Below are 113,563 nucleotides of genomic sequence, written 5' to 3'. Positions count from 1 at the left end.
GCCAACGCTACGAAAATAAATAGCGTCTGTCTGTAGTACCTGTCCGATGTTGCCTGACACAAATGGCCGCGCATTATAACCAGCGTTCTGCCGTTAGGGGGCATCGCGGGGTGCAGGTGTAACGGCCGGTTTTCTGGCGGTAGAGGAAAAATCTGCTAACAATGCACACGGTGCGTATAACGGCAGCTACGCCATAATGCGCGCCGAGATCAAAGGAGCATCCAATGAGCAGCACTGCAAACATTGCTGAAGGCGAGAAAATTCTTATTGTTGACGACGATCCGGGCCTCAGCAGCCTGCTGGAGCGTTTCTTCGTCAGCAAGGGCTACCGCGCCCGTGCTGTCCCGAACACCGAGCAAATGGATCGCCTGCTGGCACGCGAAGTGTTCAACCTGGTCGTCCTCGACCTGATGCTGCCCGGCGAAGACGGCCTGACCGCCTGCCGCCGCCTGCGCGGCGCGAACAATCAGATTCCGATCATCATGCTGACCGCCAAGGGCGATGAGCTGAGCCGTATCAAGGGCCTGGAACTGGGCGCCGACGATTACCTGGCCAAGCCATTCAACCCGGACGAGCTGATGGCGCGCGTCAAGGCTGTGTTGCGTCGTCAATCGGCCCCGGTACCAGGCGCACCGGGCAGCGAAGATGAAAGCGTGACCTTCGGTGACTACGAACTGTCCCTGGCCACCCGCGAGCTCAAGCGTGGTGAAGAAGTGCACATGCTCACCACCGGTGAGTTTGCGGTACTCAAGGCCCTGGTGATGAATGCCCGTCAGCCGCTGACCCGTGACAAGCTGATGAACCTGGCCCGTGGTCGCGAATGGGATGCCCTGGAGCGTTCCATCGACGTGCAGATCTCCCGTCTGCGCCGGATGATCGAGCCGGATCCATCCAAGCCGCGTTATATCCAGACGGTCTGGGGTGTAGGCTACGTGTTCGTTCCGGATGGCACCGCCACCAAGTGATCGGTGATTTGTAGGAGCGGGTCGTACGGGCGATGGATCATATGATCCCGCCCGCAGACTCGCGATCCGCAATATGCGAGCATGGCTCGCTCCTGCAAGTATGTAGCGGTTATCCATGAAAACCCCGGTTTGGTTCCCCCAGAGCTTCTTCTCCCGCACCCTTTGGCTGGTGCTCATCGTCGTCCTGTTTTCCAAGGCGCTGACCCTGGTTTATCTGTTGATGAACGAAGACGTGCTGGTGGACCGTCAGTACAGCCACGGTGTCGCCCTGACACTGCGCGCCTATTGGGCCGCCGATGAAAACAACCGCGACAAGATCGCCGATGCCGTGCCCCTGATACGGGTGGTAGGTGCCGGCGTGCCGGAAGGTGAGCAACACTGGCCCTACAGCGAGATCTACCAGCGGCAGATGCAGGCCGAACTGGGGGCGGACACCGAGGTGCGATTGCGCATGCATTCACCGCCGGCGTTGTGGGTCCGGGCGCCAAGCCTGGGCGAAGGCTGGTTGAAAGTACCGCTGTACCCGCATCCGCTGCGCGGCCAGAAAATCTGGAACGTCCTGGGCTGGTTTCTCGCCATTGGCTTGCTGTCCACTGCAGCGGCGTGGATTTTTGTCAGCCAGCTCAATCAGCCTCTGAAGCGCCTCGTCTATGCCGCACGCCAACTCGGCCAGGGTCGTAGCGTGCGTCTGCCGATCAGCGATACGCCCAGTGAAATGACCGAGGTGTATCGCGCCTTCAACCAGATGGCCGAAGATGTCGAGCAGGCCGGTCGCGAGCGCGAACTGATGCTGGCCGGGGTGTCCCACGACCTGCGTACGCCACTGACCCGTTTGCGCTTGTCCCTGGAGTTGATGGGCGACCGCAGCGACCTGACCGACGACATGGTTCGCGACATCGAAGACATGGACGCGATTCTCGATCAGTTCCTGGCGTTCATTCGCGATGGTCGCGATGAGTCGGTGGAAGAGGTGGACCTGAGCGACCTGGTCCGCGAAGTCGCCGCGCCGTACAACCAGACCGAGGAAAAAGTGCGCTTGCGTCTGGAGCCGATCCAGCCATTCCCGCTGCGTCGGGTGTCGATGAAGCGACTGTTGAATAACCTGATTGGCAACGCGCTGCATCACGCCGGCAGCGGCGTGGAAGTGGCGGCATACGTATCCGGGGACACCGCCGCGCCTTATGTGGTGCTGAGCGTGATGGATCGTGGTGCTGGAATCGATCCTGCGGAACTGGAAGCGATCTTCAACCCGTTCACCCGTGGCGATCGTGCACGGGGCGGGAAGGGCACCGGTTTGGGGTTGGCGATCGTGAAGCGGATTGCTTCGATGCATGGCGGCAATGTTGAATTGCGCAACCGTTCCGGCGGAGGGCTGGAAGCGCGGGTGCGCTTGCCGCTGGGGTTGATGCTGCCGCGGGATGCGGTTTAAGCGCTGATTTCTTCGGTGGGGCTGATGGCCCCATCGCGAGCAAGCTCGCTCCCTCATTGGAATGCAATCCCCTGTGGGGGTGAGCTTGCTCGCGATGGCGGCCTGCCAGCCGCCACAAGCCTCCAGGATCAGCCTTTTCCTTTGGTCCGCGTCATGTTCGGCCCGCCGTTCTTCTCCAGATGCTCGATGATGATCCCCGCCACGTTCTTGCCGGTGGTGATCTCGATCCCTTCCAGACCCGGCGACGAGTTCACCTCCATCACCAGCGGCCCGTGATTGGAGCGCAGGATATCCACACCCGCCACCGCCAGTCCCATGACCTTGGCCGCCCGCAACGCCGTCATGCGCTCCTCCGGCGTGATCTTGATCAGGCTGGCACTGCCGCCGCGATGCAGGTTGGAGCGAAACTCACCCGGCTTGGCCTGGCGCTTCATGGCGGCAATCACCTTGTCGCCCACCACGAAGCAGCGAATGTCGGCACCGCCGGCCTCCTTGATGTATTCCTGAACCATGATGTTTTGCTTGAGGCCCATGAACGCCTCGATCACCGACTCCGCCGCCGTGGCGGTTTCGCACAGCACCACGCCGATGCCCTGGGTACCTTCCAGTACCTTGATCACCAGCGGCGCGCCGTTGACCATCGCGATCAGGTCGGGAATATCGTCCGGCGAGTGGGCAAACCCGGTCACCGGCAAACCGATGCCCCGGCGGGACAGCAATTGCAGCGAACGCAGTTTGTCCCGCGAGCGGGCGATGGCCACCGATTCGTTAAGCGGAAAAACCCCCATCATTTCGAACTGGCGCAGCACTGCGCAACCATAAAACGTCACCGACGCACCAATGCGCGGGATCACTGCATCGAAACCTTCCAGCGGTTTGCCGCGGTAGTGGATCTGCGGTTTGTGGCTGGCGATGTTCATGTAGGCGCGCAGGGTATCGACTACCACCATTTCATGGCCGCGTTCGGTACCGGCTTCGACCAGGCGACGGGTGGAATACAGACGCGGGTTCCGCGACAGCACAGCGATCTTCATGCAACACCTGTGGAGGAGGTAGATACCGGGAACACCGGCTTGTCTTGTACATATTTAATGCCCGGATTGACCACCAACTGGCCGTCGATCAGGGCTTTGGAACCGAGTAACAGGCGATAACGCATGGATTTGCGACAAGCGAGTGTGAACTGGACTCGCCAGACCCGATCACCGAGCGCCAGGGTGGTGCTGATCACGTATCGCACCTGCGCGTGACCGTTAGAGCTCTTAATGGTTTTCATCGTCACCAGCGGCGCTTCGCAACGACGGTGACGCAATTGCACCACCGTGCCCAGGTGCGCCGTGAAACGCACCCACTGCTCACCGTCGCGCTCGAAGGTCTCGATGTCGGTGGCATGCAGGCTGGAGGTGCTGGCGCCGGTGTCGATTTTTGCCCGAAGGCCAGCCACTCCCAAATCCGGGAGCGCCACCCACTCGCGCAGACCGACGACGGTCAAATGGTCAAATGTCTTCAAAGGTGCTCAACCGGTAGTAACCGCTGGGCCGCACGCGGCCCGATTCGCGGTATTCACGCAGAATAATGATTAAAAGGCGACAGATATCTACGGCCCGGATTTCCAGCCCTTCAGGGAGGTTCTGGAATGCCTGCATTGTAATCCGAGACGAGGTAATTCTTGGTACGACAGAAACGGTAGTACAGTTCACCAATATTTCAGTATGAGGAAATCCCATGGCACAAAAAAACGAAGAGGACGACAAAGTCCGCCTCGATAAATGGTTATGGGCCGCGCGTTTTTACAAGACGCGTGCCTTGGCCAAGGCAGCGATTGAAAGCGGCAAGGTGCATTGCCGGGGTGAGCGTTGCAAACCGGGCAAGGAACCGCGCATTGGCGATGAGTTTGTGATTCGTACCGGTTTCGAGGAGCGCACCGTGGTGGTCCAGGCGCTGTCGATCGTGCGCCGTGGCGCGCCGGAAGCACAGACGCTGTACGCCGAAACCGAGGCCAGCATCGCCAAGCGCGAAAACGCGGCGGCGCAGCGCAAGGCAGGGGCTTTGGGGGTGAGTACTGATGGCAAGCCGAGCAAGAAACAACGGCGTGATCTGTTCAAGTTTCGTGGCAGCAGCAACGATTGATCGACCGAAGCCACCGATCACATCAATCAGGCCAAGACTTGTATTTGCGCCTGCGTGTAGCCATATGAGGTAATTGGCCTACCGTACATGAGCCATTGGTCGTAAAGCGCACAGCGCCCTCTAATCCAAAACCAGGCTGCAATACGCTATAGCCAAGGCGTAACCTCGAATTTTGCCACTACTTTTGTCACCACTTCAGATACCAGACTTATGACCGACTTACCGGATAACGACTTCACCCAACGCTTCATCTTCGATGACAGCGACACCCGTGGCGAGATGGTTTCGCTAGAGCTCAGCTACGCTGAAGTCCTGGCCAAACACGCCTATCCGGAGCCGGTCGCGCAACTGATCGGCGAGTTGATGGCGGCTGCGGCGTTGCTGGTCGGCACATTGAAGTTCGATGGCTTGCTGATCCTTCAAGCCCGTTCCGAAGGTCCGATCCCGCTGCTGATGATCGAGTGCTCCAGTGAGCGCGACATTCGTGGCCTGGCACGTTACGAGGCGGACCGGATTGCTCCCGACGCAACCCTGGCCGACTTGATGCCGGATGGCTCGCTGACCCTGACCATTGACCCGAACCAGGGCCAGCGCTATCAGGGCGTCGTCGATCTGGATGGCGAAACGTTGTCCGACTGCTTCACCAACTACTTCGTGATGTCGCAGCAGATTGGCACCCGCATCAAGCTGTGCGCCGATGGCCGCCGCGCGCGTGGCCTGTTGCTGCAACAACTGCCCGCCGACCGTTTGAAGGACGAAGAAGAACGCGCCGCCAGCTGGCAGCACCTCACCGCGCTGGCCACCACCCTGACCGCCGATGAACTGCTGAGTCTGGACAACGAAACCGTGCTGCATCGCCTCTACCATGAAGAGCAGGTGCGTCTGTTCGATGTGCAGAGACTGCGCTTCCGTTGCAGCTGTTCGCGCGAACGTTCGGCCAATGCCCTGGTCAGTCTGGGCATGGAAGACGCGCAGAACCTGGTGATTGAACACGGTGGAAAAATCGAGATCGACTGCCAGTTCTGCAACCAGCAGTACCTGTTTGACGCCGCCGATGTCACTCAATTGTTCGCTGGTGCGGGTGTCGAGACGCCGTCAGATACCCGTCACTAAAACGGTTCAGCGCAGGTAAATTCACTGGTTTGTGCCGGAATAACGCCGTTACGACGGGAGGGCCCTACTATTTTTGGGCTTTTCTGGCATAATCCGGCCCACTTTTTTCGCGGTAGTAGTGCGCGACTTTCTACTACAAAACGTTTGGAGCACTCGGCCACTGGCCGACGGGGAACCTCATGACGCAAGCCAATAACGCCGTGTACACCGATCTGAGTGTTGATGATCTGGTAAAAGAAGCCCTCAACCGCGGTGAAGGCGAGCTTGCCGATACCGGCGCACTGGTTGTTCGTACCGGTCACCGTACCGGCCGTTCGCCAGTCGATCGTTTCATCGTTGATGAGCCGACCACCACAGGCGCCATCGCCTGGGGCCCGATCAACCGCAAGTTCCCGGCCGACAAGTTCGACGCCCTGTGGGCTCGCGTCGAGGCGTTCAACAACGCGCAAGAGCATTTCGTTTCCCACGTGCATGTAGGTGCCGACTCCGACCACTACCTGGCCGTGAAGATGACCACCCAGACTGCCTGGCAGAACCTGTTCGGTCGCTGCCTGTTCATCAACCCGGCCCAGTACAATCCGGCTGGCCGTGATGAGTGGCAAGTGCTCAACGTTGCCAACTTCGAATGCGTTCCAGAGCGTGATGGCACCAACTCCGATGGTTGCGTGATCCTCAACTTCGCTCAGAAGAAAGTGCTGATCGCTGGCATGCGCTACGCCGGTGAAATGAAGAAAGCCATGTTCTCGGTGCAGAACTTCCTGCTGCCGGCCGCCGACGTGCTGCCAATGCACTGTGCCGCCAACATCGGCGAAGAGGGCGACGTGACCCTGTTCTTCGGTCTGTCCGGCACCGGTAAAACCACCCTGTCCGCCGACGAAAGCCGTTACCTGATCGGTGACGACGAGCACGCGTGGGGCGAAGGCGTGGTGTTCAACATCGAAGGCGGTTGCTATGCCAAGTGCATCGACCTGTCCGAGAAGAACGAGCCGGTCATCTGGAAAGCCATCAAGCACGGCGCAGTGCTGGAAAACGTCGTCATCGATGACGCCAAGCACGCCGACTACGCCGATGTCAGCCTGACCCAGAACAGCCGCGCCGCTTACCCGCTGGAGCACGTTGCCAAGCGCTCCGAGAAAAACCTCGGTGGCGAGCCGAACGCTGTCATCTTCCTGACCTGCGACCTGACCGGCGTGCTGCCGCCAGTGTCGATCCTCAACGAAGAGCAAGCGGCCTACCACTTCCTGTCCGGCTACACCGCTCTGGTGGGTTCGACTGAAATGGGTTCGGGCAGCGGCATCAAGTCGACCTTCTCCACCTGCTTCGGCGCACCATTCTTCCCGCGTCCGGCTGGCGAATACGCAGAACTGCTGATCAAGCGCATCCGTGGCTTCGGCTCCAAGGTCTACCTGGTCAACACCGGCTGGACCGGCGGCGGCTACGGCGTCGGCAAGCGCTTCAACATCCCGACCACCCGTGCGGTGATCGCAGCGATCCAGAGCGGCGCGCTGATCGGCACCGAGACCGAGCACCTGAGCACCATCAACCTCGACGTGCCACTGGCCGTACCGGGCGTTGAGACTGGCCTGCTGAACCCACGCAACACCTGGGCTGACAAAGCCGCCTACGACGAAGCCGCCAAAGCACTGGCCGGCCTGTTCATCGAGAACTTCAAGAAGTTCGACGTGAGCGACGCGATCAAGGCTGCCGGTCCTCAGTTGTAAGCGTTGGTTTGATGCAATGAAAAAACCGCCCTTCGGGGCGGTTTTTTGTGGGCGTGATTCAGGTTTTCAGGTGCAGCACAAACGCCCTGACAAGCTCTTGCACCGTCACCACCGACCTGGCCGCTCCACAATGTCCATATCCGGGGACGTTACCGTCCTTCAAGCTCCTCGGTGTCCCAGCGTTGCGCCTTGATGGCGCGGTAGAGCATGCCGATGGTCAACGGCACCTTGTCGCCGCGACCCTTGGCTTTGCGCTTGAGGAATACATCGTAGCCGTCGGGCTGGAAATAGCGATAACTGTCGTAGTCCACGAAATCGATGGCGAACTGCTCTTCCAGGCTTTCGATCAAGTGCTGGGCATCCGCGCCGTTGCAGCCCAGGTCGAAATTGATCGAGGTGTCGAGGCTGATGGTTTTTCGTTCGGGCAGGCCGATTTCTTCGTGCAGCAGCTGCATGAGTTGCTGCATGAAGTGGTCGTCGGGAAAGTGGGGGGCGAGGTTCATTGCGTAGGTTCCGCCAATCGAAATGCAGGCGCCATATTGTCCTGCTCACGTTTTGATAGCCCCAATGCCTGCGCCAGCGTTGGCCATTGGCTGACAACGTCTTTGAAGCGGTCGATGATATTTTCTGCATCCGCACGACTGACCCGAAAATATTCCGCCACTTCTCGCGCCAACTCCAGATCCAGTGCGTTGTCGGCATCGCTGATGTTGAGTTTCAAACCGTCGGCATGGGCTACCGGGTTCATGTCATAGGCGGCAGACAAGCGCCATCCCCGACCCGGGTCGAGGATAAAGCCATGATTGCGCAGGTGATCGTCGGTATTGGAAACCAGAATGTTGAACACAATGCGAGACCATAGCTCCCGTAGGTCCGCGTTGGTTTGCGAGCCGTGTTCCATGAGCACTTCGGCCAACTCAAGGTAGCTTGCGCCGACTGAAGCATCGTCCCCGTCAACGCGATCAGTCAGGGTCATGGCCGAGGCAAAGTGCAGTCGGCCACCCCGTTCGGTGCGATCGAAGCGCTTGACCATGAAGCAGTGATGTTCACTGGCATAGCGTCGGGCGATACCGGTTGCGACGCGCAGGCCGCAGTGATTGGCCAGGGCATTGACCACCAGTTCCCAGGCGCCAACGTCATAGTCATCGCGGGTACTGGGGAACTTGGCGATCCACAAGTGACCGTGCTCGTCTGCAACGCTGGCCTTGGGGCGGGCACCACCGAGTGAGCCGCCCGGTGCGATCAACATTCTCAGCCACTCACGGCCATCGAGTGAGGTGTTGTCCGGATCGTTTTCCAAGGCTCGACTGGCTTGCTCCAGCGCCCGCAACTCAATGAAGGGCGGGGCGGCCACGCCATCGCGATCATCGAGAAAGTTGCCTTGGTCATTAAGCTTGTAGCGGATCGCACCGACCCGATAGAGGTCATGTACACCCAGCAGGAAATCTGATTCGTGGAGCTTGCTGCCCTTGGCAATCAAGCCGTCGCGGATATCCCGTTCCAGCCGCCGTTTCATCAACAGTTGGCCCCATCGATCCGGGCTTGAGTCAGCGAACACGCCAAACCGGCTTTGATGTTGTCCGGGAAACTGCCGACCTTCATAGAGGCTGATGCGAGGGTCCAGCGCTGTGAAGTTCAACTCGGGATCGTCCAGCGCAACCCTGTCGTACTCAAACTCGAAGACTTCTGTGGACCGGGTCTTTCGGGCATGCAGGAAACCGAGACGCCTGGGCCCATTCAAGGATTCCCAATCGGCATACACCGCAATCTGCGTCATTGTTCACCTGTCGTGGACTTGGTTTTTTTCTGGGTCAACAGACTGGAAAGAGAGTGGGTGTTGAAGGGGTAGTCAGCCAGCAGATCTTCCGCGGGGCTGGCGCTTTCAATGACTTCAGTCTCTTTTCCGGTTTTGGGAGGGGCTTTTTTAGCCACGCTGACTTTACGCGCCTGTCGGTTCGAGTCGTTGGATGAAGCGGCCCTGGGTTTCAGTTGTGCGTCCTGCAGTTGCCGCCCCACCTCATCGGTTGCCGCGAGTTTGTTCAGGTCTTTTTCAAGGCCCAGCACCTGCATGACGGACAGGTAGGCACCGATGGTCACGCCTGAACCACCGGATTCCAGAGAGCGCAAGGTTGTCAGTGACATGCCTGATCTCTCGGCGACTTGCTTGGCGGTGAGCTTGCGGCGCAGTCGTGCCAGTTTCAGTCGCTCCCCGAACTCGGCGAGCAATCGGGAAGCGGCGGGCAGGAGTGGCGCGGTCTTCTTGGCCATGTGCCAATATTCCTTCATTTTTTAGCCTTAACTGCCAGAATAATAGCACTTAAGTTAAGAAGCATCGCCTTGCCTTGAAGGCGCCGCACTGCATCAAATTTTCTGGGGGACCTCCTTTGTACTGCCATTATTCCAGCTGAAATTACGGTAAACAGCCAGAATAATGCCAGTTTTAGCAGTGATCTCAGGCTGGCGCTTTCCAGTTGAGCATGCGTTGCTGTGCGACCTTGAGCAGGTCACAGCCGTCCTGGGTCAGGAGGTACAGCGCGTGGGTGATGTGGGGGATGTCTTCGACATCGCCGTCGTGGAAGTTCTGGCAGTGCAGGGTTCGCAGCAGATCGCTGGAGGCCCGGATGCGCTGGAGGGCGGCTTCGAGGATGTCCTGGGGGTTGGCTTCGGTGTCGATGATCAGGGGTGGGGAGTCGGTGAGGTTGGTGTGGAGCGGGAGGTAGCGTTCGTTGGTGAATGGGTTCCATTTTTTCATGATGTGCAATCTCGTAAGTGTCAGAAGAAGCCACCGCCATCGTGACCAAACGACGGGAGGCGGACTGTGTTCAGGTTGGTCAACCGGTGAGATCACACGCTTACCCGGTACGTCCGAAGACGTCCCAAACACAGCCGCCATAAAGTGTGCTGACACAAAAAAGCGCCGGCAGCATACAACGGGTGCGTGCGTAGATCTAATTCGGGTGACCAAACCCGAGTCGCTGATTTGGTAGCGACAGTCCGGACTATAGGTTTGTGTCCCCCGCCGGCGATAGCCGACAAGTTGTCTTCTTTTGTAGGACCGTGCCGAAGCTTTCATAGGGCGTTGCTGACGGCGTTATCTGCTAAGCCAGCGCCTACAGAGAAGCCGGGTGGGACTTGGCCAGTGAGTTTCGGCAGGCGTTGCCGGGCGATGTCGAGCAGGTCGTTGCCGTCCTGGGTCAGCAGGTACAGCGCGCTGACGATGTTGGGAATGTCGCTGGCGTCGGCCTCTTTGAAACACAGGCAATACAGGGTTTCCAACAGGTCGCTGGCGGCGCGGATGCGTTGGCGGGCGGCGTCGAGGATCTCGACGGGATCGGCTTCGGTGTCGATCACCAGCACCGGGGTTTCGCTGTAGCGGGTTTTGAGCGGGCGATAGCGGTCGTTGAATGATTGGTGGTTGTTCATCGAGGTGCGTCCTGTGCGAAATCGGCAAGTGTGCCCCCAGGTTTTGTAGGGTCTTTACTGACTGTTGAGGAAGAAGCCTACGAGTTGGTGGCGGTTTTTTACTCTGAAACTGGCAGTGGTAAAAATACCTACGGCTTTATCAGTCGACGCGTCGAAATGCTCGGTAGAGGGTGCTTCAGAAACGGTAGGGTGTTTCCAGTTTTGTAGTGAATGGGCCGGCCTCTTCGCGGGCAAACCCGTTCCCACAGGTTTAGCATCGTCCTCAATTTTGTGAACGGCGGGGATCCTTGTGGGAGCGAGCTTGCTCGCGATGGCGCCCTGACAGTCGCTCCATTCCATAAGCCTTGCGATGCTGCCGAACCATCCGCTGTATCATCCCGTATCTTTTTTCGCCCCGACCTTTTCTCGACCCGCTGCAATCGCCGGCCAGGCTTTGCTCTTCGCAGCGGTCAACGGAGTGACAGCTTATGCACAACACCCTGGAACAGGTTTTCGGTTATCCACAGTTTCGGCCCGGCCAGGAGGCGGCGGTCAGCGCGGTGCTGGCGGGGCGCTCGGCGGCGGCGATTTTCCCCACGGGCTCTGGCAAGTCCCTGTGCTATCAGCTTTCGGCCGTCTTGCTGCCGCACCTGACACTGGTGGTCTCGCCATTGCTGGCATTGATGCAGGATCAACTGGCGTTCCTGCAGCGCCACGGCATAGCCGCAGGCAGTATCGATTCGGCCCAGAGCCGCGATGACGCCAGCGATGTGATGGCCCGGGCCAAATCCGGTGAATTGAAGATTTTGATGATCTCGGTGGAGCGTCTGAAAAACGAGCGCTTTCGCAACTTCTTGCAGCAGGTGCCGATCTCGCTGCTGGTGGTGGACGAGGCGCATTGCATCTCGGAGTGGGGCCACAACTTCCGCCCCGACTACCTCAAGCTTCCCGACTATCAGCGCCAGTTCAACATTCCTCAGGTGTTGCTACTGACGGCGACAGCGACGCCCAAGGTGATCGCCGACATGCAGGCCAAATTCGCCATCGCACCCGAGGACGTGGTGACCACCGGTTTCTATCGGCCGAACCTCAATCTGCTGGTGGAACCGGTGCGCGGGCAGGACAAGCGCCGACGTCTCGTCGAGTGGATGAGCCAGCGTCCCGACCAGCCGAGCATCGTCTACGTCACCCTGCAGAAAACCGCCGAACAGATCGCCGAGCACCTGAGCCGCAATGGCATTCAGGCCGAGGCCTATCACGCCGGGTTGCCCCATGAACAACGCGAAGCGATCCAGAAGCGCTTCATGGGCGGGCAGTCCAATTGCATCGTTGCCACCATCGCGTTCGGCATGGGCATCGACAAGAGCGACATCCGCAACGTGGTGCATTTCGACCTGCCCAAATCCATCGAAAACTACAGCCAGGAAATCGGCCGTGCCGGGCGTGACGGACAGCCCTCCAACTGCCTGGTCCTGGCCAACCGCGACAGCCTCAACGTGCTGGAAAACTTTGTCTATGGCGACACCCCGGAGCTGGACGGCATCCGCTGCGTGCTCGACGAAATGCAGGCCGCCGCGCCCGAGGGGCAATGGGAGTTTTTGCTGGGGCCTTTGGCGGATCAGAGCAACATTCGCCAACTGCCGCTCAAGACCTTGCTGGTGCAGCTGGAACTGCGTGGCCTGATCGCCCCGCGTTACGCCTACTACGCCGAATACCGATTCAAGTATTTGTTGGAGCCCGAGGCGTTGCTGGCGCGTTTCGAGGGCGAGCGCAGGGATTTCGTCGCGGCGATCATCCAGACCTCCAGCCGCGCACGGACCTGGGCCACGGTGAATTTCGAGGCGCTGTATCAGCAACATCAGGCCGAGCGCAGCCGGGTGGTCAAGGCGCTGGATTACTTCCAGGAGAAGGGCTGGGTCGAGCTGGAAAGCAAGCAGATGACCGAGGTCTATAGCCTGCTGCAAACCGGTTTCGATAGCGTCGCGTTGAGTGAGGAACTGCACGGGTATTTCACCCGGCATGAACAAACCGAAATCGCGCGGATTCACGCCATGCTGGACCTGTTCGCTACCGAGCATTGCCTGGGCTATCGCCTGGCCGAGTATTTCGGCGACACCAACGCCCCCACGCAATGCGGACATTGCTCGGTGTGTCACGGGCAGGTGGCGCGATTGCCGGAGCCACCGCCATTGCAGGCGCTTGTGGATAAAAACTTCGAGGCCTTGTGTGGGGACTTTATCCACAGGCATCAACAGCACACGGGCGGTGCGCCATCGGCGGAGCGGGTGACGCGGTTTCTGTGCGGGATCAGCGTACCGCTGTTCACCAAACTCAAGGCGCGGGCGATCTCGGGGTTTGCGGTGCTTGAGGATTATCCCTACGCCGAGGTACGTGGGTGGGCTGAACAGCATCTGGCAAGCGCGGTGTTTCCCGACGATGCTTCGTGACACGGTTTTCGACGTAGACTGGCAGCCCGACTCCAGGAGCCCACGCTGATGCCTCAACGTTCCGATTACCCGCATTTCCAACCCGTCACCACGCGCTGGCACGACAACGATGCCTACGGTCACGTGAATAACGTGACCTACTACAGCTTCTTCGATACGGCGGTGAACACCTACCTGATCGAGGTCGGCGGGCTGGACATCCACGATGGCGAGGTGGTGGGCTTCGTGGTGAGCTCGGCCTGTGATTACTTTGCTTCCATTGCTTTCCCGGACCGCATCGAGATCGGCTTGCGGGTAGGCAAGTTGGGCAACAGTTCGGTGCAGTATGAGCTGGCAGTGTTCAAGGCCGGGGAAGACGAAGCCTGTGCGGCGGGGCGCTTCGTGCATGTGTTTGTGGATCGTGCGTCAAATCAGCCGGTCGCTATTCCCGGGCAGTTGCGCGCAGCACTGGAGCGCCTGGTGGTTTAGACAGGCAAAAAAAATCGCAGCCCTTGGGCTGCGATTTTTTAAGTACCGGCTGACGAGGCGATCGAGGCCTCAGTCGCGATAATATCTGTGGTGCTTGCGATGGCCGTAGGCATGGCCGCGACCAGGGTGCCCGTGACGGTAGTAACGGCGATCATCATGGCCACGATAGGAGCGACGATCGTCTTCCTCTTCGCTCTTGTTGCCCATGTAGTTACCCAGCGCGCCACCTGCGCCGCCACCTGCTGCGGAGCCGATCAGGCTGCCGGTGGTGCCGCCCATGCTGCGGCCGACCACGTTACCGCCTGCTGCGCCCAGTGCACCACCGATGGCGGCTTCACCACGGCTGTGTTTGTCTGCGCCGACTGCGCTACCACCCGCGCCGCCCAGGGCCGCGCCAATGGTGGAACCTGTATTGCCGCCTAACGACTGACCGACGACTGAGCCCAGAACCCCGCCCAATGCGCCGCCCACACCTGCTTCGGTGGTGCCGCCAGCGGAGGCGAAGCCACTGACCAGGCCAAGGGACAACAAGAGAATCGAGGAGAACTTCATAGAGGAACCTCAAGGGGATGACGGCGCGATCCTGAGGCTGTGTCAGGGGTGTGACAATCGAAATCCGACGAGTAACACGACTTGCGCACATTTCGATAAGTTACTGTTTTTTGGGCGGAACTTAACGGTTTTTGGCCGGTCTGTAGCTACTTGGCAATGGCCGTTTTTGAGAAAAAGCGGCCTTTTTTGTGGGCGATTGGAAAGTGATTGTCCCTCAATATTTGTTGTCTGTGATGGCGCCATCGCGAGCAGGCTCGCTCCCACAATGGATCTGTGTTGAACACAAAAGCCGGTGGGAGCGAGCTTGCTCGCGATAGTGCTGGACCAGACGCCGCTTAAGCCGACCTGGCCATGATCAACCCGGTCTCGCTCGCCGCTTCCAGGCGGATGGCGACGAACTTCGACGTTGGCGTATGGCTGCCATCCCCGGTGCTTTCCAGCGGCACCAGCGGGTTCACTTCCGGATAGTAGGCGGCCGCCTGCCCGGCCGGGATATCAAACGCCAGCAGGGTAAAGCCTTTTACCCGACGCTCCAGGCCGTCATCCCAGATCGATACGATGTCAGCCTTCTGCCCCGGCTTGAAGCCCAGGCGAATGATGTCGGCTTCGTTGACGAACAACACGTCACGCTGGCCTTTCACCCCGCGATAGCGGTCATTGAGCCCATAGATCGTGGTGTTGTACTGATCGTGGGAGCGCATCGATTGAAGGATGAGGTCCGGCCGTACGCCGGTGGCGCGGGTGCGCTCGTGCACCAGGTCCCTGGGCAAAGCGTTCGGACGGAAATTGGCCCGGCCCGACGCGGTGTTCCACTTGCGCGCACCGGCGCTGTTGCCGAGGTAGAACCCACCAGGATGCTTGATTCTCTCGTTGAAGTCCTTGAAGCCGGGGATGGTGTCGGCAATCAGGTCGCGGATGCGCCTGTAGTCCGCTACCAGCCAGTTCCAGTCCACCGGGTGGTTGCCCAGCGTGGCTGCCGCGATGCCGGCCAGAATCGCCGGCTCGGAGCGCATCTGGTTCGACAGCGGCTCCAATTGGCCGTTGGAGGCGTGGACCATGCTGAACGAGTCTTCGACGGTCACCGCTTGGGGGCCTTCGATTTGTCGGTCGATATCGGTCCGGCCCAGGCACGGCAAGATCAGCGCGTCCTTGCCGTGGGCCAGATGGCTGCGATTGAGCTTGGTGCTGATCTGCACGGTCAGGTCGCAATTGCTCAGGGCCTGGAAGGTCCTTGGGCTGTCGGGGGTGGCTTGGGCGAAGTTGCCGCCCAGGGCCATGAATACTTTGGCGCGGCCTTCGGCCATGGCGTGAATCGCCTCGACCACGTTGTGACCGTTTTCACGTGGCACTTTGAATGGGAAACGACGCTCCAGCGCATCGAGGAACGCCACCGGCGGGCGCTCGTTGATGCCCATGGTCCGATCGCCCTGCACGTTACTGTGGCCACGCACCGGGCACAGGCCCGCGCCCGGTCGCCCGATGTTGCCGCGCAGCAGCATCATGTTGGCGATTTCCTGGATGGTCGCCACCGAATGGCGATGCTGGGTGATGCCCATGGCCCAGCACATGATGACGTTCTTGCCCTTGGCGTACATGCGCGCGGCTTGCTCGATTTCCACCAGGGGCAGGCCGGACTGCTCGACGATCTGCTCCCACGGGGTGTCGTCAATGACGGCCAGGTAATCCAGCACGTTGACGCTGTGTTCGTTGAGGAAATCGTGATCGAACACGGCAGGTTCACCGGCCTTCTGCGCGTCGCGCTCCCACTGCAACAGGAACTTGGCCATGCCCCGCATGATCGCCATGTCGCCGCCCAGTGCCGGGCGGAAGTACGCGGTGTTGGTCGGCTTGTCGCCGTTGGTGAGCATTTCGATCGGGTGTTGCGGGTGCTGGAAGCGTTCCAGGCCCCGTTCCTTGAGCGGGTTGATACACACCACTTGAGCGCCACGTTTCACCGCATCGCGCAGCGGTTCGAGCATCCGTGGATGGTTGGTGCCGGGGTTCTGGCCCCAGACGAAAATGGCATCGGCGTGCTCAAAGTCATCGAAGGTCACGGTGCCCTTGCCGACGCCAACGCTCTGCGCCAACGCGACACCACTGGCCTCGTGGCACATGTTCGAGCAGTCGGGGAAGTTGTTGGTGCCGTAGGCGCGCACGAACAACTGATAGAGAAAAGCCGCTTCGTTGCTGGCACGTCCCGAGGTGTAGAACTCGGCTTGATCCGGGCTCGACAAGCCGCGCAGATGCTTGGCGATCAGGGCAAAGGCATCGTCCCAGCTGATGGGTTGGTAGCGATCGGTCTCGGCGTTGTAGCGCAACGGCTCGGTCAGGCGACCCTGGTATTCAAGCCAGTAGTCGCTCTGCTCCAGCAACGAGGTGACGCTGTGTCTGGCGAAGAATTTGCCATCGACACGCCGTTTGGTCGCTTCCCAGTTCACCGCTTTGGCGCCGTTCTCGCAAAACGCCACCATGCCGCCTTCCAGCGAATCGCCCCAGGCGCAGCCGGGGCAGTCGAAGCCGCCGTTCTTGTTGGTCTTGAGCATCATGCGCAGGTTTTTCAGTGCGTTGTCACTGGTCAACCAGGCTTGGGCGACGCTGATCAGGGCGCCCCAGCCACCGGCGGGGCCTTTGTAGGGTTTGTAGCGAGGAACGGGTGTCTGGTCGGCTTGACGGTGTTGACTCACGCTTGATTCTCCAAAGCCGGGCTGTAGACCCGTGGCGCATTCTTTTGTGGCAAATGGATGAGATTGAGGTTGTGGCGACGGGCCCATTGCACGGCAAGGCCCGTGGGCGAGGACAGGCTGACCAGGGTCTGGATGCCGGCGCGCAGCACTTTCTGGATCAATTCGAGGCTGCAACGGCTGGTGACAATCGCCAGTCCGCCGCTGATCGGGATATTGCGACGGATCAGGCCGCCAATCAGTTTGTCGAGGGCGTTGTGTCGGCCGATGTCTTCGCGACCCAGCAACAATTGGCCCTGATCGTTCATGAACACCGCAGCGTGTACCGCACCGCAATACTGGCCCAGCGGCTGGAATTCACCGATGCGCTGGCGCAGGCCGTCGAGCCATTCGGCGGGCGGCAACGGTGCGCCGGGCAGCACCTGAAGGTCCGGCAATGCCTGTTCGACCGCTTCCACGCCGCAGAGCCCGCAACCGCTGGTGCCGGCCAGTTGCCGGCGCTGTTGCTTGAGGTTCCAGAACGCGCGGTTGGCAATGGTCACTTGCGCGTACTGCGCCGAACCGGAGCCGCTGAGTTGCAGGTCATAAATCTCGCCAGCGTCCTGGATGATGCCGCTGCCAAGGCTGAAACCGACGACGAAGTCTTCAAGGTCGGTCGGTGTCACCAGCATGACCGCCTGGCTGATGCCGTTGTAGGCAATCGCCAGCGCGACTTCCTCGGCCAACGCTGTGCTGGCCGATTCGGAGTATTGGAGGTTGCTGTAGCTGTAGGTCTGGCTGGCAGCGGGCTCGGGCGTTGTGGAGGCGGGCGCCGAGCAGTCAGGGCGCTTGGCGTTCATGGCATCACCGACGGTTTGATCAGCTTTAAGACTAGGCGCGACAACGTGTCGCGTCTAATTGCTATTACTGATCCACCGATAGATGGCGTCGATCAAGCCTTCTGTAGCGATTGCTGCAAAATCGCAAAACAAGCTTCCGCCAGCGCCGATCGTGGGGCGCTGCGCCGCATGATCAACCCTAGCCGGGCCAGGGTCTGGGCATCGTCGATGGGGTGCAGGCGCAGATGGTCGGTGAGCTGTTCAAAACCGCCATCCAGCGGCATCACGGCACAGCACAGACCACCGTGCACCGCCTGTAACAATTGATGCACCGCGTCGGTTTGCAGCAACGGTTGCGGCGTCAGGCCACGGATGTGGAAGTTGTGGTCGATGGACTGGCGAAAGTGCATGCCACTGGTGAGCATGCCCAGCGGCAGTTCGATCAACGATTCCCAACTCAGCGGCGCCTCGCCAAAGCTGAAGAACCGCTGATCGTAGAGCAGGCCCATGCGCGCTTCGCTGAACGTCAGCGACTCGAAGCGTTCGCTGTCCAGGCGTTCCAGATAAGAGACGCCGATATCCAGTCGATTGTTCGCCAGTTGTTCGAGGATCTGCTCGGAGCTCAACGCCGACAGTTCGAAGCGCAGGTTCGGGTGTTGCGCGTGCAGGTGTTGCAGCAGCGGCAGTGGATCGAAACTCGACAACGGCACCACGCCCAGGCGCAACGTACCGACCAGGTTGCCGCGACAGGCGGCGGCCTCGGCGTACAAGCCGTCGTAGGCGGCCAACACCGTGCGCGCCCAGGCCAGCACCCGCTCGCCGGGCGCGGTGAAGCCTTCGAAGCGCTGACCGCGATTGACCAGCGGCAAGTCGAGTTCTTCTTCGAGGTTGCGCAGGCGCATGGACAGGGTCGGCTGAGTGATGTGGCAGCGCGCGGCGGCCTGGCCGAAGTGGCGTGTTTCGTCGAGAGCGATGAGGAATTTCAGCTGCTTGATGTCCATCTTCGCTCCAGGGCGGCTCCAGGGGGTGAGCAGGTGGGGATTCTATCGCTCGGGGGAGGCGGCGTCATTGGTCGGGTTGGATCCACAAGCCACAGGGGTGGTCTAGGCTTTTGCGTCTGGAACCCGAACCCCAAGGAGAGTGCACCATGAGTCTTTTGAGCTTTGTTAAAGAAGCAGGCGAGAAACTGCTGGATTTACTGACGCCTGGCAACGCCAATGCCAGTGAGCAGTTGAAGGAACACATCAGCAAAGTTGGCCTGGGTAATCCCAACGTGCACGCGACAGTCGATGGCGACAAGGTCACCGTGACCGGTGAAGTGGCGAGTCAGGAAGAGAAAGAGAAGATCGTGCTGGCCGTAGGCAATATTGCCGGTGTCGGTAGCGTGGATGACCAGATTACTGTGACCGGTCCCGTCGTCGTGGCCGCCAAGTTTGTCGTGGTCGAGAAGGGTGACACGCTGAGCGCCATTTCCCTGCGCGTGTACGGCAATGCCAACCTGTACAACAAAATCTTCGAAGCCAACAAGCCGATGCTCAAGGATGTGAACAAGATCTATCCGGGGCAGTCGTTGCGGATTCCCGAGTAAGGCTTTAGCCAGTGTGATGGCCACCGCGGGCAAGCCGCGCTCCCACAGGTTTTACGCAATCCTGTGGGAGCGTGGCTTGCCCGCGATGCAGGCGCCTCGGTCTCAGAGGCCTTCGATGAGCGACCGATAATCCTCCACCGCCGCAAACTCTACCGTGTCCTTCGGCCCCTTTCGGCTGTCCGGCTCTTTCACCGCCAGCAAATGCGCCACACCGAACTCCCGGGCACTGCGCAGGATCGGCAGGGTGTCGTCGATGAACAGGCTGCGTGCCGGGTCGAAGTCGATGTCTGCCTGCAACGCCTCCCAGAACTGCGGGTTTTCCTTGGGGAAACCGTAGTCGTGGGAGCTGATCAAGCGTTCGAAGTAGGGCGCCAGTTCGATTTTTTCCAGCTTCAATGACAGGGAGTCGCGGTGGGCATTGGTGATCAGCACCACGCGTTTACCCGCCCGTTTGATCGCCGCCAGGAAGGTGTCCGCATCCGGGCGCAGGGCGATCAGGTGCGCGGTTTCCAGTTTCAATTCGCGCACTGGCAGCTTGAGTTCGGCACTCCAGAAATCCAGGCAGTACCACTGCAACAGACCGGCATTGCGTTCGAACAGCGGTTGCAGTTCCAGCTCGGCCATGGCCCGGCTGACCCCATGCAGGTCGGCATAACGCTGGGGCAGGTGCTCCAGCCAGAAATGGTTGTCGAAGTGCAGATCCAGCAGCGTGCCGTCCATGTCCAGCAGAACGGTGTCGATGTCGTGCCAGGGCAGCAGGGGCATAAAAAACTTCTCCAGCGGTAAAAAAGGTATCCGAAGACAACAATCAGGATAGGCCGGGTATAGTAACCCGCTATTGTCCAGGAGCCGCTCATGCGCCAGAAACCCACCGTCCTCGCCCGCGAGATCGTCGCCACCAGCCGTTTGTTCTGTGTCGAAGAACTGAAGTTGCGCTTTTCCAACGGCGTGGAGCGCACTTATGAGCGATTGGTCGGCAAGGGCGCCGGGTATGGCGCGGTGATGGTCGTGGCGATGCTCGACGCCGAGCATGCGGTGCTGGTCGAAGAGTATTGCGGCGGCACCGATGCCTACGAACTGTCGCTGCCCAAAGGCTTGATCGAGCCGGGTGAAGACGTGCTGGCGGCGGCCGAGCGGGAGCTCAAGGAGGAGGCTGGTTTTGGTGCGCGGCAATTGGAGCATCTGACCGAGTTGTCGTTGTCGCCTGGTTACATGAGCCAGAAAATCCAGGTGGTGCTGGCCACGGACCTCTATGAAGAACGTCTGGAGGGTGACGAGCCGGAGCCGATGGGCCAGAGCAAGGTCAACCTGCGCGAGCTGTCCGCCCTGGTGCAGAACCCACAGTTCACTGAGGGGCGAGCCTTGGCGGCGCTCTACCTGGCCCGTGACTTACTGACTCAACGCGGAGTGTTCCTGCCATGAATTTCCCTCATCCATTGATGGCGCCGGTGGTCGAACTGGCGTTGCAGGCGGGCGAAGCGATCCTGCCGTTCTGGCGCACAGGCACGGCGGTGACGACCAAGGCCGACGACTCTCCGGTGACCGCTGCCGATCTGGCGGCCCATCACTTGATTCTGGCCGGCCTGACGGCACTCGATCCGAGCATCCCGGTGCTGTCCGAAGAGGACGCCAACATCCCCCGGAGCGTGCGCGCCGGGTGGCAGCGCTGGTGGCTGGTCGATCCGCTGGACGGGACCAAAGAGTTCATTTCCGGCAGTGAAGAGTTCACTGTCAACATCGCCCTGATCGAGCAAGGGCGCGTGGTGTTTGGTGTGGTGTCGATGCCGACCAATGGTCGCTTTTACGTAGGCGGTGCCGGGTTGGGCGCGTGGCGTGGTGACAGGGGCGCAGCGCCGCTGCCGATTCAGGTTCGCGAAGTGCCGCCGGCGGGTGCGCCGTTCACAGTAGTCGCCAGCCGTCGCCATTCCAGCCCTGAGCAAGAACGTTTGCTGGCCGGGTTGAGCGCCAGTCTGGGTGAGTTGGAACTGGCCAATATCGGCAGTTCATTGAAGTTTTGCCTGTTGGCCGAAGGGGTGGCGGATTGTTATCCGCGCCTGGCACCCACCTCGCAGTGGGACACGGCGGCCGCGCAAGGCGTGCTGGAAGGGGCAGGTGGTGAGGTGCTGGAGCTCAGCGGTGTGCCTTTCAGCTATCCGGCCCGGGAATCGTTGTTGAATGAGTTCTTTTTGGCACTGCCGGCGAAGGCGGCGTGGCGGGAGAAATTGCTGGAGCTGGCCCGCTCCTGACGTTTTATGAGATCTGTGGCGAGGGAGCATGCTCCCTCGCCACAGGGTTTTGCATTGTCCTCACGTTCAGCGGTGCAGCACGTACTGCCCGGTGAACGTCACGGCATCTTCCTCGCTTCCCGCATTCACGACCCGGGTATGCAGTGTTAAACGCGCTCGGCCGTAACGCTGGTACATGGTCAGGAATTTCTTCCACACCGCTGCACTCGGCGCCTGGCAAATGGCGTTCGCATCGCCGGTCACAGGCAGCGGGTAGCAGATCTGCCCTTCCTGAATCACGATGTGCCCGTCTTCAATCCCTTCTTCTTTCAGGCGCAAATGCAGCCAGCCCCAGCCGGCCAGTACCGCGCCGCAATACAGGCTGCCGCCGAACATGGTGCTCTTGTGGTTGACGTTGGCGTCCAGCGGCAAATACAAGCGCAGCTGCTGATCGTGCCAGTCGAGCACTTTGAGGCCCATGTCCCGCGTGAGGGGGATGTCGTGATGGAGGACGGTTTCCAGGTAACGACTGTCGCGGTTCATGCGGGGCCTCATGTTTGAAGTGGATGATTTGACAGTGGGTCAATCGAGTTCGTCGGTGTGGCTGGAGACGCCGCTGTCGGCGAAGCTCAGGCCGTGCTTGCGCAGCTTGTCGTGCAAGGTCTTGCGTGGAATGCCCAAGGCTTCGGCGACGCTGCGCAGCGAACTGTGCGAGCGCGCCAGTTCGGCGGCGATCAGAGTTTTTTCGAAGTTTTCCACTTGTTCGCTCAGGCCACCACTGACCAGCGCCGGCGGCGCCCCGGCCGTATCTTGCAGCTCTGAGTTGTCCAGCGCCAGCTCCAGGCCGAGGGCGAAGCGTTCGGCGGCGTTTTGCAGTTCGCGCACGTTGCCGGGCCAGGTGTGACGCAACAGCTGCGCGCGTTGCCCGGGTTGCAGCTCGTGGGGCGGCAAGCCATGGCGGGCGCTGGCTTCATCGGCAAAATGCTGGAACAGCATCAAGGCATCTTCGCCGCGCTCGCGCAGGGGCGGAATACGCAGCGGTGCGACGTTCAGTCGGTAATACAAGTCGGCGCGAAAACGCCCTTGATCGGCGGACTGGCGCAGGTCTTCCTTGGTGGCGGCGATGATACGGATGTCCAGCGGGATCAGTTGATTGCCACCCAGGCGTTCGACCACCCGTTCTTGCAGCAAACGCAGCAATTTCACCTGCACATCCAGGCTCATGCTCTCGATTTCATCGAGGAACAGCGTGCCGCCGTTGGCGAATTCGAACTTGCCGATGCGACGCTTCTGCGCCCCCGTGAAGGCGCCCGGCTCGTGACCGAACAGCTCGCTTTCGACCACCGATTCGGCCAGTGCGCCGGCGTTGATCGCCACGAACGGACCGCTACGGCGATTGGACAGGTCATGCAACGCCCGCGCGACCACTTCCTTACCCGCCCCGGTTTCGCCAAGGATCAGTACGTCGGCTTTGGTCGCTGCCAGGGCCCCGATTTGTTCGCGCAGGCGCAGGATCGAGGGCGACTGCCCGACCAGGCGGGTGGTCAATTCATTGCGATCGCTCAGGGCCAGACGCAGGCTGCGGTTGTCCAGCACCAGTCGGCGCAAGGCCAGGGCGCGGCGCACACTGTCGAGCAGGGCGTCGCTGGCGAAAGGTTTTTCCAGGAAGTCGTAGGCGCCGGCGCGCATGGCTTGCACCGCCAGTGGCACGTCACCGTGACCGGTAATCAGCAGCACCGGCAACTCCGGGTCCTGGGCGTGGAGTTCAGTCAGCAGTTCCAGGCCGTCCATGCCCGGCATGCGGATATCGCTGACCACAACGCCCGGCCAGTCGCGTTCCAGCTGTGCGGCCAGACCCTTGGCTTCGGCCAGCGGCAGGATTTTCAGGCCGGCCAGATCCAGCGTCTGGCTCAAGGCCTGGCGCAGGTGGGGATCGTCGTCGATCAACACGACCTGGATGCGGTTGTCGATGGTCATGCACTTCGGTCCTCGGACGGTTGCAGGCTCACACCCGGTGCGCCTGCGCGCAGCTTCAGGGTAATCAATGCGCCACCTTCCTTGTGGTTGGCGAACGACAGTTCACCGCCAAAGGCGCGCATCAGGGTTTCGCAGATCGCCAGCCCCAACCCCAGGCCCTGGGTGCGGGTCTTGGTGGTATAGAAGGGCTCGCTGGCGCGACCAAGGGCTTCCATGCAAAAGCCGGGGCCGTTGTCGCGAATGTACAGGTGGACGCCGTCAGCGGTGGATTGGGCACTTAGCCAGAGTTTGCGCGGCGGGCCTTTTTCCGTCAGGGCGTCCAAGGCGTTGGCCAGCAGATTGCCGAGCACCTGGCGCAGGCGGGTTTCCCCGGCCTCGACCCACAGGGTGGCGGCGGGCAAATCGCGGATCAGTTCGACCTCCATGCTGCGCCGACGCTTGGCCAGCAACGCCAGGGCATCGTCCAGCGCCGGTTGCAGGGCGACGCTTTCCGGGGCGTGGCGATCACGGCGGGCAAAAGCGCGCAGGTGCGCGATGATCGAGGCCATGCGCCCGGTCAATTCGCTGATCAGCTTGAGGTTGCCCCGCGCATCGTCGGTGCGCTGGTGATCGAGCAGAACTTCAGCGTTTTCCGCGTAGCTTCGAATCGCGGCCAGCGGTTGGTTGAGTTCGTGGCTGATGCTCGCCGACATCGTGCCCAGCGCCGACAGTTTGCCGGCCTGCACCAGATCGTCCTGGGCGCGCACCAGTTCCTGCTGGGCCTGTTCGCGCTCCAGCACTTCCTGTTTGAGTCGACGGTTGAGGCCTTCCAGATCGCTGGTGCGCTCGGCGACCCGGGCTTCCAGTTCGCGTCGGGCCTTGGCTTCGAATGCGATTCGGTCGAGGTAATGGCGGCGGCGCTGCATCATCAGGCCGAGCAACAGCATCAGCACCAACAGCGTCGCGCCACCGATGGCGACGACCGTGCGCACCGGGCGGTCAATCAGGGTGCGCGGCGCGAGGATGCTGACGTCCCAGCCGGTTTCCGCGATCGACTGGGTCTGGGTCAGCCAGGCGTTGGGGTTGAGATTCAAGGGCTTGGGCTCGCGCGTCGGATAAGGCTGGATCGCGGTGATCGCCTTGCTCTCTTCATCGTTCAGCGGACGGGTCGCGCGAAAGCGCCATTCCGGTCGCGAGGTGATGATGACGACGCCGTTATGGTCGGTCAGCAGCAGCTGTTCCGGGGTTTTGCCCCACAGGCTTTCGGTGTGGTCGAGGTCAACCTTCACCACCAGTACGCCGATGATTTTCTCGCCCTCACGCACCGCCGCGGCGAAGAAGTAGCCGCGTTTGGCGGACGTGGTGCCCAGCCCGAAAAAGCGCCCGAGCCGGCCGGCCATGGCTTCGCTGAAGTACGGGCGGAAGGCAAAGTTACGGCCGACGAAGCTGTCGTGCTTGTCCCAGTTGGACGCGGCCAGGGTTTTGCCTGTGGTGTCCATCAGGTACATGACTTCGGCCCCGGTCTGGGCGCTGATGTTCTTCAGCAGACGGTTGGCATTGCCTTGGGTGACGCCGTCGTCCGGTGCACCGAGCACGGCGCGCAGGGCCGGCAGATCGCCGAGGATCTGCGGCAGTACCTCATAGCGATGCAGGGTGCCCAGCAGGTTGGCGACATAGAGATCGAGGGTCTGCCGGTTCTGGCTGGCCAGCTCGCTGCGGTAATAGCGCTCGGCCAGATGCTCCAGCGGCCACAACAACGGCGCCAGGCACAAGGCGAGCAGCGCCAGGCTGCGCCAGCGAGGTCTGCGGGGGAGGGTCGGGGTCATAAGCATCGAGCGCCTGTGGGTACAGGCGCATTATGCCTAGGCTTGCGGGCGCAGTCTGCGCGGTGAAGCTTCAGCCCGGGTTTCAGGCAAATACTTCGGCGTCCTTGAGCAATACCCCGACCTTATCCTTGGCCGACAGTTGCGGTGCGGCGTCCAGTTGCCAGTCGATGGCCAGGTCCGGGTCATCCCAACGAATGCAGCGCTCGGACGGCGGGTTGTAGTAGTCGGTGGTCTTGTAGAGGAACTCGGCGAACTCGCTCAACACCACGAAGCCATGGGCAAAGCCTTCAGGAATCCAGAGCTGGCGATTATTGGCGGCGGACAGACGCACCGCGACCCATTTTCCGAAATGCGGCGAGCTGCGGCGGATGTCCACGGCGACGTCGAGCACTTCACCGGCCGTGACTCGAACCAGCTTGCCTTGCGTGTTTTGCAGTTGGTAATGCAGGCCACGAAGCACGCCTTTTTGCGAGCGCGAGTGATTGTCCTGAACGAACGGTGTGTTCAGGCCGGTCGCTTCTTCGAAAGCCTTTGCGTTGAAGCTTTCGTAAAAGAACCCCCGCTCGTCACCAAACACCTTGGGTTCGATGATCAGAACACCGGGCAGGTCGGTGGTGACTACATTCATGGTGTTTCTCCAGTGCTGGGCGCAGATGGTCGACATTCTTGCGTAGAGTCTTGTTGAAGACGAGTGGCGCGTCATTTTTCTTTTTCCGTTTACCCGGCCGGCCCGTCGTCAGACGGGTGAAGGGGGTTGCGTATCGCCCCAAGCAGTGGCGATATAGGCGCCTAATAATATTTCAGGGGTCGTTGTATGCCGCTCGCCACGTTGATTCATCGCGCCAGTTTGCCCAGTCCGCAAGTCTCTGCGGTGCAAGCGCTTGAGCTGTTGCAGGAGCATTACGGGCTCGGCGGACGGTTGCAGGCCCTTGGCAGCCAGCAGGATCTGAACTACCGCGTCGACAGCGACCAGGGCCGTTTCGTCCTGAAAATCTGCCGGGGCGACTATTCGGCGCTGGAACTGCAAGCCCAGCACGCCGGACTCAAACATCTGGGCGAACACCCGCACGTGCACGTACCGCGGGTGATTCCCGCGAAGAATGGTACGGACCTGCTGACGCTGGAAGTCGGTGGCCAAGCGGTACACGTGCGCTTGCTGGACTATATCGAAGGCCAGTCCCTGACCCATCTGGACCATTTCAATCGCACGGTGGTGGCCGGTTTCGGTCGCTTGTGCGGCGAGATGGACCTGGCACTGGCGGCTTTCGATCATCCGGGGCTGGAGCGCACCCTGCAGTGGGACGCTCGCCATGCTCAGGCATTGATCGCGCATTTGTTGCCGGTGATCCAGGACGACACTCAGCGCCAGTTGATCGCCGAAGCGGCGGAGCAGGCCGAGCGCCATTTGCAGCCACTGGTGGACAAGCTGCCGGTGCAGGCCATCCATATGGACATCACCGACGATAACGTGGTGTGGCAGCGCGATGCGCAACGCCACTGGCAACTGCAGGGCGTGATCGATTTCGGTGATTTGATCCGCACCTGGCGCATCACCGACCTGTCGGTGACCTGCGCGGCGTTGCTGCATCACGCCGACGGCGACCCGTTCTGCATTTTGCCGGCGGTGCAGGCCTACCACGCGGTCAATCCGCTGACCCATGAAGAACTGCTGGCGTTGTGGCCGCTGATCGTCGCTCGTGCGGCGGTGTTGGTGCTCAGTGGTGAGCAGCAAGTCAGCATCGATCCGGGCAACGATTACAGTCGCGACAACCTGACTCACGAGTGGGAAATTTTCCGCGTCGCCACGTCGGTGCCATTGGCCTTGATGGAAGCGGCGATCCTGACATCGGTGGGCCAGAACCTGCCGGAAATTGGCAGCGAAGGCTTCGCGCCGTTGCTGCCAAGCCTGGTCGGTCGCGAGTTTGCCTTGATCGATCTGGGTGTGCTCAGCCCGCATTTCGACGCCGGTAACTGGGAGCAGGAGGGCGTGGATCAGCGGTTGCTGGACGAAGCGGCCGCCGCCCACGGCCTGGCGGCCAGTCGTTACGGGCAATACCGCTTGTCCCGCACCCGACCGGACAGCGCCATCGAACCGGACACCTGCCCGTTGCACGTCGAATTGCGCGTACCCCACGGCACGGCGGTCGAATCGCCGTTTGCCGGCGTCATTCATCAGCCGTCGCCTGGGGTGTTGCAACTCGACGGCCCGCAACTGAGCGTGCGGCTCCGGGGCGTCACACCGTCACTGCATACCGGGGCGGCGCTGGTCAAAGGACAGGTGCTGGGTACGGTCAGCGGGCCGCTGATCGTGCAACTGGCCCGTGGTGCATCGTTGACGGCACCGTTGTTCTGCACACCTTCACGTGCGGCCGCCTGGCAAGCCTTGTGCCCGTCACCGGCGGCACTGCTGGGGCTGGCCTGCGATGCTGAAGCCGAACTCGACGCGCACACCCTGCTGGCCCGTCGCGACGCCAGTTTCGCCCGCACGCAAAAACACTACTACGTCGACCCGCCGCGCATCGAACGCGGCTGGCGCAACCACCTGATCGACATGCAGGGCCGCTCCTACCTCGACATGCTCAACAACGTCGCGGTGCTGGGGCACGGCCATCCGCGCATGGCAGCGGTCGCCAGTCGCCAGTGGTCGTTGCTCAATACCAACTCGCGGTTCAACTACGCGGCAGTCGCCGAGTTTTCCGAGCGTTTGTTGAAGCTGGCGCCGGACTCCATGGACCGCGTGTTCCTGGTCAACAGCGGCAGCGAGGCCAATGACCTGGCGATCCGCCTGGCGTGGGCCTACAGCGGCGGCCGCGACATGCTCAGCGTGCTGGAGGCCTATCACGGCTGGACGGTGGGCGCCGATGCGGTCTCGACCTCGATTGCCGACAACCCGAAAGCCTTGAGCAGTCGTCCGGACTGGGTGCACCCGGTGACGGCACCGAATACCTATCGCGGCGAGTTCCGTGGCCCGGACAGTGCGCCGGACTATGTGCGCAGCGTCGAACACAACCTGGCGAAAATCGCCGAGCAAAAACGCCAACTGGCCGGCTTCATCTGCGAGCCGGTGTACGGCAATGCCGGCGGTATCTCGCTGCCGCCGGGGTACCTGAAGCAGGTCTATGCCATGGTTCGTGCCCAGGGCGGCGTGTGCATCGCCGACGAAGTGCAAGTCGGCTACGGGCGCATGGGGCATTTCTTCTGGGGCTTCGAAGAGCAGGGCGTGGTGCCGGACATCATCACCATGGCCAAAGGCATGGGCAACGGTCAGCCTCTGGGGGCGGTGATCACCCGCCGGGAAATCGCCGAAGCACTGGAAGCCGAGGGGTATTTCTTCTCGTCCGCCGGCGGCAGCCCGGTGAGCTGCCAGGTCGGCATGGCGGTGCTGGATGTGATGGAAGAGGAGAAGCTCTGGGAAAACGCTCAGGTCGTTGGCGGATATTTCAAGGAGCGCCTGGAAGCGCTGATCGATATTCATCCGCTGGTGGGTGCGGTGCACGGTTCCGGGTTCTACCTGGGCGTGGAATTGATCCGCAACCGCGAAACCCTGGAACCGGCGACCGAGGAAACCACCGCGTTGTGCGATCGTTTGCGCGAATTGGGGATCTTCATGCAGCCGACGGGCGATTTCCTGAACGTCCTCAAAATCAAACCGCCGATGGTCACCTCGCGCCGCAGCGTGGATTTCTTTGTCGACATGCTCTCGAAGGTGCTCTCGGAAGACCTGTAAATACCGCCCTTGTGGGAGCGAGCCTGCTCGCGATAGCGGTCTTTCGGTCAAGAAATCTTTGACTGACACGACCTCATCGCGAGCAAGCTCGCTCCCACAGGAGGGGTGGTGATAATTCGATTGTTATCGGGTTTAAGTGCGTATTTTTAGACGTAAGGCATATTTGTCGCTTTTAAAGCCGATTTTTATCGGCTATAAAGTCGCCAATGCCAGGGCGTGGATAAACCATGCCCGACCGTCACGCACTTGCCCGGAGATGATTCATGAGCCGTAACGTTACCGTCGCCGCCACTCAGATGGCCTGTTCCTGGGACCTTGAAGGCAATATCGAAGTCGCTGAACGGCTGGTCCGTGAAGCCGCCGCCAAAGGCGCGCAGATCATCCTGATCCAGGAACTGTTCGAGGCGCCGTACTTCTGCCAGAAGCCGAATCCGGATTACCTGCAACTGGCCACGACGGTCGAAGACAACGTCGCCATCAAGCATTTCCAGAAAGTCGCCAGGGAACTGCAAGTGGTGCTGCCGATCAGCTTCTACGAATTGGCGGGACGCGCGCGGTTCAACAGCATCGCGATCATCGACGCCGACGGCAGCAACCTCGGGATTTATCGTAAAAGCCACATCCCGGACGGTCCTGGTTACCACGAGAAGTACTACTTCAACCCGGGCGATACCGGCTTCAAGGTCTGGAACACCCGTTACGCGAAAATCGGCGTGGGCATCTGCTGGGACCAGTGGTTCCCCGAGGCTGCGCGCAGCATGGCGCTGCAAGGCGCGGAAATTCTGTTCTACCCGACCGCCATCGGCAGCGAGCCCCACGACAAGACCATTTCGTCCCGCGATCACTGGCAACGCGTACAGCAGGGGCACGCCGGCGCAAACCTGATGCCGCTGATCGCCAGTAACCGCATCGGCAACGAAGAACAGGACGGTTACGACATTACCTTTTATGGTTCGTCGTTCATCGCCAACCAGTTCGGCGAGAAGGTGCAGGAACTCAACGAAACCGAAGAAGGCATTCTGGTTCATACCTTCGACCTCGAAAAACTCGAACATACACGCAGCGCGTGGGGCTCCTTCCGCGACCGCCGCCCTAACCTGTATGGTGCTATCAAAACCCTCGACGGATCCCTGGAGTCCTGACTGCCATGACGACTTTGAACAGCACCCCTCGCGCAGACGGCTTCTACATGCCGGCCGAGTGGGCACCACAAACCCAGACCTGGATGATCTGGCCCGAGCGCCCGGACAACTGGCGCCTGGGCGGCAAACCGGCGCAAGCCGCGCACGTGGCGGTGGCCAAGGCCATCGCCCGTTTTGAACCGGTCACCGTGGCCGTTTCCGCCGGCCAGTACGAAAACGCCCGTGCCCGCCTGGACGTGCCGAATATCCGCGTAGTGGAGATGTCCAGCGACGACGCCTGGGTCCGGGATACCGGCCCGACGTTCGTCATCAACGACAACGGCGAAGTCCGTGGCGTGAACTGGGATTTCAATGCGTGGGGTGGCTTTGACGGTGGCCTGTATTCGCCGTGGAACCGCGACTCGCAGGTGGGTGGCAAGATCCTCGAGATCGAGCGCAGCCCGCGCTATCGCACTGAAGGCTTCGTGCTTGAAGGCGGTTCGATCCATGTCGATGGCGAGGGCACGTTGATCACCACCGAAGAATGCCTGCTCAATCGCAATCGAAATCCGCACCTGAACCGTGCAGAGATCGAAGCGGTGCTCAGCGCGCATTTGGCTGTGGATAAAATTATCTGGCTGCCGGACGGTCTGTTCAACGACGAAACCGACGGTCATGTGGATAACTTCTGCTGTTACGTGCGTCCGGGCGAAGTGTTGTTGGCCTGGACCGATGATCCGCAGGACCCGAACTACCCGCGTTGTCAGGCTGCGATGAACGTGCTGCAAAGTAGCACAGATGCCAAGGGGCGCCCTTTCACGGTGCACAAAATGCCGATTCCGGGACCGCTGTATGCGACCGAGGAAGAGTGCGCGGGTGTCGATCCGGTGGACGGCACGCAAGAGCGCAACCCAAGCGTTCGTCTGGCCGGTTCCTACGTGAACTTCCTGATCGTCAACGGCGGCATCATCGCTCCAAGCTTCGACGACCCGCTGGATGCTCCGGCAAAAGAGATCTTGCAGAGCCTGTTCCCACAGCACGAAGTGGTGATGGTGCCAGGCCGCGAACTGTTACTGGGCGGCGGTAACATCCACTGCCTTACCCAACAACAGCCAGCGCCGCACAAAGAATGAGTGCAGTTGTAACAGCTTGAGTTGATTGCAAATTCGCTCCGGCAAACGTGTTCGCGCCCAGCTTCACGGCAAGCCCGCAGCCCTTCAGGACTGCGGGTTTTTTTGTATCCGCTTGTCGGCTGCCTGCACACATTGGCATAGCTCTTGTATCTGTGATGGTGCAATGCAGGGAGGGGGAGAACTTAGTTGTTCTGTCATAAACCTTGGATAAAGTCAGGCCGCTCACAAACCAGGAGAGAGCGCAGAAATGAACGCCGAAGTGAATGTGGTGAGCGAGCGGGCGTTGCATCCCCTGGCAGTAACCAGCGAATCGCTCCAGATCCTGGCGCACTGGTTCAAGTCCAATGGGACGCGTCAGATCGCAGACAGTGATCCGCGCCGGATGATAATCGAGCGTTACCCCGCTGGCTTGTTCAGCGAGGCTGAGCTGGATGCGTTGCGGGATGTGATGGAAGGATAAGTAGAAAAACAACGGATTGATCAACGAAAAACGCTGCCGGTATGGCAGCGTTTTTTTATGTCCGAAGCACCCTCATCGACCTCGGCCCATCGCGTGGAAAGCAAGCCGCAGGACATTCACCTCGCTTGCGTCAGGCGCTGCCGGCAAAAGTGCCTTCCGCGGAATCGATGGCTGTGTCATTTGATGTTTTCTGCCAAGTAAAGTCATTTCTTAGACGATTTTTGCCTAATTACAGACGATTCACCAAATTGACACACCATTAAGGCCGCAGCTACGATTCGGCCCAACGCCTGTGGCTGACAGCCATAATCCAAAATAATAAAAAGGCCCGCCGCGAGTCATCGTGGGCGGGCTTTTTTGTTTGCGAAATGAAAAAAGAGCGCAAAAGTGCCATTTCAGCCGTTCGACACAGCGCGTACCTACCCGTAATAAGGAAAACAATATGTTGAACAAGCGAATCAGCCTGATCGCTCTGGGGATTTTGAGCACTTCACAGGCCATGGCTAACGACCAGGCCGAATCCAAGGGTTTTGTTGAGGACAGCAGCCTCAAAGTACTGCTGCGCAACGCCTACATTAACCGTGACTACAAAGACGGCAACCCGGATAAATCCGAGTGGGGCCAAGCGGCCATCGGTACATTCTCGTCCGGCTTCACCCAGGGCACCGTGGGCGTGGGTGTGGATGCTTTCGGTTTGTACGCACTCAACCTGGAGCGCAGTGAAGACCGCAGCGGCGCCCAAGGCATCGACTTTTTCAAAAAAGGTGACAGCGGCCAACCGGCTAACGACCTGTCCAAGGGCGGCGCAGCCGTCAAATTCCGTCTCTCCAGCACCACGCTGACCTACGGCGACCAGATGCCGGTCCTGCCGGTATTGAGCCACGACAACTCGCGCCTGTTGCCGGAAAGCTACACCGGCACCCTGATCACCTCCAAGGAGATCAAAGGTCTGGAACTGAACGCCGGTCACTTCACCGCCGAATCGCGCAAAAGCGCTGAAGGCCGTGACAGCGGTGGCCTGAAGTCGATCAATGTGTTGGGCGGCAGCTACCAGTTCACCGAGCAATTCAAGGCAGCGCTGTACGCTTCCGACGTCGAAGACGTACTGAAGAAACAATACGTGAATGCCAACTACGTGTTCCCGATCGACAAGGATCAGTCCCTGACCCTGGACTTCAACGGCTACCGCACCAAGCTGGACGATTCTTACGTACGCGACAACAACCTCACCGGCGACGACAACAAGATCTGGAGCCTGGCGGCGACCTACGCCACCGGCCCACACTCGTTCATCCTCGGCTACCAGCGCAGCACGGGTGACAGCAACCTGGGCTACGCCTACGGCGGCTACCAGAAGGATCAAGGTCGCGTCGGCGATGGTGGCAACACCATCTACCTGTCCAACTCCTACTGGTCCGATTTCAACGCCGAAGACGAACGCAGTTGGCAACTGGGCTACGGCCTGGACTTCAGCGCCTTCGGTGTTCCTGGCCTGACCTACAACTTCGCCTACGTGCGCGGTGACAACATCACCACCTCCACCAGCACTGGCGGCACCGAGCGCGAAATCTACAACCAGTTCAAGTACGTCGTGCAAAGCGGCCCGGCCAAAGACCTGAGCGTGAAACTGCGCAGCTCTGTCCTGCGTGTTTCGCAGAAGTCGAGCGAGTACAACGTCAGCGGTAACGAAGTGCGCGTGTTCGTGGATTACCCGATCAACATTTTCTGATGGTCGATTGCGGTACCGAGGCCTGATGCAAGGCTGAGCGCAAAGAAAAGCCCCGACTGGTTCGACGACTGGTTCGGGGCTTTTTTCACGCCACAATAGTTACACCGCGTAATTAATGATGTTCCCATCCCCACCTTTATCCCCTCCAGCGAACGCCATACATTGAGCTCCAACGCCTCTCCCATCATCCCGACGGGAAGGTCACTGGAGATTCCTCAATGCCTTTCGTAAGCGTGCGCATCACCCGCGATGGCGTGACCACTGAGCAGAAAGCTCAGGTGATCGCGCAAATCACTGAAACACTGGAACGTGTCCTCAACAAGCGTCCAGACCTGACCCACATCGTGATCGAGGAAGTCGACACCGATAACTGGGGTTACGCCGGGGTCACCACCACTCAGTACCGCAAGCAACTGGCGCAAGAGGGGCAGTCATGACGCCGTCGGTGACCATCGATTTCGTCTCCGACGTGGTGTGCCCATGGTGCGCATTGGGGGCGACGGCGCTGGAGCAAGCCATCGAGAACGTGGCGGGTGAGGTTTCGGTCGAGCTGACCTACAAGCCTTTCGAGCTGAACCCGAGCATGCCGGCCGAAGGCGAAAAAGCCGTCGAGCACCTGATGCGCAAATACGGTCGTACCGCCCAGGACGTCGCCAATGGCAAAGCGATGCAGATCGAACGCGGCAATGCCATCGGCTTCAAGTTCGACCTGGAGAAGCGCACCCACTTCTACAACACCTTCGACGCTCACCGCTTGTTGCTTTGGGCATTGGAGCAAGGGCGTCAGGTGGCGCTGAAGAAGATCCTGCTTCGCGCTTACTTCAGCGAAGGCCAGAACCCGAGTGATCAGCAGACGCTGGCGCGGTTGGCGGCAGAAGCCGGGTTGGACCGGGAACAGGCGAGCGAGGTGTTGGCGTCTGGTGCGTATGCCGCCGAGGTGCGTGAACTTGAGGCTTTTTACCAGCAGCGCGGCATCAATTCGGTCCCGGCCCTGGTGTTGAACGACCGTCATCTGGTGTCCGGTTCGCAATCGGTCGAGTACTACGAACAGATGTTGAGACAAATGGCGTCGGCCTCCGCCGAAGCCTGATTACTTACTTTTTCAAATCATCATTTATCAGTAGAGGTTCATCATGAGCAATTCGAAAAAAGTCGTTGTCATCACTGGCGCATCCCAAGGTCTCGGCGACGGCATGGTCAAGGCCTTCCGTGAACTCGGTTACCGGATCGTCGCCACTTCGCGTTCGATCAAGCCATCGACCGATCCGGACATCCTCACCGTGGCCGGCGACATCGGCGAACCGGCCACCGCACAGCGCGTCATCCGTGAAGCGATCGCACGTTTTGGCCGTATCGATACGCTGGTCAACAACGCCGGCATCTTCATCGCCAAGCCGTTCACCGCGTACACCGCAGAAGACTACGCCAACGTGCTGTCGGTGAACCTCAATGGCTTCTTCTACATCACCCAACTGGCCATCGCCGAGATGGAGAAAAACGGCAGCGGCCACGTCGTCAACATCACCACCAGCCTGGTGGACCACGCCATCGACGGCGTGCCATCGGTACTGGCGTCGCTGACCAAAGGCGGCCTGAACGCGGCGACCAAATCCCTGGCCATCGAGTACGCCAAGCGCGGCATTCGGGTGAATGCGGTATCGCCAGGCATCATCAAGACCCCGATGCACGGCGAAGAAACCCACGCCGCACTGGGCGCCCTGCACCCGGTCGGGCACATGGGCGAGATCGATGACATTGCACAGGCAGTCGTGTACCTGGACGGCGCCAAATTTGTCACTGGCGAAATCCTGCACGTCGATGGTGGTCAGAGCGCGGGTCACTAAGACCCGGGTTTTAAAGCGGTAGAAACAACAAAGCCCTCGTATTGCTGCGAGGGCTTTGTCGTGGAACCTATCCTGTCATTGAGGCGGTTGCGTGAAAGGGCCGTCCGCTGGTGGCCCTGTAATCACTCGACTGCGATCGTCAATTCCGGGTTGCCGAAGCCTTTGAGTTCTGCGTTCGATTTCTCGAAATAACGGCGCCAGAAACCTTCGAGGTTCTGGATCATCTTGCCGCTGCGATAGCCGTTCTTGATTTGTGTAGGCACGAATGCGGCGCCGTGAACGTAGACCCTGGCCCCGGAAAAATCTGCCAGCAACTGCTGTTTTTCGACCTTCGCCAATTCCACGGCAGGGTTTATCTCGCGGATGCCGTTGTTGGTGTAGAAGCTGCCGAAGTCACTGTATTCGAGCATGTCGGACATCAGCAGGATGACCCGCTCGTTCACGCCTTCGGCGTTTTTGATGTCATCGCCGATGGACTTCAGGCTGAACAGGATTTCGCTGCGCGGAATGTCCGAGCTGGATTTGCCCATTGCGTTGGAAAAAGCCTTTCCGAACCGTTGGTACAACGCAGCCGACTGACCCTTCAGGCAGGCATCGAACTTTCGGCTGGCCATCATCGGTACATCGCCGAGTACGGCCGGATCGATTGGTTTTTCAAGCTCTCCGGCGAATTGCAGACGGGTGTAGTGACCTTCCAGGTAGGCGCTGAACGAGTAAAGGCGCAGCTTGTCACCGGGCTGGATGAAGCGCTTGATGTGGCCCCAGGCGGTCTTTTGCAAGTCTGGCGTCAATGGCGTTGTCTGATCGACAACGACGGTCAGCAGGCGGCCGGAAGGTGCACTGCGAAAGTTCTCGATTTTCGCTTGGGCGTAGCAGCTCGGGACATCATTGCGCTCCGCTGCCACGAGGGCAGCGGGGGCAAATGCCAGAGCCAGGATCAGGCTCTTGAACTTCATTAAGCCTCCGACTTGTCGAGTAGCTGGAGTTTGCGGGCACGGCGGATAACGGCGGCGTCCACGCCTTTTTTGTTGGCCACGTAGTCGATGTCGTCCTCCTCGTAACCGGTCAGGTCGCCGAAGGCGTTGTGATCAAAGGTTGTCTGCGCAGGTGCGGCAGTCGGTGTCGGCGTCGGGGCTGCTTCAACGGCTTGGGCGACTTCGGCCACGGAGTTCTCGACCGGTGCAACAACGGCGGCGGCCGTTGGTGCTGCGTTGGGTTTGGCGTTAAAAATGCTCAGTCCGGCAAACTGTTTTTTGAAATCTGCCAGCGTCGGATCATTGTCGGCGATTTGCTCGAAACGAGGGCCGGCCACCGAGATCAGGTCGTTGATCCTTGCGTTGTCACCGGCTTCAATCGCGGCGGACAGATCTGCCACGATCTTCTTGAAGTAGTTTTCAATGACCTTGCGGCTTTCTTTGCCGAGGTTGTCGGTGACATTCTTGCGCGCCTTGGCTGCGTTTTTTTCGTCTTCCTGGGCGATATAGGACTCGAACGTACGGTTCAACAGGTCCGAACGCAGCGCTTCCAGTTCTTTGCCGCCGACGCGGAACACCTTCATTTGCAAACCTTGCAACGTGCCCAGCGAGGCTTGGGCATCGTTGGCAACCCCTCGGGCTTTGTTGGCGTGGTAACGCATGAAGTCATCGGCGCTGGAGAATTTGTGCGTCCGTTCCCAGGCCTTGCGTGAGTGTGTGCCGGCAAAACCGAAGATGAAGGCCAGGTACGTCGAGCTCGCCTGGATAAAGATAAACAGACCGCTCAGTACGGCAAAGGTCACCAGCGATGCACGGTGCAACGAATCGATCTGATCTTGAGCCGATTTGTGGGTGGCACTGTCGGACAGGGCTTTCATGTCATCCGGAATCGGCACGTTGTCTGCCGCCGGGAAGTCATCTGCGGACTGCATCACTGCAGGCGGATTGGCGATCAAGTCGGATTCTTGAGCGTTGAGCGTCTCGGTACGGACCCAAAACGCGGCCACCGCCAGACCAATGATGAATACGCCATAGCCGATCAGCATGGTGAAGCGCTTGGCCGGCATGTCGCCATCTTTATCCACTTTTACGCGGTTCAACATTTGTTGATAGGGCGCGCAGTTATCGTCGTCGTTGGTGTTGTCGATGGTGATGATGTGAGTACTGATCATGTCGCCGCCCGCGCCTGTGCGACGCAGGTTTTCATAAGACATGATGTTGTCGACGACGCGGTTCTTGTAGAGCGCGCGGCCGGCAAACTCGGAAAGGAACAAACCGATGATCGAGATCACCAGGCCGATGGCGAAAGCGCCGGCCAGTGCGGTGTTTGGTGTGGCCAGTGTCAGGGCAAAAGGCGCCAGCGCGAAACCGAAGGCCGTGGCCTCGATCAGCATCAGGACGATGATCAGCGTCCACAGGCCAAGGCCTTTCTCCCGCCGGCCGTCTTCCTGGATCTTGCCGAGGTAGTCCTGGCTGCGACGGAAATTGGCTTCCGAGGGCTGATGTTCCCGGTAGTACTTATCGTAGAACGAGCACAGCTCCAGCTCGGATGAAAGAAAACCGATGGGCTTGGTGTTGGTATCGCTTGGCTTTTCCTTTTCGCCGGGATGTTTGACCCAGTGGCTGATGCGGCCAAGTCCGGGCAGGCGAATACGGACTTTCATCAGCCAGTACTTGAATGACGACCAGTAGACAATCACCGGGATTGAAAGCAGGACGGTAAAGACCACCGGAATGATCACGTACCAGTACGCGGTGAAAAACGAACGGAAAATTTCGAGCATTGCGTGTCCCTCTAGACTTATCGGCGCTTCGGTGTGAACTGAGCGACGTAAGCGTCACCCTGTTTCGGGTAATAGATTTCGCCAGCGATGGCGCTGCCAGCACGCTTGTCGAAAACGATGTCCATGCAAGTCACTGGGGACTTGGACTGGTCGACGGCAAACACCCGATAAAGAATCTTGTTCTCCCCTTCATAGGTATTAGCGACGGAGAGGTATGGCTGACTCTGACGCTTTTGCGGGGTTGCGTAGTCGGTGATGAATTGCATTTTCGGCGCTTGAGCGACCTTGGCGTCGTCACGCAAAACCGCGATCGGGCCAACGGTGACGGAGTGACCGTTGACCGCAGTTGCCCAGGGCTTGCCAGTCAGGCCGGGGAAGAACTCGTTGGTCGCGAACTCGTTCAGCGGCTTGTCATCGGCCAGGTTCTTGACCTGGCCTTCGATACGGGGAAGGTCGGCGACACATGAACTCAAGGGTGCGGTCGCATTGGCGGTGCCAATCAAGGAGAAGGGCGAGCTTTTTGGTGTGATGCCCATGGCCAGGATCGAGCGAGTGTCGGTGACAGCATTACCGCCGAAGTCGACACCTCCGTCACCGCCCAGTGGAACAATGGCTGATTTGGCAGGGGAAACCGTCGTGGAGGCAGGCGCCTGGGCAACCGGTTGTGGCACTTGCACCGCAGGCTGTTGACTCGCCGTCACGACAGGTTTGGCCGGGGTCGATTTAGCCACTGCCGGTTTGGCCTTGGCCACGGGCGCGGTGCCATGGGCCAGGTACTTGGCGTTACTGCGTTCGCTACGGACGCGTTCAACCAGCAATTTCTCGTTGTCGATCTCGACGAATTCGACGCGACGGTTCTCGGTACGACCTTGCTCTGTGTCGTTACTGGCGAGAGGTCGAGACGCCCCGGCGCCCTGATAGTAAATGTCCTGGCGAGCGATACCGGCATCCGCCAGGATCTGGCCCACGGCACGAGCGCGTTGCTCGGACAGTTTCTGATTGAATTCAGCCGCACCGGTAGCATCGGTGTGGCCAACGACCAGAATCTTCTTGAGCGTCTGAGGGGGTTGTTGGGGGGCTGGTTGCTTGTCGGCCAATGCTGCGGCCAGGCGCGTCAGTTTCCGCCTGCCTTCAGTGGTCAGCTCCGCGGAACCAACAGCAAACATTTCGGATGACTGCAGTTGAGCTTCAACACCCACGGACTGCACGTCCGGTTTGGCCGCAGGCTGGGCGACGTTGGCATTCAGCTCGCTGACCTGCATCACCAGGCCTTCTTCTTTTGCGACAGCCTGAAGCTTCTGCACCCGCTCGCGGTACAGCAGCGCGACGCCACACCCGGCGCCTGCGCCGATCAATGCGCCTTTCTTGTAGGCATTGGCGTCGCCTTTGGTTAACGCGACGACTGCAACCCCCAGGACCGCACCCACCGCGCCACCGGCAACGCAGGCGCTTGTCCCGGAAGACTGCCCCATGTACTGATCGACGTGGGCGCAGCCACTAAGGCCAACGGCAATCGCGACGGCGAGCGCTGTCGGTCTCAAAACATGATTTAAAAACATCCGAATGCCATCTCCCCATTCCATAGTCCGTCAAGCTGACGGATTTTCCTTCGGCCAATGACCGAATGCTCCAGGCCCGAGGGGATCAAGACCCCCTGGGTGTCTTCTGATTGTTTGAAAAAACGCTTTCCAAAGGCCCGATCTCTCGTACCTGCGCAGCAATGTTCGAAAACAGAACGTCAAGGCCGGGCGGCATGCCCGTTGGATTTTTTGATGTGAAGGAATGCCTTCACCGTCCTGATCCAGGGTCGGTGTGGCTTTACGCTTGTCTGGGGTCTTGCGTGGTATTGCAGACGAACAGCACTAAAGCCGCGCGCATGGGGCGCAGCCGCAAGAAAATGCGTGATGCCTGGGTTGAGGCAGAAGCTCATGGGAAAAATATCCGTATAAGTGCAAGCCCTGAGGGCCGACACATCCATGTCCGTATGCCGCTGTACTCGCGAGAATGAGTGCAGGGGAACCACCGTGGCAATGATACTGCTGTTTTGCTACGTGGTGGCACTCTGATATGCAGAAAAGCCAATGAGGTTGTGGGCTGAAGCGAGGGGGGAAGCTGGGAGGAGAGGGGGGCAGAAACAACAAAGCCCCTGCATTTCTGCAGGGGATTTGTTTTGTGTGGTGCGGCACCAGGAGTCGAAAGACTTTATATCTATATGATTTATAATTTATTTATTGTTAGGGTTATGCGCTTCTATCTCTAAAACTATCCTCGGGCACTCGCCCGATTGTCTTCCACTAGGAACGTAGTAGGTTTTGCATCAGAGCCAAACCACCAAATGATCACGGAGATGATAGTGAGCCCGAAGAAAACTCTGCCTGGCAAAGTGAAAATGCCTGGACGCGATTTACGTAAAGCGCAGCTCGTTTAGCTGCCTTCAACTTTATCGCTTTCCGCCTCGTCAAAATTTGGATTTCTGTATCCGGGCGCAAACATTGAGCTCTCCACCCCGTACAGAGCCAAGGGATCGCTAAGCCATAGGCGGTAGGCCTTGTCTTTGATGCTGTGGTCAGGCGAGGAGTCCACGTGGTACTGCTGCAAGACGTACCCAGCCATGGCCGCACGAACTCGAAGCCTTAGGACACCGTCAGGCATGTCGTAGTCGCACATCATGATCTGTGCACAATCCTTATCAGGATGAGGGACAAGAGGGAGGTCGAGCATTCGATTCCACTGGTCATCGTTCTTCTGGTTCTCTTTGGCGAGTGGCTTTTCTCCCAGTTGAACTTGAGCAGATCCGATTCGAGCTAGAACAAAGTCCACAAACTTTCCGCGCTTACGATCGTACGCGCGGACGTGCCAGCGCAAGCCGTCGCAACTGATAGCGAACGGCACAATTTCCCGTTCAGATTTTCCCGAGCCCGAGGTGTAGCTGATTTTCACCACTTGGTTGAGGCTGATTGCGCGCGAGATTGGCGCCAAAACCTCTACTTTCGGCTTGCTGAGCAGCAAAACCGATTCATTTAGGATGAATGGCTTCTCTCCATCCAGACCGTATCCGTACCCATGGGAGAGAGCCGTGAGCACGCGCTCAGGCGAATGCGCGACTAGAGGCGAGAACGTCTCGCGCATCACGTAGTGCTTGGTCACAGTGTCGAGCTCAGTGTTCTGAGGAGCAATCTCTCGATACTGCGCGAAATCACGGGTGGCAGCTGCCGCGCCCACCCCGAACCTATCCATGAGGTCAGTGCGTGAAACGGTCCCCGTGAAATACAGTCGGAAATCTATGTACACCAGACGCTCCCGTTGCGCCTGGCTATATTCGCTCAAATCAATCATTTGCTCTCCGTCTTGCCTTCTTACGGTATTGCCTTCTTACCTGCCTTGCGGAATGCCCCCAACGTCTGGTCGGGCGCATCTGAGATCCCACGATAGCACATGAGAGTGCTTGACGTAATCAAAATGACGATGATACATTTCGCTTATGGCTTGTTCTTATGTTCATCTGTAGCACCTTAGGCGCTTCAAAAAGATGGCTCGGATGAAATGTCAGAACGCCAGAAACACAAAAGCCGGTCAAGGTACGAACTTGACCGGCCTTCGGAAAAAGACGTCTGAATCGGCTCCAGGTGTCTCTCGCGCTTTGTGGAAAAAGCTTGTGGATGGTAGCCCCTATGGGGTCCTTTCGCAAGGGAGCGAGTTCTGTGTTTGAGCCATCTCGAAGGAGGCATTCCATGTCCCAGCTTGAGATGTTCGAAAAACCCGATGGGGAAGGCGAGGTTATCTACCGGATGACCATCACCACCAAGTCGGGGAAGGTGATTCGACGTGCTAACGGGCAACCGTTCCGTATCGTCATTCGCCCAAAAGCGACCAATTGATAATCGCTTAAACAGAGCCCAGGACACATTTTGTGTCCTGAAGGCCACTCGCTTCGTATATGAAAGGGTTACGACATGTCTAGATGTACAGCACCAATACGCGGACATAGCTCAGCTGCAGCGGCAGCGGCCTGCCCTGCGTGCCGCTACCGCAGCAGCTCTCGCTCCTACACCCCATCATTTGGTAGCAGTGGGAGTAGCTATAGCAGCTATAGCAATAGTGGTGGGGCTGGCAGATCGGGCGGTGGTTCAAGGCCACGCTGGTCCAAAGCTGGTTCGTCCGTGTCATACACATTGGATCAAGTGCAATCACTTCAGCCAATTCGCCAGACCATTGAGACGCGAGCAGCGGCGCAACCTGACCTGCGTGACGTATTTCTGTGCCACGCGTGGGACGATCGGCAAGGGGCGGCCAAAGAGCTGCACGAGCTTCTAATAGCTGCTGGTGTCAAGGTTTGGTTTAGCGAGAAGGATCTTGGGCTCGGTGTTCCGATGATGCGCGCCATCGACAAAGGCTTAGCAAATTCGCGAATTGGACTCGTGCTGGTGACTCCCGCGCTGTTGGCTCGCCTCCCCAAAGAAAGCGTTGCCGACAAAGAGCTTTCCACGCTCTTGGCGAGTAACCAACTAGTTCCCATCGTGCATAACACTACATACGACGCACTTCGCAATGTCAGCCCGTTACTCGCCTCCCGAAGCGGCCTGGACACCGCTGAAGATTCGATGTCGGTGATAGCTGAAAAGATTGCCGAGTTGGTCGCGTTCTAGATTTGGCAATCAGTTGGTTCGTTATCCTGCTGCGCTTGCGTGAAAAAGTTCTCCGCTTTATTCGAATAGACTGACCGCTGGAGAAACTGTTAGCGCAAGAGTTGGAGCCTGTTTCAGATCCCTATCTGCTCTCTGTAAAGAGCAGCTAGGGGTCGGTTGGCAGCGTAGGGCTCGGGTGTAGCAGCTTTGGCTCGATAATTGCCATTGCTAATTGGCCGCAGGTTGTCATTGAATATCTATAGAGTGTTAGGTGAATCGATATAATTGGCCCGGTGTCGTGGGATTATATCGCCTAAGGATTAGTTATGATCAAGCCACCGTTCAAAATTCTTAAGTCTCATCTGGTAGACGCATTCTTTATTACGCCTGATAAGTTGTATCGCGAATTCGAAGTGCCTCTAGAGGCGGTGGATAGATTCAGAAGCGGGCGAATCTATTTTCTCGTAAAACGACGTAAAGTGCGATTTTCAAGTGCCTCGCTGAGCAAAAAGTGCCAGATCGTGTTTAAGTATGCCTCACAGGGCATGCTGTCGCGCCCTCACAAGGTCGACATTGCTCAACTGATGCACGGCGCGCCGGCTATCAATAAAGAATTCTTTCCGACACCGGCCCATCTGCAATCAATGATTCAATATGTCGAGTCCGCAGATGAGTATGAGCGCCTGTTGAAGCGAGAGCCCATGGTTGCAGCCGTCATGCCGGGAAGCGGGGAGAAGGAGCGTGCGGATCGGGCAATCGCCTACCATTTTCTGACACCTGTGGACCCGATGCCCAAGGATGAAAATAGGCATATCATCTTTGCTCATCAACTGCTGCGTGTTACCGATGACCTTCCGGAAAAGTACGAAGTTATGTACATCGGCAAGGCCATGGAGCTGTCTGACCGAATGGACGGGCACAAGCGTGTGCAGCAAGCCCAAGCAGAATGCGAGGACAATGCGGAAATCTATCTGTACTTCTTCACGCCACAGTTCGAGGCGATGGCGTCTCGCGACGGCATGGTCATCAAACAACCTAAAGACTATATGACCTTAGGGGAAGAAAATCTTGTGCTCGCCGCCGAGGCCGGTTTGATCAATTACTTCAAACCTGAAATGAATGTTCAGAATAAAACAACGGAGTTGCGTAAAAGCAAGACCATGGCTCGCGTGAAGAGTTTGAAATACACTCATTTTATTTCGGAGTGTAATTTTGATGAACATGACTATGCGTTCGAATCGTCGAAAGTCAAGAAGAGTGGCGTGCACGAGAGGATTTATTCACTTTGACGCAGAGCAGGCATTTCCTACTCATGTTGACGTCTGCTTTGAGCCGGTTGCTGTCGGTCGTGACTATCTGAATCACATCCCAGTTTGAGATTGAAAGCCCATGACGTTTCTAGGCGCCGAACGAGCAGTCGGATAGTAAGCAGATAGTAGTATCGTGTCGTCTCGTCATGGCTGGCGAGACAATGCTCTATGAACCAAGTCAAATGCTTTCGCTGCCAAGCCCAGGGTGTCGCTCGCTGCCAGCGCAGTGCAATTTTATTCTGTATGGTTTGTGCCTGCCGTAAGTGACGTTGCCGCGTCGCGTGCGATCCGGTCAGCACTCCAGCCAAGAACAGCTCCATATCGAATGGCTTGCTCATGCCCGCCCCCCAATGTAGGCAGCGACTACGTCAATCCGACCGTGCCCCAGTTCATAGCTGATTTGCCGTCGGGCTTCATGATCAAGACGCTGATCTAACTGGCAGCATTGGCCACCGTTAATAGGCGCGCGGTGTTGGGTGATTTGCTCATAGCGCTCACATGCATAGGCCGCTCGTAGCTCATGGAAGCCTTTGAGGTTTTGTGCATGTAGGACGTCCCGTGCCGGGCGGACGACTTTCTGCAGAACACTCAAGTAACTTTCGCTTGGCGCAATCAGGTTGTGGCTACCCGCAGGCGATACCTGCTCCGCAAATCCCAGCGTTATTCGAACTTTCTCATCCACCGTAATCCAGCGGGGAGCGGATGCACCGGCGCGGCCGCCTTTGGTGCCGTCTTGGATGTTGATCTTGCCGAATTCTCTAGCCTCCCGACTTAATCGTGGCAGATCCGCCAAGATGGCCTCACGCAAGCGCATGCCGGTGGCTCGCGCCAATAGAACGATAGCGGCGGCCCTTAGCTGATGATGGTTGCAAAGCGCATCGACGATCTGCTTAACCTGTTCGTGGTCCTGGCCCTGCGGCACCGAGTGTCGAACCCCGGTGCGCTGCATACCCAACGCCTTGCTCGGGCTTGGCAATTTCACGCACTGATCACCGCGAAGCGCCGCCATGGTCCTGTTAACGCTGGATAGCCGATTTTGCGCGGTGCTGATGGCGAGGTCACCGCGCCCAACCAGGTCACGGAGATACGCCGCATAGTTGGCCAACACCTTCCGATCAACCTGCCGCGCATCATTGATACCGGGCCCCTGTTCGGATCGGCACCACTTCACAAATGCCTGCCACCGATCAGAATGCGCCTTGACCGTGCCGTAGTGGCCGCCGCCGAACATGTCTTTCAATGCCTGCGGTCCTGCGTAGCTCAATTGCCTGCCGTAGCCGAAATTGCGGCCATCGCGTCTACCCACCAATGCCATCTCAATCACCTCATCTCCCGTTCTCCGATCCTCGCCCCACGTCATCCCGCCAAGGATGTTGAGTGTTATCAGGGATCAAGGCCCCTGCGACCTGTGAGGGTTGTCCACTAACGCGGGACTGACGGCTCTTTACGACCGGGAGCTTGGGCATCTCATGATCTGACCTCCTGAGCACTTCCGAAGAAGTGGGCGGGTGGAGGCTGCACTGACTGACGAGACCAGCGCCGCGAGATCCTGAGTCGGGTGAAGGCAGTGAGGTGATGACAGGGGCATACCTGACTGTCAGTCAGGTGCAGTCCATTCCGTGGCTGCGGCACCATCATCTGCATCGCTGTTGCTGGTGACTTTTCGGTGTTTGTCACGCCGATTGTCACGAGGGGAAATGCCGCAAAGCCTTGTACGAGTTGGGCTGCAGCAGCGGTAGGAGCGCCCGTCTCTTTCCGGGAGAAAGAGACGGGCGCAGGTTGGCGCAAGGAAATGGCCAAGCGGATAGGTTGCTGCAGGGCAGCTATGAAAGGGGATGAGTTGCCGCAGTGGGCACACTGGCAAAAGTAGGCATCCATCACATCGCTGTGACCGTGCGAGCCGCCGGACGCTAATCGCACTTTGGGAGAACCACCACGGTGTGGCGTAGCCTTAAAGGTTCTGGCGACCTGGGTTGCTGTCAACGACAGCGCTTTGCCCGATCTTTTCTACGCCTGTGGATAATTCGGGTCAAGGCTCGAATTTTTAGGAGTTCTGCGGCTGTGGATGAAATTATCCACCGGTGGAAATCTGTGGTTTTCCACAGACCGTTGTATGGGCTTTAGATTTTTTAAGTGAGGTCCATCCAAACAGGGCGGCTTTGCAGCCCTGTTTGGATGGACCCGCGTGGACAAGCGGATCACTGAGATATAAAGACCGAGCGCTTACTCGTTTGCGCCACGTTTTGCTTTTAGGCGAGTAACGTTCGCTCCGGTCTGATTTGCAAATTCGTGTGGAGTGACATGCTCCTGCCGGTTGGCCTCCAGGTACCGGCTCCACCAGTTCATGATCAGCCTGCGCTCCTCGATGAACTCGGCCTTGTGGATGTAAGCGGCGCGGACGTTGTTGCGCTCCTTGTGGCTCATCTGCCGTTCAATGGCTGTCTCCGACCACAATCCTGACTCGATCAGTGCGCTGCAGGCCATCGAGCGAAATCCATGCCCGCAGATATCGGTTTTGGTGTCGTATCCCATCGTCCGAAGCGCGTTGTTCACGGTATTTTCGGACATGGGCTTCCAGGGTTTGGCATCCCCTGCGAAGACCAATGCGAATTTGCCTGTGAGTGCATGGATTTTTTCGAGTAGCGCCACTGCTTGCGGCGATAAGGGTACTAAATGGATATCCCCTGCCATCTTCGTACCCCTTGTGGAAAAGGGTACTCCCTCCAACGCGGGTCGAGTGTCCGGTATCTCCCAGGTGCCGCGCTTGAGGTCGAACTCGCTCCAGCGGGCGAAACGCAGTTCGCTGGATCGTACAAACACATGCAGCGATAGCATCACCGTCAGACGGGTAAGGGCGCGGCCTTTATAGGTGTCGATCCGCTCCTGTAGTTCCGGCAGTCGCGATAAGGGTAGAGCGGGGCGATGTACCACCCGCGGGGCTTTGATCAAGCCTTCGAGGTCGTAAGCAGGGTTTGCGGTGATAAGCCGGAGGCGTTTTGCCTCGCGCATGATGCTCTGCAGGTAGTTTTGTACCCTTAAAGCTACGTCTATCGTTCCGCGCTTCTTGATCGCTTCCAAGGGCTGCATGAGGTCATGGGTGTCGAGGTCGACAATGGCGCGGGCGCCGATCAGCGGGAATACGTGGGTTTTGAGGCGGCTCATTACTGTCTTGGAATGGCCTGGTGCCCACTTGGCCGACATTTCCGTATGCCAGTCCAGCGCAACGCTTTCAAAGGTTCTGCCTTTGATTACTGCTTCCGCCTTGGCTTGGTGTTTGGTCTCTATGGGATCAATGCCATCCGCCAACATTCGCTTGATCTCCAAGCGCTTGCGGCGCGCATCGGCGAGGCCAATGACGGGGTAGTTGCCGAACGAGGTCAGTCCTTCCCGTCCGTCAGGTTTGACGTAACGGAGCCGCCAGCCTTTGCGGCCATTGGGTTGGACTAGGAGGTAGAGGCCGTCGCCGTCGAAAAGCTTGTAGGCACGGTCGGTGGGTTTGGCTGAGCGGCAAGCCGAATCAGAGAGTGGAGCAGTGGTGCGCGACATAAGGGTACTCCCTTTTATCGAAGTGACCTTTACCCCAAACTCTACCCTTAAACGGGTTGGAATCCACCAGTTTCTGACGGAAATCGATGGAGCCTCAAAACGAAAAAACCCGCCAGAAGGCGGGTTTTTCGGGGGTTCCAGAGATTTTGAAAGCCTTCTCTGGAACCTTGTATGGTGCCGGCACCAGGAATCGAACCCGGGACCTACTGATTACAAGTCAGTTGCTCTACCATCTGAGCTATACCGGCGTGTCAGGGCGACGATTATAGCGATTGGATTGGTTCTGTAAACCCCTGAATTCTGACTATTTTTGCTTTTGTGTCAGTCCGGCCCTGCGGACTCTTTCGCAGGGCCGGGCGGCGGGATTGCCTGGAGGGGTCAAACGCTGTTTTTGACGGCGTTGATCAGGTCTTGGCTCAGCACTTGCGCGGGCGCTACTTGCACGCTTTGGGTGTAGAACGGCGGCAGGTTCTGGGCCAGTGTCGACAACGTTTGAGCCGTGGTGTTGCCGGGCAATAGCACGTATTGCAGGTTGGACGGATAGCTCTGGGGCACGGGGCCTTCCATGGTCGAGCCGTACGCGCCGAAAGTCATCACTGCCTGCGGGGTGGTGGGGTCGGGGGCATACAGAAAGACAAAGGTGCCGTACTTCGGATGGGTCAGGTATTGCTCGGCCTGTGCGCGAACGGCCGGATCCGGGTCATTCATCAGGGTCCAGCGCATGACCGCGTAGTTGCGGGTCGTTTCCATGAACGCTGTACGAATCGGCGACTGATTCTCAAGGCCTCCTAGGCATACCAGCAAATTGCCGAACGGGTCGATGAGCGCCACCGAATTGAACACCGGACTTTGCTGCGCGGTTTTGACCAGTGCGGGGGCGAGTTCTGCGCCGGGGTCGCGCGGGTTCGCCGATTGTACGGTCAGCGCAAATGGACTGAGTGCAGTGAGTGCCTGGCGCACTTTGCTATTGGCGGGAAGTGTGGACGGATTTTTCAGCTGGTCTGGCGGCAAACCGCTGTTGTTGCTGGCCTCGCGCACCGTGTTGACGCTGGCGGAGAAGATCGAGCTGGTGAGGAAATACGCGGCCGAGTCGATGGACTGGCCACCGAACACGGGGCGGGTTGACCCCTGATAGGCCCGGCTGACAGGCGCTGCAATCGCGTAGTAACCCCAGGTGTTCTGCGCTTGCTGGCGAATGTGCGGTGGTAGCGACGGAAACGTGAATTGGCTGTTGTAGTTGATGCCCGCGTAGTCATCGATCGCACTGACGGCAACGTTGAATCCTGCGGTCAGTAGCGAGCCGGCGCACATGGCGCAGGGGTCCAGCGTAGTCACGATAGTCAGTTGATTGGGAGGGGGCAGCTGCAGTGGCGAGGCGTTTTCGTAATACCAGTCCACCAGTTGTCGTTCGCCGTGGGCGGTAGGGTCGTGGGGCAGGAAGTAAGTCGTACCACCGCCGGGAAACGGCATTAATACGTTGTTGTGCAGCGCAGCGATCACTTGTCCTGTTGCGTTGTTGATGATGGCGCCACCCACCGCGAAGGTTTGCTGCAATGCAGCTTCAATGGCCTGGTTGGCAACGGCGTCGACGGCTTCCTGCGCATTGTTCAGTGTGCTCATGGTTTCTCAGCTCCTTGCTTACTGATCGCCAGACAATTCTGACGCTGGGCAAAGATAGTTGAGGTTTTCAGCGTCGTTTATGTTCTTTTGGTTTAACGCTTATGCACAACGTGGTTGTCGGCGCACGCAATCGTGCGTGAATTTGTGGACTCGTTCTCATCTGGCACGCAAATCACTGTTTTTCAGGTTTTTTATCCGGGTGTACGAAATTTGAACAGTATCGTTTCACCCTTGAAACAGCTGTAAATGTTGGATCCACGATATTTTCATCAACAGAGTTATCCACAGGCTGCACAGCCTTAAGGGCGCTCTGCCAACAGCAGGAAATTACGCGGCGTCAGCGGGGTTTCGCAGAAGGTGCCGAGGCGAACGGTGTAGCCCTGATCGAGCAGGAAAAGCGCCCGATCGAGTACCAGCCAAAGCTCCAGTGGGCGTCGGAAAAGGCCACGCAGCAGCTCAAGATTGCGCACTTGCGCCAGGCGCTGCCAACCGCTGGCTTCCAGTACCACCCAATTTTGCTGGCCGACTGTGGATAAGTCTTTGAGTCGGGCCAGATGCTGGCAGTACTCGGCGAAGGGGCTGTCCAGCCAGGCGCTGGGCAGGGAAGGCGTTGGCAGGTACTCGTCCACGCCACGCACCTGGCGTTGCAGCAGGTCGAAGGCCAGTCGCCGGGCCATGGAGGTGTCGCGTTGACGGCGGACGCGCGCACCCGCGGTAACGGTTTCGCTCATCGGCAGTGCGAGATCGTCGATGGAGAGCTGTAGATCGGAGTTCCTGGCGGCCGAAGATATCGGTGAGTACCGGGGAAGATTGATTCGGTTATAGCAGCAAGGCGCGATGGCGATTTGTTTGCAGCCCGCTGCGCTGGCCAGATGGATCAGTTGCACGTGCAGATCACCACAGGCATGCAGGGCTACCGGTGTGTGATCAGCGCTCAATAACGTGGCGGTATCCGCCGCGAGCACATCCTGCTGGACATGCAGCGCACGCAGTTGATGACGTTGGCTGAGTGCCTGGCCGCTGGCAACCAGCGCCGGGTCGTATTCCAGGCAGGTCAGTTGTTGACCGGTTTGCAGCAACCGTCGGCCCAGGTGCCCTTTGCCCGAGCACCAGTCCAGCCAGTGCCTTGGCGCCTCTGCAAACTGCAATCGACTGGCGAAGGCTTCGATCTGTTGCCACTTGCGTCCCGGTACATCCACGTTCAGTCGATGACCCGCAGCCTCCAGTGCATGCGCCGGCAACTCACCCACTTCAGCCAATTCAAGGGACAGCGCCGCCAATGAAGCAAAAGGCTCTGGCGCGTCCAGCAGGGCAGGTTGGTTGTGGGCGTTTTCTGCGTCTTCCAGTGATCGGCCACGTAGCCAGTTGGCCAATTCGGGGTAGGCCGTTTCCCAGGGAAGCTGCAGATGGGTGAACGGTCGAGGCTTCCATAGCGCCTGATGCTGTGTCAGAAACGCATCCAGCGCGGTGAAGCGGGCGAGCAGGGCCTCGCCCGTCAACACCTGGGAATCAACGCCCTTGGCAGGCATCGACGCGCAACCAGCGCTCCAGCAGCTTGAAGCCGCGCACCAGCACGTAAGCCATCAGCAGGTAGAACATGCCGGCGGCGAAGAAGATCTCCACCGGCAGGTAGGTCCGGGCAATGATGGTGCGGGCCATGCCGGTCAGCTCCAGCAAGGTCACGGTGCTGGCCAGGGCGCTGGCCTTGAGCATCAGGATCACTTCGTTGCTGTAGGCCGGCAGGCCGATGCGCGCGGCACGGGGCAGGATGATGTAGATCAGCGCCTTGGCCTTGGACATGCCCAGGGCTCGCGCCGCTTCGATTTCACCCGGCGGAATCGCCTGGATCGCGCCGCGCAGGATCTCGGCGATGTAGGCGGCGGTGTGCAGGGTCATGGTCGCGGTGGCGCACCAGAACGGATCGCGCAGGTAGGGCCACATCGAGCTGTTGCGGATCACGTCGAACTGCGCCAGGCCGTAATAGACGAGGAACAGTTGAACCAGCAACGGCGTGCCACGGAAAAAGAAGATGTAGCCGTAGGGAAAGGCCCGCACCCACCACAGGCGCGATGAACGAGCGATGCCCAGGGGAATCGCCAGCAGCAGGCCGGCGATCACGGCGATGGCCACCAGCTCCAGGGTCAGGGTTGCGCCCTGGGCCAGTTTTGGCAGCCACTTGATGATGATTTCCCAGTTCATTGGGCGCTCCTCGCGAAGCCGCGAGCGGCGCGTTTTTCCAGGAAGTGCATGCCGGTCATGGCCAGGATCGTCAGGCTCAGGTACATGAACGCGGCGACCATATAGAAGGTGAACGGTTGCTTGGACACGGTCACGCCGATTTGCGCGTGACGCATGATTTCTTCCAGGCCGATCACTGACACCAGTGCGGTGTCCTTCATCAGGATCATGAACAGGTTGCCCAGGCCGGGCAGGGCGATGCGCCACATCTGCGGCATGATCAATTTGGTGAAGATGCGCCATTTCGACAGGCCCAGGGCTACACCGGCTTCACGATGGCCTTTGGGAATGGCGAGGATCGCACCGCGAAACACTTCCGTGGCGTAGGCGCCGAAGCACAGGCCCAGGGCGATGACGCCAGCGGCGAAGGCATTGAGTTCCAGGTCGGGGTTGCCGAAGAACTCGCCCAGGGCGCGCATCAGGTTGACGGTGCCGAAGTAGATCAGCAGGACCCAGAGCAATTCCGGGATACCGCGAACCAGGGTCGAATACGTGCCGCCAAGCCATTGCAGCGGCTTGTACGGGGAAGTCTTGGCCAAGGCGCCGAGCAGACCGAGTACCAGTCCCAGGCACAGGGCCGAGAGCGCCAGTTTCACAGTCATCAGCGCGCCGGCGGCGAGCGCCGGGCCGAATCCGTAGAGGTCGATAATCATGGATTTCTTTTCAAATCGCGGCAGGCAAGGCCGGGGACCGGCGCCGTCAGCAGGCGGCACCGGTCCGGCAGGTCAGTATCAATAGATGCTGAACGGGAAGTACTTGTCGTTGATTTTCTTGTAGGTACCGTCAGCAACGATTTCTTTCAGCGCGGCGTTCAGCTTTTCGCGGATCGGGTCGTTCTTGCGAACGGCGATGCCGATCTTGTCGCTTTCTTCCACCGGGTCGCCCTTGAATTCGTAGGCGCGGCCGGCGTCGCTTTTGAGCCACTCGTAGTTGACGTACTTGTCCGCCAGGATGCCGTCCAGGCGACCGGAAGTCAGGTCGAGGTAGGCGTTTTCCTGAGTGTCGTAGAGTTTGACTTCAACGCCTTCCATGTTGTCTTCCATCCAGGTGCCGGCGAGGGTCGCACGTTGTGCGCCGATCACTTTGCCTTGCAGGGAAGCCTTGTCGGTCTTGAACTCTTTGTCTTTCGGCGCGATGAATTGCAGCTTGTTGGAGTAGTACGGGTCGGTGAAGTCCACCGCTTGCTTGCGCTCGTCGGTGATCGACATCGACGAGATCAGGAAGTCGAACTTCTTGGCGTTCAGGGCCGGGATGATGCCGTCCCAGTCGGACGTCACAACGGTGCATTCGACTTTCATCTTGGCGCACAGGGCGTCGCCGATTTCCTTGTCGAAGCCGACAACGTTGCCACTGGCATCTTTATTGTTGAACGGCGGGTAGGCCGCTTCGATGCCCATCTTCAGGGTTTCGGCCATGGCACCGGCGCTGAAGGCCAGGGTGACGGCGGCAGCCAGGAAGATCTTTTTGTAGTTCTGCATGCGGGTAGCTCCGTTAGCGGTTGCTGGACATGAATTGTTTGCAGCGTGCCGAAAGCGGGTTTTCAAACACCTGCTGTGGCGATCCTTGCTCTTCTACCAGGCCTTGGTGGAGAAACACCACTTCGCTGGAGACCTGACGGGCGAAGCCCATTTCATGGGTGACCAGCAGCATGGTGCGGCCTTCTTCGGCCAGTGCGCGGATGACATTAAGTACTTCCTGGACCATTTCCGGGTCAAGGGCGGAGGTGGGCTCGTCGAACAGGATGACCTTGGGCTGCATGGCCAGGGTGCGGGCGATGGCCGCACGCTGTTGCTGGCCGCCGGACAGTTGCGCCGGGTAAGCGTGGCGCTTGTCGGCGATGCCGACCTTGGCCAGCAAGGCTTCGGCGACCTCGATGGCCTCGGCTTTGCTCTGGCCGAGCACGCGGCGCGGGGCCTCGATGATGTTGTCGAGCACGCTCATGTGCGGCCACAGATTAAAGTTTTGAAATACAAAACCAATTTCACTGCGCAGACGATTGATCTGCTTGCCGTCGGCGGCGACCAGTTCGCCATTCTTGGCGGCTTTGAGCTTGAGTTCTTCACCGGCGACCAGGATCTGGCCCTGGTGCGGGTTTTCCAGCAGGTTGATGCAGCGCAGGAACGTGGACTTGCCGGAACCGGAAGAACCCAGGATCGAGATCACATCGCCATCGCGGGCTGTCAGCGAGATGCCTTTGAGCACCTCCAGCGAGCCGTAGCGTTTGTGCAGGTTGCGGATTTCAAGCGCGGGCGTGGCCTCAGCCATGTGCGTTCCTCATTGTGTTTTGCGCTCCTGCTGTTGGTGGCCTTCCTGGCGAGGCGGCCAAGCTAGCATAGCGTTTCAAGGGCAGCCAACAGCGCTACGGGCAGTAAACGGGTGGCATGGGGCAGGTTGTCGCATCGGCACAGCAGACTGTCGCCCCATCAACAACCGAACAGTCGTTTGAACCCTGCTTCTGGAGAGAAAGCCAGGCGGCTGTTCTAAAAAAGGGCGCGATGTTGCCAGCTTTGGCGGGGGGTTGGAAGCGCTAACAGGCCAAAGGTTATCGATCTGCCCTTTTATCGTGCGCCGAACCATTTTTGTGTGTGTTTCCGGTGCGCGGGATTGTCACTTCAAGTGAGTCGGAGGGTAACGTTCTGGCGAAGTGCCATTGATATCAACGGCTTGCGATGACCGTCCGGTCAGGTGGAAAGCGCCGGAACAGGCGGCTTTGAAACATTTTGGCGCAATTATTGCGTGCAGATTCCGGAACACCCCCGTTTGTTTCTTTTTACACAGAGGAGCGCCAAGCGGGTGAATGTATTCGCTTCTCCTTACAAAGGTAGTTTCAATGAGCAGTACCCATAGCTCTAATGGCCTCGAACAGGGGCTCAAACCGCGTCATGTGACCATGCTGTCGATTGCCGGGGTAATCGGTGCCGGCCTGTTCGTCGGCTCGGGTCACGCAATCGCCGCTGCAGGCCCGGCCGTCCTGTTGGCCTACGCCGCCGCCGGTATGCTGGTGGTGTTGGTTATGCGCATGCTCGGCGAAATGGCCGTCGCCTCGCCGGACACAGGCTCCTTCTCGACGTACGCCGATCGCGCGATCGGTCACTGGGCCGGTTTCACCATCGGCTGGTTGTACTGGTGGTTCTGGGTGCTCGTCATCCCGCTGGAGGCCAACGCCGCCGCGACCATCCTGCATGCCTGGTTCCCTAACGTGGCTATCTGGGCCTTTGCCTTGGTGATCACGATGTTGCTGACAGTGACCAACCTGTTCAGCGTGAAGAACTATGGCGAGTTCGAATTCTGGTTTGCCCTGGTCAAGGTCCTGGCGATCATCGGTTTCATTATCCTGGGTGTCATGGCCATCTTCGGCTTCCTGCCAGGCAGCCAGGTCAGCGGCGTTTCGCACCTGTTCGACACTCAGGGCTTCCTGCCAAACGGCATGGGCGCGGTGTTGGGCGCGATCCTGACCACCATGTTCTCCTTCATGGGTACCGAGATCGTGACCATCGCGGCCGCGGAATCGAAGAACCCTGGCAAACAAATCACCAAGGCCACCAACTCGGTGATCTGGCGTATCGGTTTGTTCTACCTCGTATCGATCTTCATCGTCGTGGCCCTGGTGCCGTGGAACGATCCGCTACTGGCCAGCCTGGGTTCCTACCAGACCGTGCTTGAGCGCATGGGCATCCCGAACGCCAAGATGATCGTCGACATCGTGGTATTGGTCGCGGTGACCAGCTGCCTGAACTCGGCGCTCTACACCTCGTCGCGCATGCTGTTTTCCCTGGGCAAGCGCGGTGATGCACCGGCCATGTCCACCCGCACCAACAACAGCGGCACGCCATACTGGGCGGTGATGTTGTCCACAGGTGCTGCGTTCCTGGCGACATTCGCCAACTACGTGGCCCCGGCGGCAGTGTTCGAATTCCTGCTGGCCAGCTCCGGTGCCATCGCACTGCTGGTGTACCTGGTGATTGCGATCTCGCAACTGCGCATGCGCAAACAGCGTGTGGCTCGCGGCGAGAAAATCGTCTTCAGCATGTGGCTGTTCCCGGGCCTGACCTACGCGGTGATCGCGTTCATCGTCGGCGCCTTGACCATCATGCTGTTCCAGGAGGCCCATCGTGTGGAAATCCTCGCGACCGGCCTGCTCGCCATCATGGTGGTTGCGGCCGGCCTGCTGGTTGCTCGCCGTCGTCGTAGCGAGAAGATGATTGGAGCGGTTGCTCGCTGAGTCCCTGACTCACGCCAAACGTTGTTGAAATGAAAAACGGCCGCTGTCAGCGATGACAAGCGGCCGTTTTTTTTGCCTCGAAATCTTTACTCGCCTTTCGCTTCCTGGGCATCCAGCGTCTGGCGATAGCTGTCGAGTGCATCGCCGAAGTCGGTGATGAACTGCGGGTCGGTCAGCCACGCCTGGGCGGTGTCGCGGTCCATGCCGTCGGCCCACATGCGATAGTCGATCAGCATGTCGGCAGCCAGGTGGGTGGCGGCCATGGCTTCGTTGTCGGCGTTTTCCATGTCCAGCAGTTCGGGATGGTCGTTGATGATCCCGGCGAGGTCGGTCAGCAGGGTCAGCAGCATGTCATTGCGACCGATGGCTTCCGCGTCACGCATCTTGCTGAACATCGCCAGGGTGTATTCCGGGATCGGCTCGCCGATTTCGCCCAGGTCATCGTCCAGCGCGGCGGGTTTTCTGCCGTGGATGTTGATTTGCCTGGCTTTGGCTTTTGCACGTTTGGCGCGTTTCTGTTGCTTGTTCAGGGAGGCCATGGGAACTCAGTTAGGTTTCTGTTGGGTTTGGGTCGCGATGGCGTCGGACGCCGCCACGTAATCAGCCTGGAAGGCCGGGGACTCGATCCACGCCAGGGCACCGGCTTCGTCGGTGTCGGCGGACCATTGGCGATACTCGATCAGTGCCGCGAGGATGAAATCCATCGCGCCTTCTTCGCCTTCCTGCTCGTATACCAGTTCCAGCAGCGGGTCTTCGAGGAAGGCCGTGCACATGGCTTGCTGGCTGATTTTTTGCGCGTCGATCATTTTCTTGAACAGTTCGGTCAGGTCCACTGACTCGAAGTCGATGCGGTCGTCGTTCGGGTCCAGCTCGACCGGCGCGGCGGCCCGTTGGGTGCGGTTCTGCTTGGCCTTGGCCTTGGCGCGGGAGGCGCGTTTTTGCTGCTTGTTGGCGGAGGCCATGGGCGTCGTTCCGTAATTCGTTGAAAGGGCGGCTTATTCAGCTGCGGGGCACCGTCCGCCCGGGTGTGCCGGGGGCCAGCTCACCGTTTTGCAGCCAGGACAATGCAATGGGCCATAGTGTGGCTTGGTATGCGCTGCGAAAAAAGGCGAAATGCCCAACTTCTTTTTCGCCGATGTCTTCGGGCGCAATGCGCAGGTGGGTGTTGCTGGCGTGGGTGAAGTAGCCGAGCAGGCGTTCGATGGCCGGGATCGTGCCATAGGGGTCGTCGCTGACGCTGATGGCCAGGGCTTTCGCGGTGACAGCGGCGAAATTCCTGATGTGGAGATCCTGGCCGCTGGGGCGCCTTTCGTAACGAGCGGTGGGTGTACTCCAGTCACGGACCACGCCGGCGGGCGTGTCCTCCAGCCAGCCGAGGCGTTTGCCGGGAAAATAACCGTAGATCATCGTGATCAACGGCATCACCACATGCCACTTGCCAAGCATCCGCCAGCGATGAGCGGGCGCATAGTCGCGCCAGTACGCGAATTGCGCGCCAACGGTCACCAGGCGGCGGATAAGCCGTCCCGACGCTCCCAGGCCCGCTGCACAGCCTCCAAAGCTGTGTCCGACCACATCGATCGGCTGATCGGGAAACTCACGCTGTGCGCGCTTGAGCATCGCCTCGAAATCCAGGGCACCCCAGTCGGACCATGACGCCTTCAATCCTTTCAGCGACGCGGGGCGCGATTCACCGATGCCGCGGTAGTCATAGGTGATCACGTCGAAGTCATTGGCAAACAGGTAGTCGGCGAAGCGCGAGTAGTGACGGCAGCGCACCGAGGTGGCGGCGTTGATGATGACGACCGGGCGCTGAGTGTCCTGGACAGCATGCCGCCAGGTGAAACCTCCGAGTAAAAAGCCATCTTCGGCGGGCTCCTTGAAGGGCTCGCCAAGTGCGTCACTCGCCAGCGGCAGCTCGATCTGAGTGGGGGCGAGAGGTGGGGTTTCCTGCAAGTTCATCGGTGCCCGTCCTTTGCGGATAGTTGCCAACGATAGTCTTCACGCGGCAGATGAACAATCCATCGGGGTTATCGTCGGTTCTGGCTCAGCGGCTCTTAGCAGTCCGGGGTCGTTTCGGGCTCGCCCCAAGACTGAATCAATCTAAAACTCCTGCCTTCGCGCGCAAATCAAAAGAAGGGTAACGAATGGGTTCTGAAGAGCCCGGGAGTCGCCATCATGAAAACCTTCCATTCACTGCTGTTGCCCATCGCCACAGTCGGCGTATTCATGTTTTCAGCCATATCGCCTGCCGCCAGCCTGGAGCCCGTTGACGGTTCGGGCGTGCAGATTCAGCGGCAAGAGGAAAACGGAATTGCCTATCTGTCTGGCGGCATCGGCGAGGATGAAGCGCACGCCATCCAGCAGACCACAGGCTACAACCTGCACATGACCTTCTCCGTTGGCCCCCTGAACGAGTACATCCCTGACGTGAGCGTGGTCATACAGAAGGACCACGGACAAACCGTGCTGACATTGAGCGACGCCGGCCCGCTGGTTTATGTGCAATTGCCCGCTGGCAAATACACCGTCGTCGCCTCGCGTAATGGCGAGGAGCGGCGTGACACGGCGGATATCGGCAGCGGAGCGGCCCGCAACATGGTCTTTCACTGGAAGAGTGAAAGTTAGCGAATGGCCAAAAACCGGGAGGGGAAATAGAACCCTGAATCTTGCGATTCAGGGTTTTTTGTATATGTGGGCGGTGATTGGTTGGGGGCGCTGGTTGATTGAAATACTCATAACCAAGCCAGCGATTGGATCACCGCAATGCGCAAGGGATTGGTTTCTACGCTTGGCAGCTTGATGGCCAGGGCGCAGCAGTGTGGAGGGGTAAGCGCGAGGCGGAACAGGAGTTCGGTTCTTTGATTTGCGGCTCGTCATTGATTTTGATGAGTCCATCATCCAGCCCGTCCTCAAGTCCGCAAACAGCCGTTTTTCACTGGCTGCTTGCGGAATGCATTGCGCTAGGGTTTTCGGTTTGCCAAAACGCAATGGATGGATTGCTGAACAAACACCTGGGGGGATGTGTTAGCGGATGCTGCGGATGTTGCCTTTGTTGCCTTTTACCGTGACGGAAACTTTTTTGAAGATGAAGTAGTTTTCTTCGTTCACTTCATAGCGAGGGGCGACGATCAGGTCGGCTCCGGAGGATTTGACCGCTTTGTAGGCCGCAGCCGATTTGACGGCGCTGACGGGATCCAGACCAAGACCGCTCAGGCCACCGCTCTCGCCGCCGTAGCTGACGCCATCCGCAAACTGGGAGTCGCCACCAAACTTGAGGACGCCGAACAGGACGTTGACCGAAGACTGGCCGGAGATGGTGTCACCGACGGCGATGTCTGCTTTCAGGTCTGCTTTGACGGTGCTGTCGATCGGCGAAGAAGGTTGGCTGTTGTTGTAGCTGACGCAGCCGCTTGCTGTCGCAATGATTGTCGACAGGGCGAGGAACTTCAAAAGCGTATTCAAGAAATGCTTCCTTACTTTGAAACGTTGAATGCAGGCAGATTTGCTGCTGCAAAAGTTTCACTTTGTAAGGGGTGTGCGCTCAATGAGACGTATCCCAAGGTGATGTATGAGGAGGAGGATGCGCATAGAGAGAAAAGGGTGTCGCGGGTGTAGGAATTTTCGGCGGCGTTCGGACTGGACAAATCACGGGCATAAAAAAACCCTGAATCTTGCGATTCAGGGTTTTCGGTATTTGGTGCCCAGAGACGGAATCGAACAGTTGGCTGTAGATGGCTAATTTAAAGGGCTTCGTCGGTTGTGATGTGTGAATCTACTCACAAATCTACTCTCTTTTTGAAATGCTGCTCCGAATTGATGACGTCAGCGGTGGCCGAAATGGGGCTGATTTACTCTGCCAATTCCCGACGAACGGTAAACCCATATTGCCACAATCATCGAAGGAGCAATGGTGCGTTCAGGTTACAACCACGCCCTGGATCAATCCCCCCTCGCTGAGGCGTTCTTGCCATTACCCTGGATCAGGGGAGTGGTTATTCATGAAATCTTCTATGGCTGCTCAGTTAGCGATATCTGAAAACTCGTACTCATCATCGACAATTGAAACTTGCCAGCGGTACTCGCGGATGCGCAGTGTTTCATTTAACCAGTTAAGATCGACAATTGTCCGGTCGTACCAGACTGCCTCTAGATCGCATGGTGTGATAGATTTTTCGATGAAGTATCTTTCCTTTAGCCCCATGACCAGTAGCTTGCGTGCCATGTATTGAGGAGTATCTGCAGCGTCTCCACCGCGTCCAGGCTCATTTTGAGGATGCCCATAGGGTGGTTTTATGTGCGCGCGAGTAGTGAAACCAAAAAGATGAGCCCCATAGGATCTACCACCACGTCCCCCTCTGCCATCAATTTGACTTGATTCGCCACCTTGCCCGCCCGCCATGAATACATCGTCCTGTTCGATTAGGACATCGCCACCGGGCTGACCTGGCCCCACGCCTCCCCGTCCACCTTTGCCGCCAACTCCCGTGCTCCTGTTACCCTTTACGTGAGCCTTACCTCCCGGGCCACCATCTCCGATGACCGCTTCGCCGCCGTGTCCTCCGAGGGCGGTGCTATCATCACCTTCGACTTCGGCTTGGCCGCCGGCTCCACCGGTTCCTTGCGTTATTTTTTTCATAGATTCGGCTCGACATTCTGAGGGCGATATGACTGATAAACTGCAAATCGTACAAGGGCTGTCGCTGGCTCAATGGGAGGCATTATTCCGCCCGGGGATACAAGAATTTGCAGCCTCGACATTCATGTTTTCAGGAGAAGCGCATGAGCAAGTTCGAATTGCTTTTGGAAATAGCGGCCCTTACACCAATGAAAGTGAACGCTCTCCTGTTTTCACTCATGCTGTTACTCTTTCGCCAAGCGTTGCGGCGGAACTCGCCCGAGTGCTTCTAGAGCATTTTGCCAAACCTACGGATGATCCGAGCAAGCCGATTGCAGTGATCTAGCCAGCCCCGCCATGGCCACCCTTTGCAACGGATCTTGTCCCTTGGACGGTTGCATTTCCCCCATCGCCACCATTGCCTCCATTCGCAGCGCCTCCATCCCCACCTAATGCTTCGTTGTTGTCACCAATGCTTGTCGCGGTGCCGCCTTGGCCGCCGCGCCCTCGTACAGCTTTGGTTTTGAGCGCCCGGTATGCAAGCACACCTGAGACAACAATGAGCATTGCCGCCAATATCAACGCGACAGTGGGTGAGATCCAAGTAATTAAAGCCGGTAGGCCAAAGGCAGCAAGCGGCGTTGCGGCAAGCAGTAATAGAGGAACATACAATTCTGCATATGGATGGTTTGCCATCAGTTTTCCCTAACGTGGACGTCTGCGAATTAGTCGCGCAATGTAACTGCTGACTGGGTTTTGAGTGGTTTAGCATTTGTTCGGTTGCAGGGATATTGTAGTCGCGTATCCGGTATGGCTACTCAGTGGCGCGCACCATTGTCCTGGCCTCCCATTTCGGTAGGGCAGGTGCTGGCACCCTCGATGATCCGTGTGGCGATCGGGGTTAGCGGATGACCTGCAGATGTTACCAGTGGAGCATGCGTAATTACCCAGCATCCGGTCCATGGTGAACAACTCGCTCACCCCCTGTTCCGACCTGCTGTCAGGCCGCAGGAAGCCCCGGTAAATATTTGACGAGCCCCAAGCGCCAACACGCCACCATTCACGCTGGCGGCGGCGTAGTGCTTGGGCAGCGGGCAGTTTGGCCCGTGGTCTGCCGGCGAAAATCCGTCTAGAGCCTGTCTAGAATCGGTTGGCGCGCTAAGGATTTGTCTGGCCCGGTATTTCACCACCCCATCCCGCTGGCGTGGACCTGGCGAGTGACCGAGCAGTTACCTTGACGGCCAGCTCTTGAGTTCTTGACGAGGCTGGTGCTGGCCAAGCTACGCGAATGCTCGCAAAGCGTTGCGCTGCATGGCTTTCAGCGCGGCTACTGCTGGCGGCGCCAGATAAATCCGTCAAGACCTGTCAAGAATTTCGTCAAGGCTCCGTCAAGGCTGGTCAAGGATTATGGCCGCGTTTGCCAGGTTCGATCGTGTGCTACTTGTCCCGCAAGTGACTGCCGCGGCTCGCCGTTGTTTCTGGACGAGGTAGCTGTCCGGCCGCATGCCCGATCTGCCGCCAGCCTTTGCTGGCTTTGGCCCGCGGGCCGAGCTGGATGAACTGCGGCCCATCCAGCCGTCCAGAGCTTGTCCAGAATCTGTCAGGGGTCTGTCTGGGGTGTAAGACGGCAAAGCCCGGTTCTTTGACGGCTCCCGCATGGAATCAGCCTCAGACGCACACCCGGTGAGGGTTTCGTCTCACGCCTGTCTCACATCCCGTCAAAGTGTGGTCAAAGTGCTAGAGGTGCGAGGTGGGTCGTGAATCGTTCAGGCGGTGCGGGGATAGAAGTTCACCAGGAGCCGGTATTCAGGGAAGAGGGCCGCGTAAAACCCTTTCGTAAGAACGAGTTTGGCAGTCACTTCCGCCGCGTCTGTGTAACCAGCTTTTTTGAGCTCTGGCATCACCTCGTCAGAGACTTCCACGAGCAATCGTTCCAATGCCTCAAGGCGATCGTGCTCAACATCCATTTGGACAACTGACGAAACATTATGTCCGGATGCCATCATCCCGCCCCCAAGTGGACCGTAAGTGGTTCCGTCTTGGGTGAGAAAAAAAGCATTGAGGTGTTTTTTTCGCAGTGCGGCTCGCTGCGCGTCTGTTAACCGCTCTCCTTGGATTCCTAGAATCACCCAGCGAGCAATCGACTCGGGCCAATTGCGATGTACCGTCTCCACCACGTCGCTTTCCGTCCAGGCGCCGTGACTGTAAACACCTATTGCATAAAAATGCTCACTCGTAACTCTGGCAAAGAGCAGTGGCCCAGTCCGACGTGCAAAGCCATTCTGTATCTCGGTGCCTAGGTGTAAGTGGTAGACCCCCCAATCGTTAAGCATCGGATCTGTTTCTTCTGGCTTATCGATCAGCTTGCTCAGGTACGGGGTAAGGTCCAGGCCTGCTTTCACCGTTTGTTGAATAAGATTCCAACCATCTTGGTGATCTGGCGGGCACTGGAAGGTATCGGATATAAATAACAGCCTGGGTCTCAGCGAAAGCCTTCTCTGCGCTGCGTTGAAATAGTGGATAGGCAGATCTTTTGTTAGTCCTGATGTGTCCATTCCCCAGTCTTTGACCATTATTTCCTTGAGTGTGTCGTGCCAGTCAGCCTTGAAGTCCATGATCAATTTCATAGGGGCGCCCTCCGATTTGCGCGTGTTGATCCTACGCGTCCGTCGGCTTTTGTGAAAAGCCTGCAAGCTCTCCGCGCCACCTCCATGGGTTTGTTCGGCAACTGACCAGGTTGCCAGTGGAAACCACTGCAATACCGTGGAAACCACAGTGGAAACCAGCGCCCGGCAACCATAACTTTTGATAACAGGCTGGCGGCCGGGTTCGCACCAGCCTCGCGTAAGAGGGTGCGAACCAAAAGTGCGAACCTCAGTGCGAACTTGGTGCTGGTACGCATCGGCTGGCGCGTACCTGGTTGCGTACCAACGCCACACAGCTCGCTCCCACAGAACGTTCGCGCACTCCAGGTGCGTGAAGACACTGCGTGAAGGGTGCGTTAAACCTTGGCGGGGGAGGGCTTCGCGCAAAGGCCAAGTGCGCGATGGGCGTGTGCGAAGCACTGCGCGAAAACACGCAGATATGCGGCATTCGTCCCCTCTCGATGTGAGGTATGGGGCTTTCATGCGCCAGCAGTTTCCACTGCGCGACGGGATGGTGACGATCCGATTGTTGTTGACGCTCCAGAAGGTACACCGTAAATTATTAGGAACGATCATTCCAATTAGATGGATTGCCATGCGTACCAAGGAATTTGAACCGGACGAAATCGCCGATGCTGCCATGCGCGTTTTTTGGGCGCGTGGCTATGCCGCGACCTCGGTGCAGGATCTGGTCGAAGGCACGGGGCTGTCGCGCAGCAGTCTCTACAGCACGTTCGAGAGCAAGCAGGGGCTCTATCAGCAGGCGTTGCGCCGCTACCAGGCCATAACTACGGCCAATGTGGAGCTGATGGCCAGCCCCGGCTCGACAAAAGATGTGATCCGGCAGCTTCTGATGCGCATTGTGGAGGACGAACTGGGCGATCCGCAGCGGCGCGGCTGCCTGGTTGCCAATGCGACGCTGGAGCTGGCAGGCCATGACGAGTCGGTGGCCGAACTGGTGGCCGACAACTTCCAGCGCCTGCAGAAAGCGCTGGAGAAGCTGATCGTCCGGGGACAGCAATCAGGCGAGGTTGCTGTCGAGAAGAATCCGCGCGCGCTGGCCCGTTTCTTCGTCAGCACCATGCAGGGCATGCGGGTACTGAGTAAAGGCAGTCCCGCGCGGCAGCGTCGCCAGTGTCTGCTGGATGTGATCGACGTAGCGCTCGATACGCTATAACCACCCGCCCGCCGTCCTTGCGCATCGAGGTGCGCAAGGATGTTGGGTTTTTTTTGGTCTAAATTGGAATGATCATTCCATTTAGAGAGTTTTCATCCACTATCAAAAGGAGTTCACGTGAGCACTGACCCAAAAACCACCATCGCTATCCTCCGTACCGGCCTGATCGGCGCTCCCGTCGCGCGCAATCTGCGTAAGCGGGGGGTGACCGTGCATGCCTGGAACCGCACCGCGGCCCAGGCCGGTCTTTGGCGCTTCGAGCGTGAACTGGAAGCTGAGCGCGGTGCAAAGGACATGGCTGCGCCCTATCTCGCCTGACATACATAAGGACGAACACCGTATGAACATCCGAAATCACAAGACACCCGCGGCGGTACCTGAAGCAATCGTTGGAGGGCTACCTGTCTGGAAGCTACTGGCGTTCACGATGGCGGGTTTCCTTGCCATCATGACCGAGACCATGCCGGCCGGCCTGTTGCCACAGATCAGCCAAGGCCTGGGCGTCTCCGAAGCCTTGGCGGGCCAATTGGTGACCCTCTATGCGCTGGGGTCAGTACTGGCCGCAATCCCGATCATCGCCGCCACACGCAGTTGGAACCGTAGGCCGTTGCTACTGCTGGCCATCGGCGGTCTGCTGATCTTCAATTCCGTCACGGCCTTGTCCGCCCACTATGGGCTAATTTTGGTAGCGCGCTTCGTCGCTGGTATGGCGGCCGGCGTGATATGGGGGCTGCTGGCCGGCTATGCGCGGCGGATGGTTCCCCACCGCCAGCAGGGACGCGCACTGGCAGTTGCGGGCGTTGGCCAGCCCATTGCCTTGGCCATCGGCGTGCCGTTGGGAACGTGGTTGGGCACCTTGTTCGATTGGCGAGGCGTGTTCTGGATCATGTCGGCGCTGTCACTGCTGCTGTTTGTCTGGGTGCGACTGGCGGTGCCGGACTTTGCAGGACAATCCGCCAGACAACGCGTGCCGATTCGACGCATCTTCCTGATGCCCGGCATCCGCCCGATACTGCTAGCGCTGTTTGTTTGGATATTGGCGCACAACATTCTCTACACCTACATCGCCCCCTTCCTGGCCTCGGTGGGGCTGGGGCATCGGGTGGACGCCGTGCTGCTGTTGTTCGGCGCAGCCTCCATTATGGGAATCTGGATCACCGGTGTGCTGGTGGACCGATGGCTACGCACACTGACCCTGCTGAGTCTGGCCGTGTTCACCGTAGCGGCGCTGACGTTGGGTTTCTCGGGCGGCTCGGCACTGGTCGTGCTACTGGGCGTTGCGACATGGGGGCTGACCTTTGGCGGCGCACCAACATTGCTGCAAACCGCGCTGGCTGATACGGCGGGCGATGGGGCCGATGTGGCGCAATCCATGTTGGTGACAGCCTTCAACCTAGCAGTGGCCGGCGGCGGTGCGGTGGGCGGTGTCCTGCTGGAGCGTCTCGGGCCTGGCTCTTTCCCTTGGACATTGGTGGTGTTGGCGCTGCTGGGCTTGTCGGTGGTCTGGTCGGCCGGGGCACATGGCTTCCGGCCAGGCCATCGCATCGCTGCTTCTTGATCGAGGACATCCCATGGAAAGGACCTCGATGAACACCTAGCGCGACTTAGCGCTGATGGCGTGTCGGGTAAGCGAATGGATATTCGCGGCTTCGCTCTTGGCCAACAGTTCTGGGAGTTCAGCAAAGGTGACGTGCGGATGATGGCGGGCAGCTTTCGGAGGTGCTGCTACCACGCTCAGATCCGTAGCTGGGTTGGCGTCAACGACGCCCTTGGCCAGCCCGTACCGAAATATCTGGTGTAGCCATTGGCGGATCTTGCCGGCGGCATTGAGCGTGCCCCTAGCCTCTACCTTGCGCACCAGCTCTACCAGATCGGGCCGGGTGATCGCTTTTATAGGGCGAGAACCGATACCTGGAATCAAATCATTCTCCAGGTACAGCTTGGCCTTGTAGGTTGTACTTTCCGCCCACCGAGGGGCGTTGTAGGCAAACCACTCGCGAGCCAGTGTCTCGAAAGTCAGTCCCTCGACCTTCTGTGCTTGTTTGGCGGTTTTTTTCTGCTCGCTGGGGTCAGTGCCTTCAGTCAGTAGCTGGCGCGCCCCATCGCGAAGCTGACGAGCTTTCAGCAGGGTGACCGCAGGGTATGCGCCGAGCGCCATCATCTTCGCGCTGCCGTTGAAACGGTACCGATAGCGCCACAGCTTGGAGCCGGTCGGGGTCACTTCTAGGCATAGGCCGTTGGCGTCAGTCAGCCTGTACAGCTTGTCCTTCGGCTGGGCGGTACGAATGGTGGTATCTGAGAGTGGCACGCAGCCTCCTTGCAGGCCGCACCAGACGGGCGTGTTGGCGCTCTGGTGTGAGTAGATTTCTAGACCGAACTGGATCTACTCACGAATCTACTCACATATGTTTGGGCTTACAAGGGAACGGTTGGGAACGGTAGAAAACAAAAAGCCCGCACTAGGCGGGCTTCTTGTGTGCTTTCAGGTGTGCTTGGCATCACCTGAAAACGAAAGGTGGTGCCCAGAGACGGAATCGAACCGCCGACACGGGGATTTTCAATCCCCTGCTCTACCGACTGAGCTATCTGGGCAACGGGGCGCATTAAAAGGGTTTTTCGGATTTACGTCAACGACTTTTTTAAAATTTCTTAAATTAATTCCGTCGCTTACGATCCGCCCCTCGATTTTGCAGGGTTACTCTGCAGGCGGAACGTAGCCTTCGGCCTTGGCGTAATCCTCGCCGGAGAAGTACTTGTCCATCTCGCCCTGCAGATATTTGCGGTCTTCGGCGTTCATCATGTTCAGGCGTTTTTCGTTGATCAGCAGGGTCTGGTGCTTTTGCCAGTCGGCCCAGGCCTTGGCCGAGACGTGGTCAAAAATGTCCTGGCCCTTGGCGCCCGGGAATGGAGCGCGCTCCAGGGCTGGCAATTCTTCTTTGTACTTGCGGCACATGATGGTGCGGGTCATGACGACTCTCCTGCGTTCAATACGGCGGCCGCGCGTTCGAGCAAGGTTTTGACCGGGGCGGCAAGGCCCAGGCGCGGCGGGGTGGCGAGGTTATACCAGAGCCAGTCGGCCTCGGCCACGTGGTGGCCGTCCTCCTGGACCTGTACCAGCCAGGGTTCGATGGATAACTGAAAATGGCTGAAGGTGTGCACCAGGTTCGGCAGGGCCTGTTGGTTGCCCAGCGCCAGAGAGTGCTGCGACGCCAGGTACTGCAGGTCGTCGAGGTCATCGAGTTCCGGCAGGCTCCACAAACCGCCCCACAGGCCCGTGGAAGGGCGACGGTAGAGCAGAATTGAGCCGTCGCCATTGGCGAGCAGCGGCATCAGCGTGCGCTTCTGTGGCACGGCTTTGCGCGGTTTGGGGATCGGGTAGCGCGTCTCCAGGCCGAGCATGTGCGCTTCACAGCCCTTTTGCAGCGGGCAGAGCAGGCAGCTCGGCTTGCTGCGGGTACAGAGCGTGGCACCCAGATCCATCATCGCCTGGGTGTAGGCGTTGACCCGGTCATGGGGCGTAAAGCGCTCAGCGTTGGCCCAGAGCTGTTTGGCGACCTTGGGCTCGCCCGGATAACCCTCTTGCGCAGTAAACCGCGCCAGCACGCGTTTGACGTTGCCATCGAGGATCGGCGCGCGCAGGCCCATGCTGATGCTGGCAATGGCCCCGGCCGTAGACAGGCCGATGCCGGGCAAATCGGTGAGTTTTTCCACGTCCCGCGGAAATTCACCGCCGTACTGTTCGACGACGATCTTCGCGGTCTTTTGCAGGTTGCGCGCACGGGTGTAGTAGCCCAGGCCTGTCCACAGGTGCAGCACTTCATCCTCCGGCGCAGTGGCCAGGGCTTCGACCGTCGGCAGCGAGGCCATGAAGCGGTCGAAGTAATTGAGCACGGTGCTGACCTGGGTCTGCTGCAGCATGATTTCCGAAACCCACACCCGATACGGGTTGATGTGCTGTTGCCAGGGCAGGTCGTGCCGGCCGTGGCGGTCGTACCAGTCCAGCACCGCCGTTGAAAACTGCTCGGCTTTCATCGCTTGAACAGCCCCTTGAGTGCATCTTTCAGTTCAGGGCTGACCTTGTCGCCCAGTTTCTCGTCGATTTTTTCGCTGATCTTGTCGCCTGCCAGTTTGCTTGCGACCTGACCCATGCGCTCGTTGTCGAGACGGCATGCCTTGGCGCCCAGTTCCAGCGGACCACGGCAACGCAGTGGCCACTCGATGCCGACAAACTTGTCGCCTACCTGGCAGGCGGGGTCCGGCATGGCGCTGGTATCGCCTTCGACGATGATGCCCACGCGGTAATCCATGCCCAGCACCCGCAGGTCGACATCACCGTCACCCTTGACGGTCATGCCCGGGATGCGCACTTTCAGGTCCGGGTTGCTGGCCACGCCGTTGTGGAAGGTCAGGTTGCCCTTGAGCTCCTGGAACGGTGTGTCCTTGCCCCGTGGCTCGCCGCTGAGGCTTTTGCGGTTGAGCGTGGCGATGCCCTTGCACAGTTGTTGTTCAAGGTTGGCGTTGAGCAGCACGCCATTGTTGATGACGAAACCGGCGTTGCCATTGAGGGTTTCGATCAGCGCTTTCTGGCTGTTGCCGTTGCCGGTCAGGTTGCTGTTGAGTGTGACCAGACCTTTGACCGGTGGATTCTTGCCCTGGCTTTCGAGGATCTTCTCCACCGGAACCCGGTTGATTTTCGTCTGCAGGTTCAGCACGGGTTCCTGCTGGCGTACATCGAGGGTGCCGGTGGCTTCGAAATTGCCCCCGTACAGATCGCCACGCAGGTTTGTCAGGGTCAGCAGTCCGCCCTTGCCGTTGGCCTTGAGCGCGGCGTTCTGGATCGGCAGTTTGTCCAGGGTCAACTGGCCGAAGGACAGGTCGGCATCCACATCGAGTTTGCTCAGGCGCTCCACCGGCAACAGGCGCTCGCTGCTCCACGCGCCCTTGGTCGGTGCCTGTGGCAGTGGCGTGCTGCCCGCGCCGGCCAGGGCATCCGCTTCGGTGCTGGCGACTTCGGCCTGACGCACTTGCGTCGCGCTGTTGGCCTCCGCCGATTTTGGCCGCAGGTAACGGTCGACGTTGAAGGTGTCGGCCTTGAGCACCGCCCGCAGCGATTGCTTGGCGAAGTCCTCGACGGCGATGCGGCCGCTGAAGGTGCTGTCGTCGACTTTGAGGTTGATGTCGTCCAGTGCAAGGCTGCTCGGCGTGCCCGACAGGCGGCTGACCAGTTCGACCTTGCTCAGGCTGCCCTCGGCCATGGCCGGGAGGGTCTGGCCGATGCTGTCGACGAACTTCGCCAGATCAAACTGGGCGATCGACAGGCCGCCACTGACCTGCGGCGTCTTGTCGAGGTCATTGACCTTCAGTTCACCCAGCGCACGCAGTTGGTTGGCGGAGATTTTGATACCGGTCCACTCGGCGACGTTGGCCGCCTTGTCCAGTAACAACTGGCCCTGGGCGGCGAAGGTCATGGTCTTGCCTTGCAGCGGATCGCCGGCCACTTCGCCGGACAGTCGCATGTCTTCGAGTTTGTAGCGCTGCAATGCGCGCTCGAAACGCAGCTCGCCGTTGAGCTCGGTGCGCACCCGCAGAACCGGTTGGTTGGTACCCAGGAAAGCGGTGAGTTTGACCGGGATATTGGTCGAGTCATGCACCGGGCCAGTACTGAGCTGAATGCTTTCGGCGCTGAACTGCTTGCCGGTCTGCTCGTCGTTGTATTCAACGCGGGCGTTATTGACGGTCAGGCTGTCGATGTCGAGGCGGATCGGCTGGGACGGTTTTTCAACCTGGGCCGTGGTTTGGGGGGCCGGTTCACTGGCGGTAGCGGCAGGCGCGCCAGCAGTGGTCGGCGCCGGGACCTTGCCGATGTCTTGCCAATTGCCGTGGCCATCCTTGTCGCGGGTCAGGCGCAGATTCAGGCCTTCGACGCGGACATCGCTCATTTGCACTTCACGGCGCAGCAGGGGCAGCACGCGGACCGACAGACCGAGCATCTGCAAGTCGGCAAACGGTTCGGTCGGCTTGGCCAGGGTCGCAACACCGGCATCGTGCAACTCCAGGCCCAGCCATGGGAACAGGCTCCAGCCGATATCGCCATTGAGCGTCAGCTCGATGTGGGCCTTGTCGCGGGCTATCTGGCGAATCTTGTCTTTGTAGTCGTTGGGATCGAAGAGGTGGGTCAGGGCAAAGCCCAGCGCCACAATGATCAGCAACAGCCCGAGAAGCACCAGACCCAGGATTTTGCCGAACGCTTTCATGGGCGAGTCCTTTTAATTAGTCGATTTCGTAATTTAGCCGAGGAGTATAGCGCCCCAAAACGGACGACCGGTCAGCGATCATTCCGCCAGAGCATCCAGCGGTACGTGCAACTTGGCAGCCAGTGCTTGGGCTTCCAGATGTCCGGCGGGGGCCAGAAGACGCAATGAGGCGCCCGATTGCGCAGCCATTTTCTGCGCTTCACACACCAGGCGTTCTGCGACCCCACGACGACGGGTGATTTTTCGTACGCACAATTGAGACAAATACCAAACGTCAGGGTGCCGTTGCAGGCGGGCAGCGCCCAACAGTCGGTCATTGAAGCGTCCTGCAATCAGCGAGCCTTCCCGCAGGCAGCGTTCAATCAGCTGTGTATCTGTGGCAAACGGTGTGAGCAGCCAGTCCGGGGCATCGCGGTAAATTTTCTGCAGGTCTTGCTGATCCTGGTAGGTGGCTTCGTTCAGCGGCTCGACAATGATCGGCATATCGTTTCCTGTCAGTTGTAAACGGATTGCTCCCTGTCGGAGATGCCGGCGGCTCGGGCCGTCAGGTAGCTCCCACAGGAGAAGAGATCGGATAACGTACAAAACATGATGTCAGTTTGGTTTTACTGTCACGTGCAAATGGTAACCTTCGTCCGTTCGTCGGTCCTTCTGCGGCGAGTTGTCGCAGCAAAATGCAGCTTTAGCCTGAAAAAAACGGTCGTGCCTGCGTGCAATCAAGGCTGAGGGTGAGGAGTGACTGACGCACCATACTAATAATTGGGGGATACACAATGACCACGAGCATAACGGCGGACGGCTTGAAAGCCGATCAGCCCGCGTTCCTGTCCAAGGAGCGCATCATCGCCAAGCCCGGTTTCAACCGTTGGCTGGTACCACCGGCCGCGCTGGCCATCCACTTGTGCATCGGCATGGCTTACGGCTTCTCGGTGTTCTGGCTGCCACTGTCCAAGGCGCTGGGGATCACCGCTCCGGTGGCTTGCGCGCCGGACATGAGCTTCATCGCTCAAGTCTTTTCTTCGCAATGCGACTGGCCGATCTCGATGCTCGGCTGGATCTACACCCTGTTCTTCATCTTCCTGGGTTGCTCGGCAGCGATCTGGGGTGGCTGGCTGGAACATGCCGGGCCACGCAAGGCTGGCGTTGTGTCGGCACTGTGCTGGTGTGGCGGTCTGCTGATTTCGGCGCTGGGTGTGTACACGCACCAGATCTGGCTGATGTGGATCGGCTCCGGCGTGATTGGTGGTATCGGCCTGGGCCTGGGTTACATCTCGCCGGTGTCGACCCTGATCAAATGGTTCCCGGACAAGCGTGGCATGGCCACCGGCATGGCGATCATGGGCTTCGGCGGTGGCGCGATGGTCGGTGCACCATTGGCTGCGGCGTTGATGGGGCATTTCGCCTCGCCCACCAGCGTGGGCGTGTGGCAGAGCTTCCTGGTGATGGCTGCGATCTATTTCGTGTTCATGATCGGTGGCGCCTTGTCTTACCGCGTGCCGCCTACTGGCTGGAAGCCTGAAGGCTGGACTGCGCCGGTGAAGAAAGCTTCGAATGCGATGATCACGCATCGCCACGTCCACGTGAATGTGGCGTGGAAGACCCCGCAATTCCGTCTGGTGTGGCTGGTGCTGTGCCTGAACGTGTCCGCCGGTATCGGCATCCTGGGCATGGCTTCGCCTCTGTTGCAGGAAGTGTTCGCCGGCAAGTTGCTGGGCAATGGGCTGACGTTTGGTCAGCTGGACGCTGCGCAACTGGCTTCGATCGCCGCGATCGCCGCAGGCTTCACCGGTCTGCTGAGCCTGTTCAACATCGGTGGCCGCTTCTTCTGGGCTTCGTTCTCGGATTATCTGGGGCGCAAAAACACCTACTTCGTGTTCTTCGCCCTGGGTTTTGCCCTGTATGCGCTGATCCCGAACCTCGGTCATTTGGGCAACATCGCTCTGTTCGTGGCGGCGTTCTGCATCATTCTGTCGATGTACGGCGGTGGCTTTGCGACGGTGCCGGCTTATCTGGCTGACCTGTTCGGTACGCAAATGGTCGGTGCGATTCACGGTCGCTTGCTGACCGCGTGGGCGGCGGCGGGTGTGTTGGGTCCGGTGTTGGTGAACTACCTGCGCGAGTATCAGCTGAGCATCGGCGTTGAGCGTGCGGCTGCCTACGACATCACCTTGTACATCCTCGCCGGCCTGCTGGTGCTGGGCTTCCTGTGCAACCTGCTGGTGCGCCCGGTGGCCGACAAGTACTTCATGACCGACGCCGAGCTGGCCGCCGAACAGGCGCTGGGTCACGATAAGGGCGCTGACAGCAGCACCGTGCTGGAATGGAAAGCTGATGCGGGCTCCAAGCCGTTGGCGGTGGCGGCGTGGCTGGTAGTGGGTATTCCGTTGGCGTGGGGTGTTTGGGTGACCCTGCAAAAAACGGCGGTGTTGTTCCACTAAGTCAGCGTATTGCCCTTGTGGGAGCGAGCCTGCTCGCGAATGCGGCCTGACAGTCGACAGAAATGTTGAATGTGAGGGCCTCTTCGCGAGCGGGCTCGCTCCCACATTGGTTTTATGTGGCTCTAAAATGGCTTGTATGGACATGTACATCGCCGACACCCCCGGATTCACTCCGTCAGCGATATCACCTCCCGTGTTTCTGTTTCCGGCCCACGCCCCTATAATGGTTGCCTTTTTCGCCCAATGATTTTGCGGAGCTGGTGATGGCCGAACGTAAGGCGTCTGTCGAGCGCGACACTCTGGAAACCCAGATCAAAGCCTCGATCAACCTGGATGGCACCGGAAAGGCCCGATTTGAGATCGGTGTCCCTTTTCTTGAGCACATGCTCGACCAGATCGCCCGTCACGGGCTGATCGACCTGGATATCGTCAGTAAAGGCGACCTGCATATCGATGACCACCACACGGTGGAAGATGTCGGTATCACCCTGGGTCAGGCATTCACCAAAGCCATCGGCGACAAGAAAGGCATCCGTCGCTACGGTCACGCCTACGTGCCGCTCGATGAAGCGCTGTCGCGCGTGGTGATCGACTTCTCCGGCCGTCCCGGCCTGCAGATGCATGTTCCGTATACCCGCGCGACTGTCGGCGGCTTCGACGTTGACCTGTTCCAGGAATTCTTCCAGGGCTTCGTCAACCACGCCAACGTCACCCTGCACATCGACAACCTGCGTGGCCACAACACCCACCACCAGATCGAAACCGTGTTCAAGGCTTTCGGCCGCGCCCTGCGCATGGCCGTCGAACTCGATGATCGCATGGCCGGGCAAATGCCATCGACCAAGGGCGTCCTGTAATGCAGACAGTCGCGGTTATCGATTACGGCATGGGCAACCTGCACTCGGTGGCCAAGGCCCTCGAGCACGTCGGTGCCGGCAAGGTCCTGATCACCAGCGATGCGAATGTGATTCGCGAAGCCGACCGGGTGGTTTTCCCCGGCGTCGGCGCGATCCGCGATTGCATGGCGGAGATCCGTCGCCTGGGCTTCGACTCGCTGGTGCGTGAAGTCAGCCAGGACCGTCCGTTCCTCGGCATCTGTGTCGGCATGCAAGCCTTGCTCGACAGCAGCGAAGAGAACGACGGCGTCGATTGCATCGGCCTGTTCCCGGGCCAGGTGAAGTTCTTTGGCAAGGATCTCGTCGAAGACGGCGAACACCTGAAAGTCCCGCACATGGGCTGGAACGAAGTGAAGCAGAAGGTGAGTCACCCGCTGTGGCACGACATTCCGGACCTGGCGCGCTTCTACTTCGTACACAGCTACTACATCGCCGCCGCCAACCCGCGGCAGGTGGTCGGTGGCGGTCACTATGGTGTCGATTTCGCCGCGGCGCTGGCCGATGGCTCGCGTTTCGCCGTGCAGTTCCACCCGGAGAAGAGCCATACCCATGGCCTGCAGTTGCTGCAGAACTTCGCGGCGTGGGACGGTCGCTGGTAAATGGCTGTCAAGAAATCCAGGCCGCCGATCCTCACGCTCACCCCTGAGCAGGAGAACGAGGCCAACAGCAAGATCAAGCGGTTCATGGAAGACCGCTTCGAACTCGACCTCGGCACATTCGAGGCGGCTGAGATTCTTGAGCTGTTTACCCGTGAAATTGCTCCGCACTATTACAACAGGGCGATTTTCGATGTGCAGACGCACCTCAAAGAGAGGTTCGAAAGCATCGAAAGCGACCTGTGGGCGCTCGAGAAAAACTGATTTCCGAGCCAAGCTGAACATTCAAATTTGAAGGTTTGCCAGATGCTGATTATTCCCGCTATCGATCTTAAAGACGGTGCCTGCGTTCGTCTGCGCCAGGGCCGCATGGAAGATTCCACGGTGTTCTCCGATGACCCGGTGAGCATGGCTGCCAAGTGGGTGGAGGGCGGCTGCCGTCGTCTGCATCTGGTCGACCTGAACGGCGCCTTCGAAGGCCAGCCGGTCAATGGCGAAGTGGTAACCGCGATTGCCAAGCGCTACCCGAACCTGCCGATCCAGATCGGCGGCGGTATCCGTTCCCTGGAAACCATCGAGCACTACGTGAAAGCGGGCGTGAGCTACGTGATCATCGGCACCAAGGCCGTGAAAGATCCGGCATTCGTTGCCGAAGCCTGCCGCGCGTTCCCCGGCAAGGTAATCGTCGGCCTGGACGCCAAGGATGGTTTCGTCGCCACCGACGGCTGGGCTGAAATCAGCACCATTCAGGTCATCGACCTGGCCAGGCAGTTTGAAGCCGACGGCGTGTCCGCCATCGTTTATACCGACATCGCCAAAGACGGCATGATGCAGGGCTGCAACGTACCGTTCACCGCCGCGCTGGCCGCTGCCACCAGGATCCCGGTGATCGCGTCCGGTGGCATCCACAACCTGGGCGACATCAAGACGCTGCTCGACGCCAAGGCGCCAGGCATCATCGGCGCCATCACCGGCCGGGCGATCTACGAAGGCACTCTCGACGTCGCTGAAGCGCAAGCTTTCTGCGATTCGTACAAAGGCTGAGGACTGACCATGGCGCTGGCCAAACGCATCATCCCTTGCCTGGACGTGGACAACGGCCGGGTGGTCAAGGGTGTGAAATTCGAAAACATCCGCGATGCCGGTGACCCGGTGGAAATCGCCCGTCGCTACGACGAGCAGGGCGCGGACGAGATCACCTTTCTCGACATCACTGCCAGCGTCGATGGTCGTGACACCACGCTGCATACCGTCGAGCGCATGGCCAGCCAGGTGTTCATCCCGCTGACCGTGGGCGGTGGCGTGCGCACCGTGCAAGACATTCGCAACCTGCTCAATGCCGGTGCAGACAAGGTTTCGATCAACACTGCTGCGGTGTTCAACCCCGAGTTCGTTGGCGAGGCGGCGCAGCATTTCGGTTCGCAATGCATCGTGGTCGCGATCGACGCGAAGAAGGTTTCCGGCCCGGGCGAAACCCCGCGCTGGGAAATCTTCACCCACGGCGGGCGCAAGCCGACCGGCCTCGACGCGGTTGAGTGGGCAAAGAAAATGGAAGGCCTGGGGGCCGGCGAGATCCTGCTGACCAGCATGGACCAGGACGGCATGAAGAACGGTTTCGACCTGGGCGTCACCCGCGCCATCAGCGATGCGCTGGGCATTCCGGTGATCGCCTCCGGTGGCGTCGGCAATCTGCAACACCTGGCCGACGGTATCCTCGAAGGCCACGCCAGCGCGGTGTTGGCGGCGAGTATCTTCCACTTCGGCGAATACACCGTGCAGGAAGCCAAGGCTTATATGGCCCATCGCGGAATTGTGATGCGTTAAACAAACCGATGCAGGCCAGTGGACATCATGGCGGGCTCAAGGCACTCTTGGGTACGCCATGGATTTCGGTAGCCAGACAATGTTTAAACGCCTTCTTCTTGTCCTCGCCAGCGCTTGCCTGTTGTTCATCAGTGGAGTGCGGGCGGCAGACAATCCCGCCACCGACATAGTGTTGCTGACGGAAAACTTCCCACCGTACAACATGGCGAAGAATGGCAAGAACTTCGCGCAGGACGAAAACATCAATGGCATCGCCACCGATATCGTCCGCGAAATTTTCAAGCGCGCCGAGATTACCTACAGCCTGACGCTACGTTTCCCATGGGAACGAATCTACAAACTCACCCTGGAAAAGCCCGGCTACGGCGTGTTCGTCATGGCACGGCTGCCCGACCGCGAAAAGCTCTTCAAATGGGTTGGCCCTATCGGTCCGGACGACTGGATCATGTTGGCCAAAGCTGACAGCAAAATCACCCTCGAAACCCTGGATGACGCCCGTAAATACAAGATTGGCGCCTACAAAGGCGACGCGATCGCCGAGACACTGGCCAAGCAGGGGCTCAATCCCATCGTGGTGCTGCGCGATCAGGATAACGCCAGCAAGCTGGTCAACGGCCAGATCGATCTGTGGGCAACGGGTGATCCGGCCGGGCGCTACCTGGCGCGTCAGGAAGGCGTAAACGGGCTCAAGACCGTATTGCGGTTCAACAGCGCCGAGTTGTACCTGGCGTTGAACAAGGATGTGCCGGACGAGATGGTGGCCAGGCTTCAGGCGGCGCTGGATCAACTGCGCAAGGAAGGCAAGGTGGAAGAGATCATGGCGCGGTATCTCTAAAGCCGCTCTGCGGAGTTCTTTGCATTCCCCTGTGGGGGTGTGTGCTGCCGCTAACTAGCGATACACCCCGTCCTTTCCATGGGCCGCCGTCGCCCGATTGCTGCGCACACTGATCATCTGCTTGATATCGATCCAGTTGATGCCCTGAGCCTTGAGCTTGGGCAGCTCGCGCTCCAGGACCGCCAGCGTCTGCGGATACGGATGCCCGATCATCACCGCCGAACCCTGTTTTTGCGCCAGGCTGATCGCCGTCTGGAGCTGCGTGAGGATCGCCGCCTCGGTGCGTTCGTCGTCCAGGAACACATCCCGAGAAACACTCGCCAGGCCGATTTTCTGCGCTTCGGCAGCCGCCACGGTCTGCGCGCTGGTGCGGCTATCAACGAAGAATTTGTGTCGACCCTGCAAGTCCGCCATCAACCACGCCATCGCTGGTTGCTGAGCGGTCATGCGACTGCCCATGTGGTTGTTGATTCCGGCGGTGAAGGGCACGGCTTTGAATGCGGCGTCGAGGCGTTTCTCAAGTTCTTCGATGGGCAAGTCGGGGTGCCAGGCGAACGGACCGGTGGCCGGGTCCATGGGCATGTGCAGGATGACGATTTTGCCGGCGCGATGGGCCTCGCGAGCGAATTCGCTGGCGTGGGGCGTGTCGGGCATGATCGCCGTGGTCACCGGGCCGGGCAGCGCGAGCACGCGACGATCCCGGGGCAAATTCTGCCCCAGGTCATCGATGATCAGGCTTAGATAGGCTTTGTGAGGTTTCTGCCTGGCGGGCTCCGCGTGAGCAATACCCGCCAGGCAGCACAACAGCACGAGGATGACGCGCAGCGTCATCCTCAACGGCCGGACGTAATGCTCAGCCCTTTGAGCAGGCTCAGGGCCTGGGCCAGTTGGTAATCATCGTCCTGCGGCATCGGCTTGGCCTTGCCGCTGGAACCGGTCGGCTTGTCGGCGCCGCCGTTGCCATTGCCCAGGTGGCCTTGCAGGTCGGCTTCCTTGAAGTACTCGCCGTCCTGCTCGTTGGTGATCTTGGCCTTGCGCACCTCGATGTCCGGCACGATGCCCTGCGCCTGGATCGAGCGGCCGTTCGGCGTGTAGTACAGCGCCGTGGTGATCTTCAGCGCGCGGTCGTTGTTCAGCGGCAGCACGGTTTGGACCGAGCCTTTGCCGAAACTGGTGGTGCCCATCAGAACGGCGCGTTTCTGATCCTGCAGGGCACCGGCGACGATTTCCGACGCCGAGGCGCTGCCGCCGTTGATCAGCACGACCATTGGCACGGCTTCGCTTTCGTCTTTGCCGGTGGCCGAGAAGCGCAGTTCGGAGTTGGCGATACGTCCCTTGGTGTAGACGATCAGGCCTTTGGTGATGAAGTGGTCGACCACTTCCACCGCCGCTTGCAGCACGCCGCCGGGGTTGTTGCGCAGGTCGAGAATGATGCCGTTGAGCTTCTTGCCGTTGTCCTTGCGCAGCTTGGCCAGGGCCTTGGAGACCTCTTCACCGGTCTTGACCTGGAACTGGGTGATGCGGATATAGCCGTAGCCGGACTCCAGCAACTGGCTCTTCACGCTCTTCACCTGAATGATGGCGCGGGCCAGGGTCACGTCGAACGGCGTACCGCCATCACGAACCAGGGTCAGGGTGATTTTCTGGCCGATCTTGCCGCGCATCTTGTCCACGGCTTCGGTCATGCTCTGGCCGCGAGTCGGCTGGCCATTGATCTTGACGATGAAGTCGCCGGCCTGGATGCCAGCCTTGGAGGCCGGGGTGTCATCGATGGGCGATACCACCTTGATGAAGCCGTCTTCGGCGCCGACTTCGATGCCCAGGCCGCCGAATTCGCCGCTGGTGCTTTCCTGCAGTTCGGCGAAGTCTTCCGGGCCCAGATAGGCGGAGTGCGGATCAAGGTTGCTGAGCATGCCCTTGATGGCGTTTTCCAACAGGGTCTTGTCGTCTACCGGCTCGACATAAGCGGCTTTGATCCGATCCATGACCTCGGCAAAGGTGCGCAACTCTTCCAGAGGCAATGGCGCCTTGGTGGTCGCAGCGGTGCCAGCAGGCGCGACGGCCGGGGCCGGTTGAGCGGCAAACGCCAACGGCGCGCCGATCACCAGGGCGATCGTCAGGGCCAGCGAGGTAAGGCGGGACAAATGCAGCATGTCGAACGAACTCCTGAATTAGGCGGCACGCTTATCCTTGCGCGCGGCACCATTGCGCCGGGTCACTCGGGTGACCCTGCTGACGAATAGCAAAATACAGCGCTGGTGTGTCCTGCCCGCCACTGTTACCGACAGTGGAGATGGACTCACCGGCTTTTACCACGTCACCCGCAGACTTGAGCAGCGTCTGGTTGTGACCGTAAAGACTCAAAAAACCGTTGCCGTGGTCGAGAATCACCAGCAACCCGGCACCGCGCAACCAGTCGGCGAAGACGACGCGACCGCCATGCACCGCGTGCACCGCGCTGCCGGCGGAGGCGCCGATCATCACGCCATCCCACTTGGTCCGGGCATCGTCGCCACGGCTTTCACCGAAGCGCGCCAACAGTCGACCGTCGACAGGCCAGGGAAGTTTGCCTCGGGTTGACGCAAATGGACCGCCAAAAGTCTCGCCTGAACTGGAGACCAGTGCGCCAGGTGTCGATTTAACGGGTTTGCGTGGGGCGTCGTCGGTGGCTTCTGCCTGTGCCTGGGCCTCACGTAAACGCTTTTTTTCGGCTTCCTGCTGGGCTATCAGCGCTTTTTGCCGCGCTTCTTCAGCCTCACGAGCCTGGCGGGCCAGGGTTTCCTCGATGGTTTTAAGGACTTTAGACAGGTCTGCCTGATCCTGCTCGCGGGCGGCCAGTTTCTGGTCGCGCGCCTTGACGTCGTCATTGAGCTTGGCCAGGGCTTGCTGGCGCTCCTGGCGAACCTTCTCGAGTTCGCCGCGCTGGGTTTCCAGGCTGCTTTGCTGCACCAGCAATTGCGCTTGCTGGGAGGCGATGTCCTTTTCGACATTGGCCAGCTGGCGCAGGGTTTCGTTGAAGTTCTTCAGCTGTTCCAGGCGGGCCTGGCTCAGGTAGTCGTAATAGGTGAGGGTGCGGGCGAATTTCTCGGGGTTCTGCTGGTTGAGCAGCAGCTTGAGATACTCCTGACGGCCATTCTGATAGGCCGCGCGGGCCTGGATGGCGATCAGTCGTTGCTGTTCAGTGCGCGCGCTCTGGAGTTTTTTTTTCTCTGCATCGAGTCGCTGCAGCTCGGATTCGCTCTTCTTCAGCTCTTTTTGCAGGGCTTCGACCTGCTTCTCGAGCTTGCCCATTTCGGTCTCGGTGCCTTTCAGATCTTTCTGGATACCGGATTTTTCTTCCTGCAACTTGCCCAGCAGTTTTTTCAGCTCGGCAATGTCCTGGCGCGTAGCGTCCAGCTGCTGTTGGGTTTGCGCGCGCTCGTCAGCAAAGGCCGGTTGGAGCAGGCAAGTCAGAGCGAGGGCTATCAGGACGCGAAGCATAGAGGCGGGCGACACCAGGGAAAGGGACGGCCTAGTATGCCCGCCCCACGCTGCAAAAAAAACGCCCAATTGGGGTTGTGTGATAACTGGCCCGGAAAACACTACAAACTAATGTGGGAGCGAGCCTGCTCGCGATTGCATCGGTACATTCAACATGGGTGTTGGATGTCAGATTGCTATCGCGAGCAGGCTCGCTCCCACGGGGTTTTGCAGGGTTTGAACGGGTGGATTACACCAAAATGGAAGTTCCGGTCATTTCCGCCGGTTTTTCCAGGCCCAGCAGTTTCAGCATGGTCGGGGCCACATCCGCCAGCACGCCGCCTTCGCGAACCTTCAGGTCGCGCTTGCCAACATAAATGAACGGCACCGGCTCGGTGGTGTGCGCGGTGTGCGCCTGGCCGGTGGATTCATCGGACATCTGCTCGACATTGCCGTGGTCGGCGGTGATCAGCGCTTCGCCACCGACTTTTTCCAGGGCTTCGACGATACGGCCGACGCACTGATCCAGGCATTCAACGGCTTTTACCGCCGCCTCGAACACGCCACTGTGGCCAACCATGTCGCCGTTGGCGTAATTGACGACGATCACGTCATAACGCTGGTGTTCGATGGCATCGACGATGCGATCGGTCACTTCCGGCGCGCTCATCTCTGGCTGCAAGTCATAAGTGGCGACTTTCGGCGACGGAATCAGGATGCGCTCTTCGCCCGGGAACGGTTCTTCGCGACCACCGGAAAAGAAGAAGGTCACGTGGGCGTATTTTTCGGTTTCAGCGATGCGCAGCTGAGTCTTGCCGTTCTTCGCCAGGTAATCGCCCAGCACGTTTTCCAGGCTGCCGGCGGCGAAGGCGGCTGGCGCGGGGATGCTGGCCGCGTATTGGGTCAGCATCACGAAGCCGGCCAGTTTTGGCTGGCGCGCGCGCTCGAACTCCTTGAAGTCATCTTCAACGAAAACCCGGGTCAGCTCGCGGGCGCGGTCGGCGCGGAAGTTCATGAAGACAACGGCGTCGCCGTCTTCGACTTTCACCGGTTCACCAATGGAGGTGGCCTTGACGAACTCGTCGCTCTCGCCACGCTCGTAGGCGGCTTGCAGGCCTTCCTGGGCGGTGGCGGCGTTGAATTCGCCCTGGCCATCGACAATCAGGTTGTAGGCCTGGGATACGCGGTCCCAGCGGTTGTCGCGGTCCATGGCGAAATAACGACCGATGAGGCTGGCGATGCGGCCCTTGCCCAGCGCCTGGAAAGCGGCGTCCAGCAGTTCGATCGACGATTGCGCACTTTTCGGTGGGGTATCGCGGCCATCGAGGAAGGCGTGCAGGTAGATTTTTTCCGCACCGCGCTTGGCGGCCAGTTCAGCCATGGCGACCAGGTGATCCTGGTGGCTGTGTACCCCGCCATCGGACAGCAGGCCCATGAAATGCACGGCTTTACCGGCGGCAACGGCTTTGTCCACGGCGGCGCAGATGGTCGGGTTCTCGAAGAACTCACCGTCGCGGATCGATTTGGTCACGCGAGTGAAGTCCTGGTACACCACGCGGCCGGCGCCGAGGTTCATGTGGCCGACTTCGGAGTTACCCATCTGGCCATCCGGCAGGCCGACGTCCATGCCGCTGCCCGAGATCAGGCCATTCGGCGCGGTGGCCCACAGGCGGTCGAGCACGGGCTTCCTGGCGGCATAGATGGCATTGCCTTCCTGGCTTTCACTGTGACCGAAGCCGTCGAGAATCATCAGGACCAAAGGTTTAGGCGTGGTAGTCATGGAATCCACTCGTGGCTGAGATAAAAAGGGGTGATGGAAAAGGGAGTGGCAGTTTAAAGCGAAGTTCCTGCGGCGTCACCGCCGGACGGGGTTTGGCCCACCTTGGTGGCTGTGTATACTGGCCGACATTTTAACGCCCTGGAACCTCCTTCGATGGTTGCTCACCTGATTGAATTTGCCACTAACCACTACATTCTCGTCGGTATCTTCGTCGTACTGGCAGCCCTGCTGTTGGCCTATCAAATGCAGGGCGGCGGCCGTAGCCTGAGCACCGGTGAACTGACCGCACTGGTCAACAAGGACGCCGGCGTGGTGGTCGACATCCGTCCGAGCAAGGATTTCGCCGCCGGTCACATCGTGGGCGCGGTGAACATTCCCCAGGACAAACTGGTCGCCCGCATCGGCGAGCTGGAAAAACACAAGGCCAAGACCATCATTCTGGTCGACGCCCTGGGCCAGACCGCCGGCACTCACGCTCGCGAGCTGATGAAATCCGGCTTCACCGCCGCCAAGTTGTCCGGTGGCGTTTCCAGCTGGAAAGCCGACAACCTGCCGCTGGTGAAGTGATATGAGCAACGTCGTCGTCTATTCCAGCGATTACTGCCCTTATTGCTCGCGAGCCAAGTACCTGCTCGAGAACAAAGGCGTGGCCTTCGAAGAGATCAAGGTCGATGGCAAGCCGCAGGTGCGTGCCGCGATGGCTCAGAAAGCCGGACGTACGTCCGTGCCACAGATCTGGATCGGCAGCACCCACGTTGGCGGTTGTGATGATTTGTTCGCCCTTGAGCGCGCCGGCAAGCTCGACGCGATGCTCAAGGCCTGACTGCTGTATTCAAAACAAGCAAACCTAAAAGACCCCTGGATCAAGAAGGATCTGCGATGACTGACCAACAGAACACTGCTGCGAACGAAGAAGAAACTGCACCGCAATTCTCCTTGCAGCGCATTTATGTCCGTGACCTGTCCTTCGAAGCCCCGAAAAGCCCGGCGATCTTCCGCCAGCAGTGGGAGCCGAGCGTCGGTCTGGACCTGAATACCCGTCAAAAGGCTCTGGAAAACGATTTCCATGAAGTCGTGCTGACCCTGTCGGTCACCGTGAAAAACGGTGACGAAGTGGCGTTCATCGCTGAAGTGCAACAGGCCGGGATCTTCCTGATCAAGAACCTGGACGACGCTTCGATGAGCCACACCCTCGGCGCATTCTGCCCGAACATCCTGTTCCCGTATGCTCGCGAAACCCTGGACAGCCTGGTGACCCGTGGGTCGTTCCCGGCCCTGATGCTGGCTCCGGTGAACTTCGACGCGCTGTACGCACAAGAGCTGCATCGCATGCAGGCGGCTGGCGAGACGCCAACTGTTCAATAAGCTGCGCTGCTGATAATCGCGGGCAAGCCCGCTCCCACAGGTTTTGCACAATCCTGTGGGAGCGGGCTTGCCCGCGATTGTTTCTGTCAGGCGAAAAAGATGCTCAGGTTACTTGAAGCCGTTCTGCCGCCAAGCCTCGTACACGGCCACGGCTACGGTGTTGGACAGGTTCAGGCTGCGGCAGCCTTCGCGCATCGGCAGGCGCAGGCGTTGTTCGGCGGGCAGGGCGTCCAGTACTTCGGCGGGCAGGCCACGGCTTTCCGGACCGAACAGGAACGCATCGCCTTCGACGAAGCTGGCATCGTGGAACGGCCGCGAACCCTTGGTGGTGAAGGCGAACACTCGCGGATGGCCGAGGCTTTCCAGGCAGCTCGCGAGGTCTGCGTGGCGTTGCAGGGTGGCATACTCGTGATAGTCGAGGCCGGCCCGGCGCAGTCGCTTGTCGTCCATCTCGAAGCCCAGCGGTTCGATCAAATGCAGGTGGCAGCCGCTGTTGGCGCACAGCCTGATAACGTTGCCGGTATTCGGCGGAATTTCCGGTTGGAAGAGGATGACGTGAAACATGCACGGCTCCGAAGGTAAAGATGAGCGGCATTCTACGCCGCAACCCGACCCTCGTTCGAAACTATTCCCGCGCGTGATGGTTTCGCTGGCGATTGTCGGGGTGATGGTCGGGATGATGATCGGTCGCCTGACCACGCCCGACCCCAGCGAACTGCAGCAGGTCGAAGTGATGGAGAACGGGCTGGTGGTCTGGTTCAACAATGAACCCAAGGTCCATGGCGAGATCGTCGATGGCAGTATCGCGTTGTTGTTCGAAGCCGAAGGCAAGGTGCAAAAGGGTCAGCTCAAGCTCAACGGCAAGGACGTGAACTGGCGAACGCGTTTGAGTGATGGGGGGTTGTTGCTGACGCTGGTAGCGGCCCGGCCCCTGCAGGGCGACTGGGCTGGAAGCGAGGTTGACGACCGCTGGCGGCTGGAGATCCATCTCCGAGAGCAATAAAAGAGGGAATCCCCGGCCTGCCTGTACCAAGGTTCCCAAAACGGGAGGGTTCGCGCCTTGCGTCGTGAGCCCGATGTAAAGGGGGAATCCCCGGCCTGCCTGTACCAAGGTTCCCAAAACGGGAGGGTTCGCGCATTGCATCGTGAACCCGGTGTAAAGAAGGAATCCCCGGCCTGCCTGTACCAAGGACCCCAAAACGGTGGCTCGTCGCAAGTGCGGTGTGAGCCCGGTGTAAAGAGGGGAATCCCCGGCCTGCCTGTACCAAGGTCCCCGAAACTGGGTAGTGAACTGAATCACTGAATGGACTATTGCAGGGGGCGTGCCAGGTTTTAATATTTGGTAATTAATAAGCACATCAGAACGACGAAAGCTCCGTAGAACGGGGCTTTCGTGTTTTTGCAGACGGGTTTTTCTTGCGGTTTAGGGCGGGCTGATGGATCAGATGCTGTGCGCGATTGCGGTTCACGGTGCATTCAGTCGGTGCATTGCGCCCCCAAAAAGCATCGCGGGCAAGCCCGCTCCGACAGGATGGGTGCAGAACCTGTGGGAGCGGGCTTGCCCGCGATTGGATGTAACGGTCAGCGCAAAGTCAAAGGCTATTCAGCCCTCATCCCCCTCATCATCATCCCCGCCATCGACCTTCATCCCCAGCTCCTTGATCTTGCGAGTCAGGGTGTTGCGACCCCAGCCCAGCAACACGGCGGCGTCGCGACGACGGCCGGCGGTGTGCTTGAGGGCGGTCTCGATCATGATCCGTTCGAACGCCGGCACCGCGCTGTCGAGCAGGCTCGACTGGCCACGCGCCAGCGCCTGATCAGCCCATTGGCGCAGCGCCTGCTCCCAATTGGTCACCGGTGCCGAATCCTGAGGCAGGCTCAGCAGCTCTGGCGGCAAGTCGCCGATGTGCACTTCGCGGCCTGACGCCATGACGGTGATCCAGCGGCAAGTGTTCTCCAGCTGACGCACGTTGCCCGGCCACGGCAGGTTTTTCAGGTATTCCTCGGTTTCGTTTTTCAGCAGCTTCGGCTCGACGGCCAGCTCCTGCGCGGCGCGGCTGAGGAAGTGCTTGGCCAGGGTCGGGATGTCTTCGCGACGGTCCGACAGGCGCGGAATGTGGATGCGGATCACGTTGAGGCGGTGGAACAAGTCCTCACGGAATTTCCCGGCGTGCACCAGGGTTTCCAGATTCTGGTGCGTTGCGGCGATGATTCGCACATCGACCTTCACCGGCACGTGACCACCGACGCGATAGAACTCGCCATCGGCCAAGACCCGCAGCAGCCGAGTCTGGGTGTCGGCCGGCATATCGCCGATTTCATCGAGGAACAGCGTGCCGCCGTCCGCCTGCTCGAAACGCCCGCGCCGCAGGTTGGCCGCGCCGGTGAAGGCGCCTTTCTCGTGGCCGAACAGCTCGGATTCCATCAGGTCTTTGGGGATCGCCGCCATGTTCAGCGCAATGAACGGCGACGCCGCGCGCGGACTGTGACGGTGCAGGGCGTGGGCCACCAGTTCTTTACCGGTACCCGATTCGCCATTGATCAGCACGGTGATGTTGGAGTGGCTCAAGCGCCCGATGGCGCGAAACACTTCCTGCATCGCCGGCGCTTCGCCGATGATTTCCGGGGTGCGGGTCAGGGTCGGGGCGACTTCGAGTCCTTGCTGTTCCTGGGCGTGCTGGTTGGCGCGCTTGACCAGGGACACCGCCTCGTCGACATCGAACGGCTTTGGCAGGTATTCGAACGCACCGCCCTGGTAGGACGCGACAGCGCTGTCCAGATCGGAGTGCGCGGTCATGATGATCACCGGCAGCCGTGGGTGTTGTTCGCGAATCCGTGCCAGAAGGTCCAGGCCGCTGGCGCCTGGCATGCGGATGTCGGAGATGATCACGTCCGGCTGCTGGCGAGCCAGGCGGCTCATCACGCCATCGGCGCTGTCGAAGCTTTGCGTGGTCATGCCTTCTTGCTGCAAGGCTTTTTCCAGGACCCAACGGATAGAACGGTCGTCATCGACGATCCACACGGTTTCACTACGGCTCATGTCGATGTGGCTCCTTGTTCCAGTGGCAGAAAGATCGAGAAAGTGGTGTGGCCCGGGTGGCTGTCACACTCGATCAGGCCCTGGTGCTGGCTGATGATGTTCTGGGTAATGGACAGGCCCAGCCCGGTACCGTCCGGACGGCCGCTGACCATGGGAAAGAAAATGGTTTCCTGTAGTTCCGCAGGAATGCCCGGGCCGTTGTCGATGATTTCGATCTTGGTTACCAGACGATGGCGTACGTGGCCGATGGTGAATTGGCGCATGGCACGGGTGCGCAGCGTGATGCGGCCCAGGCGCAGCTCGTTCTGGCTGCTGATCGCTTGCATTGCGTTACGCACGATGTTCAGCACGGCCTGAATCATTTGCTCGCGGTCGATCAGGACGTCCGGAATGCTTGGGTCGTAATCGCGCACCAATGTGATGCAGCCCTGACTTTCGGCCTCGACCAAGTGACAGACGCGCTCCAGCACTTCATGGATGTTGCACATGGCCAGCGACGGCAGTTTGTTGGAGCCGAGCATGCGATCCACCAGATTACGCAGGCGATCGGCTTCTTCAATGATCACGTTGGTGTAGTCGCGCAGGCTTTCTTCCGGCAGTTCGCGAGCCAGCAATTGTGCGGCGCCACGAATCCCGCCCAGCGGATTCTTGATTTCGTGCGCCAGGCCACGCACCAGCATCTTGCTGGTTTCCTGTTTCGACAGCTGCGCTTCTTCCTTGGTGATCCGCAGCAAGCGGTCACGGGGATGGACTTCAAGCAACAGCAGGGTATCGCCATTGCTCAGGATCGGCGTGACCGCGTAGTCGACCGTCAGGGTCTGGCCGGTGAGGGCGGTGAGCATGGCTTCGCGCTTGGTGAACGGATGCGCCTGCTGCACCGCCTGGCGCAAGGAGTTCAGCGCCTCGGTGGACTCGGTGAACAGCTCGCTGATGAACTGCCCGTGGCTGCGCTGGCCGCTGATGGCCAGGAGCATTTCCGCGGCCGGGTTCATGTACTCAAGGCGCAATTCGGCATCGAGCAGGATGGTCGCCGTGGTCAGGTTGTCGAGTAGCAAGCGGTGTAGTGCGTCACTGATGGTCATTCAGGACCTCTTTTGGCGCATGAATAAAAAGCCGATGCGAGGAAACTGCAAAAACCAAACCAAGGCTCCGAAAAGAAGCGTCGAACCCCTGAAACAGGCGCTTGACGCTCGATTGCGTGGCGCTCTGCCAGCTTTTGCGGGTACTTTCGAACCAAAATGGGTTGGATTTAGACGTGAGTGCAACCATTCGCACCAATATAGTGCGCAAACCTGAACGAGGTGAGAAGAAGCTCCCAACGGACTTTTCGGTGGCAGGTTGGCCGCTGAAGACCCGATTCCGCCAACGTGAGGCGGCAAGCGATCAGTGCCAGGCGTTCAACGCTTATGCATCCGTTGCAGGGTAAAAGTCACGGTTGGGCTTTGCTGTATGACCGTATCGCCGTCGATCACTTGCACGGCGAGACGATGCTGGCCGCGATCGATATTCACCAGTTGCAGGATCGGTACGTTGCCGGGCTGGCCGTACGGTTGATCATCCAGCCATAGTCTGAGCAGATGCGTTCCTTGCAGGCGGGGCTTGATCAGCACGTTGACGTTGAAGGTGCCGTCGTTGGCGCGCAGGGCTTCGGTGGTAGGAAGACCGGTGAGTTCCAGTACCTCGTAGGCGCTCCGGGGCTGCTCGCTGGAGTGTCTCTGTGGGGATGGAGGCGCAGAGGGCGGGGGCTTAACGCTATTGATAGGCGGAAGTTCGACGGGCAGAGCCTTGACGCCATCAGGCGGTTGATTGCTGTAGGCCGTGTTGCCGTCGGCGTCGGTGTACTTGTAGATCTGCGCGGCGGCGGGCAGGGCGATCAGCAGCAGAGAGAACAGAAAACAACGACCCATGACATTGACCGCAATCGAAAACATTGGGGGGCAGCATAGGTCAGGGCGGTGGGTTGGCCCAAGTCGTTATCATTTCGGAATGAATAGCCCAAGGTTTCAGGCGTCGAAAATCCCACAGGGATTTTCATCGGCCATTGAATCGTGTGCATAAAAAAGGCCTTCCGAAGAAGGCCTCTTTTTGTCACGCCGCTTGCGCAGGCGCTACCGGATTAGCAGCTGTAGTACAGCTCGTATTCCAGTGGGTGTACGAAGGTACGAACCTTGATTTCTTCTTCGCTTTTCAGAGCGATGTAAGCGTCGATGAAGTCGTCGCTGAAAACGCCGCCTTTGGTCAGGAACGCACGACCTTTGTCCAGCTCTTCCAGGGCTTCTTTCAGGCTGCCGCAAACTTGTGGGATCTCTTTCGCCTCTTCAGGCGGCAGGTCGTACAGGTTTTTGTCAGCTGCATCGCCAGGGTGGATCTTGTTCTGGATGCCGTCCAGGCCAGCCATCAACAGTGCGGCGAACGCCAGGTACGGGTTGGCAGCCGGATCCGGGAAGCGCGCTTCGATACGGCGGGCTTTCGGGCTCGACACGTATGGAATACGGATCGAAGCGGAACGGTTGCGAGCCGAGTAGGCCAGCATTACTGGAGCTTCGAAACCTGGTACCAGACGCTTGTAGGAGTTGGTAGCCGGGTTGGTGAAGCCGTTCAGGGCCTTACCGTGCTTGATGATGCCGCCGATGAAGTACAGGGCGGTATCGGACAGGCCGGCATAGCCTTCGCCTGCGAAGGTGTTCTTGCCATCTTTCCAGATGGACATGTGTACGTGCATACCCGAGCCGTTGTCGCCGTACAGAGGCTTAGGCATGAAGGTAGCGGTACGGCCGTAGGCATCGGCAACGTTGTGCACGACGTACTTCAGGGTTTGGGTTTCGTCGGCTTTCTTCACCAGGGTGTTGAACTTGACGCCGATTTCGTTCTGGCCGGCAGTTGCCACTTCGTGGTGGTGAACTTCGACGGTCAGGCCCATTTCTTCCAGTGCGTTGCACATGGAGGTACGGATTTCGTGGTCGTGGTCGAACGGTGGAACCGGGAAGTAGCCGCCTTTGACGCCTGGACGGTGGCCCTTGTTACCGCCTTCGATGTCCTGGTCGGACATCCAGGAACCTTGTTCGGAGTAGATCTTGAACATGGAGCCGGAAATGTCGGACTTGAACTTGACCTGGTCGAAGATGAAGAACTCTGGCTCTGGACCGGCGAACACGGTGTCACCGATACCGGTGGCTTTCAGGTGCTCTTCAGCGCGCTTGGCGATCGCACGTGGGTCACGATCGTAGCCTTGCATGCTCGAAGGTTCGATGATGTCGCAGACCAGGATCAGGGTCGGCTCTTCGGTGAACGGGTCGAGAACGGCAGTGGAATCGTCCGGCATCAGGATCATGTCGGAGGCTTCGATGCCTTTCCAGCCAGAGATGGAAGAACCGTCGAACATCTTGCCGACTTCGAAGAAGTCTTCATCCAGCGCGTCGCGAGCCGGCATGGTCACGTGGTGCTGAGTGCCTTTGGTGTCCGTGAACCGCAGATCAATCCACTTGACGTCATGATCTTTGATGAGTTGAACCGACTTCGACATAGTGTCCTCCGGGTGGCTTAGGGCTGGTAGTGGATGCCCTTAAATGTTTGTGATGCCGGCGCGAATACTCTGCCAAGGCAACCTGCCTCACAAGGGAGCAAATTGCATGCCAGTGCCCCAGCATGGGTTTTTTGCCCCAATTTCACGCTTATAGAGGTGCGAGGCCTATAAAAGCTTCAATTAGCGCCCCTTAATGTGGCGCTCAAGCCTGGAAATGACCTGTTTTGGTGCGTGCAAAACCTTCTGCACATTAACTGGTTAAACCTTGAGCAATTTCCGCTATAATCCGCGCCCCCCTTTTTCGGCTGGCCCAGCGCGCGCTGTTTTCATGAAACTAATCGTAAAAGTCTTTCCCGAGATCACCATCAAGAGCCGCCCGGTACGGATGCGTTTCATCCGCCAATTGGCCAAGAACATCCGTGCCGTGCTCCGCGATCTGGACCCGGCTGTGGTGGTGAACGGTGTGTGGGACAACCTCGAGCTGGAAACCCGTGTCAGCGACCCCAAGGCCCTGAAGGAGATGGGCGAGCGCCTGAGCTGCATGCCGGGCATCGCGCACTTCCTGCAGATCGACGAATACCCGCTGGGCGATTTCGACGACATCGTCGAAAAGTGCAAGCAGCACTCCGGTGATGCACTGGCCGGGAAGATTTTCTCGGTGCGCTGCAAGCGCGCCGGCAAGCACCCATTCAGCTCGATCGATATCGAGAAATATGTCGGCAGCCAGTTGCGCCGTCAGTGCGGTGCCGCCGGGATCGACCTGAAAAAGCCGGAAATCGAAGTCCGCATCGAAGTTCGCGACCAACGGTTGTTCGTGATCCACAGCCAGCACAACGGCATCGGCGGTTATCCGCTGGGCGCGCTGGAGCAGACGCTGGTCTTGATGTCCGGCGGTTTCGACTCCACAGTCGCCGCCTACCAGATCATGCGCCGTGGCCTGATGGCCCATTTCTGCTTCTTCAACCTGGGCGGCAGGGCCCATGAACTGGGCGTTATGGAAGTCGCGCATTTCATCTGGAAGAAGTACGGCAGCTCCCAACGCGTGTTATTTGTCAGTGTGCCGTTCGAGGAAGTGCTGGGAGAAATTCTCGGTAAAGTCGATAACAGTCATATGGGCGTAGTATTGAAGCGTATGATGTTGCGCGCTGCGTCCCAAATCGCCGATCGCCTGCACATTGACGCATTGGTTACCGGTGAAGCGATTTCCCAGGTTTCGAGCCAGACACTGCCGAACCTGTCCGTGATCGACTGCGTGACCGACAAACTGGTGCTGCGCCCACTGATCGCCAGCCACAAGCAGGACATCATCGACCTGGCCAACGAAATCGGTACCGCCGACTTCGCCCGGCACATGCCGGAGTACTGCGGGGTCATTTCGGTGAATCCCAAGACGGCGGCCAAGCGCCATCGGGTGGAGCACGAAGAGAAAGAATTCGACATGGCGGTGCTTGAGCGTGCGCTCGAGAACGCCAAGCTGGTGCCGATCGATCGCGTGATCGATGAATTGGGCCAGGACGTTCAGATTGAAGAAGTCAGCGAAGCGCTGGCCGGTCAGATCGTGATCGACATCCGCCACCCGGATGCCGCCGAGGATGACCCGCTGGAACTCGCTGGTATCGAGGTACAAACGATGCCGTTTTATGCTCTGAACGCTCGTTTCAAGGAACTGGACCCTACTCGCCAGTACCTGTTGTATTGCGACAAAGGCGTGATGAGTCGCCTGCATGCCCACCATTTGCTCAGTGAGGGGCATGCCAATGTGCGCGTTTATCGACCGAGCTAAGTGCCCGGGGCTGTTTGCCTGTGGCTTGCGTCACCGGCCCCCCGACGCCGCCGTCAAGCTGTAACGGCTTTCACGGACGCTACTGTTAATCGCTGCCACGACCTGTCAGCACACCGAATCCTCTGATCGAGATACACAAGTGATCGAAAATCTACGCAACATCGCCATCATTGCCCACGTTGACCATGGTAAAACCACCCTGGTAGACAAACTCCTGCGTCAATCCGGCACCCTGGAGCGCAACGAGCTCAACGACGAGCGCGTGATGGACTCCAACGACCAGGAAAAAGAGCGCGGTATTACCATTCTGGCGAAAAACACCGCCATCAACTGGAACGGCTACCACATCAACATCGTGGACACCCCGGGCCACGCCGACTTCGGCGGCGAAGTTGAACGCGTAATGTCGATGGTCGACTCCGTTCTGCTGCTGGTTGACGCTCAAGACGGCCCTATGCCGCAAACCCGTTTCGTGACCAAGAAGGCTTTCGAAGCCGGCCTGCGTCCAATCGTGTGCATCAACAAGGTTGACCGTCCAGGCGCGCGTCCGGACTGGGTTCTGGACCAGATCTTCGACCTGTTCGACAACCTGGGTGCCACCGAAGAACAGCTGGACTTCAAAGTCGTCTACGCCTCGGCCCTGAACGGTATTGCCGGTCTGGACCACAACGAAATGGCTGAAGACATGACCCCGCTGTACCAGTCGATCGTCGACAACGTACCTGCGCCGGCCGTTGACCGTGACGGTCCGTTCCAGATGCAAATCTCCGCACTGGACTACAACAGCTTCCTGGGTGTTATCGGTGTTGGCCGTATCGCTCGTGGTCGCGTCAAGCCGAACACTCCGGTCGTGGCGATCAGCGCCGACGGCAAGAAGCGTAACGGTCGTATCCTGAAGCTGATGGGTCACCACGGTCTGCACCGTGTCGACGTTGAAGAAGCCGCTGCCGGCGACATCGTGTGCATCAGCGGTATGGACGAGTTGTTCATCTCCGACACCCTGTGCCAGCTCGACACCCCGGAAGCGATGAAGCCTCTGACCGTTGACGAGCCAACCGTTTCCATGACCTTCCAGGTAAACGACTCGCCTTTCTGCGGTAAAGAAGGCAAGTTCGTGACTTCCCGTAACATCAAGGAACGTCTGGACAAAGAGCTGCTGTACAACGTTGCACTGCGCGTTGAAGAAGGCGACTCGGCTGACAAGTTCAAGGTTTCCGGCCGTGGTGAGCTGCACCTCTCGGTACTGATCGAAACCATGCGTCGCGAAGGCTTCGAAATGGCTGTAGGTCGTCCGGAAGTGATCATCCGTCTGGTTGACGGCGTGAAGCACGAACCGTACGAAAACGTGACCATCGACCTGCCGGAAGAATCCCAAGGCAAGGTGATGGAAGAGATGGGCCTGCGTAAGGGCGACCTGACCAACATGGTGCCGGATGGCAAGGGCCGTGTACGTCTGGAATACAACATCCCTGCTCGCGGTCTGATCGGTTTCCGTAACCAGTTCCTGACCCTGACCAACGGTGCTGGCATCCTGACTTCGATCTTCGACCGTTACGACGTGATGAAGTCCGGCGACATGTCCGGCCGTCAGAACGGCGTTCTGGTTTCGGTTGAAACCGGCAAGGCGCTGACCTACTCCCTGGAAACCCTGCAGGCGCGTGGCAAGCTGTTCGTTGAACACGGTCAGGAAATCTACAACGGCCAGATCGTTGGTCTGAACAGCCGTGACAACGACCTGGGCGTTAACCCTACCAAGGGCAAGAAGCTCGACAACATGCGTGCTTCGGGTAAAGACGAAACTATCGCTCTGGTTCCACCTGTTCGTTTCACCCTGGAACAGGCTCTGGAATTCATCCAGGACGACGAGCTGTGTGAAGTGACGCCTAAGTCCATCCGTCTTCGCAAGAAGATCCTGGACGAAAGCGAGCGTACCCGCGCTGCCAAGAAAGCCAAGGCGTAACATTTAGCCTGGCTCAACGAAAACGCCCCCGGTCGAAAGGCCGGGGGCGTTTTTGTTTGTCTGGATTTTTTTGCGTTGTGGGTACTGGCCTCATCGCGAGCAGGCTCGCTCCCACAGGGGGTTATGCCGTACACATGATTCATGTTCGGCACCCGTCAGTGTGGGAGCGAGCCTGCTCGCGATGAGGTCGGATCAGGCAATGAAATTCCTGATCAGAATTTCTCTAATGTCCGACTGTTGCTGGTCTCGCGCACAACTTCTTTCGGCTTGTACGCGCAATACCCCGGCCGCGGGCCGATTTTCGGGTGGTTTCGGCAGGTGTCCGGGCGCTTTTCATAAATAGTGCACAGACGGCTCTTACGATCCAGGTACAGGCAATCGTTGTTGCTCATGCGCTGAAGGGTGAAGATCTCGGACTTCTGGTTGTAGCGCTCGACGATCCCTTCCTTCTGCAGGCGCTTGGCGATGTTCTTCGGCGGGTCGCCGCGCTCGAACTCGTCGACGATGCCGATACGGATCAGATCCTTGATCTTGACCTCGACAGGCAGCGTGCAGCAGCTGGATATGCAGGAGCCGCACATCGGAGCAGAGTACTTGGCCCAGGTATCGAGTCGGTCGATCTCCGCGGCGGCGATCAGGTTCGGCTTCATCATCGGTTGTTACCAGCATGCATCAGGGCGCGCGATCATACCGGGACTGGTGGATTTTTGAACAACCTTTCGCCAGATTTTTTGCGTTGGACGGTCGATTGGCCATAAATTCGGCACGGCCCCTGCATTGATTCCAGCACACGACAATGTATTAACGACCTAAGTCGCACTAACAGGAAAAACTGCCGAACCAGAGCCTCTACCGCCTGTCAGACCGTCTAGGCTCAGACAACCCAACGCTCGCTCGAGGTCTTATTGATGACTCAAGAACCACTTGTTCGCGAAGCAGAGGTGGCCGCATTCCGCGACGCCGTCTTGACCAAGCTCACTTACGCGGTGGGCAAAGACCCGGATCACGCCTTCGACCATGACTGGTTCGAAGCCATTGCGCTGGCGGCGCGTGATCACATGGTCGAGCACTGGATGGACCATACGCGCCAGATCTACCGCAAGGGTCAGAAGCGCGTTTACTACCTGTCCCTGGAATTCCTCATCGGCCGCTTGCTCTACGACAGCCTGAGCAACCTCGGTTTGCTGGACGTGGCGCGTGAAGCGCTGACCGAGCTGGGCGTCGACCTTGAACGCATTCGCTTGCTGGAGCCCGACGCGGCGCTCGGCAATGGCGGCCTCGGTCGCTTGGCGGCGTGCTTCATGGAAAGCATGTCGACCCTGGGCATCGCTGGCCATGGCTATGGCATTCGGTACGAGCATGGCTTGTTCCGTCAGGCCATTGTCGACGGCTGGCAGCAGGAGCAGACCGAGCACTGGCTGGATTTCGGCAACCCCTGGGAGTTCGAGCGGCCGGAAGTGGTGTATCCGATTGGCTTCGGCGGCAGCGTCGAGACGGTCACCGATGAAAGCGGCAAATCCAGGCAGGTCTGGCACCCGGCGGAAACCGTGCGGGCCATTGCCTACGACACGCCGGTGGTCGGCTGGCGCGGGGCGAGCGTGAACACGCTGCGACTGTGGCGTGCACGGGCCATGGAAGATCTGCACCTGGAACGTTTCAACGCCGGTGACCACCTGGGGGCGGTCGCCGAAGTGGCCCGGGCCGAAAGTATCTCCCGCGTGCTCTACCCGGCGGACAGCACCGAAGCCGGCCAGGAACTGCGCCTGCGCCAGGAATACTTCTTCGTCGCCGCGTCCCTGCAGGATTTGCTGCGCCGCCATCGCAACATGCACACCTCGGTACTGACCCTGGGCGATCACGCGGCCATCCAGCTCAATGACACCCACCCGTCGATTGCCGTGGCCGAGCTGATGCGTCAATTGGTCGACGTCTACGATGTGGCGTGGGACGCCGCCTGGCAGGTTACGGTCGACACGTTGTCCTACACCAACCACACGCTGCTGCCCGAAGCGCTGGAAACCTGGCCGGTCGGCTTGATGGAGCGCATGCTGCCGCGGCACATGCAGATCATTTACCTGATCAACGCCCAGCACATCGATTCGTTGCGCGCCAAAGGCATTCACGACTTCGACGTGTTGCGCGCGGTATCACTGATCGAAGAAGACAACGGCCGCCGCGTGCGCATGGGCAACCTGGCATTCCTCGGTTCCCACAGCGTCAACGGCGTGTCCGGGCTGCACACGCAGTTGATGCGCAAAACCGTGTTCTCCGAACTGCACAAGCTCTATCCGGACCGGATCAACAACAAGACCAACGGCATCACCTTCCGCCGCTGGCTCTATCAGGCCAACTCCGAACTGACGTCGATGCTGGTCGATGCCCTTGGCCCGCAGCTGCTGGACAACGCTGAAGATCGCTTGCTCGGTCTGGAACCGTTCGCCGAAAAGACCGCGTTCCGCAAGGCGTTTGCCGAGCAACGGCTGCACAGCAAAAAAGCCCTGGCCTACATCATTCACGAACGGCTCGGGGTGGCGGTCAATCCGGCGGCCATGTTCGACGTGCAGGTCAAGCGCATCCACGAATACAAACGGCAACTGCTCAACCTGATGCACACCGTGGCGCTGTACCAGGCGATTCGCGCCGAACCGGAAGTCGATTGGGTGCCGCGGGTGAAAATCTTTGCCGGCAAGGCGGCGGCGAGTTATCACCAGGCCAAGCTGATCATCAAGCTGACCAACGACATCGCCCGGGTGGTGAACAACGACCCGACCGTGCGTGGGTTGCTGAAAGTGGTGTTCCTGCCCAACTACAACGTCAGCCTGGCGGAAAGCATCATTCCGGCGGCGGACTTGTCCGAGCAGATCTCCACCGCCGGCTTCGAAGCCTCGGGCACCAGTAACATGAAATTCGGCCTGAACGGCGCGTTGACCATTGGCACACTGGACGGCGCCAACGTGGAAATGTGCGAACGCATCGGCGCCGAACACATGTTCATCTTCGGTCTCAGCGCCCAGCAAGTCGAAGCGCGCAAGCAGAACCAGGAGTTCAGCGCAGTGCCGGACATCGCCGCATCCCATCGGCTCAGCGACGTGCTGCAAGCCATTCGTAGCGGGGTGTTCTCGCCGGATGACCCGTCCCGTTACAGCGGGCTGATCGATTCACTGGTGGATTACGACCGCTTCCTGGTCTGCGCCGATTTTGACTCCTACTGGAATGCGCAAATGCGCGTCGAAGCCCATTGGCATGACTCGAACGAATGGTGGCGCTCTGCGGTACTGAACACGGCGCGGATGGGCTGGTTTTCGTCCGACCGGACCATTCGTGAGTACGCGACCGATATCTGGAAGGCACTGGAGTAACTATTCGCCCGGCCCGATATACTGGCGCCCGGGAAAAGATCGCAGCCTTCGGTGGCTCCTGCAGGTGAACGCATCGTCCTGTAGGCGCTGCCGAAGGCTGCGATCTTTTGGGGCTGGCCAAGCTAGTCTTTCAGGGATTGTGCTCAAGGATATCGACCATGCAATGGATGTTCATGCTGATTGGCCTGGTGCTGGGCTGGATACTCGATGAGTCGTTCAGCGATGCGCTGCTCGGCGCGTTACTCGGGTTGGGCATCGGCCAGGCCATTCGCATCGCTCGATTGGGTTCCCAGGCCAACGAGCAGCGTCGCTTGCTGGAGCAGGCGCAGGTCGCGCTGCATGCGGTCGAGCAACGGCTCGCGGTGCTGGAAGTCACCGGCGTTGCAGCGTCTGAAACCCGCGAACCGGTCATGGGTGAAACCGTTCCCCTCCCGGATCTCGTTGTCGCGCAAGCCCCGGCCGAAACCCCGGAATTGATCTGGGAGCTGCCGCCCGAACTCGAACCCGTCGCTGCTGCGGCCACCGAAGCCAGTCGTCCGTCACCGGTCGATGCCTGGAAACCGGAGCCGGTTGCCCGCGAGCCACAATCCCCTGCCATCCCTCGCGGACCCAATTTCATCGAGCGGGCCATCAGCGGTGCCCGTGCGTGGCTGTTCGGCGGCAACACCGTGCTGCGGGTCGGCGTCGTGTTGTTATTCCTCGGTCTGGCCTTCCTGCTGCGTTACGCCACTGAAGGCATGGTGGTGCCGATCGAGTTGCGTTACGCCGGAGTCGCGTCAGCGGCACTCGGTCTGCTTGGGCTGGGTTGGTGGCTGCGAACACGCAACAACAATTACGCGTTAATGCTCCAAGGCACCGGTATCGCGGTGTTGTACTTGACGGTGTTTGCGGCGATGCGTCTGCACCCGTTGCTCGATCCCTCGGCGGCGCTGGGGTTGCTGGTGGCGGTGACGGTGTTTTCAGCGATTCTGGCCATTACCCAGGATGCCTTGGGGCTGGCGGCTGCCGCCGCACTGGGCGGGTTCGCCGCGCCGATCCTGACCTCTACCGGTGCCGGTAATCACGTCGCTCTGTTCAGTTACTTCGCGCTACTCAATGCCGGCATCCTCGCCATCGCGTGGTTCAAGGCCTGGCGCCTGCTTAACCTGATCGGCTTCGTCGGCACTTTCGGTATCGGCTTCGCCTGGGGCCTGCGTTCCTATACGCCAGAGTTGCTGTGGAGCACCCAGCCGTTTCTGATTCTGTTCTTCCTGATGTACCTGGCCATCGGCCTGTTGTTTGCCCGACGAAAGCTGCTGGAGATGAGCGACGCGCCCGAGGATGACAGCCGTGAAGCGCTGCTGCACTGGTCGGCGCGCAAAGGCGATTACGTCGATGGCGCGATGCTGTTCGGCCCGCCATTGGTGGGTTTCGGATTGCAGTTCGCCCTGGTGCAGCACCTGGAGTTCGCCGCTGCGTTCAGTGCCTTGGCATTGGGCATGATCTACATGGGGCTGGCGCGGGCATTGATGGGGGGACGGGCGCTGCTGCTGGCGGAAACCTGCCTGGCGCTGGGCGTGATCTTCGCCAGTCTGGCGATTCCACTGGGGCTCGATGCGCGGTGGACATCCGCGGCATGGGCGGTGGAGGGGGCGGGCATTTTCTGGCTTGGCCTGCGTCAGCAACGACCGCTGGCCCGTGCGTTTGCATTGTGCCTGCAATTGGGGGCGGCGCTGGCGTTTCTCAGCGAGTTGCGCAGCGGCGAGAGCAGCTTGCTGGACGGTGCGCCGCTGGGGGCATTGATGCTCGGTGCCGCGCTGCTGTTCAGTTTTTATCAACTGCACAAAGCCTTGCCTGGACAGGTCTCGAATCGGGAGCGCCAGGGCCTGCCGGTGCTGGCTTGCCTCGGCCTGACGTTTCTCTATCTGCTGGCGCCGCTGTTCTTCTTCACCCACGGCACGGCGATCAGTTGGGCGCTGGCGGGGCTGGCGACCCTGTTCGTCGGCTTGCGCCTGCAATCGCGCACCTTTCTGTTCACTGCGTTTGCCGTGCAGTTGCTGGGCGGCGCGCTGTTCCTGTTGCGCCTGCAAGGCGCCGGCGACGAGTCTGGCGCGGTGTTGAGCGCCGGTTGGAACGGATTGCTCAGTGCATCCTTGATCGGCCTGGCGTTGATCGTCGGCATGCTGTTGGCGGCGCGTGATGACAGGGTGCGCAGCGATGTGCGACTGCTGCGCGGATTGTCAGTGGTGTTGTTGGCCGGTCTGATGCTGATCAACCTCGCGGTGTTGTTTGTCCTGCCGTGGCAAACGGCAAGTGCGGTGTGGGCAGCCAGTGGTTTGTTGATCATCTGGCTGAGCCTGTACCTGAAGCAGCGGGTGAGTTTTGCCTTTGGTCTGGTGTTGCAGGTGATTGGCGGCGCGGCATTCCTGGTGGCCGGGCCGGAGTTGCTCGGGCCGTTGGCCAGTGAAGGTTTGCGCCCCTTGGCCCATGGCGGTTTCTGGACGCCGCTGGTCTTGGGCTTGGCTGCACTGGTCGGGGCCTGGCGTTTGCAGCTCGGCAACCATGACACGGCGTTCGATGTGCTGAACTTGCAGCGTTTGTCCGATGTGTTGCTGGTGTGGGGCGCGGGCTGGTGGGCGCTGGCGTGGATCAGTGAAGTACTGCGCTTCGCCCCGCTGAATCTGCAAGCGACTTTGCTGCTCGCCGTTGCCGCGCTAAGCGTTGCGCCATGGGGGTGGCTGACGCTGCGCCTGAAATGGCCGTCGCTGGGTTTACTCTGCACGTTGCTGATTCCGGCGGCCGGCCTGGTGTTGCTCGGCGCCTGGCATGGGCGTTATCACCCGGCGGCCAATTTCGGATGGCTGGCGTGGGTGGGCGTGTTTGTCGTGCACTTCATCTCGTTGCGACGTTTGGCTCCAATGCTGCCGGGGCGGGCGCTGAGTGCCGCCCACGTGCTCGGCTGCTGGCTGTTGATCGGTGTGCTGGCCCTGGAGCTGCGTTATGGCCTGCTGCTGTTGTCCGAGCAGTACAACGCTTGGCGCTGGTTGGGTTGGGCGATCCTGCCGAGCCTGTATCTGGTCTTGATGGGGTCCCCGCGCGCCTGGCCGTGGCCGGTATCGGCTTACCCTCGCGAGTACCGCGTGTATGCCGCCGCGCCGTTGGCCTTGCTGATGCTGGGCTGGTTCTGGCTGGCCAATATCGCCAGCGACGGCACCGCCGAACCACTGCCGTACGTGCCGTTGATCAATCCGCTGGAGCTGGGGTTGTTGTTTGCGCTGTTCGGCGTCTACGTCTGGTCGCGCAGCGCGGTGGCACAGCTGGCGATCCGCGGGGGCTACACGGCCCACGTTTCACAACTTGTCGCCGGCGTTTCGCTGTTCGCGTTCTTCACTGCGCTGGTGATGCGTGCCGCGCACCATTGGGGCGGGGTAGCGTTCGAGCTGGATGCGTTGCTCGAATCCATGTTGGTGCAGGCCGGCCTGTCGATCGTCTGGACCTTGATGGCCCTGGGGCTGATGATTGGTGGCCATTTGCGCCACCGTCGCGAAGTCTGGTTGATCGGTGCGGCGCTGATTGGCGTGGTGGTGGCCAAGCTGTTCTTTGTTGAGTTGAGTAACCGCGGCGGTCTGGCGCGGATCGTTTCGTTTATCGGCGTTGGCGTATTGCTGCTGGTGGTGGGTTATTTCGCCCCGTTACCGCCCAAGCGCGCCGAGCCTGTGCCGGAAGCTGAAAACCCGGCCCCGGAATCCGAAGGAGTGTCGTCTTGAGTCATAAGCTGAACCTGGGCTGGTTGGGCGCAGTTGCAATGGGAATGGCCATGGCCGCTGTTGCCCAGGACAAACCGGCGGACTTCGCCACGCAGGTGCCGTTGTCCGTCAGTGGCGAAGGCCCGTGGTATCGCCTCGATCTGCCCTTGGTCGTGCAACTGAATGCACGGCAGACCGACCTGAGCGATGTACGTGTGTTCGACGCGGCGGGTGATGCACAGGCCTACGCCCTGGCCCGGGAAGCCGCACAAACCGCTGACAACCGCAGGCTGACCGACGTGAAGTGGTTCCCGCTGTACAACTCGATGGACGCCACCGAACACGCGCCAAGCGTGCGGGTGCAATCGAGCGCCAATGGCACCCTGGTCGAAGTGCAGCCCTCCAGTCAGCTGGAGGCCGGCGAAGAAGCGTTGCGTGGCTGGTTGCTCGACGCCAGTGCCATCAAGGCGCCGTTGCAGCAGCTGATTCTCGACTGGACCAGTGAGCGCGATGGCTTTCAACGTTTCAGTATCGAGGCCAGCGACGATTTGCAGCATTGGCAGTCCTGGGGCGAAGGACAGGTGGCGCGGCTGACCTTTGCCGATGAGCGGGTCGAACAACACGAAGTAGGTCTGCCAGGGCAGTCGGCGCGCTACCTGCGCTTGCTGTGGGACACCCCGTACACGGCACCGACCCTCACGTCGGCGCAATTGGAAAGCGCCAGCTCCCGCCGCCTGCCGCTGCCGTTGGTCTGGTCGCCAGCGTTGGCCGGCAGCAGCGTGAAGGCCGGTGAATACACCTGGCAATTGCCGATGGGGCTGAACGTCGAGCGGGTGCAGGTTGAGTTGAGCCAGCCCAACAGCCTGGCGCCAGTGACCTTGTACGGGCGTCGGGACAGCAGCCTTCCATGGCAACCGATGAGCAGCGCTTTGCTCTATCGCCTGACGCAGAACGGCCAGGATGTGGTGCAGAACGAGCTACAGCTGTCGGGGCAAACGGTCCAGCAGTTGAAACTGACCGTGGACGAACGCGGAGGCGGTCTGGGTGCTCAGGCTCCGAGCGTCAAGTACGCCGTGCGCGCCACGCAATTGGTGTTCCTGGCTCGCGGGCCGGGGCCTTATACCCTGGCGCTGGGGAGTTCGACTGTGAAGGCCGCTAACCTGCCGTTGTCGACGCTGATTCCGGATTACAGCGCTGCGAAACTGGCGACGCTGGGCAAGGCTTCGGTCGATGGTGGGGTTGTGGTTGCGCCGGCTGCTGCGCCGGTGCAGGCGTCCACGGGCACTGACTGGAAGAAATTCGGCCTGTGGGCCGTATTGTTGCTGAGCGTGCTGTTCCTGGCGGCGATGGCGTTCAGTCTGCTGCGCAAACCGCCCGCCAAATCCTGAAGCCGGGTGCTTCGCACCCCATCGCGAGCAGGCTCGCTCCCACAAGGAAAGTGCAGTACCCGTGAGAGCGGGCTTGCCCGCAATAGCGGTCGATCAGTCAATGGAAAGGCTGAAATGACCGCTACTTTTCGGCTCACACCCGGACCATTTCCAACTACGCTGAACCCCGCGCATGAACTCTCTTCGGTCGATCACGTCTGATAGGAGGAAATGCGCCCCGACTCGCGTTAAACTGCGCGGGTTTTTAGCCCCCCCATTCCTCCGGAGCCTTCCATGTCCCGCGTTACCTTGAGTCGCTATTTGATTGAGCAGACCCGCAGCAACAACACTCCTGCCGATCTGCGCTTCCTGATCGAAGTGGTGGCGCGTGCCTGCAAGGAGATCAGCCACGCCGTTTCCAAAGGCGCCCTGGGCGGCGTTCTGGGCAGCATGGGCACTGAAAACGTCCAGGGCGAAGTGCAGAAGAAGCTCGACGTTCTGTCCAACGAGATCCTGCTCGAAGCCAACGAATGGGGCGGTCACCTGGCTGGCATGGCGTCCGAAGAAATGGACAACGCCTACCAGATCCCGGGCAAATACCCGAAAGGCGCCTACCTGCTGGTTTTCGACCCGCTGGACGGTTCGTCGAACATCGACATCAACGCGCCGGTCGGCACCATCTTCTCGGTACTGCGTTGCCCGAGCGAGTACCTGAGCCAGAACGAAGCCTTGAATGAAAAGGCCTTCCTGCAGCCAGGCACTCAGCAGGTCGCCGCCGGTTATGCCATCTACGGTCCGCAGACCATGCTGGTCCTGACCCTGGGCGACGGCGTCAAAGGCTTCACCCTGGACCGCGAAATGGGCAGCTTCGTACTGACCCACGAAGACATCACCATTCCTGAATCCACCCAGGAATTCGCCATCAACATGTCCAACCAGCGCCACTGGGAAGCCCCGGTGCAACGCTACGTCAGCGAATTGCTGGCGGGCGAGGAAGGTCCGCTGAAAAAGAACTACAACATGCGCTGGGTCGCCGCGATGGTAGCGGACGTGCACCGCATCCTGACCCGTGGCGGTCTGTTCATGTACCCACGCGACAGCCGCGAGCCATCGAAGCCGGGCAAACTGCGCCTGATGTACGAAGCTAACCCGATGTCGTTCCTGGTGGAACAGGCGGGCGGCGCGTCCACCAACGGCCACCAGCGCATCCTCGACATCAAGCCTGACGGCCTGCACCAGCGTGTTGCGGTGTTCCTCGGCTCGAAAGAAGAAGTTGCACGCGTCACGGGTTACCACAAGGAATAAACCATGAACGCGCCCTGGCAGCCGCTGCTCGAATGGTGGTTCGGTAAAGCCGAATCTTCCAGGGAGGTCGCGGCTGACAAGGGCAGGTTATGGTTCGGCAAGCGTGACAGCCAGGACCTCGAAGCGCGCACGCGTTTCGGGGACCAGGTCGAGCAGGCACTGACCGGCGGTTTGACCGATTGGGCGCAATGCCCCGAAGGTTGGCTGGCTCTGGTGCTGCTACTCGATCAACTCCCGCGAATGATCTTTCGCGACTCCCCCAAGGCTTTTTCCGGTGACATCAGGGCTCAGGCGCTGGTAGCGCAAGGCATTGCTGCGGACTTCGATCGCCAGTTGCGGCCCATTCAGCGGGTGTTCATCTACCTGGTGTTCGAACACAGCGAACATCTGGCGGTACAGAACGAAGGTGTCTCGCGTTACATCGAGCTGGTGGCGCAACAGCCGGACGTCGATCGGGCGCTGTTTGCCGACTATCTGGATTACGCCGAAAAGCATCAGAAAGTGATTGCGCAGTTTGGACGGTTTCCCCATCGCAATGCGGTGTTGGGGCGCGAGTCTACGGCTGAGGAGCTGGCGTTTCTGTCAAAACCCGGTTCCAGGTTCTGACTCTTCATTGCGGCAAATACCGCCTTCGCGAGCAGGCTCGCTCCCACATTGGATCTGTGTCGTTCACAAATCCTGTGTGGGAGCGAGCCTGCTCGCGAAGAGGCCGGTGAAAGCGCCCTAGATCCGGAAACTACCCACCAGATGCTTCAATCGCGCCGCCTGCTGCTCCAGGTCTGAACACGCGCGCAAAGTCGCCTGCAGGTTCTCCACACCTTCCTGGTTCAGCGTGTTGATCTCGGTGATGTCGACGTTGATCGATTCCACCACGGCTGTCTGTTCTTCGGTGGCCGTGGCGACCGACTGGTTCATGCCGTCAATTTCGCCGATGCGCTGGGTCACGCTGCCCAGGCGTTCTCCGGCCTGGTTGGCGATGCCGACACTGCTTTCGCTCTGGCGCTGGCTGTCGGTCATGATGGTGACCGCTTCCCGGGCGCCGACCTGCAGTTCTTCGATCATCTTCTGCACTTGCTGCGCGGAGTCCTGAGTGCGGTGGGCGAGGTTGCGCACCTCATCGGCCACCACCGCAAACCCGCGTCCGGCTTCACCGGCACGCGCCGCTTCAATGGCAGCGTTCAGCGCCAGCAGGTTGGTCTGCTGGGAGATGCTGGTGATCACGTCCAGAATCTGCCCGATGTTGACGGTGTTGCTGTTGAGCGTCTCGATGTTGCCGCACGAATCGCTGATCTTCGCCGAGAGTTGCTGCATCGCGCTGATGGTTTTGTCCACCACCTGCTGACCGTCTTCGGCCAGGCTACGGGCATCGCTCGAATGCTGGGAGGCGAGGGCAGCGTTCTGGGCGATTTCCTGGGCGGCGGCGCCGAGCTGGTTGATCGCCGCGGCGACGCTGCTGGTACGCGAGGCCTGCTGGTCGGAGTTGAACATCGACGAGTTCGAGGCGGCCACCACGCGCAGCGCCACTTCGTTGACCTGGCCGGTGGCCGAGGACACTTCGATGATCGAGGTGTGAATGCGTTCGACAAAGCGGTTGAATGACAGCCCCAGCGCACCGAATTCGTCGTGACCGTGAATGGTCAGGCGTTTGGTCAGATCGCCTTCGCCTTCGGCGATGTCATGCATGGCGCGACCCATGGCCAGCAACGGCTGCATCAGGAAACTGATCAGCATGCCCAGCAACGCGATGATGATCACCACGGCAATCACCATGGCGATGAGCGCCGAGGTGCGGAATTCGCTGAGCATCGAGAACGCAGTGTCCTGGTCCAGCACCAGCGCCACATACCAATCCGCCGAAGGCACGCCGTTGACGTGGGTGAAGGAGATGAACTGTTTCTTTGCGTCGACCTCGATTTCTTTCAGGCCCGGGCTGACTTTCGGCACCCCGTTGGGGTAGGCATCGGCGAGGTTTTTGAGCACCAGTTTGCTGTCCGGGTGGATCAGGATCTTGCCGTCGGCGCTGACAATGAAGGCATGGCCATGACCGCCGAAGTTCAGCGAGTTGATGATTGCACTGACGCTGGACAGGTCGATGTCGGCGCCGGCGACGCCGATCATCTGGCCCTGGCGTTGTACCGGGGTCGCGACGGTGATCACCAGTTTGCCCGACGAGGCGGCGATATACGGTTCGGTGACGATGGTCTGCTGTGCGCCGGTGGCCGCCTTGTACCAGCCACGGGCGCGCGGATCGTAGTCCGCCGCACGGTTACCGGCCGGGACCGAGAACATGACGCCGTCGGCACCGCCGAAGTAGCTCAGCTGGAAGTTGCCCGTGTAGGCGGGCAAGTCGATGATGCGTTTCAGGCTGGCGGGGGCGCTGCCATCGGCGCTGACCTGTTGGGCCATCGATTGCAGCATCTGCATGCGGCTATCCAACCAGGTCTGAATGTTGCTGGTGGTCAGGCTGCCGAGCTCCTGCATCGAGGCTTCGGTGTTGTTATGCAGCGTCTGACGCTGGCGATAGTCGTTGAACAGGATGAAACAAGCGAATGCAACGGCCACCACGAGGGCAGCAGCCAACAAAATCTTGTGGCTGAACTTCATGTTTCTGGACATTAAATGAGCTACCGCGGAAAGACAGGACAACAAAGGTGGGGGCAAGCGCCACGGTCGTGGGCTTTGCGCTGCCTTTTATGTCGACAGAGTGGCGCCAAAGATTAGACGCTTTTTTGCGAAACCCGACGAAATGCTCAAGAGCCAGGCGAAGTGGCTGAATCTTCGGCAATAGGCGGACGAGCGGCCCAATAAATAGGCGCTCGGCCAGGGAACCAGACAGGGGTTTTCTCTTCTAAGGTTCAGCTTGGCTGCCATGCCAATCCCCTTCACCCCTGGAGTTACACCATGTCGCTGCGATCCATTGCCTTGCTTTCGTTCTGCGTGCTGTTGGCTGCGTGCAGCAAGGTCAATCAGGAAAACTACTCGAAGCTCTCGGCCGGCATGTCCAAGGCCGACGTAGAAACCTTGTTGGGCAAGCCGGCGGACTGCTCTGGCGCGCTGGGCATGTCCAGTTGCACCTGGGGTGACAAGAACAGCTTTATCAGCGTGCAGTATGCCGGTGACAAAGTGCTGATGTTTTCCGGCCAAGGCCTGAAGTAAACCGGGGCTACGTGCCCACGGGAGAAAAACAATGAAGCGGTTGTTGATAATGCTTTTTGCCGGCCTGGTATTGGCCGGCTGTGCCACTTCTGGCCAGGATCCGTTGGCGCCCAAGACCGCCAACAGCGTCAACCTCAAGCGTTACCAGGGCACCTGGTACGAGTTGGCACGTCTGCCGATGTATTTCCAGCGCGACTGTGCGCAATCCGAAGCCCACTACACGCTCAAGCCGGATGGCAACGTGGCGGTGCTGAACCGCTGTCTGACGGCGCAATGGCAATGGGAAGAGGTCAAGGGCACGGCTTATCCACAGGTGCCGGGCAAGACCGACAAATTGTGGGTCGAGTTCGATACCTGGTTTTCGAGGCTGATTCCGGGTGTGGCGAAGGGCGAGTACTGGGTGTTGTACGTCAGCGACGACTACAAGACCGCGATCGTCGGCGACCCGAGCCGACGTTACCTGTGGCTGCTGTCGCGCACGCCGACCGTCAATGGTGTGGTGCGTGAAGAACTGCTGAGCAAGGCGCGTCAGCAGGGCTACGACACCACGCGGCTGATCTGGCGAGCGTCGGACACACAGATGGCCAAGACCTCGAACTGATAGCACATGACCCTGTAGGAGCGAGCCTGCTCGCGATGGAGCATCAGACACAACGATGTCGTCTGACACACCATCGCGAGCAGGCTCGCTCCCACAGGTTTTTGCGTCAGTTCAGAAGCTTGCGCAGGATTTTTGCGGCGAGCGTCGGACACGCAGATGGCCAAGACTCAAACTGATAGCACATGACCCTGTAGGAGCGAGCCTGCTCGCGATGGAGTATCAGACACAACGATGTCGTCTGACACACCATCGCGAGCAGGCTCGCTCCCACAGGTTGTTGTGTCAGCCTAATAGCTCGCGCAGGACCTGGGTGAAGGCACGGTTGCTTTCCTCTTCCCCGGCATGACGTCCGTCGCGCACGACCCACTGACCGTTCACCAGCACGTCCCGCACCTGACGGTCGCCACCGGCAAACAACCATCGGTTCAGAATCCCGTCGCCACTGGCCGTTGCCAGGTACGGGTCGTTGCCGTCCAGCACCAGCCAATCCGCACGCTTGCCCACTTCCAGCGCACCGATCGGTTGCCCCAGCGCCTGGGCACCACCGTCGAGCGCCGCGTCATACAGGGTGCGCCCGACCATGGGCTGATCCGCGCCATACAGGCGATTACGCCGTTGATCGCGTAGGCGCTGACCGTATTCCAGCCAACGCAATTCTTCCACCACGCTCAATGACACATGGCTGTCGGAACCGATGCCCAGGCGTCCGCCTTGTGCGAGGAAGTCCACCGCCGGGAAAATCCCGTCGCCCAGGTTGGCTTCGGTGGTCAGGCACAGGCCGGCAATGGCGCGGCTCCTGGCCATCAGCGTGACTTCTTCCGGGTTGGCGTGGGTGGCGTGGACCAGGCACCAGCGCTGATCGACTTCGGTGTTTTCGTACAGCCATTGCAAAGGACGGCGGCCGCTCCAGGTCAGGCAGTCGTCGACTTCTTTCTGCTGTTCGGCGATGTGAATGTGCACCGGGCACTGCTTGTCGCTGGCGGCCAGCACTTCGCTGATCTGCTGCGGCGTCACCGCGCGCAACGAGTGGAAACACAGGCCCAGCGACTGCGCCGGTTGCTGCGCCAGAACCGGTTGCAGGCGCGATTGCAGCTTGAGGTAGTTTTCGGTGCTGTTGATGAAGCGGCGCTGGCCCTCGTTCGGCGTCTGGCCGCCGAAACCGGAGTGGCTGTAGAGCACCGGCAGCAGGGTCAAGCCGATACCGGCGGAACTGGCGGCCTGGCTGATACGCAAGGCCAGTTCGGCCGGGTCGGCGTAAGGCTGGCCGTTGTTGTCGTGGTGGACGTAATGAAATTCCGCCACCGAGGTGTACCCTGCCTTGAGCATTTCGATGTACAGCTGACGGGCGATGACGCCGAGTTGTTCCGGGCTGATTTTTCCGACGAGGCGATACATCAAGTCGCGCCAGGTCCAGAAACTGTCGTTTGGATTCCCCGCCACTTCCGCCAGTCCCGCCATGGCCCGCTGGAAGGCGTGAGAGTGCAGGTTCGGCATGCCCGGCAAGAGCGGACCGCTCAGCCGTTCGGCGCCTTCTGCGTGGGAATCGGCCTGGATATGGGTCAAGACGCCATCGGCGCTGACCTCAAGACGTACATTGTTGGCCCATCCACTAGGCAGCAGCGCGCGTTCGGCAAAGAAGGCGGACATGGTTCAGCACCCCATCGTGTGTTATTTGTATATACATATACAGACGTTTGCCTGCCCGGTAAACTCCGGCAAGCTAGCAACCCTATCCAAACGAACAAGGATCAACCGTGCCGACTCCGCCTCCAGTCTCTCCGTTGGCCGCGAACATGGGCGACAGTCCGGCGCCCTTGTACGCCCGCGTCAAACAAATGATTACCCAGCAAATCGACAGTGGAAACTGGCCGCCGCACTACCGCGTTCCGTCGGAAAGCGAGCTGGTCAATCAGTTGGGCTTCAGCCGCATGACCATCAACCGCGCCCTGCGCGAGATGACCGCTGACGGTCTGTTGGTGCGCATGCAAGGCGTCGGTACGTTCGTCGCCGAGCCGAAAAGCCAGTCCGCGCTGTTTGAAGTGCACAACATTGCGGATGAAATCGCTTCCCGTGGCCATCGCCACACGTGCAAGGTCATCACCCTGGAAGAAGAGGCCGCCGGCTCGGAACGCGCCCTGGCCCTCGACATGCGCGAAGGGCAGAAAGTCTTCCACTCGCTGATCGTGCATTTCGAGAACGATATTCCGGTGCAAATCGAAGACCGCTTCGTCAATGCGCTGGTGGCGCCGGATTACCTCAAGCAGGACTTCACCCTGCAAACGCCTTACGCCTACCTCAACCAGGTCGCGCCGCTGACCGAAGGCGAGCACGTGGTCGAGGCCATTCTGGCCGAGCCGTCCGAATGCAAATTGCTGCAGATCGAAAAAGGCGAGCCGTGCCTGCTGATTCGCCGCCGCACCTGGTCCGGCCGTCAGCCGGTGACCGCCGCCCGTTTGATCCACCCTGGTTCCCGTCATCGTCTGGAAGGCCGGTTTCATAAATGAACGAGTTGAAAGTTTTACGCGCCAAAGACTACCCGCGCATGCCCTGGAAAAACGGCGGCGGCAGCACTGAAGAAATCAGCCGCGATGCCGGCACTGGCCTGGACGGCTTCGGCTGGCGCCTGTCGATTGCCGACATCGGTGAGTCGGGTGGTTTCTCAACTTTCGCCGGTTACGAGCGGATCATCACCGTGTTGCAGGGCGACGGCATGACGTTGTCGGTGGACGGGCAGAGCACGCGACCGCTGTTACCGCTCGACCCGTTTGCCTTCAGTGGCGAGAGTCAGGTGTCTTGCACGCTGCTCGGTGGAGCGATCCGCGATTTCAACCTGATCTATGCGCCGCAGCGCTACCGTGCACGGTTGCAGTGGCTGGCCGGCGAGCAGCGGTTTTTCAGCGAGGCCAGCACATTGCTGGTGTTCAGTGTGAGCGAGCAAACTGACGTATCGGTCGATCACCGCGTCCAGCATCTGGGCCTCCATGATTGCCTGCAGCTGGAGGCCAATGCCGGGTTGCTGGACGTCACCATCAAGGGCTTGTGCTGCGTGATCGAACTCACGCCTCGTGGCTGATCCCGGTTACTCCCGTTCGAGGGTAAAACCTCGAACGGTTGCCTCCAGTTCACTCGACATCCTCTTCAGCGCCTGAATGGTTTTCACCACGTCCTGTTGCGCCACGACATTCTCCTCGACCCGCTGCGCCACGGTTTCCACATTGCGTGCCACGTCTTCGCTGGCTTCGCGCTGTTCCTGCAAGGCATGGGAGATCTGGCTGACGGCGTTGAGTGACGCGTCGAGCACGGCTTTGACGTCATTCATCGACGCGCCGGCGCTGTCGATCAACTGCTGGCCCTGAAGCACCCGCTCGCGGCCAGTGTTCATGCTGCTGCTGGCCTTTCGCATGCCGCTTTGAATGGTGCTCACCAGCACCACGATCTCGGCGGTGGAGCGGGTCGTGCGGGTCGCCAGCTCCCGCACTTCGTCGGCCACCACGGCAAACCCGCGACCTTGCTCGCCGGCCCGCGCCGCCTCGATGGCGGCATTGAGGGCGAGCAGGTTGGTCTGTTCGGCAATGCTGTGGATCACGTCGACAATTTTCCCGATGGCGTTGGAGTGCAGGGTCAATTGGTCGATTTCACTCGACGTCTGGGTCACCAGTTGGGCGATCTGCTGCATCTCGATGATAGAGCGGTCCATGCTGGCAATGCCCAGGGCGGTGATCTGCTCGGCCTTTTGTGTGGTGTCGTGGGCCTGTGCGGCGTTTTCGGCGATGTGCGTGATGTTGGCTGACATCTGCTCTGCCGCGGCGGCAATGGAAGAGGTCGCGCCATTTTGCTCGGCGGCCTGCTTCAGGCCTTGCTCGGACGAAATGCTCAGGTTCAGGGTCGAGGACTCGATGTGTCGCGAGGCCTCGCGCACCTTGCCGATCATGCTGGCCAGGCTGCGCCGCATGGCCTCGACCGATTGCATGACACCCGTGGGGCTCGCGTTGCCGATCACCGGATCACCGAGCATGCCCTGGGCAATCCGTGTGCTGATATTGGCCAGTTCGTGGGGCTCGGCACCCAGGTATCGCGCCAGCCTGGCACCGAACAGCAGCGCATAAAGGCTGCCAGACAACAGCGCGAAGGCCAGGACGCCGGCCATCAGCCTGATGTTGACCTCGTAAAGTGCCTGGCTGAGTTCGAACTGTTGGCGAGCTTCTTTCAGTTGAGCATCCGTCAGTTGCGAAAACAGTGAGCTCAGCGGGTCGATCAAGGGGTACAGCTGGTGTGCGGCGAAATCCTCCAGGCGCTGACTGGAGGCGTCGTTGCGGTTCAAGACCGCCTGCAATCGCTGGAGTGGCGCTTCGGTGGCCTGCATCAGTGGCGTGATTTCGTTGATCAGTCGCACCTCTTCATCAACCAGGTGGGTCGACAGGTAGGTACGCCAGAGCGGATCGATCTCAAGCAATGCCTGGCGTATCTGTTGCGCCGCCTCGACGCCGCTATGGATGCCGTCGCGGGCCTTGTGGATGGCATCGACGATCTGGACGGAATACAGCTCGGAAATTTTCTTCAGGTCCTGTTGCGGGATGACCCGGTCCAGGTAAACCGTTTCCAGTCCCTGGACCGTAGCGCGCATGCCGTACAGGCCGAGTGCGCCGATGCCGGTCATGCTGCTCAGCAGGATGCCGGCCAGCAGCAGGAGATGGGTTTTGACTTTCCATTGTTTCATTGCGCGTTCCTCGCAGGAGTGACTTCAGGGGGGGCTTGCTCGTGAAGTCGGCGAGAATCAGTGGAGGTGGAGTCGGACGCTTCTGATGAGGTTGTAGGGTGTTTCTGGAATGCGCTTAATTGGGCATCACGTGTTACCGAACGCCCCAACGTGGCGCAAAACCACGTTGCAGTAACCGCCGTCACCCCCGCAAAAAATCCCCGCGAAAAATTTTATCCACGCCAGAACCCGCGATTCAGGCGCTCTCCAGTCGTTTCAGAGTTTTTCTTGAATGCCTGTCCAGAAAGTTGGCCGCTTGATTGCATATGCTTGTATGTACAAGTAAAGACGTATGCGTATGAGTCGATCGAGACTCTCCGCAGCGTCCACTGATTCGCTTGTCGCGCAACGATGCGCACAGGCTGGCTTGCCCCCTGCCAGGGTTGGTTTGAATTGATCGCTGAGGAGTCTTTTTCGTGACTGACAATACCCAGAAACCTACGAAATACCGTGACGTCGAAATCCGCGCTGCCCGCGGCAACAAGCTGACCGCCAAAAGCTGGCTGACCGAAGCGCCGCTGCGCATGCTGATGAACAACCTCGACCCGGAAGTGGCCGAGAACCCGAAGGAACTGGTGGTTTACGGTGGCATCGGTCGTGCGGCGCGTAACTGGGAGTGCTACGACAAAATCGTCGAGAGCCTGACCCACCTGAACGACGACGAGACCCTGCTGGTGCAATCCGGCAAGCCGGTCGGCGTGTTCAAGACCCACACCAACGCCCCGCGCGTATTGATCGCCAACTCCAACCTGGTGCCACACTGGGCGAACTGGGAACACTTCAACGAACTGGACGCCAAAGGCCTGGCCATGTACGGCCAGATGACCGCCGGCAGCTGGATCTACATCGGCAGCCAAGGCATCGTCCAGGGCACCTACGAAACCTTCGTCGAAGCCGGTCGCCAGCACTACAACGATGATCTGAAAGGCCGTTGGGTCCTGACTGCAGGTCTGGGTGGCATGGGTGGCGCTCAACCTCTGGCTGCAACTCTGGCTGGCGCTTGCTCGCTGAACATCGAATGCCAACAGGTGAGCATCGATTTCCGCCTGAAGAGCCGTTACGTCGACGAGCAAGCCAAAGACCTCGACGACGCACTGGCCCGTATCGCCAAGTACACCGCCGAAGGCAAGGCGATCTCCGTCGCGCTGCTGGGCAACGCCGCTGAGATCCTCCCGGAACTGGTCCGTCGCGGTGTGCGCCCGGACATGGTCACCGACCAGACCAGCGCCCACGACCCGCTCAATGGCTATCTGCCAGCCGGCTGGACCTGGGAGCAATACCGCGCTCGCGCCAAAACCGAACCGGCCGCCGTGATCAAAGCCGCCAAGCAATCGATGGCGGTGCACGTCAAAGCCATGCTCGACTTCCAGAAGCAAGGCATCCCGACCTTCGACTACGGCAACAACATCCGTCAGATGGCCCAGGAAGAAGGCGTGGAAAACGCCTT

Annotated in this window: 101 protein-coding genes, 2 tRNA genes and 3 pseudogenes (1 of these 106 running past the window's edge); 50 read left to right on the top strand and 56 right to left on the bottom strand. The window is 59.6% G+C overall.

The genetic code is table 11. The features are described 5' to 3' along the window. The first annotated feature begins 224 nt into the window (after positions 1-224). A complete protein-coding gene (ompR, locus tag ACX3YF_RS06190; RefSeq protein ID WP_047536233.1) occupies positions 225-965 on the top strand; it encodes an osmolarity response regulator transcription factor OmpR in 741 nt (246 codons plus the stop codon). A gap of 115 nt (positions 966-1,080) precedes the next feature. Then, the gene (locus tag ACX3YF_RS06185; protein WP_103406042.1) at positions 1,081-2,394 is read left to right on the top strand and encodes an ATP-binding protein; all 1,314 of its coding nucleotides are present in this window, start codon (positions 1,081-1,083) and stop codon (positions 2,392-2,394) included. A 128-nt stretch (positions 2,395-2,522) separates the two neighbouring features. On the opposite strand, the gene rimK is transcribed toward ACX3YF_RS06185, so the two are convergent. Beyond that, positions 2,523-3,428: a 30S ribosomal protein S6--L-glutamate ligase gene (gene rimK / locus ACX3YF_RS06180; RefSeq protein WP_130208427.1), complete on the bottom strand. Its 906-nt coding sequence runs from the start codon at positions 3,426-3,428 to the stop codon at positions 2,523-2,525. Then, positions 3,425-3,904: a retropepsin-like aspartic endopeptidase RimB gene (rimB, locus tag ACX3YF_RS06175; protein ID WP_047536237.1), complete on the bottom strand. Its 480-nt coding sequence runs from the start codon at positions 3,902-3,904 to the stop codon at positions 3,425-3,427. The genes rimK and rimB overlap by 4 nt, the downstream gene beginning before the upstream one ends. A gap of 215 nt (positions 3,905-4,119) precedes the next feature. On the opposite strand from rimB, the gene ACX3YF_RS06170 reads away from it, so the two are divergent. The 3 genes from ACX3YF_RS06170 to ACX3YF_RS06160 all read left to right on the top strand — a co-directional run bounded on the left by ACX3YF_RS06170 (position 4,120) and on the right by ACX3YF_RS06160 (position 7,358). Then, a complete protein-coding gene (locus tag ACX3YF_RS06170; RefSeq protein WP_047536239.1) occupies positions 4,120-4,524 on the top strand; it encodes an RNA-binding S4 domain-containing protein in 405 nt (134 codons plus the stop codon). Positions 4,525-4,734: 210 nt separating this feature from the next. Continuing rightward, the gene (gene hslO / locus ACX3YF_RS06165) at positions 4,735-5,637 is read left to right on the top strand and encodes an Hsp33 family molecular chaperone HslO (protein WP_458973544.1); all 903 of its coding nucleotides are present in this window, start codon (positions 4,735-4,737) and stop codon (positions 5,635-5,637) included. Positions 5,638-5,816: 179 nt separating this feature from the next. Next, on the top strand, positions 5,817-7,358 hold the full coding sequence (locus tag ACX3YF_RS06160; RefSeq protein ID WP_130208431.1) for a phosphoenolpyruvate carboxykinase: 1,542 nt from the start codon (positions 5,817-5,819) through the stop codon (positions 7,356-7,358). A gap of 149 nt (positions 7,359-7,507) precedes the next feature. Here ACX3YF_RS06160 and ACX3YF_RS06155 read toward each other — a convergent pair whose 3' ends face one another. The 5 genes from ACX3YF_RS06155 to ACX3YF_RS06135 form a co-directional block, all read right to left on the bottom strand. After that, a complete protein-coding gene (locus ACX3YF_RS06155; protein WP_454837652.1) occupies positions 7,508-7,861 on the bottom strand; it encodes a DUF1493 family protein in 354 nt (117 codons plus the stop codon). Then, the gene (locus tag ACX3YF_RS06150) at positions 7,858-9,135 is read right to left on the bottom strand and encodes a type II toxin-antitoxin system HipA family toxin (protein ID WP_288101490.1); all 1,278 of its coding nucleotides are present in this window, start codon (positions 9,133-9,135) and stop codon (positions 7,858-7,860) included. Before ACX3YF_RS06150 ends, ACX3YF_RS06155 begins: the two co-directional genes overlap by 4 nt. Next, a complete protein-coding gene (locus ACX3YF_RS06145) occupies positions 9,132-9,626 on the bottom strand; it encodes a helix-turn-helix domain-containing protein (RefSeq protein WP_288101492.1) in 495 nt (164 codons plus the stop codon). The genes ACX3YF_RS06150 and ACX3YF_RS06145 overlap by 4 nt, the downstream gene beginning before the upstream one ends. A gap of 184 nt (positions 9,627-9,810) precedes the next feature. Next, on the bottom strand, positions 9,811-10,110 hold the full coding sequence (locus ACX3YF_RS06140) for a hypothetical protein (RefSeq protein ID WP_198132097.1): 300 nt from the start codon (positions 10,108-10,110) through the stop codon (positions 9,811-9,813). A 317-nt stretch (positions 10,111-10,427) separates the two neighbouring features. Continuing rightward, complete coding sequence (locus ACX3YF_RS06135; protein WP_448645568.1) at positions 10,428-10,781, bottom strand: hypothetical protein; 354 nt, start codon at positions 10,779-10,781, stop codon at positions 10,428-10,430. A gap of 467 nt (positions 10,782-11,248) precedes the next feature. Here ACX3YF_RS06135 and ACX3YF_RS06130 point away from each other — a divergent pair, with 467 nt between their 5' ends. Further along, positions 11,249-13,207: a RecQ family ATP-dependent DNA helicase gene (locus tag ACX3YF_RS06130; protein WP_458973543.1), complete on the top strand. Its 1,959-nt coding sequence runs from the start codon at positions 11,249-11,251 to the stop codon at positions 13,205-13,207. A 48-nt stretch (positions 13,208-13,255) separates the two neighbouring features. Then, positions 13,256-13,675 (top strand): acyl-CoA thioesterase, encoded by a 420-nt coding sequence (locus tag ACX3YF_RS06125; RefSeq protein WP_448645570.1) that lies wholly within the window; start codon positions 13,256-13,258, stop codon positions 13,673-13,675. 69 nt (positions 13,676-13,744) lie between these two features. On the opposite strand, the gene ACX3YF_RS06120 is transcribed toward ACX3YF_RS06125, so the two are convergent. From ACX3YF_RS06120 to ACX3YF_RS06105, 4 genes are all read right to left on the bottom strand, one after another. Continuing rightward, positions 13,745-14,227: a glycine zipper domain-containing protein gene (locus ACX3YF_RS06120; protein ID WP_130208444.1), complete on the bottom strand. Its 483-nt coding sequence runs from the start codon at positions 14,225-14,227 to the stop codon at positions 13,745-13,747. 335 nt (positions 14,228-14,562) lie between these two features. Further along, complete coding sequence (locus tag ACX3YF_RS06115; protein WP_458973542.1) at positions 14,563-16,911, bottom strand: FdhF/YdeP family oxidoreductase; 2,349 nt, start codon at positions 16,909-16,911, stop codon at positions 14,563-14,565. Beyond that, complete coding sequence (gene fdhD, locus ACX3YF_RS06110; protein WP_130208448.1) at positions 16,908-17,747, bottom strand: formate dehydrogenase accessory sulfurtransferase FdhD; 840 nt, start codon at positions 17,745-17,747, stop codon at positions 16,908-16,910. The genes ACX3YF_RS06115 and fdhD overlap by 4 nt, the downstream gene beginning before the upstream one ends. A gap of 92 nt (positions 17,748-17,839) precedes the next feature. After that, positions 17,840-18,727, bottom strand: a complete 888-nt coding sequence (locus tag ACX3YF_RS06105; RefSeq protein ID WP_458973541.1) for a LysR family transcriptional regulator — start codon at positions 18,725-18,727, stop codon at positions 17,840-17,842. A 146-nt stretch (positions 18,728-18,873) separates the two neighbouring features. Between ACX3YF_RS06105 and lysM the strand changes: the two genes are divergently transcribed. After that, a complete protein-coding gene (gene lysM / locus ACX3YF_RS06100; protein ID WP_130208452.1) occupies positions 18,874-19,314 on the top strand; it encodes a peptidoglycan-binding protein LysM in 441 nt (146 codons plus the stop codon). A 102-nt stretch (positions 19,315-19,416) separates the two neighbouring features. Here lysM and yrfG read toward each other — a convergent pair whose 3' ends face one another. Next, positions 19,417-20,079 carry a GMP/IMP nucleotidase gene (gene yrfG, locus ACX3YF_RS06095; RefSeq protein WP_130208454.1) on the bottom strand — a complete coding sequence of 221 codons (663 nt, stop codon included), beginning with the start codon at positions 20,077-20,079 and terminating at the stop codon, positions 19,417-19,419. Between the two features lie 90 nt (positions 20,080-20,169). Between yrfG and nudE the strand changes: the two genes are divergently transcribed. Together nudE and cysQ are read left to right on the top strand one after the other, a co-directional pair. After that, positions 20,170-20,736: an ADP compounds hydrolase NudE gene (nudE, locus tag ACX3YF_RS06090; protein WP_130208456.1), complete on the top strand. Its 567-nt coding sequence runs from the start codon at positions 20,170-20,172 to the stop codon at positions 20,734-20,736. After that, complete coding sequence (gene cysQ / locus ACX3YF_RS06085; RefSeq protein ID WP_130208458.1) at positions 20,733-21,560, top strand: 3'(2'),5'-bisphosphate nucleotidase CysQ; 828 nt, start codon at positions 20,733-20,735, stop codon at positions 21,558-21,560. Before nudE ends, cysQ begins: the two co-directional genes overlap by 4 nt. Before the next feature lie 66 nt (positions 21,561-21,626). On the opposite strand, the gene ACX3YF_RS06080 is transcribed toward cysQ, so the two are convergent. The 4 genes from ACX3YF_RS06080 to rfbC form a co-directional block, all read right to left on the bottom strand. Next, positions 21,627-22,082 (bottom strand): YiiD C-terminal domain-containing protein, encoded by a 456-nt coding sequence (locus ACX3YF_RS06080; RefSeq protein ID WP_458973540.1) that lies wholly within the window; start codon positions 22,080-22,082, stop codon positions 21,627-21,629. A 39-nt stretch (positions 22,083-22,121) separates the two neighbouring features. Further along, positions 22,122-23,516 (bottom strand): sigma-54-dependent transcriptional regulator, encoded by a 1,395-nt coding sequence (locus ACX3YF_RS06075; protein ID WP_130208460.1) that lies wholly within the window; start codon positions 23,514-23,516, stop codon positions 22,122-22,124. Then, entirely contained in the window at positions 23,513-25,321 is a 1,809-nt protein-coding gene (locus tag ACX3YF_RS06070) for a sensor histidine kinase (protein WP_448645573.1), read from the bottom strand. The genes ACX3YF_RS06075 and ACX3YF_RS06070 overlap by 4 nt, the downstream gene beginning before the upstream one ends. Before the next feature lie 82 nt (positions 25,322-25,403). Then, a complete protein-coding gene (rfbC, locus tag ACX3YF_RS06065; protein ID WP_130208464.1) occupies positions 25,404-25,949 on the bottom strand; it encodes a dTDP-4-dehydrorhamnose 3,5-epimerase in 546 nt (181 codons plus the stop codon). A gap of 186 nt (positions 25,950-26,135) precedes the next feature. Here rfbC and ACX3YF_RS06060 point away from each other — a divergent pair, with 186 nt between their 5' ends. From ACX3YF_RS06060 to ACX3YF_RS06025, 8 genes are all read left to right on the top strand, one after another. Next, complete coding sequence (locus tag ACX3YF_RS06060) at positions 26,136-29,048, top strand: aminotransferase (protein WP_458973539.1); 2,913 nt, start codon at positions 26,136-26,138, stop codon at positions 29,046-29,048. A gap of 263 nt (positions 29,049-29,311) precedes the next feature. Further along, a complete protein-coding gene (gene aguB / locus ACX3YF_RS06055; RefSeq protein WP_090465808.1) occupies positions 29,312-30,190 on the top strand; it encodes an N-carbamoylputrescine amidase in 879 nt (292 codons plus the stop codon). A 5-nt stretch (positions 30,191-30,195) separates the two neighbouring features. After that, positions 30,196-31,302: an agmatine deiminase gene (gene aguA / locus ACX3YF_RS06050; protein ID WP_130208468.1), complete on the top strand. Its 1,107-nt coding sequence runs from the start codon at positions 30,196-30,198 to the stop codon at positions 31,300-31,302. 247 nt (positions 31,303-31,549) lie between these two features. Further along, a complete protein-coding gene (locus tag ACX3YF_RS06045) occupies positions 31,550-31,762 on the top strand; it encodes a hypothetical protein (protein ID WP_130208470.1) in 213 nt (70 codons plus the stop codon). Between the two features lie 442 nt (positions 31,763-32,204). After that, entirely contained in the window at positions 32,205-33,491 is a 1,287-nt protein-coding gene (locus ACX3YF_RS06040) for an OprD family porin (protein WP_130208472.1), read from the top strand. 218 nt (positions 33,492-33,709) lie between these two features. Then, entirely contained in the window at positions 33,710-33,928 is a 219-nt protein-coding gene (locus ACX3YF_RS06035) for a tautomerase family protein (protein ID WP_454837661.1), read from the top strand. After that, positions 33,925-34,581, top strand: a complete 657-nt coding sequence (locus ACX3YF_RS06030; protein ID WP_458973538.1) for a DsbA family oxidoreductase — start codon at positions 33,925-33,927, stop codon at positions 34,579-34,581. Before ACX3YF_RS06035 ends, ACX3YF_RS06030 begins: the two co-directional genes overlap by 4 nt. Positions 34,582-34,624: 43 nt before the next feature. Continuing rightward, entirely contained in the window at positions 34,625-35,335 is a 711-nt protein-coding gene (locus ACX3YF_RS06025; protein WP_130208476.1) for an SDR family NAD(P)-dependent oxidoreductase, read from the top strand. Between the two features lie 122 nt (positions 35,336-35,457). On the opposite strand, the gene ACX3YF_RS06020 is transcribed toward ACX3YF_RS06025, so the two are convergent. From ACX3YF_RS06020 to ACX3YF_RS06005, 4 genes are all read right to left on the bottom strand, one after another. Next, complete coding sequence (locus ACX3YF_RS06020; RefSeq protein ID WP_047536280.1) at positions 35,458-36,291, bottom strand: hypothetical protein; 834 nt, start codon at positions 36,289-36,291, stop codon at positions 35,458-35,460. Next, on the bottom strand, positions 36,291-38,093 hold the full coding sequence (locus ACX3YF_RS06015; RefSeq protein WP_130208478.1) for a hypothetical protein: 1,803 nt from the start codon (positions 38,091-38,093) through the stop codon (positions 36,291-36,293). Before ACX3YF_RS06015 ends, ACX3YF_RS06020 begins: the two co-directional genes overlap by 1 nt. A gap of 17 nt (positions 38,094-38,110) precedes the next feature. Next, positions 38,111-39,565 (bottom strand): OmpA family protein, encoded by a 1,455-nt coding sequence (locus ACX3YF_RS06010; RefSeq protein ID WP_458973537.1) that lies wholly within the window; start codon positions 39,563-39,565, stop codon positions 38,111-38,113. Between the two features lie 952 nt (positions 39,566-40,517). Then, positions 40,518-41,429, bottom strand: coding sequence for a helix-turn-helix transcriptional regulator (locus tag ACX3YF_RS06005; RefSeq protein WP_322236054.1), 912 nt, complete (start codon positions 41,427-41,429; stop codon positions 40,518-40,520). Positions 41,430-41,824: 395 nt separating this feature from the next. Between ACX3YF_RS06005 and ACX3YF_RS06000 the strand changes: the two genes are divergently transcribed. From ACX3YF_RS06000 to ACX3YF_RS05990, 3 genes are all read left to right on the top strand, one after another. Further along, a complete protein-coding gene (locus tag ACX3YF_RS06000) occupies positions 41,825-41,971 on the top strand; it encodes a hypothetical protein (RefSeq protein WP_322236052.1) in 147 nt (48 codons plus the stop codon). Between the two features lie 282 nt (positions 41,972-42,253). Further along, entirely contained in the window at positions 42,254-42,739 is a 486-nt protein-coding gene (locus tag ACX3YF_RS05995; RefSeq protein ID WP_458973536.1) for a toll/interleukin-1 receptor domain-containing protein, read from the top strand. 305 nt (positions 42,740-43,044) lie between these two features. Then, positions 43,045-44,007, top strand: a complete 963-nt coding sequence (locus ACX3YF_RS05990) for a GIY-YIG nuclease family protein (RefSeq protein ID WP_458973535.1) — start codon at positions 43,045-43,047, stop codon at positions 44,005-44,007. An 86-nt stretch (positions 44,008-44,093) separates the two neighbouring features. Here ACX3YF_RS05990 and ACX3YF_RS05985 read toward each other — a convergent pair. From ACX3YF_RS05985 to ACX3YF_RS05940, 10 genes and pseudogenes are all read right to left on the bottom strand, one after another. Continuing rightward, positions 44,094-44,366: pseudogene (locus tag ACX3YF_RS05985) on the bottom strand (hypothetical protein); the annotation flags it as partial. Beyond that, positions 44,363-45,343, bottom strand: a complete 981-nt coding sequence (locus ACX3YF_RS05980; RefSeq protein WP_458974831.1) for an integrase domain-containing protein — start codon at positions 45,341-45,343, stop codon at positions 44,363-44,365. The pseudogene ACX3YF_RS05985 and the gene ACX3YF_RS05980, both read right to left, overlap by 4 nt. A 908-nt stretch (positions 45,344-46,251) precedes the next feature. After that, complete coding sequence (locus ACX3YF_RS05975) at positions 46,252-47,574, bottom strand: tyrosine-type recombinase/integrase (protein ID WP_458973534.1); 1,323 nt, start codon at positions 47,572-47,574, stop codon at positions 46,252-46,254. A 172-nt stretch (positions 47,575-47,746) separates the two neighbouring features. Next, positions 47,747-47,822: transfer RNA gene (locus tag ACX3YF_RS05970), tRNA-Thr, on the bottom strand. Positions 47,823-47,952: 130 nt separating this feature from the next. Beyond that, positions 47,953-49,194 (bottom strand): nucleoside deaminase, encoded by a 1,242-nt coding sequence (locus ACX3YF_RS05965; protein ID WP_458973533.1) that lies wholly within the window; start codon positions 49,192-49,194, stop codon positions 47,953-47,955. 299 nt (positions 49,195-49,493) lie between these two features. Beyond that, positions 49,494-50,723: a methyltransferase gene (locus ACX3YF_RS05960; RefSeq protein WP_458973532.1), complete on the bottom strand. Its 1,230-nt coding sequence runs from the start codon at positions 50,721-50,723 to the stop codon at positions 49,494-49,496. Beyond that, entirely contained in the window at positions 50,704-51,393 is a 690-nt protein-coding gene (locus tag ACX3YF_RS05955; protein WP_103405897.1) for an ABC transporter permease, read from the bottom strand. Before ACX3YF_RS05955 ends, ACX3YF_RS05960 begins: the two co-directional genes overlap by 20 nt. Then, positions 51,390-52,085, bottom strand: a complete 696-nt coding sequence (locus ACX3YF_RS05950) for an ABC transporter permease (protein WP_047536288.1) — start codon at positions 52,083-52,085, stop codon at positions 51,390-51,392. The genes ACX3YF_RS05955 and ACX3YF_RS05950 overlap by 4 nt, the downstream gene beginning before the upstream one ends. Positions 52,086-52,163: 78 nt before the next feature. After that, a complete protein-coding gene (locus ACX3YF_RS05945) occupies positions 52,164-52,910 on the bottom strand; it encodes an ABC transporter substrate-binding protein (RefSeq protein WP_130208510.1) in 747 nt (248 codons plus the stop codon). Between the two features lie 13 nt (positions 52,911-52,923). Then, positions 52,924-53,697: an ABC transporter ATP-binding protein gene (locus tag ACX3YF_RS05940; protein ID WP_007972784.1), complete on the bottom strand. Its 774-nt coding sequence runs from the start codon at positions 53,695-53,697 to the stop codon at positions 52,924-52,926. A 565-nt stretch (positions 53,698-54,262) separates the two neighbouring features. Between ACX3YF_RS05940 and gabP the strand changes: the two genes are divergently transcribed. Further along, positions 54,263-55,654: a GABA permease gene (gene gabP, locus ACX3YF_RS05935; protein ID WP_454837671.1), complete on the top strand. Its 1,392-nt coding sequence runs from the start codon at positions 54,263-54,265 to the stop codon at positions 55,652-55,654. A gap of 86 nt (positions 55,655-55,740) precedes the next feature. On the opposite strand, the gene ACX3YF_RS05930 is transcribed toward gabP, so the two are convergent. From ACX3YF_RS05930 to ACX3YF_RS05920, 3 genes are read right to left on the bottom strand one after another with little or no spacing between them, the layout of a single operon-like run. After that, the gene (locus tag ACX3YF_RS05930) at positions 55,741-56,193 is read right to left on the bottom strand and encodes a hypothetical protein (protein ID WP_047536296.1); all 453 of its coding nucleotides are present in this window, start codon (positions 56,191-56,193) and stop codon (positions 55,741-55,743) included. A gap of 6 nt (positions 56,194-56,199) precedes the next feature. Then, positions 56,200-56,616 (bottom strand): hypothetical protein, encoded by a 417-nt coding sequence (locus tag ACX3YF_RS05925; RefSeq protein ID WP_047536298.1) that lies wholly within the window; start codon positions 56,614-56,616, stop codon positions 56,200-56,202. A gap of 37 nt (positions 56,617-56,653) precedes the next feature. After that, positions 56,654-57,616: an alpha/beta hydrolase family protein gene (locus ACX3YF_RS05920; protein WP_458973531.1), complete on the bottom strand. Its 963-nt coding sequence runs from the start codon at positions 57,614-57,616 to the stop codon at positions 56,654-56,656. Positions 57,617-57,832: 216 nt separating this feature from the next. Between ACX3YF_RS05920 and ACX3YF_RS05915 the strand changes: the two genes are divergently transcribed. Beyond that, positions 57,833-58,282, top strand: a complete 450-nt coding sequence (locus tag ACX3YF_RS05915) for a carboxypeptidase regulatory-like domain-containing protein (RefSeq protein WP_196585559.1) — start codon at positions 57,833-57,835, stop codon at positions 58,280-58,282. A 399-nt stretch (positions 58,283-58,681) separates the two neighbouring features. Here the strand turns inward: ACX3YF_RS05915 and ACX3YF_RS05910 are convergent, their stop codons facing one another. Further along, positions 58,682-59,119 (bottom strand): hypothetical protein, encoded by a 438-nt coding sequence (locus tag ACX3YF_RS05910; RefSeq protein WP_090465768.1) that lies wholly within the window; start codon positions 59,117-59,119, stop codon positions 58,682-58,684. 556 nt (positions 59,120-59,675) lie between these two features. Further along, entirely contained in the window at positions 59,676-60,293 is a 618-nt protein-coding gene (locus tag ACX3YF_RS05905) for a hypothetical protein (protein ID WP_458973530.1), read from the bottom strand. Between the two features lie 28 nt (positions 60,294-60,321). Between ACX3YF_RS05905 and ACX3YF_RS05900 the strand changes: the two genes are divergently transcribed. Beyond that, entirely contained in the window at positions 60,322-60,618 is a 297-nt protein-coding gene (locus ACX3YF_RS05900) for a hypothetical protein (RefSeq protein WP_305440893.1), read from the top strand. A gap of 1,420 nt (positions 60,619-62,038) precedes the next feature. Here ACX3YF_RS05900 and ACX3YF_RS05895 read toward each other — a convergent pair. Then, complete coding sequence (locus ACX3YF_RS05895; protein WP_458973529.1) at positions 62,039-62,899, bottom strand: hypothetical protein; 861 nt, start codon at positions 62,897-62,899, stop codon at positions 62,039-62,041. Between the two features lie 499 nt (positions 62,900-63,398). On the opposite strand from ACX3YF_RS05895, the gene ACX3YF_RS05890 reads away from it, so the two are divergent. From ACX3YF_RS05890 to ACX3YF_RS05880, 3 genes are all read left to right on the top strand, one after another. Next, the gene (locus ACX3YF_RS05890; RefSeq protein WP_458973528.1) at positions 63,399-64,094 is read left to right on the top strand and encodes a TetR/AcrR family transcriptional regulator; all 696 of its coding nucleotides are present in this window, start codon (positions 63,399-63,401) and stop codon (positions 64,092-64,094) included. A gap of 117 nt (positions 64,095-64,211) precedes the next feature. Further along, positions 64,212-64,412 carry an NAD(P)-dependent oxidoreductase gene (locus ACX3YF_RS05885; protein ID WP_196585563.1) on the top strand — a complete coding sequence of 67 codons (201 nt, stop codon included), beginning with the start codon at positions 64,212-64,214 and terminating at the stop codon, positions 64,410-64,412. A gap of 22 nt (positions 64,413-64,434) precedes the next feature. Then, a complete protein-coding gene (locus tag ACX3YF_RS05880) occupies positions 64,435-65,652 on the top strand; it encodes an MFS transporter (RefSeq protein ID WP_458973527.1) in 1,218 nt (405 codons plus the stop codon). Between the two features lie 54 nt (positions 65,653-65,706). Here ACX3YF_RS05880 and ACX3YF_RS05875 read toward each other — a convergent pair. The 6 genes and pseudogenes from ACX3YF_RS05875 to ACX3YF_RS05850 form a co-directional block, all read right to left on the bottom strand. Beyond that, positions 65,707-66,402: pseudogene (locus ACX3YF_RS05875) on the bottom strand (tyrosine-type recombinase/integrase); the annotation flags it as partial. A 208-nt stretch (positions 66,403-66,610) separates the two neighbouring features. Then, positions 66,611-66,686 (bottom strand) — tRNA-Phe (locus tag ACX3YF_RS05870). 103 nt (positions 66,687-66,789) lie between these two features. Continuing rightward, a complete protein-coding gene (locus ACX3YF_RS05865; RefSeq protein WP_003220737.1) occupies positions 66,790-67,062 on the bottom strand; it encodes an oxidative damage protection protein in 273 nt (90 codons plus the stop codon). Continuing rightward, positions 67,059-68,126, bottom strand: a complete 1,068-nt coding sequence (mutY, locus tag ACX3YF_RS05860; RefSeq protein ID WP_458973526.1) for an A/G-specific adenine glycosylase — start codon at positions 68,124-68,126, stop codon at positions 67,059-67,061. Before mutY ends, ACX3YF_RS05865 begins: the two co-directional genes overlap by 4 nt. After that, positions 68,123-70,348, bottom strand: coding sequence for an AsmA family protein (locus ACX3YF_RS05855; protein ID WP_458943819.1), 2,226 nt, complete (start codon positions 70,346-70,348; stop codon positions 68,123-68,125). Before ACX3YF_RS05855 ends, mutY begins: the two co-directional genes overlap by 4 nt. A gap of 78 nt (positions 70,349-70,426) precedes the next feature. Further along, positions 70,427-70,831, bottom strand: a complete 405-nt coding sequence (locus ACX3YF_RS05850; RefSeq protein ID WP_130207399.1) for an acetyl-CoA sensor PanZ family protein — start codon at positions 70,829-70,831, stop codon at positions 70,427-70,429. A 290-nt stretch (positions 70,832-71,121) separates the two neighbouring features. Between ACX3YF_RS05850 and ACX3YF_RS05845 the strand changes: the two genes are divergently transcribed. The 7 genes from ACX3YF_RS05845 (at position 71,122) to ACX3YF_RS05815 (ending at position 76,937) form a co-directional block, all read left to right on the top strand. Beyond that, positions 71,122-72,786, top strand: coding sequence for an OFA family MFS transporter (locus tag ACX3YF_RS05845; protein WP_130207397.1), 1,665 nt, complete (start codon positions 71,122-71,124; stop codon positions 72,784-72,786). Positions 72,787-73,049: 263 nt separating this feature from the next. Next, positions 73,050-73,643: an imidazoleglycerol-phosphate dehydratase HisB gene (gene hisB / locus ACX3YF_RS05840; protein WP_047536319.1), complete on the top strand. Its 594-nt coding sequence runs from the start codon at positions 73,050-73,052 to the stop codon at positions 73,641-73,643. Continuing rightward, positions 73,643-74,281, top strand: a complete 639-nt coding sequence (gene hisH, locus ACX3YF_RS05835; protein ID WP_458973525.1) for an imidazole glycerol phosphate synthase subunit HisH — start codon at positions 73,643-73,645, stop codon at positions 74,279-74,281. Before hisB ends, hisH begins: the two co-directional genes overlap by 1 nt. Then, positions 74,282-74,542, top strand: a complete 261-nt coding sequence (locus ACX3YF_RS05830) for a DUF2164 domain-containing protein (protein WP_090328034.1) — start codon at positions 74,282-74,284, stop codon at positions 74,540-74,542. 42 nt (positions 74,543-74,584) lie between these two features. Further along, positions 74,585-75,322 (top strand): 1-(5-phosphoribosyl)-5-[(5-phosphoribosylamino)methylideneamino]imidazole-4-carboxamide isomerase, encoded by a 738-nt coding sequence (gene hisA, locus ACX3YF_RS05825; RefSeq protein ID WP_130207393.1) that lies wholly within the window; start codon positions 74,585-74,587, stop codon positions 75,320-75,322. 9 nt (positions 75,323-75,331) lie between these two features. Then, positions 75,332-76,102, top strand: coding sequence for an imidazole glycerol phosphate synthase subunit HisF (gene hisF / locus ACX3YF_RS05820; protein ID WP_007897430.1), 771 nt, complete (start codon positions 75,332-75,334; stop codon positions 76,100-76,102). Positions 76,103-76,181: 79 nt separating this feature from the next. Then, positions 76,182-76,937 (top strand): substrate-binding periplasmic protein, encoded by a 756-nt coding sequence (locus ACX3YF_RS05815; protein WP_198132547.1) that lies wholly within the window; start codon positions 76,182-76,184, stop codon positions 76,935-76,937. Positions 76,938-76,991: 54 nt separating this feature from the next. Here ACX3YF_RS05815 and ACX3YF_RS05810 read toward each other — a convergent pair whose 3' ends face one another. The 4 genes from ACX3YF_RS05810 to gpmI all read right to left on the bottom strand — a co-directional run bounded on the left by ACX3YF_RS05810 (position 76,992) and on the right by gpmI (position 82,176). Further along, positions 76,992-77,768, bottom strand: coding sequence for a divergent polysaccharide deacetylase family protein (locus tag ACX3YF_RS05810; RefSeq protein WP_458973524.1), 777 nt, complete (start codon positions 77,766-77,768; stop codon positions 76,992-76,994). 2 nt (positions 77,769-77,770) lie between these two features. Then, positions 77,771-79,090, bottom strand: coding sequence for a S41 family peptidase (locus tag ACX3YF_RS05805; RefSeq protein WP_288100902.1), 1,320 nt, complete (start codon positions 79,088-79,090; stop codon positions 77,771-77,773). Positions 79,091-79,121: 31 nt separating this feature from the next. Next, the gene (locus ACX3YF_RS05800) at positions 79,122-80,417 is read right to left on the bottom strand and encodes a murein hydrolase activator EnvC family protein (protein ID WP_458973523.1); all 1,296 of its coding nucleotides are present in this window, start codon (positions 80,415-80,417) and stop codon (positions 79,122-79,124) included. 229 nt (positions 80,418-80,646) lie between these two features. Next, complete coding sequence (gene gpmI / locus ACX3YF_RS05795; protein WP_130207383.1) at positions 80,647-82,176, bottom strand: 2,3-bisphosphoglycerate-independent phosphoglycerate mutase; 1,530 nt, start codon at positions 82,174-82,176, stop codon at positions 80,647-80,649. A gap of 153 nt (positions 82,177-82,329) precedes the next feature. On the opposite strand from gpmI, the gene ACX3YF_RS05790 reads away from it, so the two are divergent. Genes ACX3YF_RS05790 through secB form a run of 3 tightly spaced genes read left to right on the top strand, consistent with a single transcriptional unit; the run spans position 82,330 to position 83,541 of the window. Continuing rightward, the gene (locus tag ACX3YF_RS05790; RefSeq protein ID WP_454837675.1) at positions 82,330-82,743 is read left to right on the top strand and encodes a rhodanese-like domain-containing protein; all 414 of its coding nucleotides are present in this window, start codon (positions 82,330-82,332) and stop codon (positions 82,741-82,743) included. 1 nt (position 82,744) lies between these two features. Next, positions 82,745-82,999: a glutaredoxin 3 gene (gene grxC / locus ACX3YF_RS05785; protein ID WP_008149430.1), complete on the top strand. Its 255-nt coding sequence runs from the start codon at positions 82,745-82,747 to the stop codon at positions 82,997-82,999. Between the two features lie 56 nt (positions 83,000-83,055). Further along, on the top strand, positions 83,056-83,541 hold the full coding sequence (secB, locus tag ACX3YF_RS05780; RefSeq protein ID WP_090328053.1) for a protein-export chaperone SecB: 486 nt from the start codon (positions 83,056-83,058) through the stop codon (positions 83,539-83,541). A 108-nt stretch (positions 83,542-83,649) separates the two neighbouring features. Here the strand turns inward: secB and trmL are convergent, their stop codons facing one another. Beyond that, the gene (trmL, locus tag ACX3YF_RS05775) at positions 83,650-84,105 is read right to left on the bottom strand and encodes a tRNA (uridine(34)/cytosine(34)/5-carboxymethylaminomethyluridine(34)-2'-O)-methyltransferase TrmL (protein ID WP_130207381.1); all 456 of its coding nucleotides are present in this window, start codon (positions 84,103-84,105) and stop codon (positions 83,650-83,652) included. On the opposite strand from trmL, the gene ACX3YF_RS05770 reads away from it, so the two are divergent. Next, positions 84,104-84,544, top strand: a complete 441-nt coding sequence (locus ACX3YF_RS05770) for a hypothetical protein (RefSeq protein ID WP_458973522.1) — start codon at positions 84,104-84,106, stop codon at positions 84,542-84,544. The two genes, trmL and ACX3YF_RS05770, sit on opposite strands and share 2 nt — an antisense overlap. 600 nt (positions 84,545-85,144) lie before the next feature. Here the strand turns inward: ACX3YF_RS05770 and ntrC are convergent. From ntrC to glnA, 4 genes are all read right to left on the bottom strand, one after another. Next, a complete protein-coding gene (gene ntrC / locus ACX3YF_RS05765) occupies positions 85,145-86,581 on the bottom strand; it encodes a nitrogen regulation protein NR(I) (protein WP_047536349.1) in 1,437 nt (478 codons plus the stop codon). Continuing rightward, the gene (gene glnL, locus ACX3YF_RS05760) at positions 86,578-87,663 is read right to left on the bottom strand and encodes a nitrogen regulation protein NR(II) (protein WP_047536351.1); all 1,086 of its coding nucleotides are present in this window, start codon (positions 87,661-87,663) and stop codon (positions 86,578-86,580) included. Before glnL ends, ntrC begins: the two co-directional genes overlap by 4 nt. 315 nt (positions 87,664-87,978) lie before the next feature. Further along, the gene (locus ACX3YF_RS05755) at positions 87,979-88,488 is read right to left on the bottom strand and encodes a DUF4124 domain-containing protein (RefSeq protein WP_130207375.1); all 510 of its coding nucleotides are present in this window, start codon (positions 88,486-88,488) and stop codon (positions 87,979-87,981) included. 209 nt (positions 88,489-88,697) lie between these two features. Continuing rightward, positions 88,698-90,104 (bottom strand): type I glutamate--ammonia ligase, encoded by a 1,407-nt coding sequence (glnA, locus tag ACX3YF_RS05750; protein ID WP_056852215.1) that lies wholly within the window; start codon positions 90,102-90,104, stop codon positions 88,698-88,700. 328 nt (positions 90,105-90,432) lie between these two features. Between glnA and thiI the strand changes: the two genes are divergently transcribed. Together thiI and typA are read left to right on the top strand one after the other, a co-directional pair. Continuing rightward, positions 90,433-91,887: a tRNA uracil 4-sulfurtransferase ThiI gene (gene thiI, locus ACX3YF_RS05745; protein ID WP_458973521.1), complete on the top strand. Its 1,455-nt coding sequence runs from the start codon at positions 90,433-90,435 to the stop codon at positions 91,885-91,887. A 139-nt stretch (positions 91,888-92,026) separates the two neighbouring features. Further along, positions 92,027-93,847, top strand: a complete 1,821-nt coding sequence (typA, locus tag ACX3YF_RS05740) for a translational GTPase TypA (RefSeq protein WP_090465730.1) — start codon at positions 92,027-92,029, stop codon at positions 93,845-93,847. A 212-nt stretch (positions 93,848-94,059) separates the two neighbouring features. Here typA and ACX3YF_RS05735 read toward each other — a convergent pair whose 3' ends face one another. Then, positions 94,060-94,500: a YkgJ family cysteine cluster protein gene (locus tag ACX3YF_RS05735; RefSeq protein ID WP_189340407.1), complete on the bottom strand. Its 441-nt coding sequence runs from the start codon at positions 94,498-94,500 to the stop codon at positions 94,060-94,062. A 255-nt stretch (positions 94,501-94,755) separates the two neighbouring features. On the opposite strand from ACX3YF_RS05735, the gene ACX3YF_RS05730 reads away from it, so the two are divergent. The 5 genes from ACX3YF_RS05730 (at position 94,756) to ACX3YF_RS05710 (ending at position 104,209) form a co-directional block, all read left to right on the top strand. Further along, positions 94,756-97,206, top strand: a complete 2,451-nt coding sequence (locus tag ACX3YF_RS05730; RefSeq protein WP_130207371.1) for a glycogen/starch/alpha-glucan phosphorylase — start codon at positions 94,756-94,758, stop codon at positions 97,204-97,206. Between the two features lie 158 nt (positions 97,207-97,364). Then, positions 97,365-100,952 (top strand): DUF2339 domain-containing protein, encoded by a 3,588-nt coding sequence (locus ACX3YF_RS05725; RefSeq protein WP_458973520.1) that lies wholly within the window; start codon positions 97,365-97,367, stop codon positions 100,950-100,952. Beyond that, complete coding sequence (locus ACX3YF_RS05720; RefSeq protein ID WP_458973519.1) at positions 100,949-102,319, top strand: DUF3999 domain-containing protein; 1,371 nt, start codon at positions 100,949-100,951, stop codon at positions 102,317-102,319. Before ACX3YF_RS05725 ends, ACX3YF_RS05720 begins: the two co-directional genes overlap by 4 nt. 273 nt (positions 102,320-102,592) lie before the next feature. Next, the gene (locus tag ACX3YF_RS05715) at positions 102,593-103,603 is read left to right on the top strand and encodes a class 1 fructose-bisphosphatase (protein WP_458973518.1); all 1,011 of its coding nucleotides are present in this window, start codon (positions 102,593-102,595) and stop codon (positions 103,601-103,603) included. Between the two features lie 3 nt (positions 103,604-103,606). Next, entirely contained in the window at positions 103,607-104,209 is a 603-nt protein-coding gene (locus ACX3YF_RS05710; RefSeq protein ID WP_103405920.1) for a DUF924 family protein, read from the top strand. A gap of 117 nt (positions 104,210-104,326) precedes the next feature. Here ACX3YF_RS05710 and ACX3YF_RS05705 read toward each other — a convergent pair whose 3' ends face one another. Further along, a complete protein-coding gene (locus tag ACX3YF_RS05705) occupies positions 104,327-105,091 on the bottom strand; it encodes a methyl-accepting chemotaxis protein (RefSeq protein WP_422625966.1) in 765 nt (254 codons plus the stop codon). Between the two features lie 93 nt (positions 105,092-105,184). Continuing rightward, positions 105,185-106,207: pseudogene (locus tag ACX3YF_RS05700) on the bottom strand (HAMP domain-containing protein); the annotation flags it as partial. A 297-nt stretch (positions 106,208-106,504) separates the two neighbouring features. On the opposite strand from ACX3YF_RS05700, the gene ACX3YF_RS05695 reads away from it, so the two are divergent. Together ACX3YF_RS05695 and ACX3YF_RS05690 are read left to right on the top strand one after the other, a co-directional pair. Further along, the gene (locus tag ACX3YF_RS05695) at positions 106,505-106,759 is read left to right on the top strand and encodes a hypothetical protein (protein ID WP_103404440.1); all 255 of its coding nucleotides are present in this window, start codon (positions 106,505-106,507) and stop codon (positions 106,757-106,759) included. A 31-nt stretch (positions 106,760-106,790) separates the two neighbouring features. Next, entirely contained in the window at positions 106,791-107,360 is a 570-nt protein-coding gene (locus ACX3YF_RS05690; RefSeq protein WP_090465714.1) for a lipocalin family protein, read from the top strand. A 282-nt stretch (positions 107,361-107,642) separates the two neighbouring features. Here the strand turns inward: ACX3YF_RS05690 and ACX3YF_RS05685 are convergent, their stop codons facing one another. After that, a complete protein-coding gene (locus tag ACX3YF_RS05685) occupies positions 107,643-109,007 on the bottom strand; it encodes a formimidoylglutamate deiminase (RefSeq protein ID WP_458973517.1) in 1,365 nt (454 codons plus the stop codon). A 146-nt stretch (positions 109,008-109,153) separates the two neighbouring features. Here ACX3YF_RS05685 and hutC point away from each other — a divergent pair, with 146 nt between their 5' ends. Further along, positions 109,154-109,864, top strand: a complete 711-nt coding sequence (gene hutC, locus ACX3YF_RS05680; protein WP_161793960.1) for a histidine utilization repressor — start codon at positions 109,154-109,156, stop codon at positions 109,862-109,864. Further along, the gene (locus ACX3YF_RS05675) at positions 109,861-110,433 is read left to right on the top strand and encodes a HutD/Ves family protein (protein WP_196584748.1); all 573 of its coding nucleotides are present in this window, start codon (positions 109,861-109,863) and stop codon (positions 110,431-110,433) included. Before hutC ends, ACX3YF_RS05675 begins: the two co-directional genes overlap by 4 nt. A 6-nt stretch (positions 110,434-110,439) precedes the next feature. Here ACX3YF_RS05675 and ACX3YF_RS05670 read toward each other — a convergent pair whose 3' ends face one another. Then, positions 110,440-112,077: a methyl-accepting chemotaxis protein gene (locus ACX3YF_RS05670; protein WP_458973516.1), complete on the bottom strand. Its 1,638-nt coding sequence runs from the start codon at positions 112,075-112,077 to the stop codon at positions 110,440-110,442. A 455-nt stretch (positions 112,078-112,532) separates the two neighbouring features. On the opposite strand from ACX3YF_RS05670, the gene hutU reads away from it, so the two are divergent. Continuing rightward, on the top strand, positions 112,533-113,563 hold the 5' portion of the coding sequence (gene hutU / locus ACX3YF_RS05665; protein ID WP_458973515.1) for a urocanate hydratase. The gene runs 658 nt beyond the window's last position; only the first 1,031 of its 1,689 coding nucleotides appear in the window; its start codon is at positions 112,533-112,535; its stop codon lies beyond the right edge, outside the window.

This window comes from Pseudomonas fluorescens group sp. PF-69 (assembly GCF_054481235.1).
This window is presented reverse-complemented; position numbering and strand designations above follow the sequence as displayed.

Coding starts and splice junctions, on each gene's coding strand:
- ACX3YF_RS06060 (WP_458973539.1), top strand. CDS start 26,136: ATGCCGCTCGCCACGTTGATTCATCGCGCCAGTTTGCCCAGTCCGCAA.
- ACX3YF_RS06150 (WP_288101490.1), bottom strand. CDS start 9,135: ATGACGCAGATTGCGGTGTATGCCGATTGGGAATCCTTGAATGGGCCC.
- ACX3YF_RS05845 (WP_130207397.1), top strand. CDS start 71,122: ATGACCACGAGCATAACGGCGGACGGCTTGAAAGCCGATCAGCCCGCG.
- ACX3YF_RS05735 (WP_189340407.1), bottom strand. CDS start 94,500: ATGATGAAGCCGAACCTGATCGCCGCCGCGGAGATCGACCGACTCGAT.
- ACX3YF_RS06070 (WP_448645573.1), bottom strand. CDS start 25,321: ATGACCCCGACCCTCCCCCGCAGACCTCGCTGGCGCAGCCTGGCGCTG.
- ACX3YF_RS05730 (WP_130207371.1), top strand. CDS start 94,756: ATGACTCAAGAACCACTTGTTCGCGAAGCAGAGGTGGCCGCATTCCGC.
- hutC (WP_161793960.1), top strand. CDS start 109,154: ATGGGCGACAGTCCGGCGCCCTTGTACGCCCGCGTCAAACAAATGATT.
- fdhD (WP_130208448.1), bottom strand. CDS start 17,747: ATGAACGCCAAGCGCCCTGACTGCTCGGCGCCCGCCTCCACAACGCCC.
- ACX3YF_RS05710 (WP_103405920.1), top strand. CDS start 103,607: ATGAACGCGCCCTGGCAGCCGCTGCTCGAATGGTGGTTCGGTAAAGCC.
- ACX3YF_RS05850 (WP_130207399.1), bottom strand. CDS start 70,831: ATGCCGATCATTGTCGAGCCGCTGAACGAAGCCACCTACCAGGATCAG.
- ACX3YF_RS05895 (WP_458973529.1), bottom strand. CDS start 62,899: ATGAAATTGATCATGGACTTCAAGGCTGACTGGCACGACACACTCAAG.
- hisA (WP_130207393.1), top strand. CDS start 74,585: ATGCTGATTATTCCCGCTATCGATCTTAAAGACGGTGCCTGCGTTCGT.
- ACX3YF_RS06170 (WP_047536239.1), top strand. CDS start 4,120: ATGGCACAAAAAAACGAAGAGGACGACAAAGTCCGCCTCGATAAATGG.
- ACX3YF_RS06035 (WP_454837661.1), top strand. CDS start 33,710: ATGCCTTTCGTAAGCGTGCGCATCACCCGCGATGGCGTGACCACTGAG.
- ACX3YF_RS06120 (WP_130208444.1), bottom strand. CDS start 14,227: ATGAAGTTCTCCTCGATTCTCTTGTTGTCCCTTGGCCTGGTCAGTGGC.
- ACX3YF_RS06045 (WP_130208470.1), top strand. CDS start 31,550: ATGAACGCCGAAGTGAATGTGGTGAGCGAGCGGGCGTTGCATCCCCTG.
- ACX3YF_RS06075 (WP_130208460.1), bottom strand. CDS start 23,516: ATGACCATCGACAACCGCATCCAGGTCGTGTTGATCGACGACGATCCC.
- ACX3YF_RS05955 (WP_103405897.1), bottom strand. CDS start 51,393: ATGAACTGGGAAATCATCATCAAGTGGCTGCCAAAACTGGCCCAGGGC.
- ACX3YF_RS06010 (WP_458973537.1), bottom strand. CDS start 39,565: ATGGGGCAGTCTTCCGGGACAAGCGCCTGCGTTGCCGGTGGCGCGGTG.
- hisB (WP_047536319.1), top strand. CDS start 73,050: ATGGCCGAACGTAAGGCGTCTGTCGAGCGCGACACTCTGGAAACCCAG.
- ACX3YF_RS05815 (WP_198132547.1), top strand. CDS start 76,182: ATGTTTAAACGCCTTCTTCTTGTCCTCGCCAGCGCTTGCCTGTTGTTC.
- ACX3YF_RS05675 (WP_196584748.1), top strand. CDS start 109,861: ATGAACGAGTTGAAAGTTTTACGCGCCAAAGACTACCCGCGCATGCCC.
- ACX3YF_RS05695 (WP_103404440.1), top strand. CDS start 106,505: ATGTCGCTGCGATCCATTGCCTTGCTTTCGTTCTGCGTGCTGTTGGCT.
- grxC (WP_008149430.1), top strand. CDS start 82,745: ATGAGCAACGTCGTCGTCTATTCCAGCGATTACTGCCCTTATTGCTCG.
- ACX3YF_RS05990 (WP_458973535.1), top strand. CDS start 43,045: ATGATCAAGCCACCGTTCAAAATTCTTAAGTCTCATCTGGTAGACGCA.
- mutY (WP_458973526.1), bottom strand. CDS start 68,126: ATGAAAGCCGAGCAGTTTTCAACGGCGGTGCTGGACTGGTACGACCGC.
- ACX3YF_RS06160 (WP_130208431.1), top strand. CDS start 5,817: ATGACGCAAGCCAATAACGCCGTGTACACCGATCTGAGTGTTGATGAT.
- ACX3YF_RS06040 (WP_130208472.1), top strand. CDS start 32,205: ATGTTGAACAAGCGAATCAGCCTGATCGCTCTGGGGATTTTGAGCACT.
- ompR (WP_047536233.1), top strand. CDS start 225: ATGAGCAGCACTGCAAACATTGCTGAAGGCGAGAAAATTCTTATTGTT.
- ACX3YF_RS05690 (WP_090465714.1), top strand. CDS start 106,791: ATGAAGCGGTTGTTGATAATGCTTTTTGCCGGCCTGGTATTGGCCGGC.
- ACX3YF_RS05905 (WP_458973530.1), bottom strand. CDS start 60,293: ATGAAAAAAATAACGCAAGGAACCGGTGGAGCCGGCGGCCAAGCCGAA.
- ACX3YF_RS05940 (WP_007972784.1), bottom strand. CDS start 53,697: ATGGCTGAGGCCACGCCCGCGCTTGAAATCCGCAACCTGCACAAACGC.
- ACX3YF_RS06135 (WP_448645568.1), bottom strand. CDS start 10,781: ATGAACAACCACCAATCATTCAACGACCGCTATCGCCCGCTCAAAACC.
- hisH (WP_458973525.1), top strand. CDS start 73,643: ATGCAGACAGTCGCGGTTATCGATTACGGCATGGGCAACCTGCACTCG.
- cysQ (WP_130208458.1), top strand. CDS start 20,733: ATGAATTTCCCTCATCCATTGATGGCGCCGGTGGTCGAACTGGCGTTG.
- lysM (WP_130208452.1), top strand. CDS start 18,874: ATGAGTCTTTTGAGCTTTGTTAAAGAAGCAGGCGAGAAACTGCTGGAT.
- ACX3YF_RS06130 (WP_458973543.1), top strand. CDS start 11,249: ATGCACAACACCCTGGAACAGGTTTTCGGTTATCCACAGTTTCGGCCC.
- ntrC (WP_047536349.1), bottom strand. CDS start 86,581: ATGAGCCGTAGTGAAACCGTGTGGATCGTCGATGACGACCGTTCTATC.
- ACX3YF_RS06145 (WP_288101492.1), bottom strand. CDS start 9,626: ATGGCCAAGAAGACCGCGCCACTCCTGCCCGCCGCTTCCCGATTGCTC.
- ACX3YF_RS06080 (WP_458973540.1), bottom strand. CDS start 22,082: ATGAACCGCGACAGTCGTTACCTGGAAACCGTCCTCCATCACGACATC.
- rimK (WP_130208427.1), bottom strand. CDS start 3,428: ATGAAGATCGCTGTGCTGTCGCGGAACCCGCGTCTGTATTCCACCCGT.
- ACX3YF_RS05925 (WP_047536298.1), bottom strand. CDS start 56,616: ATGGCCTCCGCCAACAAGCAGCAAAAACGCGCCTCCCGCGCCAAGGCC.
- ACX3YF_RS05890 (WP_458973528.1), top strand. CDS start 63,399: ATGCGCCAGCAGTTTCCACTGCGCGACGGGATGGTGACGATCCGATTG.
- ACX3YF_RS05715 (WP_458973518.1), top strand. CDS start 102,593: ATGTCCCGCGTTACCTTGAGTCGCTATTTGATTGAGCAGACCCGCAGC.
- ACX3YF_RS05960 (WP_458973532.1), bottom strand. CDS start 50,723: ATGCCTGCCAAGGGCGTTGATTCCCAGGTGTTGACGGGCGAGGCCCTG.
- ACX3YF_RS05880 (WP_458973527.1), top strand. CDS start 64,435: ATGAACATCCGAAATCACAAGACACCCGCGGCGGTACCTGAAGCAATC.
- ACX3YF_RS06105 (WP_458973541.1), bottom strand. CDS start 18,727: ATGGACATCAAGCAGCTGAAATTCCTCATCGCTCTCGACGAAACACGC.
- ACX3YF_RS05805 (WP_288100902.1), bottom strand. CDS start 79,090: ATGCTGCATTTGTCCCGCCTTACCTCGCTGGCCCTGACGATCGCCCTG.
- ACX3YF_RS06025 (WP_130208476.1), top strand. CDS start 34,625: ATGAGCAATTCGAAAAAAGTCGTTGTCATCACTGGCGCATCCCAAGGT.
- ACX3YF_RS05685 (WP_458973517.1), bottom strand. CDS start 109,007: ATGTCCGCCTTCTTTGCCGAACGCGCGCTGCTGCCTAGTGGATGGGCC.
- ACX3YF_RS05800 (WP_458973523.1), bottom strand. CDS start 80,417: ATGCTTCGCGTCCTGATAGCCCTCGCTCTGACTTGCCTGCTCCAACCG.
- gabP (WP_454837671.1), top strand. CDS start 54,263: ATGAGCAGTACCCATAGCTCTAATGGCCTCGAACAGGGGCTCAAACCG.
- glnL (WP_047536351.1), bottom strand. CDS start 87,663: ATGACCATCAGTGACGCACTACACCGCTTGCTACTCGACAACCTGACC.
- hslO (WP_458973544.1), top strand. CDS start 4,735: ATGACCGACTTACCGGATAACGACTTCACCCAACGCTTCATCTTCGAT.
- ACX3YF_RS06015 (WP_130208478.1), bottom strand. CDS start 38,093: ATGCTCGAAATTTTCCGTTCGTTTTTCACCGCGTACTGGTACGTGATC.
- ACX3YF_RS05810 (WP_458973524.1), bottom strand. CDS start 77,768: ATGACGCTGCGCGTCATCCTCGTGCTGTTGTGCTGCCTGGCGGGTATT.
- ACX3YF_RS06140 (WP_198132097.1), bottom strand. CDS start 10,110: ATGAAAAAATGGAACCCATTCACCAACGAACGCTACCTCCCGCTCCAC.
- ACX3YF_RS05705 (WP_422625966.1), bottom strand. CDS start 105,091: ATGTTCAACTCCGACCAGCAGGCCTCGCGTACCAGCAGCGTCGCCGCG.
- ACX3YF_RS05950 (WP_047536288.1), bottom strand. CDS start 52,085: ATGATTATCGACCTCTACGGATTCGGCCCGGCGCTCGCCGCCGGCGCG.
- thiI (WP_458973521.1), top strand. CDS start 90,433: ATGAAACTAATCGTAAAAGTCTTTCCCGAGATCACCATCAAGAGCCGC.
- ACX3YF_RS05930 (WP_047536296.1), bottom strand. CDS start 56,193: ATGGCCTCCCTGAACAAGCAACAGAAACGCGCCAAACGTGCAAAAGCC.
- ACX3YF_RS05945 (WP_130208510.1), bottom strand. CDS start 52,910: ATGCAGAACTACAAAAAGATCTTCCTGGCTGCCGCCGTCACCCTGGCC.
- nudE (WP_130208456.1), top strand. CDS start 20,170: ATGCGCCAGAAACCCACCGTCCTCGCCCGCGAGATCGTCGCCACCAGC.
- yrfG (WP_130208454.1), bottom strand. CDS start 20,079: ATGCCCCTGCTGCCCTGGCACGACATCGACACCGTTCTGCTGGACATG.
- rfbC (WP_130208464.1), bottom strand. CDS start 25,949: ATGAATGTAGTCACCACCGACCTGCCCGGTGTTCTGATCATCGAACCC.
- ACX3YF_RS06125 (WP_448645570.1), top strand. CDS start 13,256: ATGCCTCAACGTTCCGATTACCCGCATTTCCAACCCGTCACCACGCGC.
- ACX3YF_RS05965 (WP_458973533.1), bottom strand. CDS start 49,194: ATGAGCACACTGAACAATGCGCAGGAAGCCGTCGACGCCGTTGCCAAC.
- ACX3YF_RS06000 (WP_322236052.1), top strand. CDS start 41,825: ATGTCCCAGCTTGAGATGTTCGAAAAACCCGATGGGGAAGGCGAGGTT.
- ACX3YF_RS05790 (WP_454837675.1), top strand. CDS start 82,330: ATGGTTGCTCACCTGATTGAATTTGCCACTAACCACTACATTCTCGTC.
- gpmI (WP_130207383.1), bottom strand. CDS start 82,176: ATGACTACCACGCCTAAACCTTTGGTCCTGATGATTCTCGACGGCTTC.
- ACX3YF_RS06020 (WP_047536280.1), bottom strand. CDS start 36,291: ATGAAGTTCAAGAGCCTGATCCTGGCTCTGGCATTTGCCCCCGCTGCC.
- ACX3YF_RS06005 (WP_322236054.1), bottom strand. CDS start 41,429: ATGATTGATTTGAGCGAATATAGCCAGGCGCAACGGGAGCGTCTGGTG.
- ACX3YF_RS05915 (WP_196585559.1), top strand. CDS start 57,833: ATGAAAACCTTCCATTCACTGCTGTTGCCCATCGCCACAGTCGGCGTA.
- ACX3YF_RS05830 (WP_090328034.1), top strand. CDS start 74,282: ATGGCTGTCAAGAAATCCAGGCCGCCGATCCTCACGCTCACCCCTGAG.
- ACX3YF_RS06185 (WP_103406042.1), top strand. CDS start 1,081: ATGAAAACCCCGGTTTGGTTCCCCCAGAGCTTCTTCTCCCGCACCCTT.
- ACX3YF_RS05980 (WP_458974831.1), bottom strand. CDS start 45,343: ATGGCATTGGTGGGTAGACGCGATGGCCGCAATTTCGGCTACGGCAGG.
- ACX3YF_RS05855 (WP_458943819.1), bottom strand. CDS start 70,348: ATGAAAGCGTTCGGCAAAATCCTGGGTCTGGTGCTTCTCGGGCTGTTG.
- ACX3YF_RS05900 (WP_305440893.1), top strand. CDS start 60,322: ATGACTGATAAACTGCAAATCGTACAAGGGCTGTCGCTGGCTCAATGG.
- secB (WP_090328053.1), top strand. CDS start 83,056: ATGACTGACCAACAGAACACTGCTGCGAACGAAGAAGAAACTGCACCG.
- ACX3YF_RS05725 (WP_458973520.1), top strand. CDS start 97,365: ATGCAATGGATGTTCATGCTGATTGGCCTGGTGCTGGGCTGGATACTC.
- glnA (WP_056852215.1), bottom strand. CDS start 90,104: ATGTCGAAGTCGGTTCAACTCATCAAAGATCATGACGTCAAGTGGATT.
- trmL (WP_130207381.1), bottom strand. CDS start 84,105: ATGTTTCACGTCATCCTCTTCCAACCGGAAATTCCGCCGAATACCGGC.
- ACX3YF_RS05770 (WP_458973522.1), top strand. CDS start 84,104: ATGCACGGCTCCGAAGGTAAAGATGAGCGGCATTCTACGCCGCAACCC.
- ACX3YF_RS06030 (WP_458973538.1), top strand. CDS start 33,925: ATGACGCCGTCGGTGACCATCGATTTCGTCTCCGACGTGGTGTGCCCA.
- aguA (WP_130208468.1), top strand. CDS start 30,196: ATGACGACTTTGAACAGCACCCCTCGCGCAGACGGCTTCTACATGCCG.
- hisF (WP_007897430.1), top strand. CDS start 75,332: ATGGCGCTGGCCAAACGCATCATCCCTTGCCTGGACGTGGACAACGGC.
- ACX3YF_RS05865 (WP_003220737.1), bottom strand. CDS start 67,062: ATGACCCGCACCATCATGTGCCGCAAGTACAAAGAAGAATTGCCAGCC.
- ACX3YF_RS05975 (WP_458973534.1), bottom strand. CDS start 47,574: ATGTCGCGCACCACTGCTCCACTCTCTGATTCGGCTTGCCGCTCAGCC.
- ACX3YF_RS05670 (WP_458973516.1), bottom strand. CDS start 112,077: ATGAAACAATGGAAAGTCAAAACCCATCTCCTGCTGCTGGCCGGCATC.
- ACX3YF_RS05920 (WP_458973531.1), bottom strand. CDS start 57,616: ATGAACTTGCAGGAAACCCCACCTCTCGCCCCCACTCAGATCGAGCTG.
- ACX3YF_RS05755 (WP_130207375.1), bottom strand. CDS start 88,488: ATGGGTCGTTGTTTTCTGTTCTCTCTGCTGCTGATCGCCCTGCCCGCC.
- aguB (WP_090465808.1), top strand. CDS start 29,312: ATGAGCCGTAACGTTACCGTCGCCGCCACTCAGATGGCCTGTTCCTGG.
- ACX3YF_RS06155 (WP_454837652.1), bottom strand. CDS start 7,861: ATGAACCTCGCCCCCCACTTTCCCGACGACCACTTCATGCAGCAACTC.